The organism is Streptomyces sp. NPDC006476, from assembly GCF_040612015.1.
Lineage (GTDB): Bacteria > Actinomycetota > Actinomycetes > Streptomycetales > Streptomycetaceae > Streptomyces > Streptomyces griseorubiginosus_B.
In genome coordinates this window covers 1-111,287 of record NZ_JBEXPK010000015.1, presented here as the reverse complement: position 1 = coordinate 111,287, position 111,287 = coordinate 1, and the positions used below count along the sequence as shown (strand labels likewise).

Below are 111,287 nucleotides of genomic sequence, written 5' to 3'. Positions count from 1 at the left end.
CTCTTTGAACATGACGGAGACCACATCCGTACCTGTGCACGAGCGACCGACTGGGGGAACCCCCGGACATCGGAGGTGGGCGTGCGCAAGGATTCCGTCGTGGCCAATGAACGTGGATCGAGGGCCCGACATCGCATGTCCCAGCCCTCGGAACCTGATGAGGAGCTGATGCGTGCCCTGTACCGGGAGCACGCCGGACCTCTCCTTGCTTATGTACTGCGCCTGGTCGCCGGAGACCGGCAGCGCGCCGAGGACGTGGTCCAGGAAACACTCATCCGTGCCTGGAAGAACGCCGGCCAGCTCAATCGAGCGACCGGATCGGTACGCCCCTGGCTGGTGACGGTCGCGCGCCGCATCGTCATCGACGGCCACCGCAGCCGGCAGGCCCGGCCGCAGGAGGTCGATCCGTCGCCGCTGGAGGTCATCCCCGCGGAGGACGAGATCGACAAGGCGCTGTGGCTGATGACGTTGTCCGACGCGCTCGACGACCTGACCCCGGCCCACCGGGAGGTGCTCGTCGAGACGTACTTCAAGGGGCGTACCGTCAATGAAGCGGCCGAGACGCTGGGCATTCCCAGCGGAACGGTGCGGTCCCGGGTGTTCTACGCCCTGCGGTCGATGAAGCTGGCTCTGGAGGAGCGGGGGGTGACGGCATGAGTGTTTACGGGGGATTCGGAACAGGTGGTTCGGGTATGTCTGGCCCCATGATGGGATCTCCGGGCCCGAGCGAGCACGAAACGGTCGGTGCCTACGCCCTCGGCATTCTCGACGACGCCGAGGCGACCGCCTTCGAGGCTCATCTCGCCACCTGCGAGTGGTGCGCCCAGCAGCTCGACGAGCTGGCGGGGATGGAACCCATGCTGGCGGCGCTCGCGGACCTGCCGGGGACCGGCACGCCCGCGATCGGCGAATCGCTCTCCGCACGGCCCAGCCCACGGCTCGCGGAGAAGCTGGTCGACGAGGTCGCCGAGCGCCGGGCGGTGAAGCGCCGCAAGGGCTTCTACCTGGTCGCGGCCGCGGCCGCGCTGATCATCGGCGGTCCGCTCGCGGTGATGGCCGCGAACGGCGGCAGCAGCTCGGGCGGCACCACCGCCACCCCGCTGGCGGCCGGCGCCAAGGCGGCCTTCGGTCAGATCTCCGACAAGGTGTCGGCGACCGACTCCTCCACCAAGGTCCAGGCGACCGTGGCCATGGAGAAGAAGGACTGGGGCACCTGGGGCGTCGTCGAGCTCAGCAACGTCAAGGGACCGCTCAAGTGCTCGCTCATCGCCGTCGGCAAGAACGGCGAGCGCGAGACCATGTCCTCCTGGTCGGTCCCCAAGTGGGGCTACGGCATCCCGAACGCGAAGGTCGAGGAGGCGAAGCAGCCTCTGTACGCGCAGGGCGGCGCGGCCTTCCAGCCCAACGAGATCGACCACTTCGAGGTCATGACCTTCGACGGCAAGAAGCTCGTCCAGGTCGACGCGTAGCACTTGTCGGTCCCCTCGTGGGACCGACGCGCGCCGCCACGTAGCTTTGACGGGTCCCCTTCGCGTACGGTTGACGGCTGCCCAGCACGTCAGAAGGGGGCCCGGTGGCCGCTCAGGCTCAGCAGGAAACCGCGGTCGGCTCGGATCACGACTCCGTACGGGACCGAGAGATCAGCGTCGAACAGGAACACCTGGACCGGGTCTACCGGCGGCTCGAGGAGAAGATCCATGAGGCCGAGTTCCTGATGAACGACGCGGCCAAGCGCGGCCAGGTCGGCACACCCGGGGCGCTCGCCGAGCGGGACGCCCAGGTCTTCCGGGCCGGCATACACCTCAGCCGGCTGAACAACGAGTTCGAGGACTTCCTCTTCGGACGGATCGACCTGCTGCTCGGCAAGGACGGCAAGAAGGGGCCGGACGGCGCCTACACCGCCGTGGAGCCCGCCGAGGGCGCCGTGCGCGAGGACGGCACGGCCGACATCGCCGAGACACTGCACATCGGGCGGATCGGTGTCCTCGACGCCGAGTACGCGCCCCTGGTCATCGACTGGCGGGCGCCCGCGGCCGCCCCCTTCTACCGCTCCACCCCCGTCGACCCCGGCCGCGTAGTACGGCGCCGGGTCATCCGCTCCAAGGGCCGCCGCGTCCTCGGCGTCGAGGACGACCTGATGCGCCCCGAGCTCAAGGCCCGCCTCGACGGCCAGGAACTGCCCGCCATCGGCGACGGCGCACTGATGGCCGCGCTCGGCCAGGCCCGTAGCCACACCATGCGGGACATCGTCGCCTCCATCCAGGCCGAGCAGGACCTGGTCATCCGCGCCCCCGCCGCCTCGGTGACCTACGTCGAGGGCGGCCCCGGCACCGGCAAGACCGCCGTCGCCCTGCACCGCGCCGCCTACCTCCTCTACCAGGACCGGCGCCGGTACGCGGGCGGCATCCTCATCGTCTCCCCGACCCCCCTGCTGGTCGCCTACACCGAGGGCGTCCTGCCCTCCCTCGGCGAGGAGGGCCAGGTCGCCATCCGCGCGATCGGCTCCCTGGTCGACGGCGCGGAGGCCACCCTGTACGACTCCCCGTCCACCGCCCGCGCCAAGGGCTCGTACCGCATGCTCAAGGTCCTGCGAAAGGCGGCGCGGGGCGCGCTGGAGCTGGGGCAGGGCGGTCCGGACGGGGGGCCGGGCGGTCCGGGTGCCGGGGGGCGCCCGCTCGCCGCCTCGAACGCCGCCGCCTCCCGCCGCCGTGCCGGCCCGGGCTCCGGCCGGCTCGGCGTCGGCGAGGAGGGCCCGGACGCCACCGACGACACGGACGAGTCCGCCTCCGCCGGGCCGGACCGCCCGGAGCAGCTCGCCTTCGGCGACGGGGACGGGGCCGGCGACCGGAACGGGAACAGGAGCGGGGACGGCTTCGGCCCGCCCGTAGCCGCGCCGGCGCCCGCCGGGCCCCCCACCCGTCTGCGCGTCGTCGCCTTCGGGCGTCGGCTGGAGCTGGAGGCGGACGCGCTGGAACGGATCCGCCGCACCGCCCTCGGCGGCACCGCGCCCGTCAACCTGCTGCGCCCCCGCGCCCGCAAGCTGCTCCTCGACGCCCTCTGGGAGCAGTCCGGCGCCGGCACCCGGCACTCCGACCCCGAGCTCGCCGCCGAACTGCGCTCCTCCTTCGACGAGGACATCACCACCGAGGACTCCTTCACCGAGTTCCTCGACGCCTGGTGGCCCGAGCTGACCCCGCGGGCCGTGCTGGAGGCGATGGCCGACGAGCGCCGCCTGGGCCGCTGGGCCCGCCGGATCCTCAACCCCGGCGAGGTCCGCCGCGTCGCCCGCTCGCTGCGCCGCGACGGCCTCTCCGTGCACGACATCGCCCTGCTCGACGAGCTCCAGTCCATCCTCGGCGTCCCCGCCCGGCCCCGGAAGAAGCGCGAGCTGGACCCGCTGGACCAGCTGACCGGCCTGGAGGAGCTGATGCCGATGCGCGAGGAGTCGCAGCGCGAGCGCGCCGAACGCCTCGCGCAGGAGCGCACCGAGTACGCCCACGTCATCGTCGACGAGGCCCAGGACCTCACCCCGATGCAGTGGCGGATGGTCGGCCGCCGCGGCCGGCACGCCACCTGGACGGTCGTCGGCGACCCCGCCCAGTCCTCCTGGTCCGACCCCGACGAGGCGGCCGAGGCCCGCGACGAGGCCCTCGGCACCCGCCCGCGCCGCCGCTTCCAGCTCACCGTCAACTACCGCAACCCCGCCGAGATCGCCGAACTCGCCTCCAAGGTCCTCGCCCTCGCCATGCCGGGCGCCGAGTCCCCCTCGGCGGTCCGCTCCACCGGCGTACAACCGCGCTTCACCGTCGTACGCGACTCCCTCGCGCAGACCGTCCGCGCCGAGGCCGCCCGCCTCCTCGACCTCGTCGACGGCACCGTCGGTGTCGTCGTCGCCATGCAGCGGCGCGAGGAGGCGGCCCGCTGGCTCGCCGGACTCGGCGACCGGGTGGTGGCGCTCGGCAGCCTGGAGGCGAAGGGCCTGGAGTACGACGCCACGGTCGTCGTCTCCCCGGCGGAGATCGCGGACGAGTCCCCGGCCGGACTGCGGGTGCTGTACGTGGCCCTCACCCGGGCGACCCAGCAGCTGACGGTCGTGTCGGGGGAGCGCGACCAGCCGGACCCGGCCGGGGTGCCGGACCTGCTCAGAGATTAGAAGGAGATGAACTCTCGTGACGGGAATGGCCTGACGGGATCCGTTTGTTAGCCTGGATGCGACACCGGCCCGATCCAAGCCCCCGGGCCCAACCTTCGTCCCTGAGAGGGACCACTTGCCGCGAGGCGAGCATGGCGGGTCGGTGTCACTGACGTTGAAGAGGTCCGCGCCCTGCAGGGCGCGGACCTCTTTTGTCGCGAACAAAACGATCGCAATCCGGGGCGGCTAACGCCTACTCCGCAGTAGGTGCGACCATCGGACGGCATACTCAGCGTCAAGGTGAAAGAGGAAGTCGGCCATGGCAACGGCGCCCAGCGTCTCCTACTCGATGACGGTCCGGCTGGAGGTGCCCGCGAGCGGAACCGCCGTCTCGCAGCTCACCACCGCCGTGGAGTCCTCCGGAGGCTCGGTGACCGGCCTCGACGTCACCGCCTCCGGTCACGAGAAGCTCCGCATCGACGTCACCATCGCCGCCACCTCCACCAGCCACGCCGACGAGATCGTCGAGAAGCTGCGCGGCATCGAGGGCGTCGTCCTCGGCAAGGTCTCCGACCGTACGTTCCTGATGCACCTCGGCGGCAAGATCGAGATGGCGTCGAAGCACCCCATCCGCAACCGTGACGACCTGTCCATGGTCTACACGCCGGGCGTGGCCCGCGTCTGCATGGCGATCGCCGAGAACCCGGAGGACGCCCGCCGTCTGACCATCAAGCGCAACTCCGTTGCGGTCGTGACGGACGGCTCCGCCGTGCTGGGCCTCGGCAACATCGGCCCCAAGGCCGCCCTCCCGGTCATGGAGGGCAAGGCGGCCCTCTTCAAGCGCTTCGCGGGCATCGACGCCTGGCCGCTGTGCCTCGACACCCAGGACACCGACGCGATCGTCGAGATCGTCAAGGCGATCGCCCCCGGGTTCGCCGGCATCAACCTCGAGGACATCTCCGCCCCCCGCTGCTTCGAGATCGAGGCGCGGCTGCGCGAGGCCCTCGACATCCCCGTCTTCCACGACGACCAGCACGGCACCGCGATCGTCGTCCTGGCCGCCCTCAAGAACGCACTTCGCTGCACCGGCAAGGCGATTGAGAACATCCGGGTCGTCATGTCCGGCGCCGGCGCGGCCGGTACGGCCATCCTCAAGCTGCTGCTCGCGGCCGGCGTGAAGAACGCCGTCGTCGCCGACATCCGCGGTGTCGTGCACGCCGGGCGGGAGGACCTGCGGGAGGCTCCCGCGGACTCGGCGCTGCGCTGGATCGCCGACAACACCAACCCCGAGGGCCTCACCGGCACGCTGAAGGAAGCCGTTCGCGGAGCCGACGTGTTCATCGGCGTCTCCGCCCCGAACGTGCTGGACGGGGACGACGTGGCCGCCATGGCCGAGGGCGCCATCGTGTTCGCGCTCGCGAACCCCGACCCCGAGGTCGACCCGGCGATCGCCCGTCAGACGGCGGCCGTCGTGGCCACCGGCCGCTCCGACTTCCCGAACCAGATCAACAACGTGCTGGTCTTCCCGGGCGTCTTCCGCGGTCTGCTGGACGCGCAGTCCCGCACCGTCAACACGGAGATGATGCTGGCCGCCGCGAGCGCGCTGGCCGACGTGGTGACCGAGGACGAGCTCAACCCGAACTACATCATCCCGAGCGTCTTCAACGACAAGGTCGCGGGCGCGGTGGCCGGTGCGGTGCGGGAGGCGGCGAAGGCGGCGGGCGCCGCGTCCTAGACGTGGCGTACGGTGCTGGGCGGGCCTGTCGCGGCTGGGCGGGCCTGTCGTACTGTGGGCACGCTGTGAGCATCACCACGACGTGCCGCACCGGCGAGTCGTGGAACCGGGCGCCTCTCGCCACCCTCTAGGGTGGCGGCCACGCTCGCGCCTCCTCGGCCCGCGTTTCGTGTGACCCCCTAGGGTGTACTCACGACTCCAACGGGTGCCGGATTGGCTTTCCCGTCGCAGGTAGGGGCAGGATGCGTCCCTGGGCGCGAGCGCATCGGCTTCGCTGTGCCAATATCGGCTCTGCCGCGTGGCACACCCCAACGGCAAGAAGAACACGGGAGTAACAACATGAACCGCAGTGAGCTGGTGGCCGCGCTGGCCGACCGCGCCGAGGTGACCCGCAAGGACGCCGACGCCGTTCTGGCCGCGTTCGCCGAGACCGTCGGCGAGATCGTCGCCAAGGGCGACGAGAAGGTCACCATCCCCGGCTTCCTGACCTTCGAGCGCACCCACCGTGCCGCTCGCACCGCGCGCAACCCGCAGACCGGCGACCCGATCCAGATCCCCGCCGGCTACAGCGTCAAGGTCTCCGCGGGCAGCAAGCTGAAGGAAGCGGCCAAGGGCAACTGAGCGCTCCGCTTCGAGCGCCGGGTGACTGCGGGCCGTTTATCGGCCGGCGGGACCGCCGTGGCTGGTCGCGCAGTTCCCCGCGCCCCTCAGGGGGCGCTCAACACAACGCCGATGGGGCGGTTACCCGGACTCGGGTAACCGCCCCATCGGCGTTGGTGCGACTGGCCGCTAGCCGAGCGCCTTGCCGGGCAGTTCCACCTTCGCTCCCAGCTCCACGAGCTTCTCCATGAAGTTCTCGTAGCCGCGGTTGATCAGGTCGATGCCGTGGACCCGGGACGTGCCCTGGGCGGCGAGGGCGGCGATGAGGTAGGAGAAGCCGCCGCGGAGGTCGGGGATGACCAGGTCCGCGCCCTGGAGCTTGGTCGGGCCGGAGACGACGGCCGAGTGCAGGAAGTTGCGCTGGCCGAAGCGGCAGTCGGAGCCGCCCAGGCACTCGCGGTAGAGCTGGATGTGCGCGCCCATCTGGTTCAGCGCGGAGGTGAAGCCGAGCCGGGACTCGTACACCGTCTCGTGGATGATGGACAGACCCGTGGCCTGCGTGAGGGCCACCACGAGCGGCTGCTGCCAGTCCGTCTGGAAGCCCGGGTGCACGTCCGTCTCGAGGGCGATCGACTTCAACTGCCCGCCGGGGTGCCAGAAACGGATGCCCTCGTCGTCGATCTCGAAGGCGCCGCCCACCTTCCGGTAGGTGTTCAGGAACGTCATCATCGAGCGCTGCTGCGCGCCGTGGACGTAGATGTTCCCCTCGGTCGCCAGCGCCGCCGACGCCCAGGACGCGGCCTCCAGCCGGTCCGGGAGCGCCCGGTGGGCGTAGCCGCCGAGCTGGTCCACACCCGTGATGCGGATGGTGCGGTCGGTGTCCATCGCGATGATGGCGCCCATCTTCTGCAGGACGCAGATGAGGTCCTCGATCTCCGGCTCGACGGCCGCGTTCGAGAGCTCGGTGACGCCCTCGGCGAGGACGGCCGTCAGCAGTACCTGCTCGGTCGCGCCGACGGACGGGTACGGCAGCCGGATCTTCGTGCCGCGCAGCCGCTGCGGAGCCTCCAGGTACTGCCCGTCCGCGCGCTTCTCGATCCGCGCGCCGAACTGCCGGAGCACGTCGAAGTGGAAGTCGATGGGCCGGCCGCCGATGTCGCAGCCGCCGAGACCGGGGATGAAGGCGTGGCCGAGGCGGTGCAGCAGCGGACCGCAGAAGAGGATCGGGATACGGCTGGAACCCGCGTGGGCATCGATGTCGGCGACGTTCGCGCTTTCGACGTGCGTGGGATCCATCACCAGTTCGCCCGGCTCCTCACCCGGACGGACCGTCACCCCGTGCAGCTGCAGCAGGCCGCGTACGACACGCACGTCACGGATGTCCGGAACGTTGCGCAGTCGACTCGGCGAGCTGCCCAGCAGGGCGGCGACCATGGCCTTCGGTACGAGGTTCTTCGCACCGCGGACACGGATCTCGCCCTCCAGCGGGGTTCCGCCGTGGACAAGCAGGACATCGTCGTTGACGGTCATGTATCTCGCGTTCCGATGAGTCGGGCAGGGGCCAGAAGGGAAAGGGTAATCGCCGCCCACCCCCCTTCTGTAAGCCCAAGTACCGCCCAGCTACGTCATAGCTCTGTCACAACACGGCCCGTTCACCGCCGGGCACATGGGGTCACCGGCCGCCCCGTGCGCCCGCCGCGTGCCTCTTTGAGCCCTGAGCTGCATTCCCCCTCCTTACGCCGATTGCCTCCCCACGCCCGGGGAAGATGCGGGATCATGTCTGGCATGACCGAGGTGTCCTCGCTCACAGGGCGGTTGCTCGTGGCAACGCCCGCCCTGGCGGACCCGAACTTCGACCGTGCGGTGGTGCTCCTTCTCGACCACGACGAGGAGGGCTCCCTCGGTGTCGTCCTCAACCGTCCGACCCCCGTGGACGTCGGCGACATCCTGGAGGGCTGGGCGGACCTCGCCGGCGAGCCCGGGGTCGTCTTCCAGGGCGGCCCGGTCTCCCTCGACTCGGCGCTCGGAGTCGCCGTCATCCCCGGCGGCTCCTCCGCCGACGGGGTACCGCTGGGCTGGCGCCGGGTGCACGGCGCGATCGGACTGGTCGATCTGGAGGCCCCGCCGGAGCTGCTCGCCTCGGCCGTGGGCTCCCTGCGGATCTTCGCCGGGTACGCGGGCTGGGGCCCCGGTCAGCTGGAGGACGAGCTGGTCGAGGGCGCCTGGTACGTCGTCGAGTCGGAGCCCGGGGACGTCTCCTCGCCGTCCCCGGAGAGACTCTGGCGCGAGGTGCTGCGCCGCCAGCGCAACGAGCTGGCGATGGTGGCCACGTACCCGGACGACCCTTCGCTCAACTGATGCCTGTGAGCTTCAGTACCCTTGGCGATATGAGCACTCTTGAGCCCGAGCGCGGGACTGGTACGGGGACCCTCGTAGAGCCGACGCCGCAGGTGTCCCACGGCGACGGCGACCACGAGCGCTTCGCCCACTACGTCCAGAAGGACAAGATCATGGCGAGCGCCCTCGACGGCACCCCCGTCGTGGCGCTGTGCGGCAAGGTGTGGGTACCGGGCCGCGACCCGAAGAAGTACCCCGTCTGTCCGATGTGCAAGGAGATCTACGACTCCATGGGCGCCGGCGGCGGCGACAAGGACAAGGGCGACAAGTAACCCGTAACGCCCGAGGCTCGCAAGGCCCCCGGGGTGCCGTTCGGCGCGCCCCGGGGGTCTTCGTATGATGTTGTGCACAGTGAAACGTGCATTGCGCATGTTGCAACGCGAACTCCGGAGATCCTTTCCTGTGAATTCCTCGCCGCGACCGACGTGACGCAATTCCGGTTTTCCCTCATCCCGGCCTGAACGGCTTCCTGTTCGCAGGGTGTTTTCTGAGGAGTGACGTGATGGATGTGATTCCGGAGCCCGCCCGCACACACCGGCACGGCCCCGGTTTCTGGGAACTCGGACCGCAGACGGGACTGTCGGTGGGAAAGGGCGCGGACGGCACGGCACGGTGGCTGCGCGGCACGCTCGGCGCCGCCACGGGCCTGCCGCTCGCTCCCGCCGACGGGGACGGCGACGACGTCCTGCGCCTGTCCGTCGACCCGGCGGTGACCGGGGAGCTGGGCGCGGAGGGCTACCGTCTCGACGTCCTCCCCACCGGCGCACACCTGGTCGGAGGCGGCCCCGCAGGTCTGTTCTGGGGCGCCCAGACGCTACGTCAGCTGCTCGGCCCGGACGCCTTCCGGCGCGCCCCGCTGCCCGGCCGGACCTGGCGGCTGCCCCTGGTCCGGATCGAGGACTCGCCGCGCTTCGGCTGGCGCGGACTCATGCTCGACGTCGCCCGGCACTTCATGCCCAAGGAAGGCGTCCTGCGCTACCTCGACCTCATGGCGGCGCACAAACTCAACGTCTTCCACTTCCATCTGACGGACGACCAGGGCTGGCGCGTCGAGATCGAAAGGTATCCCCGGCTCACCGAGGTCGGCTCCTGGCGGTCACGAACGAAATTCGGTCACCGGGCCTCGGAGCTGTGGGAGGAGAAGCCGCACGGTGGCTTCTACACCCAGGACGACATCCGGGAGATCGTCGCCCATGCCGCGGAGCGGCATATCACCGTCGTCCCCGAAATCGACGTGCCGGGACACTCGCAGGCCGCCATCGCCGCGTACCCGGAACTCGGCAACACGGATGTCATCGACACCACTTCCCTCTCCGTCTGGGACAACTGGGGGATCTCTCCCAACGTACTGGCCCCCACTGACACCACCCTGCGTTTCTACGAGGGGGTGTTCGAGGAACTCCTCGATCTCTTCCCCTCCGAGTTCATCCACGTCGGGGGTGACGAATGCCTCAAGGACCAGTGGCGGCGATCGCCCACCGCGCAGGCCCGCATCGCGGAACTCGGCGTCACCGACGAGGACGGTCTGCAGGCGTGGTTCATCGGCCACTTCGACACCTGGCTGAGCGCGCGCGGGCGCAGGCTCATCGGCTGGGACGAGATCCTGGAGGGCGGCCTCGCCCCGGGCGCGGCCGTGTCCTCGTGGCGCGGTTACGCCGGCGGGGTCGCCGCCGCGCGGGCCGGCCACGACGTCGTGATGTGCCCCGAGCAGTACGTGTACCTGGACCACCGGCAGGCCGACGGCGCCGACGAGCCGGTCCCGATCGGGTATGTCCGCACGCTGGAGGACGTCTACCGCTTCGAGCCCGTTCCATCGGAGCTGACGCCGGAACAGGTCCGGCACGTCCTCGGCACGCAGGCCAACGTGTGGACCGAGGTGATGGAGGACGCGGGGCGCGTGGACTACCAGACCTTCCCGCGCCTCGCCGCCCTCGCCGAGGTGGCGTGGAGTTCCCTGCCGGCCCCCGGGGAACGGGATTTCGCCGACTTCGAGCGGCGGATGAGCGCTCATTACCGGCGACTCGACGCCCTGGGCGTCGCCTACCGGCCACCCGCCGGACCCCGTCCGTGGCAGCGGCGGCCGGGAGTCCTCGGCCGTCCGATCGAGGGCACGCCCCCGAACAGGTAGCTCACGAACGGGTAAGCGGGCGTCCCGAACAGGTGGTGGAAAAACGTCGCAAGCATCACCGAAGAGTGCCAATTCGCGCGCAGCGGTGATGTTGTGCGAAAACGGACCATCTCCCTGATGAGAGGGGCGAATGCCGCCTAGCGGACCCCCGTCTTCGGGTGCCTCGAAGATGTGCCAGAGTTGCCACGTCCGCCCTGTCAGCACGTACCGTACGGCAACACAGGTGGGACCAGGTGGGGGCAGCGGGAAGGGGCAGCCGGTTTGACCACGCACGCACCGCAGGCGGCGCAGGCCGTCGCGCTGCCCACGACCCTGGACGAGGCCGTGGCGGCGCTCACCGCCGTGCCCGCCGCCGTACCCGTGGCGGGCGGCACCGACCTGATGGCCGCCGTCAACTCCGGGCAGCTCAGGCCGGCCGCGCTGGTCGGCCTCGGCCGGATCAGCGAGATCCGCGGCTGGCAGTACCTCGACGGGCACGCCCTGCTCGGCGCGGGCCTCACGCACGCGCGCATGGGCCGCCCCGACTTCGCGGCGCTCATCCCCGCGCTCGCCGCCGCCGCGCGCGCCGCCGGCCCGCCGCACATCCGCAACGCGGGCACCCTGGGCGGCAACATCGCCTCGGCCGCGCCCACCGGGGACGCGCTGCCGGTGCTGGCCGCCCTGGAGGCGACACTGATCATCGCGGGCCCGGGCGGAGCCCGCCGGGAGATCCCGGTGTCGCATCTGCTGGCCGGCGTCGACATGCTGCGCGGCGGCGAACTCATCGGGTACGTGCGCGTGCCGCTGCTGCACGCGCCCCAGGTCTTCCTGAAGGCGACGGGACGCACCGGACCGGGCCGCGCGATGGCCTCCGTGGCGCTCGTCCTCGATCCCGCCCGGCGCGGGGTGCGGTGCGCCGTCGGTGCCATAGCGCCGATGCCGCTGCGTCCGCTGGACGCCGAGCAGTGGGTCGCCCGGCTCATCGACTGGGACAACAACCGCACGATCGTCCCCGAGGCGCTGCACGCCTTCGGCGAGTACGTCGCCGCGGCCTGCATCCCCGACCCCGTTCCCGAGGCGGACGGCACCGTCCAACCGCTCCCGCCCGCCGTACTGCACCTGCGGCGCACCGTCGCCGCGCTGGCCCGACGAGCACTGGGGAGGGCGCTGTCGTGACCGACGACCAGCACGGAGAGGGCACGCCCCGCAGCGGAGGCCGCTGGGACCCGCTGCCCCAGGGCGACTACGACGACGGCGCCACCGCCTTCGTGAAGCTCCCCGAGGGCGGCATCGACGCGCTCCTGGCCGCCTCCGACAGCCCGCTGGCCGCGCGGGGGCACGGGTACGTGCCCCCGCAGATAACGCCCGGCGCGGGGACCGACCAGGGGGCGGCCGGCCCGTGGGGCGCCCCCGCCGACGGCTCCCAGTGGCCCGACCCCAACGCCGCCGCGCCCACCGAGGGCGACGACCGCTTCACGTACAACCCCGCCTCCACACAGCAGTGGACCTACGAGGATCCGCAGCCGACGGGACACACGCCCACCTCCGCGCCGGGTCACGACGTGACCGGCCAGTGGTCGATCCCGGTGGCCGACGGCGATCTCCCGGACGAATCGGGCGAGTTCACCACCTCGTCCCTGGTCCAGCAGTGGGGCGGGACGCCTCCGTCGACGCTCCCGGGAGGCGCCGCGGCCCCCTGGGCGACGGAGGCGGCGGGCCGGCCCTGGGACCAGCCGGAGGCACCGGGCGCCGAGGACGGCACCGGCCGCCCCCACGAGTCCTCGACGGGCACACTCCCCGGCCGGACGCACGACGCGCGGACCGGGACCGGATACGACCCGCAGGACGGCCCCGCGCACGAGCAGTCCTCGCCGCGTACCGGCGTCGAGCCGGGCGCGTCGGCACCGGAGCCCTCGGGCCACGCGCCCGTGGGAGCGGACCGGCCGGAGTACACGTCGGGACCCGCCCACGACCGCGAGCAGCCGCACGGCACCCCGTCTCCGACGGCCGAGTACGCCGGGCAGCCGCACCCGGCCGGGACCCCGGGCCACGCCCCCGAGCACGACGGCGGGGCGGACGAGCGCCCGCCCGGGAACGCCGGCCACCCCGACGCCCGCGCCCACGGCGCCGGGGGCGACGAGCACGCGCACATGGCCGGGGACCGGACCGCCCACACCGCCGATCACACCTCCGGTGGCTCCGCCCTGGCCCACCTCGCCGATCCCGGTGAGCCCTACGAGTCCGCCGCCGATGCCGCCGTAGCAGCCTCACAGGCCGCTCAGGGGGCCGGTGAGGCCGCCGGGGTGGCCGAGGGGACCCAGGGGGCCGCGGAGGCCGCTGAGGGGGCCGTGGAGGCCGCCGGGGCGGTGGACGCCGTGGCCGGAGCGCGGGACGCGGGCGAGGCGGCCGACGCCGCGACCGCCGACGCCCCTTCGGACGACCCCGACGCCACCCGCGCCGGACCGGCCCCGGCGGACCGGGCGGATCAGCCGGACTCGGCCGAGGAGCCGTCCCCGCTGCCCCCCGCCGAGGAACACCCCCTCGCCTCCTACGTCCTGCGCGTCAACGGTGTCGAACGGCCCGTGTCCGACGCCTGGATCGGCGAGTCGCTGCTGTACGTGCTGCGCGAGCGGCTGGGCCTGGCCGGCGCCAAGGACGGCTGCTCACAGGGCGAGTGCGGGGCGTGCAACGTCCAGGTCGACGGGCGGCTGGTGGCCTCCTGCCTCGTCCCCGCCGTCACCGCCTCCGGCAGTGAGGTGCGGACCGTCGAGGGCCTCGCCGAGGACGGCCAGCCCTCGGACGTGCAGCGCGCGCTCGCCCGGTGCGGCGCCGTGCAGTGCGGCTTCTGCGTACCCGGCATGGCGATGACCGTGCACGACCTCCTCGAGGGCAACCCGGCGCCCAGCGAACTGGAGACCCGCCAGGCCCTGTGCGGCAACCTGTGCCGCTGCTCCGGCTACCGGGGCGTCGTCGAGGCCGTCAAGGACGTCGTCGCCGAACGCGAGGCGCACGCCGCCGCCGAGGCCGCCGAACACGACGGCAACGAGGCGCGTATTCCTCACCAGGCGGGCCCGGGTGCCGGCGGTGTCAACCCGTCGGCGTTCGAGGCACCCGGGGCCATGAACCCAGGGCCCACGGGACCGCGCGACCAGGCTTACGGACAGGACGGAGGCCAGGCGTGAGCAACGAAGCCGCCACCGCGACCACCACCGCGGAGGCTGCACCCGCCCCCGAGCCGCTGCCGCACGGCCTCGGCGCCTCCCTGCCGGCCGCCGACGCCCGCGCCAAGACCGAGGGCACGTTCCCGTACGCGGCCGACCTGTGGGCCGAGGGCCTGCTGTGGGCGGCCGTCCTGCGCTCCCCGCACGCGCACGCGCGCATCGTGTCCATCGACACCTCCCACGCGCGGGAGATGCCCGGCGTCCGGGCCGTCGTCACCCACGAGGACGTGCCGGGTTCCGCCCGCCACGGGCGCGGCACGGCCGACCGCCCGGTCTTCGCCTCCGAGGTCGTGCGCCACCACGGCGAGCCCATCGCCGCCGTCGCCGCCGACCACCCCGACACCGCCCGCATGGCCGCCGCGGCCATCATGGTCGAGTACGAGGTCCTGGACCCGGTCACCGACCCCGAGCAGGCCTTCGAGGCCGAGCCGCTGCACCCCGACGGCAACCTGATCCGGCACATCCCGCTGCGCCACGGCGACCCCGACGCGGTCGGTGAGGTCGTCGTCGAGGGCCTGTACCGCATCGGCCGCCAGGACCCCGCCCCCATCGGCGCCGAGGCCGGGCTCGCCGTCCCGCGCCCCGACGGCGGCGTGGAGCTGTACCTGGCCTCCACCGACCCGCACACCGACCGCGACACGGCCGCCGCCTGCTACGGCCTGGAACCCGAGCGCGTCAAGATCGTCGTCACCGGCGTCCCCGGCGCCACCGCCGACCGCGAGGACCAGGGCTTCCAGCTCCCGCTCGGCCTGCTGGCGCTGAAGACCGGCTGCCCGGTCAAACTCACCGCGACGCGCGAAGAGTCCTTCCTCGGCCACGCCCACCGCCACCCCACCCTCCTGCGCTACCGGCACCACGCCGACGCCGAGGGCAAGCTGGTCAAGGTCGAGGCGCAGATCCTGCTCGACGCGGGCGCGTACGCCGACGCCTCCTCCGAGGCCCTGGCCGCCGCCGTGGGCTTCGCCTGCGGCCCCTACGTCGTCCCCAACGCCTTCATCGAGGGCTGGGCCGTCCGCACCAACAACCCGCCCTCCGGCCATGTGCGCGGCGAGGGCGCCATGCAGGTCTGCGCCGCCTACGAGGCGCAGATGGACAAGCTGGCCAAGAGACTCGGCGTCGACCCGGCCGAACTCCGCCTCCGCAACGCCCTGGCCACCGGGGACGTGCTCCCGACCGGCCAGACCGTGACCTGCCCGGCACCCGTCGCCGAACTCCTGCAGGCGGTACGGGACTTCCCCCTCCCCGCCCTTCCCAAGGACACCCCCGAGGACGAGTGGCTGCTGCCCGGCGGCCCCGAGGGCGCGGGCGAACCGGGCGCGGTGCGCCGGGGCGTGGGCTACGGCCTGGGCATGGTGCACATGCTCGGCGCGGAGGGCGCCGACGAGGTGTCCACGGCGACCGTGAAGGTCCAGGACGGCGTGGCGACCGTGCTCTGCGCGGCCGTGGAGACCGGTCAGGGCTTCACCACGCTGGCCCGGCAGATCGTCCAGGAGACGCTCGGCATCGACGAGGTGCACGTGGCGCCCGTCGACACCGACCAGCCGCCGGCCGGCGCGGGCTGCCGCGGCCGCCACACCTGGGTGTCCGGCGGTGCGGTCGAGCGGGCGGCCAAGATGGTGCGCACCCAGCTCCTGCAGCCCCTCGCGCACAAGTTCGGCATGTCGACCGAGCTGCTGCAGATCACCGACGGCAAGATCACCTCGTACGACGGTGTGCTGTCCACCACCGTCACCGAGGCGATGGACGGCAAGGAGCTGTGGGCCACGGCCCAGTGCCGCCCGCACCCGACCGAGCCGCTCGACGAGCACGGCCAGGGCGACGCCTTCGTGGGCATGGCCTTCTGCGCGATCCGCGCGGTCGTCGACGTCGACATCGAACTCGGATCGGTACGAGTGGTGGAGCTGGCGCTCGCCCAGGACGTGGGCCGCGTCCTCAACCCCGCCCAGCTGGCCGCCCGGATCGAGGCCGGTGTCACCCAGGGCGTCGGCATAGCGCTCACGGAGAACCTGCGCTCCGCGCGCGGGTTGATCCGCCACCCCGACCTGACGGGCTACGCGCTGCCGACGGCCCTGGACGCCCCGGAGGTCCGGATCGTCAAACTCGTCGAGGAACGCGACGTGGTGGCGCCCTTCGGCGCGAAGGCGGTCAGCGCGGTACCGGTGGTGACGTCCCCGGCGGCCATCGCCTCCGCGGTCCGCGCGGCGACCGGCCGCCCCGTCAACCGCCTGCCGATCCGCCCGCAGGCAGCGGTGGTGACGGGCCAGTAGGGCCGAGCGCGGTGCGAGGCGTGGTCGTCGTCACGGGAGTGATGGCGTCGGGCAAGTCGACGGTGTCGCAGGCGCTCGCGGAACGCTTGCCGCGAGCGGCACACGTGCGTGGCGACGCCTTCCGCCGCATGATCGTCTCTGGCCGCGAGGACTACGCCCCGGACGCCGGCGCCGAGGCCGAGTCCCAACTACGCCTGCGCCACCGCCTGTCGGCGAGGACGGCGGACGCGTACGCGGAGGCCGGCTTCACGGCGGTGGTGCAGGATGTCGTCCTCGGGGAGCAACTGACGGCGTACGTCGACCTGTTCCGCACCCGCCCCCTGTATGTCGTCGTGCTGGCGCCGAGCCCCGAGGCGGTCGCGGCGCGGGAGGCCGGACGGGCGAAGACCGGGTACGGGGCCTGGACGCTCGCGGAGTTGGACGGCGTGTTGCGCGGGGCGACGCCGCGGATCGGGTTGTGGCTGGACACCACAGGCCTGAGTGTGGGGGAGACGGTGGAGGCGATTCTCTCGGGGCGGGAACGGGCGAGGGTGCGCTGAGCGTCCTGGGATGCGTCGGCCCGCGGTAATTCCAGGGCGTTGTCAGTGGTGGGGCGTAGTGTTCTGAGAAGTGGGTGATGGCCGATGGATGATGGCCGGCCGCCGAGCCCACACGCGACGAAGTTCATGTGACGCAACACATGCGGGGGAAGCAATGAGCAGGACCGACACCGCCGTCGGGGTGATCAGACTCACCGAGGACCAACTCGATCCGTACGTCACGCACGCGCCGACGCGGCACCGGCTGACCGGCCCCGGACTCCCCTCCGACGGCGCCCTGTTGACGTTCACGGCCCTGCGCACGCGCGGCCTGCGCACGGTGGCCCAGTCCACCGACGCCGACGATCCCGACCTGCCGACGGAGCTGCGGGACCGGCTGGTCATAGGCGAGCTCCTCGCCCCGGCCGGCATGGACCCGGAGTCGATCCTCCTCGACGGCGGCACCGGCGAGATCAGCACGGCGTACCTGTTCGAGCTGATGGACAGCCGCCCGCTGGCGCCCTCGCTGGAGGTGCTGGTGCGGTTCGCGACGGTGACCGAGGAACTGGCGGACCTGCGCGGCCAGTTCGCGTCCTACGCGGGCCGCCACGGAACCAAGGCCGCGGCCGAGGCCTCCCGCCGGCTCCTCGCCCTGTTCGAGGAGGGCACGGACGGCAGGGTCCCGCCGTACTGGAAGGCCGCGGCGCTGATCCGCCCCCTCGCCCTCGCGGCCGGCCCCGGCACGGACTCCGGCCTCACCCTGGACGTCCCCGCCCGCCTCCTGGACGAGGAGTTCGGGCACGGGCGCGTGGCCCGCTACGAGGACGTCGACTTCCCGTCGACCCTCACCCATGAGCCGACCCGCCGCTTCCTGCGTGAGACGGGCCTGCCGGAGCAGACGGTGCTCTTCCGCCTGGACACCGAGGTCCCCCTCCAGACCCTGGCCGAATACGCGGCGGACGACCGCCCCGGCACCGCGTCCCCCTTCGAACTCCCCGCACGGGCCGACCACTTGATACGCCTCGGCCATCTGGTCGAGGACAACAGCCTGGTGGTGGACGGCGCGACGGGCGAGGTCCTGAACTGGAGCGAGCCCGAGGCGAGGCTGTACCCCCTCAACACGGACGTCTCCACTCTGGCCTTCACCCTGTGGCTGCACCACCGCGAGCGCACCATCGACCGGGCGCTCTCCCATGAGCTGTCCACCGAGGCCTACGACCAACTGGCCGCCACCATGCTCCAGGTCCTCACGTCGATCGACCCGACCGCCACCGCCACGACGACCGCGGCCGACTGGCACTACTGGACCCAGGCCTTCCAGGACGAGCCGGGCGGGGTCCTCTGACCCCACGCTCCCGTAGCGCATACTCGGGGCGGCGAATAGGCTGGTCACAGGGGGTCGACATGGTTCGATCCGAGGAGCCTCCCATGAGGAAGACCAGACGCGGCGCTTGGCGTGCGGCCGGTGTCGTCACCGCACTCGCGACGGCCGCCGCGATCGCCTCCGTCGCCCCGGCACAGGCTCAGTCCACCGCCCAACTGTCCGCGTACGTCAGCGACGGCTGGGGCGGCGGGACCATCACCAGCCAACCCGCCGGGATCAACTGCCATACGTCGGCATGGGATCCGTACGCGGGCGACCCGGCCCCGAACCCGACCGGAACCTGTACCGCGAGCTTCCAGGTCGGAACGAGGGTCACCTTCACCGCCACACCCGACTCCGGGTCCTACATCAACGACGGCCCCACGCCGAACCCCGTGACCGTACGGACCGGCTACAACTTCACATGGGTGATGTTCTGCCCGACCAACGGCCTCTGCTCAGCGGGCTGACCTCCACCGATCCCGCCGACCGGAGCCTCACTCTTCCGTCCTGCCTGGTGGGGCAGATGGAGGCCGTGGCGGGAATCGAACCCGCGTAACTCGCTTTGCAGGCGAGTCCCTGAACCACTCGGGCACACGGCCGTGTCGTTGGGATGACCGTAGGGCGGGGTGGGCGTGGGGCTCAAGGGAATCCGTGGTGCCGCAACGGGACTGCCATACGCCGTTCATGAAAGGGGCCTACGACCAAGGTCGCAAGGCGGACCAGACCCCCGACAGGGGTCAACCGGGGTTGTGGACCTTACGCTGGCGGGCATGACCGTCCTGGAGCCGCGCGATGCCGTAGTCGTAGAGGGAACCGCTGGTGACAGCGTGCTGGGGCGGGCCCACCGGGCGCTCAGTGTCGGGATCGTGTCCGTCGTGCTGCTCATCGCCTTCGAGGCGACCGCCGTGGGGACCGCGATGCCGGTCGCCGCGCGGGAGTTGGACGGGGTCGGGCTGTACGCGTTCGCGTTCTCGGGGTACTTCACGACCAGTCTGTTCGGGATGGTGCTCGCCGGGCAGTGGTCGGACCGGCGGGGACCGGTCGGGCCGCTGACGACCGGGATCGGCGCGTTCGCCGCCGGGCTGGTGGTGGCCGGGACCGCCGGGGTCATGTGGGTGTTCGTCCTCGGACGGGCCGTGCAGGGGCTCGGCGGCGGGCTGGTGATCGTCGCCCTGTACGTCGTCGTCGGGCGCGCCTATCCGGAGCGGCTGCGGCCGGCGATCATGGCTGCCTTCGCGGCGAGCTGGGTCGTACCGTCCGTGGTGGGCCCGCTGGCCGCGGGCGCGGTGACCGAACATCTCGGGTGGCGCTGGGTGTTCCTGGGGATCCCGGTGCTCGTCGTCTTCCCGCTGGCGATCGCCCTGCCGCAGATCCGGCACCGGGCCGCCGGCCCGGTCGACGGCTGCGCGGACGCCTCCCTCGACCGGCGGCGCATCCGACTCGCCCTCGCCATCTCCCTCGGCGCCGGCTTCCTGCAGTACGCCGCCCAGGACCTGCGCCCGCTCTCCCTGCTCCCCGCCCTCGCGGGCACCGCACTGCTCGTGCCGGCCGTACGGGGGCTGCTCCCGCGCGGCACGTACCGCGCGGCGCGCGGGCTGCCGTCGGTGGTGCTGTTGCGCGGGGTCGCGGCGGGGTCGTTCATCGCGGCCGAGTCCTTCGTGCCGCTGATGCTGGTCACCCAGCGCGGCCTGTCGCCGACGCTCGCCGGGTTCTCCCTCGCGGCGGGCGGGGTGACCTGGGCGGTGGGGTCCTGGGTGCAGTCACGGGCGCGCGTCCAGCCGTACCGGGAACGGCTGATGGTGGTGGGGATGGTGCTGGTGGCCGCCGCCATCGCCGCCGCCCCGAGCGTGCTCGTCGACTCCGTGCCTGCCTGGACCGTGGCCGTCGCCTGGGCGTTCGGCTGTTTCGGGATGGGCCTGGTGATCGCCTCCACCAGCGTGCTGCTGCTGAAGCTGTCCGCCCCCGAGGAGGCCGGCGCCAACTCCGCCGCGTTGCAGATCTCGGACGGCCTGTCCAACGTGGTCATGCTGTCGGCGGGCGGCGCGGCCTTCGCGGCGCTGGGCGGCGGGGCGGTGGCCCACACGGCGACCGCGACCGCGACGGCGGCCACGGTCTCCGGCTCGGGACACCATCCGGCCGCCTTCGCGGCCGTGTTCCTGCCGATGGCCGTCGTGGCGCTGTTGGGGGCGTGGGTGGCGACGCGGGTGAGGGCCGCCGGGCACGCGACGCGGTGACGGAGCGTGCCGTGACGAGCCGAGCCTTCCGCGGCGACTGTGACCTCGGTCCCACCCACGGACGACCCGCCCCGGTACGCGCATGGACAGCGGGGGCCCGCCGGTAGGGTGGCCCGGTTGTCATACGTAGCCGAGCCCCAATCCAATCCTCCGAGCCGCCCGACCCACCCCACGGAGACCGTGACTACCACCGCCGCCAGCTCCGCCTCGCACTCCCACCACCTCTCTCCCGCCTTCCCCGGCCGCGCCCCCTGGGGCACCGCCAGCAAGCTGCGTGCCTGGCAGCAGGGGGCGTTGGAGAAGTACGTCCAGGAGCAGCCGCGTGACTTCCTCGCCGTCGCCACCCCCGGCGCCGGCAAGACGACCTTCGCGCTGACGCTCGCCTCCTGGCTGCTGCACCACCACGTCGTGCAGCAGGTGACCGTGGTCGCGCCGACCGAGCATCTGAAGAAGCAGTGGGCGGAAGCGGCGGCGCGGATAGGGATCAAGCTGGACCCCGAGTACAGCGCGGGCCCGCTCGGCAAGGACTACCAGGGCGTCGCGGTCACCTACGCCGGCGTCGGCGTGCGGCCCATGCTGCACCGCAACCGCGTCGAGCAGCGCAAGACCCTCGTCATCCTCGACGAGATCCACCACGCCGGTGACTCCAAGTCCTGGGGCGAGGCCTGTCTGGAGGCCTTCGAGCCGGCCACCCGCCGCCTCGCGCTCACCGGTACGCCCTTCCGCTCCGACACCAACCCGATCCCCTTCGTCACGTACGAGGAGGGGAACGACGGCATCCGGCGGTCCGCCGCCGACTACACCTACGGTTACGGCAACGCCCTCGCCGACCACGTCGTGCGGCCGGTCATCTTCCTCTCCTACAGCGGCAACATGCGCTGGCGGACCAAGGCCGGTGACGAGATCGCCGCCCGGCTCGGCGAGCCCATGACCAAGGACGCGATCAGCCAGGCGTGGCGTACGGCCCTGGATCCGCGCGGCGAGTGGATGCCCAGCGTGCTGCGCGCCGCCGACCAGCGGCTGACCGAGGTCAGGAAGGGCATCCCGGACGCCGGCGCCCTCGTCATCGCCTCCGACCAGGACTCCGCCCGCGCCTACGCCAAGCTCATCCGCGAGATCACCGGCAGCAGGGCGACCCTCGTGCTGTCCGACGACGCCGGTGCCTCGAAGAGGATCGACGACTTCAGCCAGAGCAACGACCGGTGGATGGTCGCCGTGCGGATGGTGTCCGAGGGCGTCGACGTGCCGCGGCTCGCGGTCGGGGTGTACGCCACCACCATCTCCACGCCGCTCTTCTTCGCCCAGGCCGTCGGGCGTTTCGTGCGGTCCAGGCGGCGCGGCGAGACCGCCTCCGTCTTCCTGCCGACCGTCCCCGACCTGCTCACCTTCGCCAACGAGATGGAGGTCGAGCGCGACCACGCCCTCGACAAGCCGAAGAAGGAGGGCGAGGAGGACCCGTACGCCGAGTCCGAGAAGGAGATGGAGGAGGCGAACAAGGAGCAGGACGAGGACACCGGCGAGCAGGAGCAGTTCGCCTTCGAGGCGCTGGAGTCCGAGGCCGTCTTCGACCGGGTGCTGTACGACGGCGCCGAGTTCGGCATGCAGGCCCACCCGGGCAGCGAGGAGGAGCAGGACTACCTCGGCATCCCGGGACTCCTCGAGCCCGACCAGGTGCAGCTGCTGCTGCAGAAGCGGCAGGCTCGGCAGATCGCGCACAGCCGCAAGAAGCCGGACGCCGAGGCCGACCTGCTGGAGCTGCCCGCCGAGCGGCGGCCCGTGGTCTCGCACAAGGAGATGATGGAGCTGCGCAAGCAGCTCAACACCATGGTCAGCGCGTACGTCCACCAGAGCGGCAAGCCGCACGGTGTCATCCACACCGAGCTGCGGCGCACCTGCGGCGGTCCGCCGAGCGCCGAGGCCACGGCCGGTCAGCTCCGGCAGCGGATCGCCAAGGTGCAGGAGTGGGCGACTCGCATGAAGTGACGCCGGGCGCCCTGCGGGGACGTGGTGGCGCACCGTCCGTATCAGGACAAACAGAGGTAGTTCGGTCCCGGCCAGTGCCCGGATTCTGGACGGAGACTTCCGCTCAGCGAACCCGCACCGCTAATGTCCCGCTACGCACACGCCCCGTGGCAGCGCCGCCGCGGAGCGCAGCCGTGAAGCGACGCGGTCCGGTATCGGCCGGACCGCCGGCCGATCGGCGGCCTCTGTTGCGCGTCACTGACGGGACTCGGTGACGCATCGTCGCGCGGAGACCGCCGACCTCACCACTTGGAGGAGTGGGCGTCGTGACCGCGGAGACCTCTCAGACGCTCGACCGAGGACTGCGTGTCCTCAAGCTGCTGGCCGACACGGACCATGGGCTGACCGTCACCGAGCTTTCCAACAAACTGGGCGTCAACCGGACCGTCGTGTACCGGCTGCTCGCCACCCTCGAACAACACGCGCTCGTACGGCGGGACTTGGGCGGCCGTGCCCGGGTCGGGCTCGGCGTGCTGCGGCTCGGGCGGCAGGTGCATCCGCTGGTGCGCGAGGCCGCGCTGCCGGCGCTGCGCTCGCTCGCCGAGGACATAGGGGCGACCGCGCATCTGACGCTGGTGGACGGGGCGGACGCACTGGCCGTCGCCGTCGTGGAGCCGACCTGGACGGACTACCACGTGGCCTACCGGGCAGGCTTCCGGCACCCGCTCGACCGGGGCGCCGCCGGCCGGGCGATCCTCTCCGCGCGGGCCAAGCCCGTGGGGGAGCCCGGGTACACGCTGACCCACGGGGAGTTGGAGGCCGGCGCGAGCGGAGCGGCGGCCCCGCTGCTCGGGGTCACGGGCGTCGAGGGCAGCGTCGGCGTCGTGATGCTGGCCGACGCGGTGCCGGAACGGGTCGGCCCCCGCGTCGTCGACGCGGCACGAGAGGTCGCCGAGGCCCTGCGCTGACCCACGTCACTAGGAGCCACCCAAGCCCCGCGCTGAACCGGGCCACCGGGGGCTGCCGAAGCCGTGCGCTGATCCGCGCCCCGGAGGCGCCCAGGCCCTGCGCTGAGCCGCGCCCCCCCCGGGGGCCGCCGAAGCCGTGCGCTGAACCGGGCCACCGGGGGCTGCCGAAGCCGTGCGCTGATCCGCGCCCCTCGGGGGTCGCCGAAGTCGTGCGCTGATCCGCGCCCCCCGGGGGCTGCCGAAGTCGTGCGCTGAGCCGCGCCCCGGAGGCGCCCAGGCCCTGCGCTGAGCCGCGCCACGGGGTGCCGCCCGAAAAAAGCCGTGCGCTGAGCCGCGCCACCGGGTGCCCGCCGAAGCCGTGCGCTGAATCGCGCCACCGGGGGCCGCCGAACCCCTGCGCTGAGTCGCGCCCCCGGAGGCGCCCAGGCCATGGCGTTCGCGCGCACGGCGGGGGAGTACGTCCCCGTGGGCCACCAGCGCACATCCGAGGAGCGGCTCAGGGCGTGGCTCCGGTGAGGCCCGCAAGCGTCCGCAACTGAAGCCACAGCACCAGCCGTTCGTCGGGATCGTCGAGGTCGATCCCGACGTGCTGCTGCGCCTGCCGCAGGCGGTAGCGGCAGGTGTTCGGGTGCACGGCGAGCAGTTTCGCCGCGCCCGCCATGTCGCAGCCCGCGTCGAACCAACTGACCAGCGTGCGCGCGTAGTCGGTGCCGCGCTCCGCGTCGTACGCCAGCACCCGGCGCCACGCGCCCTCGCTCAACTCCCGCTGCTCGCCCAGCACTTCCGCGAGCCGCAGTAGCGTCACCCGCGGACGCACCTCGTCCAGCGTGGCCACCGGCAGCTCCGGCCCGAGCACCCGCAGCACCAGCTCGGCGTCCTGACGCGACCCCGCGAGCTCCGCCGGCCCCGCCACCACGTCCCCCAGCGCGGCCCGCACCGACACCCGCAAGGCCTGCCCCGCCCGCGCCACGATGTCCTCGGCCAGCCGCTTGTGGCGCGTACCGGACCCCGGCAGGACCGCGTACACCACCCCGTCGGCCGGCACACACGCGTGCCGCCCGTAACGCGCCTCGCACTGCAGCCGTACGACGTCCAGCAGGCGCAGGGCGGTCTGCTCGGCGTCCGGCAGACTCGCGGCGTCGAGGACGAACGCGGCGACCCGCATCGGCCCGTCGAGGCCCAGGCGCTGCGCGGCCGTCGCCGCGTCCGCCGTGCCGTCGAGCAGACGGCGCAGCAGGTCGCTGTTGTGGTGGCGGGCCAGCTCCTGGGCCGCCCGGGCCCGCAGCAGGAGCAGCGCCGCCGTGGACGCGCCCTGCGCCAGGGTGTCCTCGGCGTCGGGCGCGAGCGAGCCGGCGTCGACCACCCAGACCGAGCCCAGCGTCTCGCCGCCCGCGCGGACGGCGACCGCGAGACGGGGCAGGTCACCGTCCCGCAGCGCGGGCAGCCGCAGCGGACCCGGGGCCGCGAACAGCGCCCGGTACTGCTCGGTGTCGGCCGCGCCGACCGGGACCCGCAGGCCGAGGATGCCCTGCCGGCGGTCCTCGTCGACCGGCTGGCCGGGCACGGTGGAGTAGGCGAGGATCCGCTGGCGCGGGTCCTCCACGGCCGTCGCCCCGCCGGTCGCCGCCGCGACGGCATCCGCCAGCGCGAACAGGTCCCCGAGACCGCCGGCCGAGGGCGTGGGCCGGGCGCCGATCGCCGAGGACAGCAGCAGATGCACCTGGTGCCAGGCCACGTCCTGGTCGACCGACAGCAGCGCCACGCCGTGCGCCTCGGCCTCCCCGACCGGGCCGTCCGGGCCGCGTACGACGAGCCCGGTCATCCCTGCCTGCGCGGCCACGCGGACCAGCGGCCCGGCCGCGACCGCCCGTACGCCGACCGCCAGGAGCAGCGCACCCGGGGCGCGCTGCTGCGGGGCGTGGGCGTCGTACAGCAGCGCCTCGGTGACGGGGACGGTGAGTCCGGCGGGGGCGGTGTGCAGGTGGACGGAGGGTCCGCCGATGACGTCCAGGAGGTCGCCGAGCGTGCAGGCGTCCATGGGTTCCTCCCGGGGCCGGTGGTGAGGGGGCGAACGGTTGGCCGATCGGGAAACGAACGTACGCGCGCCTTGTCCGCTCGCACAATGTGCCGGCCGCACCCGCCGACGAGACTCGTCGCATGACGCTCGACCGCCCGCCCGGAGTGACCATCCGCACCGTCCACGACGTCGCCGGCCTCACGGCCGTCGCCGACCACTTCAGCGACGTGTGGCAGACCCCGCGCAGCTCCCCGCCCTATCCGGCCGAGGTGCTGCGCAGCCTCGTCCACGCGGGCGGCGCCGTGCACGCCGCCTACGACGGGACCCGGCTCGCCGGGGCGTCCGCCGCCGTGTTCGGGCCGGACCGGGCCACGTACTCGCTGGTCGCCGCCGCGGACCAGGGCCTCGGCTACCACGTGAAGCAGGCCCAGCGGGCCTGGGCCCTGGACCTCGGCGCCCGCACCATGCGCTGGACCTTCGACCCGCTGATCGGCCGCAACGCCCGCTTCAACCTCGCGAAACTGGGCGCGACCGGCACCGAGTACCTCGTCGACTTCTACGGCCCCATGGCCGACGGCGTGAACGACGGCGACGAGAGCGACCGGCTCACGGCCACCTGGGAACTCGTCCGGCCGCAGGCACCGGACGAGACCGGTGACCGCGAGACGGCGCCCGCCACGCACACGGCACCCGACGGCGGGACGCTGGCCCGGCGCGACCGCGCCGACCGGCACGTCTGGTGCCGCGTCCCGGACGACATAGTCAAGCTGCGCTCCGCCGACCCCCGTCTCGCCCTGCGCTGGCGGCACGCCGTCCGCGAGGTGTTCACGGAGGCCTTCGCGCAGGGCTTCACGGCCACCGGGATGTCCCGCGACGGCTGGTACACGCTCACCCGGAAGCCCCGGAAGGACTCCGCCGTATGAAGCTCGAACGCGTCGAGATCGTCCATGTCGCGATCCCCCTGGTCTCCCCCTTCCGCACCTCCTTCGGCACGATGACCACGAAGGACACCTTCCTGCTGCACGTCGTCACGGACGAGGCCGAGGGCTGGTCGGAGTTCGCCGCCGACCCCGAGCCGCGGTACTGCTCCGAGTTCGTGGCCGGCGCGGAGATCGTGCTGCGGGACTTCCTGCTGCCGCGCGCCACCGCCCTCACCCACCTCACCACGGCCGCCCTGGCCCCCGCCCTGGCGAAGACCAAGGGCCACGAGCTGGCGAAGGCGGCACTGGAGACCGCTGTCCTCGACGCGGAGCTGCGCTCGTACGGCATGTCCCTCGCGACCTACCTCGGAGCCGTCCGCGACCGTGTCCCGGCGGGCGTCTCCGTCGGCATCAAGGACTCGGTCCCGCAGCTGCTGGACGACGTCGAGCGCTACCTCGCCGAGGGCTACGTCCGCATCAAACTGAAGATCGAGCCGGGCTGGGACGTGGAGCCCGTACGGGCGGTGCGCGACCGCTTCGGGGACGCCCTGCCCCTCCAGGTCGACGCCAACACGGCCTACACGCTCGCGGACGCCGAGCACCTCAGGCGTCTGGACGAGTTCGGCCTGCTGCTGATCGAGGAGCCGCTGGAGGAGAACAACCTCCACGCCCACGCACAGCTCCAGCGGCGCCTGACGACCCGCGTCTGCCTCGACGAGTCCCTCCACAACGCCCGCGACACCGCCTCCGCGATCGCGATGGAGGCGTGCCGGGTCGTCAACGTCAAGCCCGCTCGGGTGGGCGGCTACCTCGAGGCCCGCCGCATCCACGACGTGGCGCACGCGCACGGTGTCCCCGTGTGGTGCGGCGGCATGCTGGAGACGGGCATCGGCCGCGCCCCCAACCTCGCCCTGGCCGCTCTCCCGGGCTTCACCCTCCCCGGCGACACCTCGGCCTCCTCCCGCTACTTCGCCGAGGACATCACCGAGCCCTTCGTCCTCGAGGACGGCCACCTGACGGTCCCGACCGCCCCCGGGATCGGTATCGAACCGCTGCCGGACGCACTGCGGCGCTTCACACGGGAGCGGCGAGACTTGTACGTGAGCTGACCGTCGCCCGACCGACGCCTGGCCGGAAGTCACCGTCACGTTAGATTGATCCCGTGCTCTCTCGCCTCACACGCCCCCAGGCCCTCGCCGTCTGCGCCGCACCTGTCGTGGCGCTGATCGCCACGGCCGTGTTCGCGCCGCTGCCGTTCTCACTGGCGCAGCCCGGGATGACGGCGAACGTCCTCGGGGACAACCAGGGCACACCGGTCATCACGATCTCCGGTGCGAAGTCCCGGCAGACGAGCGGGCAGCTGCGGATGACGACCATCGAGGCGACCAATCCGGACACCCGGGTCTCGCTCGGGGACGTGCTCTCCGCATGGTTCGCCACGGACAAGGCCGTGATGCCGCGCGACTCGGTCTATCCGAGCGGGCAGAGCACGAAGGAGATCGAGCAGCACAACACGGCGCAGATGAAGGAGTCGCAGGACGCCGCTACCCAGGCGGCGCTGAAGTACCTCGACCTCAGTGCGAAGGACGTCAAGGTCACCCTCAGGCTCGCCGACGTGGGCGGCCCGAGCGCGGGGCTGCTGTTCACGCTGGGCATCATCGACAAGCTCGACGGCAACGGGAGCGGGGGAGACCTGACCGGGGGCCGTACCGTCGCCGGCACCGGGACGATCAGCGCCGACGGGAGGGTCGGCGCGGTGGGCGGCGTGGCGCTGAAGACGCAGGCGGCGCGGCGGGACGGGGCGACGGTGTTCCTGGTGCCGAAGGACGAGTGCGGCGACGCCAAGTCGGAACTGCCGAAGGGACTGCGCCTGGTCCCGGTGACGACGCTGAAGGGTGCGGTCGGTTCCCTGGTGGCGTTGGAGGGCGGCAAGGGCTCCGTACCGAGCTGCTAGCCGACCAGCGCCGGCCGCCGCTTCGCGGACGCCAGCCGCAGACCGACCTCGACGAGGGTCCAGCCCAGCCGGCTGCGCAGATCGAGCGGCACCCTGGCCCGCGCGGCGAGGCGGTGGGCGGCGGCCTCGGCGTGGAGCTCGGCCGCTCGGGCGTGGTGGAGGGTGAGGTGGGTTTCGGGGTGCATCGGAGCCAGGCCTCTCAGTGGGTGGTCAGGGGGAAGGTGCGCGTCTGTACGCGGATCGTCTTCGCCTGCGGGTCGTTCTCGGTGGCGGGCAGATCGCGGTAGCTCTCGACAAGGGCGTGCATCTTCTCGACGAGTTCCTGAGCCAGTTCAGGGGTCAGGCGGAGGGTCATGCTGCTCATGTCCCACTGTTGGTTCCACTCCTCGGGCCAGTCCTGGCGGGTGCCGATCCAGGTCGCGAGCTCCCGGCCCTGGGCGGTGGCGACCTCGTGGAGATAGGTGTCGGCCGCTCCCCGCACGGCGGGGTTGGTGTCGGTGAGGAGGCTGTCGTCGAAGAGGAGTCCCTGGATGGCGGCCCGCCACCACCGCTCCCGTCCTTTGCCCCGCTCGGGGTCGTCCTCCACGAAACCGTGCGCCGCAAGCTGACGCAGGTGGTAGCTGGTGGCTCCGCTCGACTCACCCAGTCTCTCGGCTAGTTGAGAAGCGGTGGCCGGACCGCCGAAGCGCAGTGCGTCCAGGAGCTGCATGCGCAGGGGGTGGGCGAGCCCGCGCAGGGAGCGGGCGTCGAGAGTGCGGAAAGGACGTTCTTCGGGCTGCTCGGCCATGCATGCAAAGGTAGCGCTGCAAATGCTTCTTTGCAACCTTTTCTTTGTAACTCGTGGACGCTGTCAGCATCCCGACTGGCACTGCCCTCCCCCCGCCTCCAACCCCCGGGGCCTGAGCAGGAGTTCGGCGAGGGACGCCAGCCAGTCCACCAGTAAAGCCAGGACGACCGTGAGGACCGAGCCCAGGACCAGTACCGGCATCCGATGGGTGGTGATGCCGGTGGTGATCAGGACGCCCAGGCCGCCGCCCCCGGCGAAGGTCGCCAGGGTCGCCGTGCCGACGTTCAGGACGAGGGCGGTGCGCACCCCGGCGAGGATCAGCGGGACCGCGAGCGGCAGTTCCACGCGCCCGAGCACGCCCAGCGGAGACATGCCGATGCCGCGCGCCGCCTCCAGCAGGGCGGGGTCGTTCGCCCTCAGGCCGGCGACGGTGTTCGACAGCACGGGCAGGACGGCGTAGACGATCATGCCGATGAGCGCGGCCCGTATGCCGGTGCCGAGCCAGATCACCAGCAGGGCGAGCAGGCCGATCGCCGGGGTTGCCCGGGCCGCGTTGGCGAGCGCCATCGCCACCGGGGTGGCCTTCCGGAACGCTCCGCGGGTCAGCAGGACGCCCAGCGGGATCGCGATGACCAGGACGAAGAAGGTGGAGATGGCGGTCAGTTCGACGTGCTGCCACAGCGCCTCGGACACCTGGCCGTCCGAGAGGGCGTGCTCGGAGATCCGGTCGAGCGTGGCCTGCCGGAACCACAGCCAGGTCGCCAGCAACACGGCGAGGATGGCGGTCGGCAGGACGGTCAGTTTCTGCCAGGTGATCCGCGGTGGTGCCAGGCTGGGCGACAGCCGGGCCACCCTGGCCTCTACAGAGACGTCCACCGATCCGTCCCTCCAGACCTCCGCACCGCGCTCCCCGCCCGCCCGGTCCCCCAGCTCGGGTGCCGTCACGCCCCCGTCACCTCTTCCGGCCCCTCTCGCCCGACCGGCCTCCGCCCGCCCCGCCGTCGCCCCCCGAGCGCCTCGTCCAGTTCATGCCGGCGGTCCAGCGCCTCCAGCCGGTCGGCCTGCAGGAGTCGGTGCACGGACTTCATCAGCGTCTCCATGTCGACCACGCCCTCGTACTCGCCGCGCGGCCCGGTCACCGCGACCCGCCCGGCGTGGTCGGTGAGCACCGCCTCCAGGGCGTCCCGGAGGGTGGCGTCCCTGGTCACCGTGGAGCGCACCGGCGTGCCCGCCCGCGCCAGGGAACCCCGCGCCCGCACGAGGTCCCCGCGCCGGAGCCACTTGTAGGGGCGGCGGCGCCTGTCGAGCAGCAGGATCTCGTTCGTGGCGCTGCCGCGGAGCCGGCCGACGACCTCCTGGAGCGGGTCGTCGATGCTCAGCGTCGGGCAGGCGGTGATCCCGACGTCCCGGACCCGGGTGAGGTTCAGCCGTTTCAGGGCCGCGCCCGCGCCGACGAAGCCGGAGACGAAGTCGTCGGCCGGGTTGGTGAGAATGGCCTCGGGGGTGTCGAACTGGGCGATGCGGGCGCGTTCGCGCAGGACGACGATCCGGTCGCCGAGCTTGATCGCCTCGTCGAAGTCGTGCGTGACGAACACGATCGTCTTGCGCAGTTCGTGCTGCAGCCGGATCAACTCGTCCTGGAGATGGTCCCGGGTGATCGGGTCGACCGCGCCGAACGGCTCGTCCATCAGCAGGACCGGCGGATCGGCGGCCAACGCCCGTGCCACACCGACCCGTTGCTGCTGCCCGCCGGAGAGCATGCGGGGATGGCGGTCGTGGAACTCGCCGGGATCCAGCCCCACGAGGTCGAGCAGCTCCTCGACCCGCTCCCTGATCCGCGCCTTCGGCCAGCCGAGCATTTTCGGGACGAGGGCGATGTTCTGGGCGACCGTCATGTGCGGGAAGAGACCGGCCGACTGGATCGCGTAGCCCACCTTCCGGCGGAGCTTGACCGGATCGATGTCGGTCACGTCCTCGCCGTTGATCCGGATACGGCCGCTGGACGGCTCGATCAGCCTGTTGATCATCTTGAGCGTGGTGGACTTGCCGCATCCGGACGGCCCGACGAAGACGACGGTCTCGCCCGCCTCGATCTCCATGCTGACGTCGTCGACGGAGGGCTCCGGATGGCCCGGATAGCGCTTGGTGAGGCTCTCCAGCCCGATGGCCGCCCCGGTCGTGGCACGCTCAGACACGGATCCCCCTCGGGATGGTCAGCCGTCCCAGGAGGACGTACGCGGCGTCGAACAGCAGCGCCAGGACGACGATCCCGAGGGTGCCCGCGAGGACCTGGTTGAGCGCGTTCCCGCTGCCCAACGAGGCGATCCCACGGAAGATCTCGTTGCCGAGCCCGGGCCCGGAGGCGAAGGCGGCGATCGCGGCGATGCCCATCAGCATCCGCGTCGAGACCCGGATGCCGGTCAGGATCGGCGGCCAAGCGAGCGGCAGCTCCACCCGCACCAGCCGCGTCGACCGGGACATCCCGATCCCGCGCGCCGCCTCCACCAGCGAGGGATCGACCCCGCGCAGCCCGACGACCGCGTTGCGCACGACGGGCAGCAGCCCGTACAGCGTCAGCGCGGTCACCGTGGGCGGCATGCCGAGGCCGACGACCGGAACGAGCAGGCCGATCAGGGCGAGGGAGGGGATGGCGAGGACCGTCGTGGTGGCCGTGGCGGCCAGGTTGCCGGCCCAGTCGCTGCGGTAGGTGAGGACGGCGATCAGCACGCCGAGCACGGTCGCGGCGACCATGCACTGGAACACCGCGCTCGCCTGCTGGAAGGCGTCCATGAGCAGCTGCCGGTGCCGGTCGCCCAGGTACTCCCAGAAGGTCATGCGCGCTCACCCCCGCCGGTCGGTCAGGTGCTCTCCTCGTCCTGGGCCGCCTGCTCCACCAGCGGGATGATCCGCAGCGGAACGGGGTTCTCCATCACGATCGCGGTGGCGGCCCGGACGATCCCATCGAAACCGACGACCCGGTCGATCACCCGCTGGAGATCCGCGTTGGAGCGGGCCACCAGCCGGCACAGCATGTCCCCGTTGCCGGTGGTGGTGTGCAGTTCCAGCACCTCCGGCACGGTCGCCAAGTGCGCCCGTACGTCGGGCCCTTGGCCCTGGCGGATCTGCAGCGTGGCGAAGGCGGTGACGGGGTAGCCGAGGGCCGCCGGGTCCACCTGGGGACCGAAGCCGCGGATGACTCCGTTCGACTGAAGCCGGTCCAGCCGCGCCTGCGCGGTCCCGCGCGCCACCCCCAGCCGCCGGGACATCTCCAGCACCCCGATCCGCGGCTCTCGCGCCAGCAGCACGAGGATCCTGCCGTCCAGTCCGTCGATCGCCACAGCAGCCTCCTCAGCCGGTGGTCATCCTGTACAGAAGAGCCGCTGGTCGAGGTCCCGCGCTAAGCAAATTGTCCAGCGATTACGCGAACTATTGCGCACCTTGCCCGCGCGGTCCAGGCTGCGGACATGACGCAGACCACACACCACACTCCCGACACCGCCCGGCAGGCCGACCCCTTCCCGGTCAAGGGAATGGACGCGGTCGTCTTCGCCGTGGGCAACGCCAAGCAGGCGGCGCACTACTACTCCACCGCCTTCGGCATGCAGCTGGTCGCCTACTCCGGACCGGAGAACGGCAGCCGCGAGACCGCGAGCTACGTCCTGGAGAACGGCTCCGCCCGCTTCGTGTTCACCTCGGTCGTCAAGCCCGCCACCACCTGGGGCCACTTCCTCGCCCAGCACGTGGCCGAGCACGGCGACGGCGTCGTCGACCTCGCCATCGAGGTCCCGGACGCCCGCGCCGCGTACGCCTACGCGCTCGAGCACGGCGCGCGCAGCGTCGCCGAACCGTACGAGCTCAAGGACGAGCACGGCACGGTCGTCCTCGCCGCGATCGCCACCTACGGCGAGACCCGCCACACCCTGGTCGAGCGCACGGGCTACGACGGCCCCTACCTCCCGGGCTTCGTGGCCGCCGCCCCGATCGTCGAGCCGCCCGCCCAGCGCACCTTCCAGGCCATCGACCACTGCGTCGGCAACGTCGAGCTCGGCCGGATGAACGAGTGGGTCGGCTTCTACAACAAGGTCATGGGCTTCACGAACATGAAGGAGTTCGTGGGCGACGACATCGCGACCGAGTACAGCGCGCTGATGTCGAAGGTGGTGGCCGACGGCACGCTCAAGGTCAAGTTCCCGATCAACGAGCCCGCCGTGGCCAAGAAGAAGTCCCAGATCGACGAGTACCTGGAGTTCTACGGCGGCGCGGGCGTCCAGCACATCGCGCTCAACACCAACGACATCGTCCGCACGGTAAGGAGCATGCGCGCGGCCGGTGTGCAGTTCCTGGACACCCCGGACTCGTACTACGACACCCTCGGCGAGTGGGTCGGCGACACCCGCGTGCCGGTCGACACCCTGCGCGAGCTGAAGATCCTCGCCGACCGCGACGAGGACGGCTATCTGCTGCAGATCTTCACCAAGCCGGTCCAGGACCGGCCGACCGTCTTCTTCGAGATCATCGAGCGGCACGGCTCGATGGGCTTCGGCAAGGGCAACTTCAAGGCCCTGTTCGAGGCGATCGAGCGGGAGCAGGCCAAGCGCGGAAACCTGTGAGCCCATCATCTTGCAACCGGTGAACGCCGGTTGACACCCTCAAGTCCTGCGGGTGCCGATGGGGTGCCCACAGGACTTGAGGGAGCAAGGTGCCCACGCGCGTCAACCTGGCCGTCCCGTCGAAGAGTTGGCTGTCCAAGAAGGCCACACTGAAGGAGCCGACGGTCCTGCAGTCGTTCGCCTTCGACGAGCACAACAAACACCTGTACGTCCTGCAGATCACCGCCACCGGCCACGAGGCCGGCGATCTCTGCCTCAACCAGCTGGACTACCACGGCAATCGGCTCGGGTACATGTACCTCAAGGGCTTCGGGCACGGCGTCAGCATGGGCGTGCAGAACGACGACGACGGCACCGCCTGGATCTGGACCGAGTGCGACGCCAGGGGCGGTTACGGCCGGGGCGTGACCCGCTTCCGCTTCGCGGACAGGGCCACCCGCACCAACGCGGACATCGAGATACTCAAGCCGATAGCCGGCTCCACCAGCAACCAGCCCTCCGTGTGCATGACGTCGAAGCGCATCGCCGTCCGCCACCGTATGAAGGGTCTGCCCCGCTACCGCGTCTGGGACCTCGAGGCGTTCCTCGCGAAGAACTACGACGACCCGCTCGCCGACTTCGCGCAGACCGGCCTGCACCCCGACCCCGACATCGCCTTCCAGGGCTACGCCCTGCACGGCGACCACGTCTACCAGCTGGCCGGGACCGCCTACGACGACGTCACCAACCCGCCGGCGAAACACGGCAACGCCTATCTGTCCTGCCTGGACATCCACTCCGGGAAGCTCCTCCAGCGGATGCGCACCCAGGCCGGGTACTCGCTCACCTACCGCGAGCCGGAGGGCCTCGGCGTGCGCGGGGGCGCCGAACCGAAACTGTGCATCGGGCTCGCCTCCGGAGAGCTCGGCTCGCGCCGTTTCTCGATCTACGTCAAGGACGACAGCGAGTAGCGCGCGCCGTAGTCTGAAGCATGGCCAGGATCAACGACGTGGGCGGCACCGAGGGCTTCGGGGCCGTCGACATCACCGAGGACCCCGAGCCCTTCCACGCCGACTGGGAGGCGCGGGTCATGGGCCTCGTCAACGCCCTGGGCGCCAAGGGGATCTTCAACACCAACGAGTTCCGGGACGCGATCGAGTCGATGCCGCCGCGGGAGTATCTGTCGACCTCGTACTACGAGCGCTGGTTCCACGCCGTGTGCGTGCTGCTGGAGCGCAAGGGCGTCCTGGAACCGGGTGAGCTCGATGGCTGAGGACCGCTTCCCGCCCGGCACGCGCGTGCGCACCTTCCGCCACGACCCGCCCCACCACACCCGGCTGCCGCGGTACGCGCGCGGCAAGCGGGGTGTCGTCGTCGAGCCGGAGGGACCGGCCGAGCTGGCCGACGTCAGCGCGCGGGGCGGCGGGCACGCGCCGGTCGAGCAGATCTACGCCGTCCGGTTCGACGCCCGCGACCTGTGGGGCGAGGGCGAACACCACGTCGTACTGGACCTGTGGGAAAGCTATCTGGAGGAGGACCGGACCGATGAGCGGTGACCACTCCGACGCGACGATCGCCCAGCGCGTACGGCGGCTCGAGACGCTGCTGGAGGAGAAAGGCGTGCTCTCCGGCGCGCAGCTGGACGAGACCGTCGACGCGTATCTGTCCGGTGCCTCTCCGGCGAACGGCGCCCGCGTGGTGGCCCGCGCCTGGACCGACCCGGACTACCGGTCCCGGCTCCTCGCGGACGGCACGGCCGCCGTGCGCGAACTGGGCTTCATGGAGGGCTCGTACCAGCGGCTGAGGGTCGTCGAGAACACCCCCGGCACGCACAACGTCATCGTCTGCACCCTCTGCTCCTGCTACCCGCTGCGGCTGCTCGGACCGTCCCCCAGCTGGTACAAGTCCGAGGCCTACCGCTCCCGCGTGGTCCGTGAACCCCGCGCGGTGCTCGCGGAGTTCGGCCTCGACCTGCCCGCCGGAACCGAGATCACCGTCTGGGACTCCAGCGCGGAGACCCGCTACATGGTGCTGCCGCGCCGGCCGGAAGGGACGGCGGGGCTGAGGGAGGAGCAGCTGGCGGCGCTGGTGACCCGCAAGGCGCTGATCGGTACGGCCGCCGTCTGACTCAGCCCTCCTCCTCCGTACCCTCCGTACCCTCCGTACCCCCCGGGGTCGCCCGGGCGGTGGGCACCGGCTCGTCCGGCGGCTCGCCGAGGCCCGCCAACGCCGACCGCGCCACCGGGACGTCCAGCGGCGAGAAGTACGGGTTGATCCGCAGTGCCTCCGTCAGATCCAGCCGTGCCGACCCGTCCTGCCCCAGCGCCCGCTCGATCATGCCCCGGTGATACGAGTACAGCGCGCTGCGCACGCCACCGCCGTGCGCCTTGTCCGTCGCCACCGTCGCGTACCGCAGCGCCTCCTTGTCGTCACCGGCCCGGTGCAGCGCCCAGCCCAGCGCGTCGGCCACCGCGATCCCCGGCTGCCGCGCGTACTCGGCCCGCAGCCGCCGTACGGCCGTCGCCGGGTCCCCGTGGTCGGTCTCCGTCACCCCGAGCACCAGCTCGTCGTCCACACCCCCCGACCGGTCCTTGCCCACCAGCGCCCGCACCTGGTCGTACTCCACCCGGGCCGCCTGCCCAAGCCCCAGCGACTCGTACAACTCGCCCAGTTCCAGCGCGTACTGGGGGCACGGCTGCTTCTCCAGCGCCACCTGGTACGCGCTCAGCGCCTCCGTCGTTCTGCCCATCGCCGCCAGGGTCCGCCCCTGCCCGGCCTGCGCGGCCCGCTGGTCCGGGTCGACCCGGACGGCCTCCTGGAAGTGCCGCAGCGCGTCCTTGAGGTCACCCCGCTCGAAGGCCAGCTGCCCGGTCCGCTCCAGCCACTGGGCCCGCTCGGCGGGGGAGCGGGCCGCGGCCGCCGCGTCGGTGAGGGCGGCCGCCGCGTCCTCGCGCCAGCCCCGGTCGCGGTAGACCGCCGCCGCCCGCGCCTGCACGGCCGGCCCCGTCCGCAGCTCCAGCAGCCGGTCCAGGGTCCGCTTCGTCGCCTTGTAGTCGCCGAGCCCGGTGTAGGCGTCCATCAGCAGCGGGTACGTCGTCCACCGCTTCGGCGCCAGCTTCAGCGCCGCCTCGCCCCACATCCGCGCGGACAGGAAGTCGTGCCGTGCGTTCGCCAGCGCCGCCATCCCGTCCAGCGCCTCGGCGTTCCCGCTCGGCCGCACCCGCAGCGAGGTCTCCAGTGCCTGCTCGGCCCGTGGATAGTCGGCCGCGTCCGCCGTCCGCCGCCCCCGCTCCACATAGGCGCTGCCCAGCACCGCCCACGAAACCGCGTCCGCCGGCCGGGCCCGCACCCGCGCCTGTCGCGTCTCGATCAGCGCCGCCAGCTCGGGAAGACCCGCCGGGACGCCGGTGGTGACGGCGGTGAGCGCCTGGGCCCCCGGCGCCGGCGCGACGGGCCGGTGCGCGGCCGGCCGCTCCCAGGGCCACAGCGCCAGCGCCCCGCCGAGCACGGCACACCCGGCGACGGCGGCGATCAGAGCGCGGCGTCCGGCCCCTGGCCGCCGGCCCTCCTCTTGCGTCTCCATGGCGCTCACTGTGCGTCAGTACGACGAGCACATCCCGGCATGCCTCCAGTGCCGTGGACGGGGTTCACACCGATGGCCCCGGGTGCGACGCTGTGATCATGAGCCGAATCGAAGCGCCCTCCGACGCAGCCACCGGAAACCTCGTCGACCGGCTCCTGACCGGTCTGCCCGCCGAGGCCGTCCTGATCGACCCCGACATCACGGCGTCCTACGCCAACGACATGGCCAGCTTCTGCCCGGCCGGCACCCCCGCGGTGGTCGTCCTGCCGCGCACCGCCGAGCAGGTCCAGCACGTCATGCGCATCGCCACCGAACTACGCGTCCCGGTCGTCCCGCAGGGAGCCCGCACCGGCCTGTCCGGCGGCGCCAACGCCTCCGAGGACTGCATCGTCCTCTCCCTGACCGGGATGGACCGCATCCTCGAGATCAACCCCGTCGACCGGATCGCCGTCGTCGAACCGGGGGTGGTCAACGCGGCCCTGTCCCGCGCGGTCGGCGAACACGGCCTCTACTACCCGCCGGACCCCTCCAGCTGGGAGATGTGCACGATCGGCGGCAACATCGGCACCGCGTCCGGCGGCCTGTGCTGCGTGAAGTACGGGGTCACCGCCGAGTACGTCCTCGGCCTGGACGTCGTCCTCGCCGACGGCCGCCTGATGTCCACCGGCCGCCGCACCGCCAAGGGCGTCGCCGGCTACGACCTCACCCGGCTGTTCGTCGGCTCCGAGGGCTCGCTCGGCATCGTCGTCAAGGCCGTCCTGGCGCTGCGCCCCCAGCCGCCCCAGCAGTTGGTGCTCGCCGCCGAGTTCGCCTCCGCGGCCGACGCCTGCGACGCCGTCTGCCGGATCATGGCCGGCGGCCACGTCCCCTCGCTCCTCGAACTCATGGACCGTACGACCGTCAAGGCGGTCAACGACCTGGCGCACATGGGTCTGCCGGAGACCACCGAAGCCCTCCTCCTGGCCGCCTTCGACACCCCTGACCCGGCCGCCGACCTCGCCGCCCTCGGCGCCCTGTGCGAGGCCGCCGGCGCCACCCAGGTCGTCCCCGCCGACGACGTCGCCGAGTCCGAACTCCTCCTGCAGGCCCGGCGGCTCTCGCTGACCGCGCTGGAGGCGGTCGCCGGCACCACGATGATCGACGACGTGTGCGTGCCCCGCTCCCGGCTCGGCGAGATGCTGGAGGGCGTCGAGCGGATCGCCGAGAAGTACGACCTGACCATCGGGGTCGTCGCGCACGCCGGCGACGGCAACACGCACCCCACCGTCTGCTTCGACGCGGCCGATCCCGACGCCTCCCGGCGCGCCCGTGAGTCCTTCGACGAGATCATGGGCCTCGGCCTCCGGCTCGGCGGCACGATCACCGGCGAGCACGGCGTGGGCGTACTGAAGAAGGAGTGGCTGGCGCGCGAGATCGGCCCGGTCGGCGTGGAGATGCAGCGGCAGATCAAGCAGGTCTTCGACCCGCTGGGCATCCTCAACCCCGGCAAGCTGTTCTGACCCGCGCGCGGGTGCCGTCACTGGGCGAGCAGCTGGTCGAGCGCTTCGTCGATCCCCAGCTGCTCGCCCTCGGTCCCCGGCGGCACCGCGCGCAGCGTCCGCTCCAGCCAGGCGGACACCTGCGCGGACGGTCCCTCCAGCAGCGCGTCCCCGTCCGGTGAACTCAGCGCCATCAGCACGACGCTGCGGCCCTCCGTCTTCGTCGGCCACACCCGCACGTCCCCGTGCCCGGACGGCCGGAACACCCCCTCCACCAGCAGATCGCGGGAGAACGTCCAGTGCACGGGGTGCTCGGAGTTGATGTGGAAGGCGACATGGACGGCGTACGGGTCGTCGGTGCGGTAGCTCAGCCGCGCCGGGACCGGGATGCTGCGCTCCGGTGACAGGACCAGTCTCAGCTCCAGCTCTCGTTCCACCACGGTGTAGTGCATGGCGTGCGGTTCCTCTCTCGGGCAGGTGTACGGGGCCCTGCGGTGGGCCCGTACCGGTGGAGAGCCGGAAGGGGGCGCGGGCATTACGCGGGTTGCGAGAACTTTTTTCCGAACATGTGGAGCGGGTGCGCGAGGTTGCCCGGAAAGGGGTGGGTAGTACGGGACTGGCGGTGAGGGTTGCGTCGGTCTGATAGATGTGGAGCCCCCCATACCCACCCCCGAGCAGATACGGGACGACGGACATGAGCGCCCCAACCCCGGCCCCCGGTGACGACAGGCCCCGCGAGGGCTACTACCCGGACCCGTCCATCCCCGGCTACGTCAGGTACTGGAACGGCGCCTCCTGGGTACCGGGCACCAGCCGCCCGGCGCCGACGGCCGGCGAGCCCCTGTCCCCGCCCGCCGGCTCTGCTCCCTCCCCGTCCGTAGAGGAAACCGGCCCCCACTTCTTCGACGAGGACCCCGAACCGTCCCCGTCCGACCTCCCCCACGGCAGCCGCCCCGGCCCGGCCCCGGCCTGGGGCGCCGACCGCGCCCATCAGTCCGGCTTCGGCGACGACCGCCGCGTCTCCTGGGGTGCCGACCCCCGCGTCCCCCACCCGAGGGGCGACGCCACCAGCACGGACGGCACGGCGACGATCCCCCCGACGGACGAGGCGGCCTCGGACGTCCGCTCCGACGGCACGTTCGTCTTCCGCCGACCTGCGGCGGGCGGGGGAGGAGCGGGAGTTCAGGCCTCGGCCGCCGCTGGTTCCACCCCCGGCATCCCCCACCCCGCCGGCCCCAGTTCCGACGAGGGCACCATGACATTCCGCGCCGTCTCCCCGCGCACGGGGCAGCAGGGAGGGGCGCAGGCGGGGGGCACGGGGGCGCCCGGCGATGCCGGTGGTCAGGGCGCGTCGCCCGGTGCCTCCGGGGGGCCCGCGTTCGGGCCGTCGTCCTCGGCCGCCGCGGCCGCTCCGGCCGTACCCGCCGCTTCCAGTGGTCCCGGGTTCGGTGCGGGCAAGGCTGCTGCCGAGCGGGCCGCGGCCGCCGCCCCGACCGCCCTCTCCGGCCCCCAGCAGCCGGCTCCCGCGGTCCCGCAGCCGGGCGCCGCCCAGCCCGCGCCCGTCGGTCAGCCCGGAGCCGACCAGTCCGCCCCGGCCGCCCCCATGACCAGCGGTCCCGGCGGGGGTCAGCCCTCCTGGGCGCAGCAAGTGCATCGGCTGGCCGGGGGAGCCGAGGGCGAGCAGCCCGTCGTGCCCTGGAAGCCGCCCGTCGAGGACGTGTTCCAGGCCGCCGCCCGGCGTCAGTCGGCCGCGCGGCCCGCCCCGCTCGGCAAGCGGCTGCTCGCGCGGATCGTCGACAACCTCGTCATCGGCGCCGTCACCGCCGTCGCCGCCGTCCCCCTCGGCACCAAGGCGATCGACCACGTCAACGACAAGATCGACGCGGCCAAGCTCAGCGGCCGGACCGTCACCGTCTGGCTCCTGGACGGCACGACCTCCGTCTACCTCGGCATCGTCCTCGCCGTCCTGCTCGTCTTCGGCGTCCTCTACGAGGCCCTGCCCACCGCCCGCTGGGGCCGCACCCTCGGCAAGCGGCTGCTCGGCCTGGAGGTCCGCGACATCGAGGCGCACGAGCCGCCCGCCTTCGGTGCCGCCCTGCGCCGCTGGCTCGTCTACAGCGTCCCCGGCGTCCTCGTCATCGGTGTCGTCGGCGTCCTGTGGTGCCTGTTCGACCGCCCCTGGCACCAGTGTTGGCACGACAAGGCGGCCCGTACGTTCGTCGCCGGATGACCGACTACGCCGTACGGCGCAGCTGATTTCGTACTCCGGACGGCCGTCCGCCGGATGCAAAGCCGCGGGGTTCGCGGTCCACTCGGGCCATGAGCAGCGAACCCCCCGGCTCCGGCGCTCAGCCGCCGGACGACGACCCGTTCAGGAAGCAGCCCCCGCCCGGAGCGCCCGGAACGCCGGGAGCAGGCTCGGGCTCGCCCTACGACTCCCCACAGCCCCCGCCGTACGGCCAGCAGCCCCCGCCGCAAGGCCAACAACCCCCGCCCTACGGCCAACAGCCACCCCCGTACGGTCAGCCGCCCTACAGCGGTGGCGCCCCCCACGGCGGCGACCCCCTCGCCGGCATGCCCCCGCTCGCCGACAGCGGCAAGCGCACGCTCGCGCGGATCATCGACCTGATCCTCGTCGGCATCGTCGTCTGGCTGGTCACCTGGCCGATCCACGCGTACACGGTGAGCGGTGACAAGGTCGAGTACGGCAAGTCCTTCGCGCAGTCCCTGGTCGCGGCCGTCCTCTACATCGGCTACGACACCGTGATGACCAGCAAGTCGGGCCAGACGCTCGGCAAGAAGTGGCTCAACATGCGGGTGGCGAACCTCGACAACGGCGCCACACCGTCCGTCCAGAGCAACCTGGCCCGCGCCGCCGTGCTGTGGATCCCGTTCGCGTTCTGCTGCGCGTGCATCTGGACCGCGATCTCGGGCGGCTGGAGCTACTTCGACCGGCCCTACAAGCAGGGCCTGCACGACAAGGCGGCGAAGACGGTGGTGGTCAGCACCAACTGAAGCCCGGAGGCGGCCGGTTGAGGCACCACAGCCGCCGTAGGCCGACCGCCGTACGCCGAACCGCCGTACGTCACACCGACGTCGAGGAGCCCGTCGCCGCCACCGGCACGGGCTCTTCGGCCTGTTCGGCCTGTTCGGCCGCCGGCCGGTGCGCGGCGACGACCCGCGACCTGGGCAGCGGCACCGTCATGGCGACCAACAACCCGAGCGCGAGCGCGGCCACGGCGATGATGGCGATCCCCACGCCCGAACTCGTCTGTGACAGCAGCAGCATGGCGAGCGTCGAGAAGATCACGGTGCAGGATCCGTAGGCGAGCTGTGCGGCAGTCGGACGAGGCATGGCAATCGTGTCCTCGGAAGTGGGGGTCCACAGGGGTGTCGGCCTGGCTTTCCGCCGGTTCTGGGGCGTGCCGCCAATCGACTCTAATCGCGTGTGTGCCCGAGTGGAACGAACAGTAAGCGTGACCTAACCGACACGGCCGGTGCACGGGGGGCGCACGGAGTCATACCGTCCACCACGTGGACGAACTCGCGCGCCCGTTCGACCAGTAGGCGGGAGCGCGCTCGAGGATCGCCACAGTGTCCCGCGTGTCCGGAAAGCGGACTTTGGCTTCCGCATAGTGCAATTGAGATGCACAAGTCAAGGCTGTTTTTTCTTAACAACTTCTAGTCGAATTGCGTCACTTGACTTACCACCTTGACCACGAGGAACTCAAGTGACGCATAGATCCTGGACGTTCAGGGCGGCAGCGGTCGGAGTCGCGCTGGCCGCGGCCACCGCCACGCTCTCGACGTTCGCAGTGGCGCAGGCCGCCGACAGCGCCAAGTCCGCCACCGTGGACCGCCATGACCCGGCGGCGGTCGGCAGCATGAAGGAGCACGACCTCGACGGTCCGCTCTCCAAGACTCAGGATGCCCAGCGCAGGGAGGCGCTCGACCAGGTCATATCCGGCAAGAGTCAGGTCAAGGACCGCGACGGTTCGCGGGTCGTCCAGCTCAAGGGCAAGAAGGGCGACAGCAAGTACGTCGAGCTCGGCCGGGAGAAGACCGACCGGATCTTCACCATCCTGGTGGAGTTCGGGGACCAGACCGACCCCCGCTACGGCGGCACGGCCGGCCCGCTGCACAACCAGATCGCCAAGCCGGACCGCACCAAGGACAACTCCACGGCCTGGCAGGCTGACTACAACCAGAAGCACTTCCAGGACCTCTACTTCGGCACCGGCAAGAACACCGAGTCGCTGAAGAAGTACTACGAGAAGCAGTCCTCGGGCCGCTACTCGGTCGACGGCGAGGTCACCGACTGGGTCAAGGTCCCCTACAACGAGGCCCGTTACGGCAACAACGCCTGCGGCTCGACGACCTGCTCCAGCGTCTGGAACCTGGTGCGCGACGGCCTGAACGCCTGGGTCGCCGACCAGAAGGCGGCCGGCGAGTCCGACGCCGACATCAAGGCGGACCTCGCCCAGTACGACCAGTGGGACCGCTACGACTACGACGGCGACGGCGACTTCAACGAGCCCGACGGCTACGTCGACCACTTCCAGATCGTGCACGCCGGCGAGGACGAGTCCGCGGGCGGCGGCGCCCAGGGCACCGACGCCATCTGGGCGCACCGCTGGTACGCCTTCGGCACCGACGCCGGCGCGACGGGCCCCGCGAACAACAAGCTCGGCGGCACCCAGGTCGGCGACACCGGCGTCTGGGTCGGCGACTACACGATGCAGCCGGAGAACGGCGGACTCGGCGTCTACGCCCACGAGTACGGTCACGACCTCGGTCTGCCGGACGAGTACGACACCAACGGCGGCGACAACTCCACCGGTTTCTGGACCCTGATGTCCTCCGGTTCCTGGCTCGGCACCGGTAGGCAGGCCATCGGCGACCTGCCGGGCGACATGAACGCCTGGGACAAGCTGCAGCTGGGCTGGCTGAACTACGACGTCGCCAAGGCGGGCAAGAAGTCCTCGCACAAGCTGGGCGTCGCCGCGTACAACACCAAGAACAAGCAGGCCCTGGTGGTCACGCTGCCCGACAAGGCGGTCACCACCGAGATCGTCCCCCCGGCCCAGGGCTCGACCCAGTGGTGGAGCGGCAGCGGCGACAACCTCAAGAACACGCTGACCCGTGACGTCGACCTGACCGGCAAGAAGTCGGCGGCCCTGACGCTCGACGGCTGGTACGACATCGAGTCGGGCTACGACTACCTCTACACCGAGGTCTCCACCGACGGCGGCGCCAACTGGACCGCCCTGGACGGCACGGTGGACGGCCAGGCCCTCCCGCGCGACGGCAGCGACAAGCCGGCGCTCACCGGCACGGTCGACGCCTACAAGAAGCTGGCGTACCCGCTGGACGCCTACGCCGGCCAGAAGATCCAGCTGCGCTTCCGCTACCAGACCGACGGCGGCGTCGCGCTCAAGGGCTTCGCGGCCGACGAGATCACCGTCACCGCCGACGGTACGGCGGTCTTCTCCGACAACGCCGAGGCGGCGGACCCGGGTTGGACCGCGAGCGGCTTCTCCCGCGTCGGCGCGTCCTTCACCAAGGACTACAAGCAGTACTACATCGCGGAGAACCGCCAGTACGTGTCGTACGACAAGACCCTCAAGGTCGGCCCGTACAACTTCGGCTTCTCGACGACCCGTCCGGACTGGGTGGAGCACTACCCGTACCAGAACGGCCTGTTGATCTGGAAGTGGGACACCTCCCAGGCGGACGACAACACCAGCGTCCACCCGGGCACCGGTCTGATCCTGCCGGTCGACTCGCACCCGACGGCGCTGAAGTGGTCCAACGGCACGCTGATGCGCAACCGCATCCAGTCCTACGACTCGCCGTTCAGCCTGTACCCGACGGACGGCATCACGCTGCACAACGCGGACGTGGCGACCAAGATCAAGTGGTCCTTCGGGGTGCCGGTCTTCAACGACCGCACGAGCACCTACTACGACGCGTCGAACCCGACCGGCGGTGTCAAGATCACTGACACCAACACCAAGATCAAGATCGTCCGGGAGGCCCTGGACGGTTCGACGATCTCCCTCCAGGTCGGCCCAGCGGCGAAGTAGTCGGCATTTCCGCAGGTCAGAAGCGTATCGGCGGTGACCCCCTGGCGGGTCGCCGCCGATCGTGTTTAGGTGCGTCCTGTGCTGTTCTTATTGACAGTCCCATTCGACGCCGACACTCACGGGGTGTGACCTGCATGGCCGCAGGAGGTTTCTGCAAGCTGCCGACCGGCAGCGTGGTGGTGGCTCTGAACCTGCCCAGACCCACCGCCCACGGCACGGGCTCCGTCCGTGTCCTCGTCCACGCCCGCAACCGGGCGCGCGCCCTGACCAGGCTGCGCAACCTCGGCATGCGCGCGGTCTACCTGCGGGGCAACGCCGCCCCGCCGACCCCGGACGAGATCACCGCCGTCCTGCACCATCCCGACGGGCTGATATGGCGAACGGCCCCGGACAACGGTGTCACCGTGACCGAGCTGTGGCACCCGATCAAGGCCCTGCTGCGCACCCCGGCGGCCTCGGCGTGACCCGCCTGGTCCACTCCCCGGGGCCCCTCCCGTGACCTACGCCACGACCGGCTTCCCGGTGAGTTCCACGCCCGCCTCGCGCAGCTCCTCGACCGCCCGCTCCGTGCTCTCCGCGGCGACCCCGGCGGTCAGGTCCAGCAGCACCTGCGTACGGAACCCCTCCCGCGCGGCGTCCAGCGCGGTGGCGCGCACGCAGTGGTCGGTGGCGATGCCGACCACGTCCACCTCGGCGACCCCGCGCGAGCGCAGCCAGTCGCCGAGCTTCGTCCCGTTCTCGTCGGTGCCCTCGAACCCGCTGTAGGCCGCCGAGTACGCCCCCTTGTCGAAGACGGCGTCGATCGCGCCGGAGGCGACGGCGGGGGCGAAGTTCGGATGGAAGCCGACGCCCTCCGTGCCGGCGACGCAGTGCGCCGGCCAGGAGTGCACGAAGTCGGGGTTGTCGGCGAAGTGTCCGCCGGGCGCGATGTGGTGGTCCCGGGTGGCCACCACGTGCTGGTATCCGGAGCCGCCCGCCTGTCCGATCAGCTCGGTGACGGCGGCGGCCACGTCGGCACCACCGGCCACGGCGAGGCTGCCCCCCTCGCAGAAGTCGTTCTGCACGTCTACGACGATCAAGGCGCGGCGCATGGTGGGTGTCCTTCGACTTGTGTGGGTTACGAGCCTAGAGACTCGGACGACACTGCGGGAGGGCGCACCAGGTTTAGCTACCCGAGCGCCCCTGCGCGTACTCCGTCGGAAGGACGGCCTCTCCGCGCGACAGCTGGGTGGCGGACAGCGGCAGATTGGCGAGTGCCGCCACATGCCGGTCGCGTGCGGCGTCCAGCGGCTCGCGGGCGACCACGTCACCGCCCTTGATCAGCTCCACGAGCAGCTGCCGCTCGGCCAGCTCGGCCGGGACGGCGCCCGTGCCGACGACCTCCGCCTCCGCCACCCCGTCCGCGTCGAGGCGCCGCGCGGCCCACTTGCGGCCCCCGACGGACGTCTTGCCGCCGCTGGACTTCTTCGCGACCGGCACCAGCGGCGCCTTCGGGTCGTCGGACTCGGCGCGGGCGACCAGCTTGTAGACCATGGAGGCCGTCGGATGCCCGGACCCGGTCACCAGCTGCGTACCGACGCCGTACGCGTCCACGGGCGCCGCCGCCAGTGAGGCGATGGCGTACTCGTCGAGGTCCGAGGTCACGATGATCTTCGTGGCGGTCGCGCCCAGCTCGTCCAGCTGCTGCCGCACCCGGTGCGCGACCAGCAGCAGGTCGCCGGAGTCGATGCGCACGGCGCCCAGCTCGGGCCCGGCGACCTCGACGGCCAGCCGTACGGCCTCGGTGACGTCGTAGGTGTCCACCAGCAGCGTGGTGCCCCGGCCCAGCGAGTCGACCTGGGCGCGGAAGGCGTCCCGCTCGTGGTCGTGGAGCAGGGTGAAGGCGTGCGCGGAGGTGCCGACGGTGGGGATGTTGTAGCGGAAGCCGGCCGCGAGGTCGGAGGTGGAGGCGAAGCCGCCGACGTAGGCGGCCCGGGAGGCGGCGACGGCGGCCAGCTCGTGGGTGCGGCGGGCGCCCATCTCGATCAGCGGGCGGTCACCCGCGGCGGAGGACATGCGGGAGGCGGCCGCCGCGATCGCGGAGTCGTGGTTGAGGATGGAGAGGATCACCGTCTCCAGCAGCACGCACTCGGCGAAGGAGCCCTCGACGCGCATGATCGGCGATCCGGGGAAGTACACCTCGCCCTCGGGATAGCCCCAGACGTCACCGCCGAAGCGGTATCCGGCGAGCCACTCCAGGGTCGGCTCGTCGACGATGTTCCGCTCGCGCAGGAAGCCGAGGACGCCCGCGTCGAAGCGGAAGTTCTCCACCGCGTCCAGGACACGCCCGGTGCCCGCGACGACGCCGTAGCGGCGCCCGTCCGGCAGCCGCCGGGTGAAGACCTCGAAGACACTGCGCCGCTCGGCGGTACCGCCCTTCAGCGCGGCTTGCAGCATCGTCAGCTCGTACTGGTCCGTGAAGAGCGCCGTCGAGGGAACGTCCACCGGCAGCCCAAGGTCCGCTACATCCACGAAAGCTCTCCTAGCCACGATTCTCAGGGCGCCCCCAGGTCGGCCGGGGGTCCGGGGGTTGTCCCCCGGTGTATGCGGCATCGCGCTAGATGCTACACCCCTTCGCGTCAGTGTGACGATTTGTGCGGCCCGTGGCAGCATGGGCCATGTGACGTCACCCGCTCCCGTAGAGATCGAACGCACCGAGTCGGCGGAGGAGGTCTTCGCCGTACCCGAGCCGGACGTCCCCTGGGTCACGATCGTGCACAACGACCCGGTCAACCTCATGAGCTACGTGACGTACGTCTTCCAGACGTATTTCGGGTACACCAAGGACAGGGCCACCAAGCTCATGCTCGATGTCCACCACAAGGGCCGGGCGGTCGTCTCCAGCGGTACCCGCGAGGAGATGGAACGCGACGTGCAGGCCATGCACGGCTACGGCCTGTGGGCCACCCTCCAGCAGGACCGGAAATGACCACCTCCCGCGCGCAGCACCGGAAGTAGCGAATCTCCTCCATGCCAGGACACTTCGAACCGCTCCCCGGCGGCGGTGCGGCCGTCGCGCTCGACGACGTCGAGATCTCCATCATCCGGTCGCTCGCCGTCCAGTTGCTGGAACTCATCGGCCCCGGTCCCGGCGAGGACGCACCCGACGACCCGCTCGCCGAGCTGTTCGCCGAAGGTCCGAGCGAGCCGCCCAAGGACCCGGTGCTCAAGCGGCTCTTCCCGGACGCCTACCGCGACCCCGAGGGCGCCCCGGGACCCCAGGAGGCGCAGGAGGCCCAGGCGTACTCCGCCGAGTTCCGCCGCTATACGGAGAACGACCTGCGGGCCGGCAAGCGCGACAACGCGCTCGCGGTGATCCGCACCCTGGACGCGCTCACCCCGGGCGCCGACGGCGGCGCGGTGCTCAAGCTGTCGCCCGAGCAGTCCCGGCAGTGGCTGGGCTCCCTCAACGACCTGCGCCTGGCGATCGGCTCCCGGCTGGAGATCGCCGACGAGGACGACACCGACGTCCTCTACCGGCTCCCGGACGAGGACCCCCGTAAGGCCATGGTGATGGCCTATCTGTGGCTGGGCGGGCTGCAGGAGACGCTCGTCAACACGCTCCTGCCCTGACCCTTCATGGCGATATGTGACGGTTCCGTGTTCGCTCAGAGGACGCTCAAATCCGGATAACGATCACGTCACCGTGACCGTCACGAATGCCCTCGTCGTGTGTTCTTTGTCCGCTTCTCCCTGTGGCGTGCGCCACTTCCGCCCCCGGTGATCAACGTTGCGGCCGTGATAAATCTTCACGACCGCCCGGCGAACACCACCCATGTGCGCCGGGTGCGCCACCGAGCCGGCGACCGTCGGCCAGGCACAAGCTCCATCGCAATCCGGGGGGATCGAGATCCGGTCCGCGGCCGACGAGAGGCCCGGGCCGGGACATGGAGAAAGGCGCACCACACATGACCTCCGCTCAGGTCGACACCTCGGAGCAGGCCTCCGAAGAGGGGTACGAGCGCGGACTCGGCAGCCGCCAGGTCCAGATGATCGCGATCGGCGGCGCCATCGGCGTCGGCCTCTTCCTGGGAGCCGGGGCGAACATCGCCAAGGCCGGCCCCAGCCTCATCCTGATGTACGCCCTCGCCGGCGCCATCGTCTTCTTCATCATGCGGGCGCTCGGCGAACTGCTCCTGTACCGCCCGGTCTCGGGCTCCTTCGCGGAGTACTCCCGCGAGTTCCTCGGCCCGTTCTTCGGCTACTTCACCGGCTGGACGTACTGGCTGATGTGGGTCGTCACCGGCATGGCCGAGCTGACGGCCGCCGCGATCTACGTCAATTATTGGTTCCCGGCCATCCCCCAGTGGGTGACCGCCCTGGTCTTCCTCGTGATCCTCTTCGGGGTCAACCTGATCTCCGTGAAGCTCTTCGGAGAGCTCGAGTTCTGGTTCTCGATGGTCAAGGTCACCGCGCTGATCGGCATGATCGTGATCGGCCTCGGTGTCCTCACCTTCGGCTTCAGCTCTGCCGGTGACACCGCCGCGGTCTCCAACCTCTGGCAGTTCGACGGCTTCTTCCCCAAGGGCATCGGCTCGTCCCTGATGACGCTGCAGGGCGTCATGTTCGCCTACCTCGCGGTCGAGCTGGTCGGCGTCACGGCCGGCGAGTCCGAGAACCCCGAGAAGACCCTCCCCAAGGCGATCAACACCCTCCCCTGGCGCATCGCCCTCTTCTACGTCGGCGCGCTCACCGTCATCCTCTGCGTCGTGAAGTGGACGGAGTTCGCCCCGGGCGTCTCCCCGTTCGTCGCCGCCTTCGCGAAGATCGGCATCCCGGCCGGCGCCGGCATCGTCAACTTCGTCGTCCTCACCGCGGCCCTGTCGTCCTGCAACTCCGGCATGTACTCCACCGGCCGCATGCTGCGCACCCTGGCCGACAACGGCGAGGCCCCCAAGGGCTTCCAGAAGCTGTCCGCCACCAGGACGCCGGCGCTCGGCATCACCGTCTCGGTCCTCTTCATGGGCATCGGCGTGGTCCTCAACTACGTCGTCCCGGAGAAGGCGTTCGGCTACGTCACCTCGGTGGCCACCGCGGCCGGCATCTGGACCTGGCTGATGATCCTGATCAGCCACGTCCTCTACCGCCGCGCGGTCGTCGCGGGCCGCCTGCCCGCGTCCTCCTTCCCGGCGCCGGGCGGCGCGGTGTGCAGCTGGATCGCCATCGTGTTCCTGCTCTTCGTCACAGGCCTGATCGCCTACGACGCCGACTCCCGCGTCTGCCTGTACGTGATGGCGGGCTGGGCCGCGGCCCTGGGCGTCGGCTGGGCGGTGTTGAGGGCCCGCAACCCCGAGGTCACCCGGCGCCGCGAGCCGGAGCTGGAGAAAGTCGGCTGACCGTCCGGCATGTGGGCCGCTCCGTACCGTCCCTCGGTACGGAGCGGCCCTCCTGCTTATCCTGGCGAGCATGCTGACCATCACCCAGGCCCTCGTCGACCAGATCGTCGCGCACGCGCGCAAGGACCACCCCGACGAGGCGTGCGGCGTCGTCGCGGGCCCGGCTGGCTCGGACCGCCCCGAGCGCTTCATCCCGATGCTGAACGCGGCCATGTCGCCCACGTTCTACGAGTTCGACTCCGGCGATCTGCTGAGGCTCTACCGCGAGATGGACGACCGCGACGAGGAGCCGGTGGTGATCTACCACTCCCACACCGCCACCGAGGCCTACCCCTCCCGTACCGACATCTCCTACGCCAACGAACCCGGCGCCCACTACGTCCTGGTCTCCACCGCGGACACCGATGGCCTCGGCGACTTCCAGTTCCGCTCGTACCGCATCGTGGAAGGCGAGGTCACGGAGGAGGAGGTCACGGTCGTGGAGGCGTACTGATCTCGCAGTTCGGACAGAATTCATCCACCATGCGGGATCACACTCCGGCCTGGCGACCGGGAATCGATACGATGAGCCCATGGTTCTGAACGACGTGGGCATCAAGGCGCCGAGCGTGCTGCTCGTGGCGCGGCTGCACGTCGACCTGTGCAGGCTGAACAGCGCCATCTGTTGACGCTTCCCTGCCGCCGTACGGCCGTGAGCCGCGGCACCCGGAGCACCACCCGCACTTCGCGCCGCCGCGCGCCCACCGATCCGACACCTTCCGACAGGAGCCCGCAACCATGGCCATCGAGGTCCGCATCCCCACCATCCTCCGCACCTACACCGACGGCCAGAAGGCGGTGGAGGGCACCGGGGACACCCTCGCCGAGCTCTTCGCCGACCTCGAGACCCGGCACACGGGCATCCAGGCCCGCATCGTGGACGGCGGTGAACTGCGCCGCTTCGTCAACGTCTACCTGAACGACGAGGACGTCCGCTTCCTCGACGGCATCAACACCAAGGTCGCCGACGGCGACAACGTCACGATCCTGCCGGCCGTGGCCGGCGGCATGGCCTGATCCGGATGCGGTACGACTCCCCGCTGGCCGCGGTCGGCAACACCCCCCTGGTGTGCCTGCCGCGGCTGTCGCCGTCCGCCGAGGTCCGCATCTGGGCCAAGCTGGAGGACCGCAACCCGACCGGCTCGGTCAAGGACCGTCCCGCCCTGCACATGATCGAGCAGGCGGAGAAGGACGGCCGCCTCACGCCGGGCTGCACGATCCTCGAGCCGACCAGCGGCAACACCGGCATCTCCCTCGCCATGGCCGCCAAGCTCAAGGGTTACCGCATGGTGTGCGTGATGCCCGAGAACACCTCCCAGGAGCGCCGGGACCTGCTCGGCATGTGGGGCGCCGAGATCATCTCCTCCCCGGCCGCGGGCGGCTCCAACACCGCCGTTCGCGTCGCCAAGGAACTCTCCGCCCAGCATCCCGACTGGGTGATGCTGTACCAGTACGGCAACCCGGACAACGCCGGCGCCCACTACGCCACCACCGGCCCCGAGATCCTCGCCGACCTCCCCTCTATCACCCACTTCGTCGCGGGCCTCGGCACCACGGGCACCCTGATGGGCGTCGGCCGCTACCTGCGCGAGAACAAGCCGGACGTGCAGATCGTCGCCGCCGAGCCGCGCTACGACGACCTGGTGTACGGCCTGCGCAACCTCGACGAGGGCTTCGTACCCGAGCTGTACGACGCCTCCGTGCTGACCACCCGCTTCTCGGTCGGCTCCGCCGACGCCGTCACCCGTACCCGGGAACTCCTCCAGCAGGAGGGCATCTTCGCGGGCGTCTCCACGGGCGCGGCGCTGCACGCGGCGATCGGCGTCGGACGAAAGGCCGTCAAGGCCGGCGAGCCCGCCGACATCGCGTTCGTCGTGGCGGACGGCGGCTGGAAATACCTCTCGACCGGCGTCTACACGGCGGCGACGACGGAGGAAGCGATCGAGACGCTGCACGGCCAGCTCTGGGCGTAGTGCCCGGTCGGCCGCCTCACGTCGCCAGGTGACGGACCTGCTCCCACAGGACCGGGTCCACCATCCCCACCCTGCGCCGGAACTCCCACACCGGCACCTCACGCAACTCGGCGGTCTCCAGGAAGCTGGCCCGCCCGCGAGAATCGTCGACGGCACCCGGCGGCAGCGGGATCACCCCGGCCCGCTCGTCGCGGTACTTGCTGGTGATCTTCGCGACGGTCACCCGCTCCCCGTGCACCACCAGCACCAGACAGGGCCGGTCCTTGCGGCCCGGCCCGTCCTCGAACGGCACGTTCGCCCACCAGATCTCCGCCGGCCGCGGCCGTGCGTCCTTCCGCCCGCCCGGCCGTCCCGGCGGCCGGGACCGCCGCCCCGAGGGCCGCCGCCCCCGCCCCCATCCGTCGACGAGCGTGGCGACCAGCGCGAGCAGTACGACCGCGGCGAGCGCCAGCCACCATGACGTGTCCATACGAAGACGTTACCGGGGCGCGCGTCGCGTCGCGCGCCCTCTCTCGCGCCTCACCCGCCCCGCTTCCAGCCGAACCGGTGACACCACAGGTGAGTTCGCCCACAACAGCCCCTGGTGGAGGAGCGACGAGGGGTTTTGCGCCTTACGCTCGACGGACCGCACGACCCCCGTCTCCTTCCGGAAAAGTCCCGCCAGCGGAGGTTTCTGTTTCATGAAGCTCACCGTCGTCGGCTGCTCGGGGTCGTTCCCGTCCGCGGAATCGGCCTGCTCGAGCTACCTCGTCGAGGCCGACGGCTTCCGGCTGCTTCTCGACATGGGCAACGGTGCCCTCGGCGAGCTGCAGCGCCACTGCGGTCTCTACGACCTCGACGCGATCTTCCTCAGCCATCTGCACGCCGACCACTGCATCGACATGTGCGCGTACTTCGTCGCGCGCTACTACCGCCACGACGGCGGCCGCTGCGACCCGATCCCGGTCTACGGCCCCGAGGGCACCGAACACCGCCTCACCACCGCCTACGCGGACACTCCCACCGCCTCCTCCATGAGCGAGGTCTTCGACTTCCACACCGTCAAGCCGTCCACGTTCGAGATCGGCCCGTTCACGGTGCACACGGAGCGCGTGGCCCATCCCGTGGAGGCGTACGGCATCCGCGTCGAGCACGGCGGGCGGGTCCTGACGTACTCCGGCGACACGGGCGTCACCCCCGTCCTGGACGAACTCGCCCGCGACGCCGACCTGTTCCTGTGCGAGGCCGCCTTCACGCACGGCAAGGAGAACATCCCCGACCTGCACCTCAACGGCCGCGAGGCGGGGGAGACGGCGGCCCGCGCGGGCGCCCGCCGCCTGCTCCTCACCCATGTCCCCCCGTGGACCGACCCGCAGGTCAACCTGACCGACGCCCGCGCGGTCTTCGACGGCCCGGTCGACCTGGCGGCACCCAGGCTGTCGTACGAGATCTGACCCCCACGGCACGACGAAGGCCCCGGCACCTCCTCGGTGCCGGGGCCTTCGCGTGGTGACGCCGGTTCTCACGCCGTGGTGAGCTCCTCGACCTCCTCCTCGGGCTCGCGGCCCGGGGTGGGGAGGTTCCACTTGGTGATGGCGAAGCGGAAGACGACGTAGTAGAGGGCGCCGAAGGCCAGGCCGACGGGGATCAGCAGCCAGGGCTTGGTGGAGATACCCCAGTTGATGAAGACGTCGATGAAGCCGGCCGAGAAGCTGAAGCCCATGTGCATTCCCAGGGCCCAGGTGACGGCCATCGAGACCGCGGTGAGGACCGCGTGGATGGCGTAGAGCACCGGCGCGATGAACATGAACGTGAACTCGATCGGTTCGGTGACACCTGTGACGAAAGAGGTCAGCGCCATCGACATCATCATGCCCAGAACGGCCTTGCGGCGCTCGGGACGGGCGGAGTGGGCGATCGCGAGAGCGGCGGCGGGGAGGCCGAACATCATGATCGGGAAGAAGCCGGTCATGAACATACCGGCGGAGGGGTCACCGGCGAAGAAGCGCGGCAGGTCGCCGTGGAAGACGGTGCCGGCGGAGTTGGTGAAGTCGCCGATCTGGAACCAGGCCACGGAGTTGACGAACTGGTGCATCCCGATCGGGATCAGGGCCCGGTTGATGAGCCCGAAGAGGGCCGAACCGAAGGCGCCCAGGCCGGTCATCCACTTGCCGAAGTCCGTGATGCCATTGCCGATGGGCTCCCAGCCCAGGACCACCAGCACGCCGAACAGGGTGCCGACGGCGGCCGTGATGATCGGGACGAGGCGGCGGCCATTGAAGAAGCCGAGCCAGTCGACGAGCTGCTTGCGGTGGTAGCGCTGCCACAGAACGGCCGTCAGCAGACCGAGGATGATGCCGCCGAGTACGCCCGGGTTCTGGAAGGTCGCGGCCTGAGCCGCCTCGTGGCCCTTCTGCCAGAATCCACCGCCGAGCCCGGTCGCGGTGTAGGTGGCCCCCTCGTGACCGTCCTTGATCGGGTACTGGTGGATCACCGCGTAATAGCTGAGGAAGCCGACCACGGCGGCCAGCGCTGTCGAGCCGTCGGACTTCTTCGCGAAACCGATGGCCACGCCTATGCAGAACAGCAGGGGCAGACCGAAGGAACTGTCCAGCAGGGCACCACCGGCTCCGGCGAACACCTTCGCCACGTCCGCGGGGATGTGGAACCTCGCTTGGGAGTCCGGCTGACCGAACCTGAGCAGAAGCCCCGCCGCCGGCAACACGGCGATCGGGAGCTGCAGGCTGCGACCAACCTTCTGCAGGCCCTGGAACAGGCCTGATCCCCGCTTCTTGGCGGGGGCCGCCGGGGGCGCGGTGGCGGTGCTCATAGACTTCCTCCATCGGGTGGTGGTCTACACCACTCAGTGGTGTAGACCTGTTGTAGCAGATGAAGGTGGCATAAGGAACCCGCGATTCCCGTGACGGTCGGGCTACTTTCCGCTAGGCCACAGACCGATCGCGATGACGGCCCACGGCTTCGTCGCCCGGTTCCAGTTGAGCCGCGGCACTCAGCAGTTGGCGACCGCCCCTCAAGTGGTGTAGACCAGTCCCGAGGATTGGGAGCTGTGACGTCATCTTTCGGTACGCACGGCGCAATCGCTCGCGAAGTGGGGCCAACTGTGCGTGAGGAGACCGACATGGCCAGCAAGGCTGAGAAGATCGTCGCCGGACTCGGCGGCATCGACAACATCGAAGAGGTCGAGGGCTGCATCACCCGCCTCCGCACCGAGGTCAACGACGCCTCGCTGGTCGACGAGGCCGCCCTGAAGGCCGCCGGCGCCCACGGAGTCGTCAAGATGGGCACCGCGATCCAGGTCGTCATCGGCACCGACGCCGACCCGATCGCCGCGGAGATCGAAGACATGATGTGAACCCCGCCCCGGCGGGCAGGACGGCCACGGGTTCCTCCCGACGCGGGAGGAGCCCCTTCCGCATGGGCGGATAGGCTCAGCGGCATGTCTCGAATCGACGGCCGCACCCCCGAACAACTCCGCCCGATCACCATCGAACGCGGCTGGAGCAAGCACGCCGAGGGCTCCGTCCTCGTCTCCTTCGGCGACACCAAGGTGCTGTGCACCGCCTCCTTCACCGAAGGCGTCCCGCGCTGGCGCAAGGGCAGCGGCGAGGGCTGGGTCACCGCCGAGTACTCCATGCTGCCCCGCGCCACCAACACCCGCGGCGACCGCGAGTCCGTCCGCGGCAAGATCGGCGGCCGTACCCACGAGATCTCCCGCCTCATCGGCCGCTCCCTGCGCGCCGTCATCGACTACAAGGCACTCGGCGAGAACACCGTCGTCCTCGACTGCGACGTCCTCCAGGCCGACGGCGGCACCCGCACCGCCGCCATCACCGGCGCCTACGTCGCCCTCGCCGACGCCGTCGCCTGGGCACAGGGCAGGAAACTGATCAAGCCCGGCCGCCAGCCCCTCACCGGAACCGTCTCCGCGGTCTCCGTCGGCATCGTCGGCGGCGTCCCGCTCCTCGACCTCCGCTACGAGGAGGACGTACGGGCCGACACCGACATGAACGTCGTCTGCACCGGCGACGGCCGCTTCGTCGAGGTCCAGGGCACCGCCGAGGCCGAGCCCTTCGCCCGCGAGGAGCTCAACACCCTCCTCGACCTGGCCGTCACCGGCTGCGCGGAACTCGCCGTCCTCCAGCACAAGGCGCTCGACACCGTCCTCGAAAAGTAAAGGGCGCACCAAGAAGGGCGGGCGGCCGGGGCAACCCGCGCCGCCCGTCCCGGCGTCCCTACAAGTGCGGGCGCACGGCACACCACCGTGCGCCCGACCACGGGGGCCTCACCGGGGCCTGGGACAGGGAGGACACACCGTCATGGCCGCGAGCCGAGGCCGCCGAAGTCGCCGTACCGTCACCACCCTCGTCGCCCTGGCCGCCCTCGGCCTGACGACGGGCCTGGCCACCGGCTGCGACGCCGTCGACAAGGCCATCGACTGCGTCCAGACCGCCGACACCATCGCCGACAGCGTCACCGCACTCCAGCAGGCCGTCGAGAACGCGGGCAGCGACCCCACCCAACTCGACCAGTCCCTCGCCTCCATCGACAAGAACCTCGACAAGATCGGCGACAGGACCGACAACGTCGACGTCAACAAGGCGGTCGACGACCTCGGCAAGGCCGTGGACAACGTCCGTACGGCCGTGAAGAACGGCGACCACACACCCGACGTCACCCCCGTGACCGACGCGGCAGGCGAACTCACCAAGGTCTGTACGTCGTGACGGGCGCCCGCCGGGGACCGGGATACTGAACGGCATGACGCGCTTGATCCTCGCCACCCGCAACGCCGGAAAGATCACCGAACTGCGGGCGATCCTCGCCGACGCAGGCCTGCCCCACGAACTGGTCGGCGCGGACGCCTACCCCGACGTCCCCGACGTCAAGGAAACCGGCGTGACCTTCGCCGAGAACGCCCTCCTCAAGGCCCACGCCCTCGCCCGCGCCACCGGCCTGCCCGCAGTCGCCGACGACTCCGGCCTCTGCGTCGACGTCCTGGGCGGCGCCCCCGGCATCTTCTCGGCCCGCTGGTCCGGCCGGCACGGCGACGACAAGGCCAACCTGGAGCTCCTCCTGGCCCAGCTCTCCGACATCGACGACACCCACCGCGCCGCCCACTTCGCCTGCGCGGCGGCACTGGCCCTGCCAGACGGGACGGAGCGGGTGGTCGAGGGCCGCCTGCGGGGTTCGCTGCGCCACGCCCCCGTCGGCGCGAACGGCTTCGGCTACGACCCGATCCTCCAGCCGGAGGGCGAAACCCGCACGTGCGCGGAGCTGTCCCCGGAAGAAAAGAACGCGATCAGCCATCGGGGGAAGGCGTTCCGGGCGCTGGTGCCGGTGGTGCGGGAGCTGTTGGGCTGAGTTACTGCGAAGGGCGCGGCTCCCAGGGGGGAGCCGCGCCCTGAAGGTGGGGCCGACGAGACTCGAACTCGCACTGTCCACTACCTAAAAGTGGTGCCTCCTGCCAAGTTGGGCTACGGCCCCACGCACAGCTTACTGGTACTCGGCGAACGGTCGCCGCTGGTTGCCGCCCCTGCACCAGGTGCTGGTGATCGCGTGGCAGTTGGGGCACAGCAACCGCAGGTTCTCCCGCCGGTCGTCGCTCCAGTCCCCGTTGATGTGATCGACCTCCAGTGTCATGGGCTTGCCGAGCCACTCGGGACCTGTTCCGCACTCGGCGCACTCCTCGGGTACGCCCACCTCCAGCAGTGCCCGGCGGAGCAGATGAGTCCTGGTCCGGCGCTGGCCGTCATGCTGGATAAGGATGTCCTCCGCGCGCCTGAGCGGTGTGGTGCCTGGCCTGCCGCGTTGATGGGCCTGTCCAAGGAAGTGGGCGGTGTCGAGACCGTCCTCGATCACCCAGCATCGGAGCTGAGCGCGCAACCTGCTGTTGTAAGGCTCCATCCCCAGAGCGCGCAGCGTATCGGCGATGGAGGTTGCTCCTGCGACCGCTCGGCGCAGCTCGTCGGCGGCTGGTCTGTCGGGCACTCCCCTCGCTCGTCTCTGGCGGGGCATGTGCGAGACGTCGATTCCGAAGTGGTCGAAGCGATGGAAAAGGTGACGGCGCAGTCGGCCGTATGGCCGGGTGCCGAAGAAGGCGATGACCTCGTCGATGTCCGAACACTGGGTGGCGGCTTCTGCCAGCCGTTCCCGGGTGTACTGCACGCCGCCGCTCATGAAGTCCTCCCTTTGCCGCGCCCCCGGTAACTTTCCGTTGTTGAGTGGCAGTTGGGGCACAGAAACTGCAGGTTCTCGATGCGGTTGTCGCGCCAGTTGCCGTCGATGTGATCGACCTCCAGCGGGAGCGGGTGCCCTCGCCAGACCGCTTCCGTCCCGCATTGGGCGCACCGTTCCTGCATCCCCAGTGCCGTCATCGCCGACTTGAGTCGATCGCTAGGGACGCGCCGAGCATGGCCGAGGGGCTGCTCGACGAGTAGCCCCTCGGGTGTCCGGGGGCGCCACGCTTTGCCGCGTCGGGTCGGCACCTGAAAGTGCGAGGTGTCGATCCCGTACGCCTTGATCCGGCGGCTGATGTGCGTGTGATGCCCGCCCACCACCTCAAGCCCGAGATGCCGTAGGACTTCACACATGTTCGTCGACGCAGAGACTGCCGCCTGCAGGGTCTCTCGGGTCCACTTGACCCCCTCGCGCTCGAAGTGCGAGGTGTCCACCCCTAGCTTCTTCATCCGCTCCAAGACATACCGCCGCGTCGAACTCTTCGGATCCACCCCCAACCTCGTCAACGCCTCCGACAACGTCCGCGCCCCTCGGGCCGCTCCCTCCAGTCGCTCCTTGGTGTATGCGCTGACCCCCATCGAGCCCCCTCCGTCCCGGCCGCGCGTTCGCAGCTCGTACGGAGTAACGAACAGCTCATCGGACAGTCACGCCCGAAACGTGAAGCGGCTCGCGCCGGGGTGTCCCGGTGCGAGCCGCTGACCTGGCGGGAAGGAGGGCCTCAGATGCCCAGGTCCTTGATGATCTTGGCTACGTGGCCTGTGGCTCGGACGTTGTAGAGGGCCCGTTCGACCTTGCCCTCTTCGTCGACGATGATCGTGGAGCGGATGACGCCCATGTAGGTCTTGCCGTAGTTCTTCTTCTCGCCGTATGCGCCGTAGGACTCGGTGACCTTCTTGTCCGGGTCGGCGGCCAGGGTGACCTTCAGGGACTCCTTCTCGCGGAACTTCGCCAGCTTCTCCGGGGCGTCCGGGGAGATGCCGATGACGTCGTAGCCGGCGCCGGCCAGGACGTCGAGGTTGTCCGTGAAGTCGCAGGCCTGCTTGGTGCAGCCGGGCGTGAGGGCCGCCGGGTAGAAGTAGACGATGACCTTGCGGCCCTTGTGGGCCGACAGGGAGACGTCGTTGCCGTCGGCGTCGGGGAGGGTGAAGTCGGGGGCCACGTCCCCGGGCTGGAGTCGCTCGCTCATCGGAACAGCGTAACCGGGGGTCCTGACAGTGCGGCGGCACGCGGAGCTGACAGACTGTCCAGAACAAGCGACAACAAGGCATCGGCTGACTTCGGAGGCCCCACGGTGGCGGACACGTCGGACACCAGAACCCCGGCGCAGATCGAGGCGGACATCAAAGCCCGCCGCGTAGTGCTGGCCGAGACCCTGGACGAGATCGGGGTGCGTGTGCACCCGAAGACCATCGTCGGTGACGCCAAGGCCAAGGTCGTGTCCAATATCGATCACACGCTGGGCCGGGCGTACGTCGGCGTCAACAAGGCCGTCACCGACGTCAGGGCCCGGTTCGTGGACGAGGAGGGCGCGCCCAGGCTGGAGCGGATCGTGCCGGTCGCCCTGGTCGCCGTGGGCCTGGTGGGGCTGCTCGCTCTCGGCACCCGACGGCGCAAGAGCTGACGGAGAGCTGTAGGTTCGGGACGTGAGCGCCAACAGAAACGAGCAGAGCACCCACGACAAGCTGCCCATCCGGATGCTGCACGACCGGGTGCTGGTCAAGCAGGAGACCGGTGAGGGCGAGCGGCGGTCCGGCGGGGGCATCCTGATCCCCGCCACCGCGGCGGTGGGGCGGCGGCTGGCGTGGGCCGAGGTCGTCGCCGTCGGCCAGAACGTGCGGACGGTGGAGCCGGGCGACCGTGTGCTGTACGACCCCGAGGACCGCGCCGAGGTCGAGGTACGGGGCGTGGCGTACGTGCTCATGCGCGAGCGCGACCTGCACGCCGTGGCCGCGGACCGCTTCGAGGGCTCGGAGGACACGACGGGCCTCTATCTCTGACATCTCTGACAACTCCGCAGCAAAGTTCCGAGAACGTCGAAGGGGCCGGTGACCACCGTCACCGGCCCCTTCGGCGTTCACCGCCGTTCACCGCCCGCGGTGTGTCACTGTCTGCGGCCGGTCGACTGGGGACCTGCCGCCGTGCCGGTGGTCGTGCCTCCGGTGTCCGCTCCGTTCGTGCCGCCGTTCGTGCCGCCGTTCGTGCCGCCGGTGTCGCCTCCCGTGGTGCCGGTCGTCGTACCGCCGTTCGTCGTGCCCGTCGTCGTGCCGCCGTTGGTGGTGCCGCCCGTGGTGCCGCCGTTGGTCGTGTCGCCGGTGGTGCCGCCGGTGGTCGTCGGGCCGCCCGTCGTGGGCGTCCCGCCGGTCGTCGGCGTACCGCCGTTGGTCTGTCCCTGGGTCGGGCCCTGGTCGGTCTGGCCGCCCGTGGTGGTCGTACCGCCGTTGTCCTGGCCGCCGGTGCCGGGGGCCGTCGACTGGGGCGGGGCCTGGGTCTCGTCGGCGCCCGGCATCAACTGCAGGTCGAAGTCGCTCGCCGACCGCCCCTTCAGCGCCGCCTTGGTGTACTGCGCCCAGATCTGCGCCGGCGGGCCACCGCCGTTGACGCGCTGCAGCCCCATCGCGCCGTACAGCGACTTGTGCTGGGCCGTCACCGGGTCCTGGCCCATCACGGAGACGACCGTCGCCAGGTCGGGGGTGTAGCCGGCGAACCAGGCGGCCTTGTCGTCCTCCGCGGTACCGGTCTTGCCCGCGGCGGGGCGGTCGGCGCCCTGCGCGGCGGTCGCGGTGCCGTTCTCGACCACGCTCTGCAGGATCGAGGTCGTCGTGTCGGCGGCCTCCCGGCTGACGGCCTGGGTGGTCCTGTCCTTCGGCAGTTCCACCTTCTCGCCGTTCCTGGTGATGGACGCGATGATCGTGTACGTGTGCCGCTCGCCGTGGTTCGCGAGCGTCGCGTAGGCCTCCGCCATGTCGAGGACGCTGGCGGTGTTCACACCGAGCGCGATGGACGGGGTCGCGGTCAGGTCGGGTGTGTCGGCGGGGATGCCCAGGTCGATGGCCGTCTGCTTCACCTTCGACGGGCCGACGTCCACGGCCATCTGCGCATACACCGCGTTGACGGACTTGTCGGTGGCGGTGCGCACGGTGATGTTGCCGTAGGAGACGTCGTCCTCGTTCGCGGGCGCGTAACTTCCGCCGACCCAGCCCTGTACGGGGCGCTTGTTGGTGCCGTCGTAGTAGGTGTTGGGGGTGATGACCTGGCCGTCCTGGGTCTCGGAGTGGTTCTGGACGGCCGAGGCGAACACGATCGGCTTGAAGCTGGAGCCCACCTGGAAGTCGCCGCGGGTCGCGCCGTTCGTGTACTGCTTGACGTAGTCGATGCCGCCGTACAGCGCGACGACCTTGCCGGTCTTCGGGTCGACGGAGGCTCCGCCGGCGCGGACGTAGTTGTCGACCTTGCGGTTCTTCTTGTCGAGGTGGTCGATCACCTGGTTGTTGACGGCCTTGACGAAGGCGTTCTGCTTGCTCTTCTCGAGCGTGGTGGTGATGCGGTAGCCGCCGGCCGCGAGTTCGTCCGAGCTGACGATCTTGTTCTTGGCGAGGTAGCTCTCCACGGCCTTGACGATGTAGCCGCGCTGGCCGGACATGCCGGTGGAGAGGGTCTGCTCCTTCGGCATCGGGAACTGCAGGGTCGCCCGCTTCGCCTCGGTCAGCCAGCCCTTCTTGACCATGCCGTCCAGGACGTAGTTCCAGCGGGCCACGGCCGCCGCCTTGTTCTCCGGGTGCGCCACGACGTCGTACTCGCTGGGCGCGTTGACGAGCGCGGCGAGGTAGGCGGCGCGGGCCGGGTCGAGGTCGGTGGAGTCCACGCCGTAGTAGGCCTGGGCGGCGGCCTGGATGCCGTAGGCGTTGCGGCCGAAGTAGCTGGTGTTGAGGTAGCCCTCGAGGATCTGGTCCTTGGACTTCTCGCGGTCCAGCTTGATGGAGATGAAGAACTCCTTCACCTTGCGGGTGACGGTCTGCTCCTGCGCCAGGTAGTAGTTCTTCACGTACTGCTGGGTGATCGTCGAACCGGACTGCCTGCCCTTGCCGGTCGCGGTGTTCCAGCCGGCGCGCAGCATCGCCTTGGGGTCGACGGCGGACTCGGTGTAGAAGTCGCGGTCCTCGGCGGCCAGGACGGCGTGCTGGGCGTCCTTGGAGACCTGGGCGAGGGTCACGTTCTCCCGGTTGATGTCGCCGTCGCGGGCGATCTGGGAGCCGTCGGCGTAGAGGTAGACGTTGGCCTGCTTCATCGCGAGGGCGTTGGCGTTCGGGATCTTCACGAGCGAGTACCCGAGGAAGAACAGCCCGACCACCAGCAGCACGCCGATGACGAAGGTGCCGAGCACCATCCGCCACGTCGGAATGATCCGCCGCCAACCGGTCCGCTTGGGCCGCTTCCCCTTCTTCCCGCCACCGCCACCGGCAGCGGCAGCGGCGGGTGTGACAGCGGCCGCATCACCACCGACCCCACCGGCCCCGCGACCCGCAGCCGTGGCGGCGGCAGCCGCACCGCCCGCGACAGCGGCAGCAGCGGCGGCGGCAGCAGCGGCGGACGCGGCGGCCTGCGGAGACGCCGACCCCATCGACGCGGGCTTCACGGGCGCCAGACGCTGGGTGGGGGAGTCGGTCATCGGGCGGCGGGGGGAGGCGCCGGACGCCGGGGACTGGGTGGGGGTGCCAGGTGCCTGAGGTGAGGTGGGGTCGCCGGGAGTCCGGGGCCTGGTGGGCCTCCCGGACGCTGCGGACGGGGTGGGCGTGCCCGTTGCCTGAGGCGGAGTGGGGGCGCCGGGCGTACCGGACCCCGCGCCTGCGGCAGCCCCGGGCCGTCCCGCCGCTCCGGGACGATCAGCGTCTTCGGGACGATCAGCGTCTTCGGCGGGCACGGGTGCCAGGCGCTGGGTAGGGGAGTCGACCGGCTTCGGCCGGGCTGACGCGTCCGGCGTCTGGGGCCGGGTGGCCGTACTGGCCCGCGGAGACTCGTCTGCTCCGGTCTGCTCGCTTGCCTCGGACCGCTCGACCGCGTCGGCCCGCTCAGCAGCGTCTCCGTCGCGATCCGCCGCCTCGGCAGCTCCGGAACGCTCACCACCCCCGGTGGCAGGGGAACTCTCAGCCGTCCCGGCTGTCGATCCCTCAGCCACCCCAGCCACCGAACTCCCAGCCGGGGAAGCCTCGGTGGTCCCGTCAGCCGCAGAATCCTCGGTGGTCCCGTCAGCCGCAGAATCCTCGCTGGTTCCGTCAGCCGCAGAACCCTCGGTCACCCCACCAGCCGCAGCATCATCAACCGCACCGGATGTCACCGCACTCCCTGGCGGATCCGTCGGCTCTGGGCTGCCCTGTGGTGGGTCACTCGGTGCCGAGGCCTGGTTCGGCTGCTGCGGCTCGTCGCTCATGTGTTGCACGGACTCCTGTTTCGCGTCGTACGTTCCCGTACGCCCTCGAACGCCTTCTGCGCCCCCTGTTGAAGACTCTCGCACCAAGCGTTCCGTTCCCGGACCACGGCACGCTTCCGGTCCGGAAAATGCGTGGCGTGCGTCACTGCCAGGGCAGTAGGCTCCTGCGCTTCGGTGCCGGCGGGCTGAGGAGGGCTGTGGCGTGGGCTCGGGACGGTTGTACGTTGCCGTCGCGGCGGGCGGATTCAGACGGTACGCGACGTATCGGGCGGCCACTGCGGCGGGGGTGTTCACCAACACCGTCTTCGGCCTGATCCTGGTGTACACGTACCTCGCCCTGTGGAACGAGAAGCCACACCTAGGGGGGTACGACCAGGCACAGGCCGTCACCTATGTGTGGCTGGGACAGGCGATCTTCGCCGCGCTCGCGATCGGCGGCAGCGGCGTCGAGTCCGAGTTGATGGAGCGGATCCGCACGGGCGACATCGCGATCGACCTCTACCGGCCCGCCGATCTGCAACTGTGGTGGCTGGCCGCCGACTTGGGCCGCACGATGTTCCAGCTGCTGGGCCGGGGAGTGATCCCGTTCGCGTTCGGCGCGCTGCTCTTCCAGGTGGCGCTGCCCGCCGACCCGGCGACCTGGGCCGCCTTCGTGGTGTCGCTCCTGCTGGCGACGGTGGTCAGTTTCGGCATCCGGTATCTCATCGCGCTGCTCACGTTCTGGTTCATGGACGGCACCGGCATGACCCACATGACCATGCTCGCCGGGTTCTTCTGCTCGGGCATGATGCTGCCGCTCAACGTGTTCCCGGGGGCGCTCGGCGACGTCGTCCGGGATCTGCCGTGGTCGTCGCTGCTGCAGAAGCCGGCTGACCTCCTGCTGGGGGAGGCCGACCCGTGGGGCACCTTCGCCTTCCAGGGGGCGTGGGCGGTGGCGCTGCTGGCGGCGGGGCGGCTGGTGCAGTCGGTGGCGACACGGAGGGTGGTCGTTCAGGGTGGCTGAAGCAGGGGTGCCGGGAAACGGCCGGCTGATGGAGGGGCTGCGGGCCTACCGGCTGATCGGCGCGATGTGGATCCGCTCCACGATGGCCTACCGCGCGTCCTTCGCGATGACGACGTTCGCCAACTTCGCGGTGACCGCTCTCGACTTCGTCGCGATCCTGCTGATGTTCTCGCGGATCGACGCGCTCGGCGGCTGGCCACTGCCCGAAGTGGCCTTCCTGTACGGCCTGTCGAGCGTCGCGTTCGGTCTCGCGGACCTGGCGATCGGCTCGATGGAGCGGCTCGGACAGCGGGTTCGCGACGGCACCCTGGACACGCTGCTGGTGCGTCCGGCGCCGGTGCTGGCCCAGGTCGCCGCAGACCGTTTCGCGCTGCGCAGGCTCGGGCGGATCACGCAGGGCTCGCTGGTCCTCGGGTACGCGCTGGCCGCCGTCGACATCCACTGGACGCCGCTGCGGCTGCTGCTGATGCCGGTGGCCGTGGTGAGCGGCGCGGCGATCTTCTGCGCGGTGTTCGTGGCGGGCGCGGCCTTCCAGTTCGTGGCGCAGGACGCCTCCGAGGTGCAGAACGCGTTCACCTACGGTGGCGCGACCCTGCTGCAGTATCCGCCGACGGTGTTCGGACGTGAGCTGGTGCGCGGGGTGACCTTCCTGCTGCCGCTGGCCTTCGTCACCTGGATCCCGGCTGCCTATGTGCTGGGGAGGCCGATTCCGCTGGGTCTGCCGAGCTGGGTGGCCTTCGCGCCGCCGCTGGTGGCGGGGGCGTGCTGCGGGCTCGCGGGGCTGGCGTGGCGGGCGGGGCTCAGGTCGTACAGGAGTACGGGAAGTTGACGACTGGTAAGGGCTGTTGAGGACGAGGACTGTGGACGATCACGTCACCGAACATCACACCGATCACTTCATCGAACTCGACCGCGTCGAGAAGGTCTTCGACGTGCGCAAGAAGACCGGTTTCATGAAGCGGGAGCGGCGCGAGGTCCGTGCCGTCGACTCGATCTCCTTCACCGTGGCGCGCGGTGAGATGGTCGGCTACATCGGGCCGAACGGTGCCGGGAAGTCGACGACGATCAAAATGCTCACCGGCATCCTCACCCCGAGCGGCGGCCGGCTGCGGGTCGCCGGCATCGACCCCTCCCGGGAGCGCACCCGCCTCGCTCACCGCATCGGCGTGGTCTTCGGGCAGCGTACGACGCTGTGGTGGGACCTGCCCCTCATCGACTCGTACCGGCTGATGCACCGCATGTACCGCATCCCCGACGCCCGGTACCGCGAGAATCTCGACCGCTGCGTCGAACTCCTCGAACTCAGCGACCTGTTGGACGTGCCGGTACGGCAGCTGTCGCTGGGCCAGCGCATGCGCGGGGACATCGCGGCGGCGCTGCTGCACGACCCCGAGGTGCTCTACCTCGACGAGCCGACCATCGGACTCGATGTCATCTCCAAGGCCAAGGTGCGTGGTTTCCTGCGGGAGTTGAACGCCGAGCGCGGCACGACCGTCCTGCTGACCACCCACGACCTGCAGGACATCGAGCAGTTGTGCTCGCGGGTGATGGTCATCGACCACGGACGGCTCATGTACGACGGCCCGCTCACCGGGCTGCACGAGGTCGGCGAGAGCGAACGGACCCTGGTGGTGGACCTGGAACGGGAGCTGCCGCCGATCGAGATGGCGCCCGCGCGGGTGGTACGGGTGGAGGGACCCCGGCAGTGGCTGGCGTTCCCGGCGGCCGAGTCGGCGGCGGCGCTGGTGGCGCGGGTTGCGGCGGAGTATCCGCTGGTCGACCTGTCGGTGCGGGAGCCGGACATCGAGGCGGTGATCGCCAGGATGTACGTGGGCGAGGCGTCCGGCACGGGTGAGGCGTCCGGCGCGGCCGGGCAGGCGGTCTCCTAGCCTCCGGCCGGGGGAGTGCGGGTGGGCTGGTGGTGTTGTGGCCTTCGGCCGGGGGAGTGCGGGTGGTGGGCTGGTGGTGTTGTGGGCTTCGGCCGGGGGGAACGCGGGTGGGCAGGCGGTCTCCTGGCATCCCGCCGGGGGAACGCGGTCAGGTAAGCGGTCTCGTAGCCTCCCGCCGGGGGAACTCGTAGGCTGCTGCCATGACCGAAGACGCCGCAGTCCCGGAACTTCGCGCATCCGACGCCGACCGTGAACGAGTCGCCGAGGTCCTGCGGGACGCCCTCGCCGAGGGCCGTCTCGACATGGAGGAGTTCGAGGAGCGGCTGGAGGCCACGTACAAGGCGCGGACGTACGGCGAACTGACGCCGATCACCCGCGACCTGCCGGTCGCCGGAGTCACCCCGCCCCCCTCCGTGTCGCTGACCAAGGAGCCGGAGCCGAGCGGGAGTTGGGCGGGCCGGATCGTCGGCGGCGAGGGGTCCTCGTCATGGGCCGTCGCCGTGATGTCCGGGTTCGAGCGCAAGGGGCGCTGGACCGTGCCCCGGCAGTTCAACTGCTTCACCCTCATGGGTGGCGGCGAACTCGACCTGCGCGAGGCGAACTTCGCGGATCGCGAGGTCGAGATCAACTGCATCGCGATCATGGGCGGGATGAACGTCATCGTCCCGCCCGGCGTCGAGGTCGTCGTACGTGGCATCGGGATCATGGGCGGGTTCGACCACCGCGAGGAGGGCGTACCGGCCGAGCCCGGCGCCCCGCGCGTGATCATCACCGGGTTCGCCTTCTGGGGCGGCGTCGGCGTCGAGCGCAAACTGACCCGCGAGGAACGCCGCCGCCTCAAGGAGGAGCGCCGCCAGCAGAAGCTGGAGCGCAAGTCGGGGCGGCCCCTGGGCGAGGGGTACGACGACCATCGGCGGATGCTGGAGGAGCACCACGAATGGCGCCGCGATCTGCGCGACGAGCGCCGGGAACGGCAGGAGGAGCGCCGCGAACGGCACCGGGAGCGCCGGGACCGCCGCCGTCACGACGACTGGTGAGCGGGTCCGCGATGATCCGTGAGCGGTTCACAGCTGTGCCGACGGGGAGCCCTTCAGTGACGTGAGGTCGACCGCGTCCGCCATCCGCTCGTAGCCCCGGTCGCTGGGGTGCAGATGGTCGCCGGAGTCGTAGTCCGAGCGGAGCCTGCGCGGGTTGTACGGGTCCCGCAGGACCTTGTCGAAGTCGACCACCGTGTCGTACACCCGCCCCGAGCGGATCTCGGCGTTGATCTCCTCCCGCACCTCCTCGCGGGCCGCGCTGTAGCCGCGGTGGCCCTGGAAGGGCATCAGCGTCGCGCCGATGACCCTGATGCCGTGGGCGTGCGCCTCGCCGACCAGGGTGCGCAGACCGGCGACGACCTTGTCCGGGTCGGCGAGCCGGCGGTTGCGCAGGATGTCGTTGACGCCCAGGTCGATCACGACGACCTTGACGTTCGTCCGGGAGAGCACGTCCCGGGAGAACCGGTCGAGGCCGCTCTGATTGTCGGCGGGACGGCCGCGCCCGCTCGCGAGGACCTGGTTGCCGCTGATGCCCTCGTTGACCACGCTGTAGCGCGGCACTTCATGGCCGGACCGCAGCGCCGTACGCAGCCGCTGCGAAAAGACGTCCGGCCAGCGGTGGTTGGCGCCCGGCGTGGAGGTGACCCCGTCGGTCAGCGAGTCCCCGAATGCGACCAGCGTGCCGTCCGCGTCGTTGCTGAGCACGTCCAGCGCGGTGAGGTAGCGCCAGTACGGCGTCTGCTCGGTGTAGGGCGCGCCGGACGTGTCCTCGGTGAGGTCGCCGTCCGCGACGTACGAGATCTGGCGGGCGCGCGGATGGTAGGTGACCGGGCCCGACGCGGTGGGCGAGTACGTGGTGACCAGGACGTCGCCGCCCTGCGGGACGAGGATCCGCACCATGTCGCTGAGCACCTGGTGACCGGCCGGGATGACGACCGTCGTGTTGCCGCCGAACGTCAGCCGCCGCATGCTCTCCGCGCTCGCCGCCGCTCTGTCGGAGGCGACGGCCACGGCGATCGACGCGTGCGTGATGGTCAGCGCCGACTGGCCGTAGAGGTTGGACAGCGTGATACGGGCACTCGTACCGCCGACGCTCGCGTGGACGACGTTGCGGACCGAACGGCCCGCCAGCCCCTCGGTCTCCGTGCCGGGCTCGGCGCCCGCCGGCGAGGCGGACCAGGCGCCGACCCAGACGCCGGTGGAGGCGGGGGCGGCGGGGTTGTGCGGGGCGCCGTTCTTGCCGAGAGCGGCGGTGCCGATGCTTCCGTCGTCGGCGCCGGCACCGACGTATATGGCGGCCGAAAGGCCCACGATCAGAGCGACGATCGCGGAAAGCAGGGCATAACCATGACGCTTGGTCATGCGGTGCGTGTCTCCTCAGACAAATGGGAGCCCGAGGCTCCGAAGTGATCATCCCAATGATGACAGACGCCGGGAACTCCCCGTCCGTTCCGGGAGTCGGTCAGGAAGGGACAATGTGTGCAGGGGATCACGAACGGGTGGATGGATGGAACGTACGAAACCGGATGAATCGGTGCCGGAGTGGCCGGAGTCGGGTTCGGGATCGGGATCGGGTGGTGCGGTGGAGCAGATAGAGCAGGCGGAGCGTGCGGAAGGTGCTCGGTCGGGCTCGTCCGGCGGTCGGGCCGTCCCGGCCACGGCCGCCCGCGCCATGAACACCTTCACCGCCGCCGACGAGGAGCGGCAGCGCGGGGTGCGCCGGATGAAGCTCACGGCGACCGGGCTGCTGCTGTTCGTGGCCGTGGTGTACGTCCTCGCCAAGTGGGCGGACAACTCCGGCGCCGGCGCGTGGGCCGCGTATGTCGCCGCGGCCTCCGAGGCCGGCATGGTGGGCGCCCTCGCCGACTGGTTCGCGGTTACGGCGCTGTTCCGCCATCCGCTGGGCCTGCCCATCCCGCACACCGCGATCATCCCGACGAAGAAGGACCAGCTGGGGGTGTCCCTGGGTGAGTTCGTCGGGGAGAACTTCCTCTCCGAGGACGTCGTACGGCAGCGGTTGCGCGCCGTCGGCATAGGCAGCCGGCTGGGCGCGTGGCTCGCCGACCCCGAGCACGCGGACCGGGTGACCGCGGAGCTGTCGGCCGCGCTGCGGGGCGCGCTGACCGTGCTGCGGGACTCGGACGTCCAGGCGGTGGTCGGCGAGGCGATCACGCGGCGGGCCGACGCGCAGGAGATCGCGCCCGGGATCGGGAAGATGCTGGAGAAGGTCGTCGCGGACGGGGGCCACCGGCGGGTCGTCGACCTCGTCGTCACGCGGGCCCACGACTGGCTCGTCTGGCACGACACCGAGATCATGGACGCCGTGCAGGGCGGGGCGCCCGGGTGGACCCCGCGGTTCGTCGACAAGAAGGTCGGCGAGCGGGTCTACAAGGAGCTGCTGCGGTTCGTCACCGAGATGCGGGACATGCCGTCGCATCCGGCGCGCGGGGCACTGGACCGGTTCCTGTCCGACTTCGCCTCCGACCTGCAGTCCGACACGGACACGCGGGCGCGGGTCGAGCGGCTGAAGGGGGAGGTGCTGGGGCGGGGCGAGGTGCAGGACCTCATCGCCTCCGCGTGGACGGCCGTACGGTCGATGATCGTCGCCGCGGCCGAGGACGAGCGCAGTGAGCTGCGGCTGCGGGTGCGGGCGTCTCTGCTGTCGCTGGGGGCGCGGATGGCCGTCGATCCGAAGGTGCAGGGGAAGGTCGACGGGTGGGTGGAAGGGGCGGCGGTGTATGTCGTCAGCACCTACCGCAAGGAGATCACCTCGCTGATCACGGACACGGTGGCCGGGTGGGACGCCGAGCACACCACGCGGAAGATCGAGGCGCACATCGGGCGGGACCTGCAGTTCATCCGGATCAACGGCACGGTGGTGGGGTCGTTGGCGGGGTTGTTGATCTTTACGTTGTCGCGGGTGGTGGGGGCGTAGGGGAGTTGATGATCTTTGCGGTGTCCCGGGTGGGGGGGCGTAGCGGGACGCTGTGAGGCGGGCGTAAAGGCGCTGGCGGCGGGCACCCGCTCCGAGTTCCTCTCGATGCAGAGGGAGCACTGAGGAGGGAGCCCATGACCACCGCGCAGGCCGAGACCGGCCGCACCGTGACCACCAACATCCCCGCCCGCCTCGACCGGCTGCCCTGGTCGCGCTGGCACTGGACGATCGTCATCGGTCTCGGGACCGTGTGGATCCTCGACGGCCTGGAGGTCACGGTCGTCGGCAACATCGCGAGCCGTCTGTCGGAGTCCGGGAGCGGGCTGCCGATCACCTCCGGTGAGATCACCGGCGTCGCCGCCGCGCTGTATGTGGCGGGTGCGTGTGTCGGTGCCCTGTTCTGGGGGCGGCTGACGGACAAATGGGGCCGTAAAAAGCTCTTCATGATCACCCTGGCGGTGTACCTCGCGGCGACCGCGCTGACCGCGGTGTCGTTCTCCAGCTGGTGGTTCTTCACGTTCCGCTTCCTGACCGGATTCGGTATCGGCGGTGAGTACGCGGCGATCAACTCCGCGATCGACGAGCTGATCCCGGCGAAGTTCCGCGGGCGCGTGGACCTGATCATCAACGGCAGCTTCTGGCTGGGCGCGGTCGGTGGGTCGCTGCTGTCGATCGTCGCGCTGAACACGGACTTCCTGCCGAAGGACGTGGGGTGGCGGCTGACGTTCGCGCTGGGTGCCGTGCTGGCTCTGGTGATCCTGCTCGTACGACGCCATGTTCCGGAGAGTCCGCGGTGGCTGCTGATCCATGGCAGGGACCGGGAGGCCGAGGAGATCGTCACCTCGATCGAGGAACGGGTCGAGGCGGAGAAGGGGCGGGCGCTGGAGCGTCCCGAGGGTGAGATCACGATCCGTCAGCGGCGGAGTGTGTCGTTCGTGGAGATCGCGCGGACGCTGTTCGCCGACTACCGGCGGCGGTCCATTCTGGGATTCTCGCTGTTCATCGGGCAGGCGTTCCTCTACAACGCGATCACGTTCGGGTTCGGGGCGATCCTGACGACGTTCTTCGACGTGCCGACCGGGGACACGGGGTACTACTTCGCGGTCATCGCGGTGGGCAACTTCTGCGGGCCGCTGCTGCTGGGGAAGCTGTTCGACACGGTCGGGCGGCGGGTGATGATCTCCGGTACGTATCTGCTGTCGGGGCTGCTGCTGTTCGGTACGGCGTGGTTGTTCGACCGGGGGGCGTTGAACGCGACGACGATGACGGCGTGCTGGTGTGTGGTGCTGTTCTTCGCGTCGGCCGGGGCGTCGAGTGCGTACCTGACCGTGTCCGAGGTGTTCCCGATGGAGACGCGGGCGATGTCGATCGCGTTCTTCTACGCGCTGGGTACGGCGGCCGGTGGTATCAGCGGGCCGCTGCTGTTCGCGGACCTCACGGGGACGGGGAAGGTCGGCGACACGGTGCTGGCGTTCCAGATCGGCGCGGCGTTGATGTGCGCGGCGGGGTTGGTGGCGGCGTTCCTGGCGGTGCGGGCGGAGCGGCGGTCGCTGGAGGACATCGCGAAGCCGCTGACGGCGGCGGCGTCGGCGGTCTCCTCGCGGACGCGGTCCCGTCGGGAGCGGGAGCAGCCGGGGACGGCGACGGCGTAGGTGGTTGGAGTGGTTGCCATGCCTGCGGCGCCACCGCGGCTTCGGTGGGGGCGGGCGTAGCGCCTCGGGTTCGGTTGTGGGTCGGGGCCGGGGTGGGGGGTGTCCGTCCTCGGACCGGCGGTGCCGTACGTCGGGGCTGTGCCCTGAGTCGACGCCGGCCACTGCGGGCGGACACCCCCCACCCCGTCCCCTTCCCGCCGTACGCGCCCGCGGGTCCGCGATTCCTCCGCTGTCCGCGGGCAGGCGTGCCGCTGGGGCGGCACGGGTGGGCGCGGGCGGCACCCCGTTGCGCCACCCCCGCCCGTGCACTGGGCCTGCGGCTCTATTTCGCGCCGTCGCCTCGAACCCTGTCCCGGCGTCGCAGGAAGAGCAGGCCACCCGCGATCGCCGTGACCCCCGCCGCTGCCGTCCACCCGATCACGTCCCCCGAGCCCGTGGCCGCAAGGTCAATGGGCGAGGCGGAGGTGTACGTGGCTGTAGTTGACGGTGATGGCGTCGGCGCCGGTGATGCCGTAGGGATCGTTGATCTGTCCCGGGTGTACGCCAGCGTGCCGAAGCCCAACTGGTCGTACCCCCCACTGTTGGGGCCGTAGTCGCCGCCCCCGCCCTCGGGCGCCGTCTTCGCGGCGATCTGCGTGAGGTACGTCGCCGACAAGCCCCGCCGCTTCGTGTAGTGGTTGGCGATCATCGCCCAGATGGGCCGCCGCATGTTCGGATCGACGCCCGCCGCCGCCGTGGCGGTCTCCGTGCCGGACCAGCCGCCGATCGCCCCCTTGCGCCGGGTGTTCGCGGTGTACGACACCTTTCCGCCCAGGCTCCACTTCGCCACGTACTGCGCGCCCTTGAGGAACCGGCTGTCGTCGTAGCCGTACAGGTCGACGCCCTGGTTCCACGCCATCTCGCAGAACGTGCCCATGAGCCCGACCCCGAGGAGTGCGTGTCCCTGGTCGCGGCCCGCCTCCAGCCATTCCCCGAGCCCGTCGTCGTGCACCACGGGGATGGCGTGGCGGACTGAGCCGAGTCCCTCGCCGTGCTTGAAGTAGTCGACCGCGCGGGCGACTTGCGCCTGGTCGTCGCAGAAGATGCCGGTGGCCAGGACGCAGGCCATCGCGGTGAGGTCCCAGTTGGTCCAGTAGTTCGTGACGACCGCGTTGTTGTGATGGACCAGGAAGTCCTCGCTGAGCGGTGCGAAGACCTCGGTGAGCATGTGCTGGAAGCGGCCGAGGTCGAAGTCGGCGTGGTCGCGGACCAGTTCGGCCGCGTTGGCGAACTGGTAGCCGTAGAGGCCCGCGGCGAGGAAGCGGTCGGCCGAACCCTGGAGGGAGGTCAGCTTCGAGGACCAGGCGTTGAGGATCGCCACCGCCGTGTCGGCGTGCGCGCTGTCGCCGCTCACGTGGTAGCGCAGGGCGTTCTGGTAGGCGGCATGGATGTCGTTGTAGAGGATGGTGTAGTTCTGCGGGGAGCCCGCGCCCCGGTACACCGTCGCCTGTGGATTGGCTCTCCAGCCACTCTGCGCATGCCGGTTGGCGGTCAGCCTCGCGTACCCGGCGGTGTAGGGCGCCGCACCGGCCTTCACCTTCGCCGCCATACGGGCCAGGTCCGCGCCGGTGTGGAGGAGACCGGGGTGCGCGTAGCCGGTGGCCGCGGAGGTGGGGGAGGCGGCGGCCGTGGCGATACCGGCCGCCCCGGCCGCGGCGCCGGTGGCCTTCAGCAGGGTGCGGCGGCTGATCTCTCGTGTCGCATGCATGCCCCGGAGACGGCCGCACACGAAACCGATAACGAAAACTCCGCCCGCGCCTCTATGCCCGCCGGTCCGCCACCGCCCACGACGCCAGTGCCACGGCACCCGCCACGCCGAACACCGCCGGCCACGCGCCCACCTTCTTCGCCAGCGGATGCGACCCGGCGAACCCGGCGACATACGCGGCCGTCAGCGCCCCGGCCGCCTTCCCGCCCGCCCGCTGCCGCCACTGCTGCGCCGCCGCGGCACCGGCGACGGCCAGTACGGCCCCGCCCAGCTGCCGCTTCTTCGTCCAGCGGGCCACCCCGTACCCGCCGACCAGCCCGCCCGCCGCGACCACCGCGCTGGGAACCCCGGCCATGTCTGCCTCCTGCCGCTTTGACTTCCCCCGAGGTTCTCGAGGCTAGCTCCCACCTGGGCTTCGCCTCGTACCTGAGTCGGGGCTTGTCAAGTTTCCTCCTTCGAGCTATATAAGAAGCCGAAGGGCATCGCACCTCAGCCCCGTGAGAGAGGAGTGACCCGTGATGCTCATGCGTACCGACCCGTTCCGCGAATTCGACCGTCTCGCGCAGCAGGTCCTCGGCTCCAACGCCCGCCCCGTCGCGATGGCGATGGACGCCTACCGGTCCGGTGACGACTTCGTCGTCCACTTCGACCTCCCCGGCATCGACCCCGAGACGATCGAGCTGGACGTCGAGCGCAACGTCCTGAACGTCCGCGCCGAGCGCCACAGCCCCGCCCCCGAGGGCGCCGAGCTGCTCGTCGCCGAACGGCCCACGGGCTCCTTCACCCGTCAGCTCTTCCTCGGCGACACCCTCGACACGGAACGCATCGACGCCTCGTACGACGCCGGCGTGCTCACCCTGCGCATCCCCGTGGCCGAACAGGCCAAGCCGCGCCGCATCCAGATCTCGGGCGGCCGGGACCGCAAGGAAATCGGCAAGTAATCGGTTCAGCCGCCGCGTCCCGCAGGTCCGTGCCTCACCGGCCGTCTGCGGGACGCGGCACGACCCCGCGCGCACTGGAGGAGAAGCCCGCCCATGACCGTGACGACGGCGCCCAGCACGATCGAGGCTCCGCGGACCGACACCGGATGGAGTGAACTGATCGAGAAGGTACGGGATTTGGGCCAGTACCCGACCCGAGCGGAGGCGGAACGAGTCACCCGGATCGTCCTGTCGGCCCTCGGCGGCCACGTCGTCGGCGACGAGCGCGTCGACCTCGCCCGCGCTCTGCCCGAAGCGGCGGCCCGGCTGATCGCCGCCCAGATCCCGGCCACCCGCCCCCTGACCGCCCAGGAGTTCGTCGACTCGGTGGCGGCTCGCATCGAGGGCGCCACCCCGGCCACGGCCCGCTGGGACGTCAGCTCGGTTCTGTCGGTCCTGCCGAAGTTCGTCGGAGACGACCTGGTCGACCGCGTCCTGCGTCAACTTCCGCCGGGTTACGCCCTGTTGTTCGGCCGGGCCGAACTGGCCCGGAGCATGAGAGAGATGAGCCTGACCTGACCGACTCCATCGGCGTCGGCCGTCATCGACTGGTCGTCGTCCGTCGCAGATGGGCGTCGATCAGGTCGAAGGTGGCCTCCGGCTGCTCGAGTTGGGGGAGGTGGCCGGCCTTGGGGACGATCTCCAGACGGGCGTCGGCGAAGGCGGCCGCGTAGGCGGCACCGTCCCGCGGCGACGTTCCAGACCGAGCAGGCCTTCGGGGGCCTGGTGGGGCGCCTGGCCTCCCAGGGCCTGGTCGACCGCCGCCCCGGCCACGGCCGCCGTATCGAGCATCACCTGACGGCGGAGGGGGAGCGGGTGCTCGCGGCCGGGCACGAGGTGGCGGACCGGGTGCTGGCGGAGTGCTTCGAGGGGTTGGGGGAGGGGGAGCGGGTCGAGCTGCTGGGGCTGCTCCGACGCCTGAACGGCGACGGGAACGAGCCGGCCGAAGGCTGACCGGGAGGCTCTACTTCTCCGGCAGGTGCTCGACGTGCCGCTCGGCGGCCCAGCGCGGGACGAAGGCGAACGATGCAGGCATCCGCTGCTGGTGTACGACCCGTAGGACCCATACGACCCGTACGACCATGATGCCGTCACCGTTTCCCCAAGGAGCCGTATCGGTCCGCCCGCCGCCGTTTCCGCTCCCGGCGGCCGTGGCATGGCAATCCCCATGGAGTTCTCCGAGGTCGTACGTCGCCGTCGCATGATCCGCCACTACTCCGACAAGCCCCTGCCCCCGGACGTCATCGAGCGCGTCCTCGCCTCCGCCCTCCGCGCCCCCTCTGCCGGCTTCTCCCAGGGCTGGGCCTTCCTCGCCCTGACCGACCCGGCCGACCGCGCCCGCTTCTGGCCGTACGTCCCGACCCGCGTCGAGAAGACCCCGACCATGCAGAACGCCCCGCTGGTCGTGGTCCCCCTCGCCCACAAGGCCGCCTACCTCGATCGCTACGCCGAGTCCGACAAGGGCTGGGAGGACCGAGCCGAGGTCCGCTGGCCGGCCCCGTACTGGTACATCGACACCGGCATGGCGGCCCTGCTCATGCTCCTGACCGCGGTGGACGAGGGCCTGGGCGCCTGCTTCTTCGGCATCATGCCCGAGCATCTGCCGCCGTTCCGGGAGGAGTTCGGGGTACCGGAGGAGTACGACCCCATCGGGGGGATCACGGTGGGGTACCGAGCGGAGGATGTACCGGCGCAGAGCGGGCGGGTTGTGGAGCGGCGGAGGGGGGTGGGGGAGGTGGTGCATCGGGGGCGGTGGGGGAGGCATGAGTGAGGCTATGGTTCGCCGAGGTCGGAGCGGCGTGTCCCGTCGGAGTCGGTTGTGGTCAATGACCTGATCCAGCACTCCAGGCGTTGGTTCCCGCCAAGAAACAGGCGATCGTGTAGCTGCTCAGCGCGGGCAGCAGGAGCACCGCGAACATGACCCACACACCGAAGAACAAGTGCACGAAGCGGGGAACGGACGAGCGCGGATCCAAGTCCAGACGGCTTCGGGCGTGCCTGGTCACCTTGACCGATGCGCCGGACGGTTGGGCATCCGCCCTCACGATGGCGCCGCGTATGGAGTCCTCCGCCCGCGTGTCACGGCCGATCGTCAAGCGCAGCCCGTGCCGGTCCCGCAGGTGCAAATCATCGATCGTGCCGACGCGCCCGATCGCAGTGAACCGGCGAACACTGGCCAGTGTGTCCAGATCGATCGTGCGGACGCCGGTGAGCGTGCGGGCGGATACGAGCTGTCTCCCCTCGACGGTGGAGACGTGGGGCGTGACCGTATCTCCGAACCAGATCAGGTAGGCCAGCACTCCAGCGACGAATCCGGCCCCCGTGGCGATCCCGGTGTCCGTACCTTTCAACACATGGCCTCGGATCAGCCCCGCGTCCACGAGGACGACCGTCGCCCACGCCGCGCCCACGATCCCCAGCCCGAGCCGCATGCGGCGAAGGGCGAACCGAGGCTCCATCGGGGAGGGCGGCAACCTTCTCCGCGAACGACGCATATGCCGGTCGAGCCGACGACGTTGTACTGCGAGAGACGCCTTGTTCTTGCCCCATGAAGATCCTTGCCCCCACATGGCCGCAGGTTAAGCCCGCAGTTGACGGGAGGCCAGCATTTGGCACACTCACGGCAGGGATCACGTGCTCGCAGCGTGCGGACCGGAGCGAGGTTCGAGAGCGGCACTGACCCGCCTGATGCCGACCGGTCCCAGACGGCCCTAACGGTCTGACCACACTGGACGTCCTGTCAGTTGCCAGCTACTGGGCAATCCGCGCAGCGGAAACCTCGAGGATCGCTGCTCCAGACGGAGTGGCCCTCAAACTCGGAGAAACTGCCGTTCTGGTTTCGATACACGATGCCGATTCCGTGTTCAGCGAGCAGTTCGCGGAGATCCTCGTCGGGGAGAGCAGGCGCCAACACCATCAGATGGAGGGGCTGATCGTGTGGAAGGTCTCTCAAGTAACGCCGTGCACGGATGAGTTGGGCAAGTGCTTGGGTAATCGAATCGCTAGCAGCACTGGCCGTCGGCTCGTACACCGTGTTGTGTAAAGGGTTGTACAGGTCGACCATCAGGCGAGCGGACCTGTTCCGCATGGACACTTCCAGTTGGCCGATCGTCTCTCCAGCTGCGGCTTCGCGCTCCTGGAAGGTGTCGGCTAGGTCGTCCCGGGCTGCTTCCAGTCGGTCGAGGTCAGTCAGTGGTTGAAGTTGACGTCTCTGACGTCGCACTGCCCGAGCGAAGCGACCGGCGGTCTCATGGAATCGAGACCGGGATTCTGGGGCCGGTCGAAGAGTCTCGGAGGCCTCCCGGATATATGGGACGATAGGACGCAGTCGGAAAACGATGACATTGCGGTCGTTGCCTAATTCGTCTTTGGCTCTTCGCGTCTCGAACGGCTTCCGTTCGTCAACCTTGAACGTACCTATGTATTTATGCTGTCGTGTACCGGTTCCAGCAACCTTACCCACTGCAATGAATAAGTGCAGGGTACGGCCCATTTGAGCGTGATTTAGGATGGCTGAATTTCCGCCTTCGAGGGCCTGATCGCCTCTCTTTCCGGTTCCCGTATAAGTGAATATAGGTCCTATCTCATCATCCTCGGCAAGCCATCCGTCGCGATATCCATAGCGCTTACCGATCTCGCTGTCGGAGAAGATGAGTACGTTTTTCTTCTTCACCGCTGGACAGATTCCGGCGTAGCTGCTGCCGCCGAGCACTGGGTGGATCTCATCGCGTGTGAGGATGTCACCGGGCTGGAAACCGGAGTGGTGCGTCGTCATGAGTCGAGGCTAATGGGTTCAGTGCTCGCAGAGTGCGGTGGGTGATGGAGGTTGCCACTGAGGGCGTTGTGGCGACTCTCGGCTCAGGCGAGGATGGTGCGATGAGTGATGCGACCGGGACGGTCATCGCGGGTGTTATTGCGTTCGCATCCGCAGTCATTGGGGCTGTGATCGCCGGTAGGTACGCCCAAAGCGGAGCAGAGGCCGGCGGACGTAAGGCAGTTGAGGCGGCGCTGGCGCAGGTGCACGGTCAGGCTGCCGCCGAACACTGGCAGTGGGTACGCAGCCAGCGGCATCAAGCCTTTGCCGCCCTCTTCGCGGCTTATGTCGCGCTTGATGATGCGTTGGCGGCTACTGCGGCCGAGGCGCGACATGGAGGTGGGGTGGATGGGGCAGCAAGGCGTGACTTGGGTGAGCGGATGCTTGAAATGCAGGCAAAAACCAGCCAGTTGGCACTCTGGGGGCCAAGTGAGGCATATGAGCTGGCTTACGCGCTAACCGGAAAGTCGATGGAAGCAGTGGGATCTTTGTTGCAGGTAGATGGTGTGAGGTCGGGAGACTCGACTGCGGCTTGGGGTCGCTTTAGTGGCGCTAGAGAAGAGATGGGCCGCGCTCATGCCACCTTCCTTCAAAGGGCCGGAGAGATCGTTCGCGATCCACGGCAGCCAATCAGCTAGTCCGTTCATCGTGGGTTGATGGCAGAGACCGAACAAAGCTCTGCCACGCTGATGTGCTCAACACAAGCTGAGGCCCCGGGGTGACCTTGGAGTCGCGTATCGCGACTACCTCGGCGAGTGAGGCAACCTCCAAGCACTCGCCACCCATGCCGTTGCTGTAGCTGCTCCTACGCCATGGAATGCTCGATGGCAGCATCATCGAAGGTGTTCCTCCAAGAGTTTCGAGATGAACAAAACTGAGCGCTGAGGGCTGAGCGCCAAGGCCCTGAGGTGGTCAAAGGCCTTCGTGTAGAGGGCCACATCCTTGGGCTCTTCAAGGTAGACCGAATCGGTAAGTCCCTCGCGGTAGACCAGGTCCGGGTCCTCCTGCTCTGGGAAGCCGAGGATCGTGTACGAGCCGGTGGTGGGGTAGGCACCCGCGTCGAACGGCAGAACCTGGACGGTGACGTTTCTCATCTTGCCGATTTCCAGCATACGTTCGAGCTGTCGGGCCATGACCTGACGGTTGCCCACCACATGTTGTAGCGCACTCTGGTGGACAACAGCCCACAGATCGGGAGCAGCCTCCTCGGCGAGCAACTCTTGGCGACGCATCCGCACGTCGACCATGCGCTGAACGTCCTCGGGGGTGTGATCGACCCATGCGCGGCACTGTTCGGCTGCGTACTCGGCGGTTTGCAGCAGCCCCGGGATGAACTCTCCTTGGTAGCTACGCAAGTTGGAGGCAGCCTGCTCGAGGCCGACGTACACGGAGAACCAGGCGGGGATCGCATCGCTGTGTGCGTGCCACCACCCTTTCGTCTTAGAGTCCTTGGCCAGGGACTTCAGCAGATCACGCAGCTCTACTGGCGTCCCGTAGAAGCGGCATAGAGCGTCGATATCTGAGGGTTGGACGCGCCCCTGCCCCGTCTCCATGCGGCTGACCTTCGAACTGCTCCAGTCCAGCTCTTTCCCTACATGGCTGCAGGTCAGGCCGCGTTCTTCGCGCAGCCGCTTGAGCTCGATCGCAAGTCGACGACGGCGAGCCGTAGGGGATCCGGCCATGGCAACTCCTTCGGGGATTAGCGGAAGGTCCATCCCACCGGAAGGGGTGCCAAAGGCCAATCACTCCAAAGAGGGAATCCCTTCCTGCACGTTGCATAGAGGGATAAGCGCTGCGAATCTGTCACTGGGAGTCACCTTTGACTGCGATGTGCAACGGGCACGCGGAAGGCGAAAGATGATCTACGCAAGTGGTTCTGTTCGACGAGAGCCCTGGCTGCATGAGTTCACCGCTCGCGCGGATGAGGTCGCCCAACTGCGCCGTACGTTGAGAACCCGGCTCATTCTGTGGGGGTTGGTCGATCATGTTGACGTGGCGCAGTTGTGCGTATCGGAGTTGGTGACCAACGTCGTTCAACATGTCGGTGAGGGCACGCCGGTGACTTTGTGGGTGGCGCTGCGCGGGCCGTATCTCCGGGTAGAAGTGGAGGATCCCGATACGCGCTCGCTGCCTACCTTGCTTGCTGCCAGCAGCGCCCTAGCCTCGCGCTTTCGCGAGTGGGGCCGTCCGAGTCTTGATCAAAAAAGTGGAGAGTGCTGCTGACCTGCAACGATGGGACTTGTCGAGGGTCCTGTCAGCTGCAAGGAAAGAAGCACTCTCCAGGTGAAGAAGCGTAGCGGGTCGTACCCGCATGTCCGTATCGAGGGCGGCGGCCGTGGGGTGGTCTCGCAGGCCGGTTCGGTGCTGCTGGTCGAGACAGTCCGCAAGTCCGGCTTGGACACCGCGATATCGGCGGCGCTGGCGCCGTGGCGCAAGCCGCGGGCGGTGCACGACCCGGGCAAGGTCCTGCTGGATGTGGCCCTGGCCGTCGCCCTCGGCGGAGACTGCCTGGCCGACGTCGGCATGCTGCGTGCCGAGCCGGGTGTGTTCGGCCCGGTGGCTTCCGATCCGACGGTCTCACGTCTCGTCGATGCCCTCGCCGCGTCCGGCCTGAAGGCCCTGGACGCGATCCGGGATGCACGTTCCCACGTGCGCGGGCGGGTCTGGGACCTGGCCGGTGAGAGCAGTCCGGCCGCCGACGGCAGCGTCATCGTGGACATTGACGGTGTGCTGGTACTCGCCCACTCCGAGAAGCAGGACGCCACCGCGACCTGGAAGAAGACCTTCGGCCATCACCCGCTCGTCGCATTCGTCGACCACGGCCAGGCCGGGTCCGGGGAACCGGTGGCCGCCCTCCTGCGGCCCGGCAACGCGGGCTCCAACACCGCGGCCGACCACATCGAAACCGCCCAACTCGCCCTGGCTCAACTGCCCAAACGCCTGCGGCGGGGACGGCAGACCTTGATCCGGACCGACTCCGGCGGCGGCACCCACACCTTCCTCGACTGGCTCTCCAGGCGGGGCCGGTGGCTGTCGTATTCCGTCGGAATGACCATCACCGACGCCATCCACCAGGCCGTGCTGAAGATCCCGAAGAAGGCGTGGACGCCGGCCTACGACGCGGGCGGCACCGAGCGGCCCGGCGCCTGGGTCGCGGAGATCACCGACATGCCCGACCTGAGCACCTGGCCGAAGGGGATGCGGCTGATCGTCAGAAAGGAACGCCCGCACCCCGGCGCCCAGTTGCGCTTCACCGACCTCGACGGACTGCGGCTGACCTGCTTCGCGACCAACACCAAGGGCGGCCAGCTCGCCGATCTGGAACTGCGTCACCGCCGGCGGGCCCGCTGCGAGGACCGTATCCGAAACGCCCGTGACACCGGCCTGCGCAACCTGCCCCTGCACGACACCGCCCAGAACCGGATCTGGCTGGAGATCGTCTCCCTCGCGCTCGACCTCCTTGCCTGGATGCCGATGCTCGCACTGACCGGCGACACCCGACGCTGGGAACCCAAGAAGCTCCGCCTGCGCCTGTTCTCCGCCGCCGCCCAGCTCGTGCACACCGGACGCCGTCACTGGCTCCGCTTCACCGCCCAATGGCCCTGGACGCCCGTGATCACCCACGCGATCAACCGGCTCCACACCCTCCCGAACCCCGGCTGACCAGCCACTTCGACTGTCCCGACAACCCGCACCACCACACCGGCGAAGTGGAATCCGGCGCACACCCGACGCGAGAGCCGGGCCCTCAGCCTGCCCCAACCCCAAAAAGACCCCATCACACAGACACAGAGTCCCCGTCAGCAAGCTGACGGGGACTCATGAACGATCGAGGCTAGAGTCGGGGCGAGGGATGGCTCTCGTCGATGCCATAACGGACCACCGGTGGGGTGTGCTCCTGACAGAGCAGTCAAAGGTGGTGTGGTGTGAGCTCACCGTCGATCCCGCCCTGGTTGGCAAATCGGCTAACGGCCCGCGGGTTACTATGGCCGAGGTACTTCTGGATCTGTATGGATCTTGGTCGCTCGCGCACGGCAGAGCCTTGGCAGAGGGCGGCAGTCTGCTAGGCGCGGCAGCCGCAGAGGATGCAGCCATCGGGGTCATGGCTGACCTGCTGCACTGGCTGTGGGCGCACGGCTATGACCCCGACGACGTGCTTGACCGGGCCCAGACCCACTTTGAGGCTGAGATCGGCGAGGCGGTATGAGCGCGTCGAACCGCTAGCCCGTGGCAATGGTTGAGTACGACCACACATCCGCCGGCAGATCGTGGTGCAGCCGCCAGGTGATCGCCATGGGTTTGCTGCCCTCATGCTGGACGTAGGTCGCCGGGCCGAGCAGCATCCACGGTTGGGCTTTGCCGATGTCAGTGTCCTTGTAGCGCCGCATGAACAGCAGTACATGGCTGCCGCGTTGGACGTGTTGCTGATAGCGGAGGCCAGTAGGCGAGGTGTCTGCCGTTGTGCTCTGAGACTCCCAGTGGAAGAGAGATGGGCTCAGCGCGTAGTCCTTGTACCGGATGCTGGGGGAAAAGTCCTTCTCGTTCTTCTCGAGAGTGATGAGCAGGGCGTCTGTTTGATTCGGCTCGTCCCACAAGACGCCCTGGGCGAAGGAACCGGGCATCTGCCCGTTGAGGCGAGCGACGCCAAGAGCGGCCAGGATCTCCGAGCGGTTGTATGCGCTGTGGATCTTTAGGGGGATGTGCGCGTGCGGACCCTCTAGCGAAATGGGGAAATGGTCTGCCTGGCCCATCACATGCTCAAGTACTTGTCGCAGCTCGCTGCGAAGGGCTCGCTGGTCGCGGAGTGAGTCCAGCCCGTGTGTGTAGGAGGTGAAGCCTCCTGCCTTGTCCCAGAGGTTGAAGAAGAGCATGCGCGCGTACGTTTTGTCTCTCGGATTGAGAGCCTCGTACGTTGGGGCGTCATCGCTCAGGAGACGGGTATAGGCCTCGGCGCGCTCGAGGTCGTCGACGTGGAGGAAGGCGTGCACGCGCTTCAACAGATCTGCTTCGCCGGACTGTTCCGGTAGGTCGGCGAGGCCAGCGCGCCGTAGGACGGATGTCCATGAGTTGGACGACTTGTACAGCTCCTTGATTTCGCGGCGGCTCTCCCTGAGGTAGTCGGCGAGGAGCGGCGTATCGAAGGTCCTGACTTCCTTGGCGAGGGTCTGGACGGTCGCCTTGATCTGGGTGCGGATGTTGTCCAGAACGAGATCCTTGGACTTGCCTTCAAGGATGATCTGGCAGCCAGACGGCAGTAGGGGGAAGTCACGCTCAGCGTGTTCGAGGAGTCGGTTGCGTGACAGGTTGGTCATCGCGCGGAACTGCTCCTCGAACCGGAATTCCGCACGATGCTGGCCGATGAAGTCGAGCACTGTGAGCACCGGCTTGTCTGGGGTGCGGCGCAGACCTCGGCCAAGCTGCTGAAGGAACACGGTGGCACTATTCGTCGGACGGAGAAGCAGAAGCGTATCGACGTCCGGGATGTCCAGCCCCTCGTTGAATAGGTCTACGGAGAAGATGACCTGGATCTCCCCGGCCTTGAGCTCAGACAGTATCCGGTCACGGATCTCGGGCTTGGACTCACTGTCCAGAGCAGCAGCCCTGATTCCCGCGTCCTGGAAGCACTTCGCCATGAAGTGAGCATGCTTCTTGGTGACGCAGAATCCGAGCGCCCGCATGCCCGCTGGGTCGGACACCTTGTCCCGTACCTGCTTGATGACGATGCGAGCCCGGGCATGATCGGCCGTGAAGAACTCACCGAGTTGGCTCTGGTCGTACGTGCCCGAACGCCAATTGAGACGGGTGAGGTCGGTACCGTCGGGCACCCCGAAGTAGTGGAACGGACAAAGCAGGTCGTTGTCGAGTGCCTCCCACAGCCGCATCTCGGCGGCGATCCTGCCTTCGAAGAACTCATCCTGCACATTGAGCCCGTCGGCACGCTCAGGGGTAGCGGTCAAACCCAGGAGCTGCTTCGGCTTGAAGTGCTGGAGGACGCGCCGATATGTCGTAGCCGTGGCATGGTGGAACTCGTCAACGACGATGATGTCGAAGTGTTCCGGGTCGAACTGGTCGAGTCGCTGGTCGGTGAGCGACTGGACGCTGGCGAACACGTGTTGCCAGTCCCGCGGTAGCTCTCCGCTGAAGAGCGGTTCCCCGAAGGACGCGTCGTCGAGCACCTCACGGTACTTGCGTAGCGATTGCTTGAGGATCTCCTTCCGATGTGCCACGAAGAGCAGCCGAGGATACTGCTTGCCACCCCACTGCTTATGTAGATAGCGGTAGTCAAGGGCCGCCATCACGGTCTTACCCGTCCCGGTCGCAGCGACGAGCAGGTTGTGATGATGGCCGCGGACCTCTCGCTCGACACGCAGCCGCTCCAGCATGTCCGCCTGGTGCGGGTAAGGCCGAACCTCAAGCCCCGAGAGGCTGATCTTGGACTCCTGGCCGGACGTTGAGCCACCTGCCACACCGAGGGCTTCGTCCAACTTGAGGGTGTCGCGATCCGGGTCGTAGCTCTCAAAAGCGATGTCGTTCCAGTACGAGTCGAAGCTGGCCTCGAACTTGTTCAACACAGTGGGTGTTGCGACGGACGACAGCCGTACGTTCCACTCCAAGCCGTCGAGAAGAGCGCTCTTGGAGAGATTGGAACTGCCTACGTACGCGGTATCGAATCCACTATTGCGGCGAAACAACCAGGCCTTGGCGTGCAGGCGAGTCGAGCGGGTCTCATAGTTGACCTTCACCTCGGCGCCGAAATCGCGGACGAGACGGTCGAGAGCGTGTCGGTCTGTGGCGCCCATGTATGTCGTGGTGATGACGCGAATGCGCACACCGCGGTGGGCGGCTTCGCGAAGCGATTTCTCGAGGACGCGGATGCCGTACCACTTTACGAAGGCGCACAGCAGGTCGATACGGTCGGCCGTCGCCAGCTCCGCCCGCAGCTCAGCGCCGAGGCTGGGGTCGTCCGGAGCATTGGTGATCAACGCTGTCTCGGAGAGCGGCGTCAGCGGGCGGATTGCGTAGACGCCCGGAGCTTCCTGTTCGGCGAGGGCGAGTAGCTGTCGGGGGCCGTCGATGATGGTGCCGTTGCTTGCGTCTACGTGTGAGTCGGGAGCGTTGCCGGCGAGTGACTCCATGATTTTGTTGGCGACGGCCACCTGCTCGTCCTGTGGTAGCTGCGCCAACCGACGACCCACGGTTTCCCCGATGTGCCGAGCCAGCACGTGTGGGGTGGACTCCGGGCTGACCCCCGCGTCGACGGCTTTCCAACCCGCCGCCTCGAGTCCCTGTATTTGTTCGCGTAGCTCCTGAGTCATAAGTCGCTCGTGGACGCCAGCCTTGAGGTCCCCCGGTTCCGCCACTGCCGCTCCTTCTTTCCCTGCTGTCGCTGTGGATCTGTTCTAACAGCCGTCACTGACATACGAAGGCCAAGTGCCGAAAAGTGATCATTTCCCAGCAGGAGTAGGCGCGGGGGGTGGGGCTTGCAGGAGGCGTTCGTTGAGCCGTTGCCGTACGGCCGCCCGCTTCTTGGTCAGTGTCGTGATTCCGCGGCCTGCATCAAGGGCGCTCCCTCCGGTCGCGTCGCCTTTGGCGATCAGCCTGCGGCCGACCCTTGACCCAGGCCGCGGAATCACGGGGGAGAAGCGAGCGGGCGGCCCGGGGAAAGCGGGGGCCAGGTGGGAGAAGCTCGGGGCGTTGATTTGCCGGCCGGAGTTGGGGCGCGGTCGCTTGGTGGGGGCACGCCGGGCTGGCTTAGCGGATTGCGGTGCCTATGTGGGGTGGGCAGCGGTGTTGCCGAGTGGATCGCGCCGACCGGGCATAGATGCACAGACGCCCCGCCCATCCACGAGAAGGGCGGGGCGTTGGAATGAGGGTCATGCTCCGTGGCACGTCTCGTACGGCCGCCCCGAGCCGCACCAACACGCCGCCCCCCGCTGCGGCGGCCATTCCACCGCCCGCCCCCGGGCCGCCAGGGTCGTGGCGTACTGGGGGAGGAGGTCAGGGTCTGCCGGGGACGTCGCCTCTGAGGCTGCGAAGGCCTCGTACGAGGGGACCGTTCCCGTGACGATGCCGAGGTTCGGGGTGCCGGAGGTGGAGAGTTCCCTCAGGGACGCCTCTATCGTCGTCAGGTGCTCCTCGTGGGAGGGGTACTCCGTGGTCAGGGTCGGGTACGTGTCCAGGAGTTCCGCCAGTTCGTCCTTGGGCCAGTGCAGGACCGCCACCGGGAACGGGCGGGACAGGGCCTCGCGGTAGGTGCCCAGCTCCGCGCGCAGGCGGGAGATCTCCGCCTCCAGTTCCGCCGGGTTGTCCGAGCCGAGGGACCAGACGCGTTTGGGGTCGTGGAGTTCGTCCAGGGACACCGAGGACGAGTGGAGGGTGTCGGCCAGGCGGTCCCAGTCGTCGTGGGCGACGCCGAGCATGCGGCGGACCCGGTGGCGGCCGAACAGCAGAGGGTGCGTGGAGTACGGGGGCTCCGGTACGTCGGTCAGGAGCAGGCGCGCTCCCTCCGTGAACGTCTCCTGGGCCGCCTCCAGCTCGTCGTGGGCCTCCAGGGCCTCCGCGACGATCACCCAGGGGGCCGGGTCGCGGGGGGCCGCCGCGCGGACGCCGGTGATGATGGCGCGGGCCTCGGCCTCGTGGCCGTACTCCCAGAGGTTGGAGGCCTTGAGGGCCCGTACCAGGTAGGGGTTCTCCAGGCCGGTCTGGGAGGAGAGCAGGCTGTCGTAGAGCGCGGTCGCGGCGGGGCGGTCGCCGGCGAGTTCCAGGTGGGCCGCGGCCTGCAGGAGCAGGGCTTCGGCGTCCTCGGGATACAGGCCGGCGGTCCGCTCCAGGCGTGCCGCTTCGGCGGTGTGGTCGACGTTCTCGGCAGGCGTGTCGGGGCGCATGGACGACACCGTACTGCCGATGGCCTACGCAGGCGGAGGGAGGCGGGGGAGGATGCGGTGAGATGTGCGCAGGTCGTCGGTCCGCGAGGGGCGGTGCGAGGGCGGATCACTTCGTTCCGGTTCAGGGGGAGGGGCGGGTCTCCGCAGGCGTGGGGATGGGCGGCTCCCTGGCGGGCGGTGTGGTGCGTGCCGCGTACGTCATCACCGCCACCCCCGTCAGCACGATCGCCGCGCCCACGTACAGCGGGGCCCGGGGGCCGAGGCCCGCGCTGATGGCCAGGCCGCCCAGCCAGGCGCCGAGGGCGTTGCCGATGTTGGAGGCGGAGACGTTGGCGCTCGCGGCCAGGGGGACGCCGTGGGCCTGGTCGGTGACGCGGGTGATCATGCCCGGGACCGGGGCGAAGCCGAAGACGCCGAGGAGGAAGACCAGGGTGACGGCGGCCGGCTTGCTGCTCGCCAGGAGGCCGAAGGCCGTGAGGGTCGCGGTCAGGGCGGTCAGGCTGATGACGAGGGTGCGGTCGCGGTCGTGGTCGGCGCCGCGGCCGCCCGCCATGTTGCCGGCGACCAGTCCGGTGCCGTAGACCACGAGCAGCCAGGGGATGTCGGTGTCGGCGAAGCCGGTGACCTCGGTGAAGGTGTATGTGAGGTAGCTGAAGGCGCCGAACATGCCGCCGTAGCCGAGGGCCGTGGCGGTCAGGGTCAGCCAGACCTGGGTCGAGCGGAAGGTGCGGAGGTTCGTGCGGAGGCCGGTTCGGTACGGCGATACCGTGCCCGCCGAGGAAGGGACCAGGGCGGCTATGGCGGCCAGGGCCACCACCCCGATCCCCGTGATCGCCCAGAACGTCGCGCGCCAGCCCCAGCGTTCGCCGATCAGGGCGCCGAAGGGGACGCCGAGGACGTTCGCGACGGTCAGGCCGGCGAACATCACCGCGACGGCGCGGGAGGCCCGCTGGGGCGGGACGATGCGGCGGGCCACCAGGGAGCCGATGCCGAAGAACGTGCCGTGGCAGAGGGCGGCCACCACGCGGCCCAGAAGCATCACCGGGTAGTTCGGGGCTACGGCACTGAGCAGGTTGCCGGCGACGAACAGGGCCACCAGGCCGATCAGGACCGCCTTGCGGTGCAGGCCGGCCGTGAGGGCGGTGAGCGCGATCGCGCCGACGGCCACCGCGAGGGCGTATCCGGAGATCAGCTGGCCCGCGGTGGCCTCGGACACCTGGAGGTCGCGGCCGACCTGGGGGAGCAGGCCGGCGATCACGAACTCGGTCAGGCCGATGCCGAAACCGCCGAGCGCGAGCGCGGCGAGACCAGGCCCGGGACGCGGTCCGGGACGTGGTCCGGGGCGCGGTCCGGGGGCGGGCCCCGGACCGCGGTTCCCGTGGGGGGAAGTACGGCTTCCCAGTCAGATCACCACCCCGTCTATCTGCAGGGTCTGCACCGCCTTCGCGGCGAAGGGGACGGCGACCGTCTTTCCGCTCAAGTAGGTGTCCGAGTACGACTTGTAGAGGTCGCCGCCCGTCGTCACCGTGTTCCAGCGCGGCACCAGACCGCCCGAACCGCCGCTCACGGTCGTGAAGTTGGAGAGGTTGAAGGTCAGGGTCTGGGCGGAGGTCGAGGTGTTGAGGGCGACGATCACCAGGCGCCTGGCGGAGGAGTCGTAGGCCGCCACCGCGTTGCTCACGCCCGTGTCGAGGATCTTCATGCCGGGGCGGATGTGCCGGCTGAACTGGGCCATCGTGTAGTACTTCGTCTGCACCGCACCCGCCTGCAGGGTGCTCGCGTCGTACGCGATCATCGCCCAGTTGGTGGACGGGTCCATGACCTGCCAGTAGACCCAGGCGGTGGGGTGCAGCCAGCGGAAGTCGTAGAGGAGGTTGAAGGCGAGGGTGTAGCCGGTGCCGTCGTTGTCGCCGGTCTCGGAGTTCCACAGGGCCTTGCCCGCCGTGGTGACCACGTCCGTGTAGAGCAGGTCGCGGCGGCCGCCGGAGCCCTGGTAGCCGTGGACGTTGACGCGGTCCACGTACCCCTTCGTGGTGGAGCTGAAGGAGTTCCAGGTGGTGCGGGCGAGGTCGTAACTCGTCTCGTCGGACGCGGAGATCTTGGTGCCCGTCAGACCCCGCTTGTCCAACTCGCTGCGCAGGTACGGCAGTACGGCGGACTGGACGGTCGAGTCGATGTGGCAGCCCTCCTGCGTGCCGGTCGCCGTCCACCAGCTGGAGCTGGGCTCGTTGAAGGCCTCGACGGTCGCGAAGTTCACGCCCCAGTTGTTCTTGGCGTAGAGGGCGACCGCGGCGAGGTGGGAGGCGTGCTGGCGGTAGTTCCAGGACTGGAGGTTGTTGCCGCCGTCCGAGGCGCCGGAGGGGTTGTGGTTCAGACACATCCACCACATGGGGGAGTTGGCGAACAGCTCGGTGGTCGCGCCGCGGGCCACCGCCTTCGTCAGCATCGCGCGCTGGGTGGCGTCCGCGGTCCACTTCCAGGCCGAGGAGGTGGGGTCCTCGTTGTTCCAGTCCTGCCAGTAGCCCTCGATCTGCTTGAAGGCGGGGATGTTGGGGGAGGCGACCATGGTCGTGCCGCCGACGCTGTTCCAGCTGCTCGCGCCCAGGTTGTAGCGGGCGATGTTCAGGCCGAGGCCGGGAAGTGAAGTGCCGTTGTACGTCGTCGACTTGGTGGTGAAGAAGATGTCGGCGAAGTCGTCCCGGCCGCCGAAGACGTTCGCCCACCAGGCCAGCGAGGTGCCCCAGCCCTCCCAGGTGCCGTACGACGTTCCGGGGCTGACGCTGATCGTGGCGTCCGCGCGTGCGGTGCCGGTCGCGAGGGCGCTGCCGAGGAGGGTGCCGCCGGCCGCGGCCAGCAGGGTTCTGCGTCTGATCATGGCTGCTACTCCGCTTCGCTCACGGGCCTGGGCGCACCGGTCCCTGAACCGGTCGCGAGGCCCGGCGTGGTGGCCTGTCCCGTTGGTGCCAGCACGAAGCATCGGGTGTGACGGGTGGGGTTGTCGATAGCTACGACAGCCCTTTCTAAAACCTATGTACGAAGTACCGAACAACCGCCGAACGGTGCGTGTGGCTGGTGAGTTGAGGGTCGGCCCCTTATGGTGCGGGCGGCCCGGTGCGAGGCCCGGTCCAGGAGGCGGCGCGAGGAGGTCTGCGGATGCGCGTTCCCGTCGTGCAGCACAGCACCCGGCGCCGCTCGGCCCGGCGCCGGCGCGCGCTGTGGAGCGGGGCCGAACTCCTCGTCACCGTCGGGGTGGTGCTGCTCCTCCTCGTCGTCCACCAGCTGTGGTGGACCAACCGGGAGGCCAAGCGGGGCGCCGAGCGGAAGGTGGAGGCGCTGGAGCGGGAGTGGGGGCAGGGCGGGGGAGGCGCGGAGGGTGGTGGCGGCGGGTCGGGTACGGCCGTGACGCCGGCGGTCCCGCGGTCGTACGGCGGCTCGGGCGGCGGGGGCGGTGGTACGGGGCGACGGACCACCGCCGTACGGGAGTCGAGCCCCTCCTGGTCCCAGGCGTACGCCGTGCTGATCATCCCGCGCCTCGGCCTGCGCGTCCCCGTCGCCGAAGGTGTCGGCAAGCAGGCGGTCCTCAACAAGGGGTACGTCGGCCACTACCGCGGCACCGCTCAGCCGGGCCAGGCGGGCAACTTCGCCCTCGCCGGCCACCGCAACACCCACGGCGAGCCGTTCCGCTACCTCAACCACCTGCGGATCAGGGACCTGGTGGAGGTGGAGACGCGCGAGGCGACGTACACGTACTCGGTCGACAAGACCCTGCCGCAGACCTCGGCGCGGGACTCCGGGGTCATACGGCCGATTCCGCGCTCTGTCGTCAAGCCGGGTCACGGCTACGGCCAACCCGGCTACTACATCACGCTGACGACGTGCACACCGGAGTTCACGTCCCGGTACCGGATGGTGGTGTGGGGGAAGCTGGTGTCGATGCGGCCGAGGGGCTGAGTCATGGACGGGCGTGGGGAGTTCAGCCGCCTCAGGCGCGCTCCCGCAGCGCCAGCACCGCCACCGCCGCCAGCAGCGCCATCCCCGCCGACACCACCAGAGCGACGTTCGCGCCGTGGCCCAGGCCGCCCCCGGAGGACGTGACGATGGCGATCGTCAGGGCGACGCCGGCGCAGGAGCCGATGTAGCGGAAGGTCTGCTGGGCGCCGGAGCCCATGGCCGCGCGGGCCGCCGGGACGGATTCGACGGAGAGCAGGGGCAGGGCGGCGTTGAGCAGGCCGCTGCCCACGCCCCCGAGGACGAGGCCCGGCAGAAGGCGGTGCCAGGTGCCGGAGTCGATGGCGCCGAGCATCGTCAGGACACCTGCGGCGTGCAGGGTGAAGCCCGCGGCGAGCTGGTGGCGGGGCGGCACGCGGCCGGCCAGGCGCTTGGCCTGGAGGGCGACCAGGAAGGACAGGCCGGACCAGAGCAGGAACAGCCAGGCCGTGTCCATGGGGGTCAGGCCGAGCACCTGCTGGAAGAGGACCGGGAAGAAGCTGAAGAGGCCGATCACCGCCAGGCCCGTGAACAGTCCGCCGGCCGAGGAGGCCAGGAAGCCGGGGCGGCGCAGCAGGGTCAGGTCGATCATCGGGGTCGCCGTGCGGAGTTCCACCAGGGCGAACAGGCCCAGCAGGACGACGGTCGCCAGGAACAGCAGGCCGACCTCGGGGCGCAGCCAGCCGTCGCGGCCCAGCGTGAGTGCCGCCACCAGGGAGACCAGCGCCAGGCCGAAGGTCAGTGCGCCCACGATGTCGGGGCGTCCGCCTCTCGGGGAGCGGGACTCCGACAGCGTACGGACGCTCAGCGCCGTGACCAGCAAAGTCGCGGCGCCCAGGACGCCGTACGCGAACCGCCAACTCGGCAGGGAGCCCGCGAGCAGGGGGCCCGCCGCGATGCCGCCGCTGACGAAGGCGCCCCAGACTCCGGTCGCGTGCAGGCGGCCGCGGGGGGTCGGGAAGGCGTGCACCAGCAGACCGAGGCTGCTCGCCAGGATCGCCGCGCTCGCCGCGCCCTGCGCGACGCGGGCCAGGGTGAAGAGCCAGGTGGAGGAGGCCAGGGCGCCCAGGGCCGTGGTGATGCCGAGGGTGAGGGTGCCGAGGAGGAAGATCCGGCGGCGACCGTAGTCGTCGGCCAGGCTGCCCGCCACCAGGAGGAGGGCGGCGAGGCCGAGCGGGGTGCCGTTGATGAGCCAGGCCTGCGCGGAGAGCGGGGTGTGGAGGGCGGCGGCGGTGTCGGGGAGCGTGACGATCGGCGCGGTGTACGTCATCAGCGTCACGGCGGTCGCCGCGCTGGTCAGGGCGAGGGTGGCGCGGGGATGAGGGGGCGCCTCGGGATGGGGTGCGGCTGGCTGGGAGGCGGTTTGGTGGGAGGCGGTCCGGTGGGGTGCGGGGCTGGCGTGCGGGGCCTCGGAGGGGGTGAGGGTTCGTTCATTGAACCTAGTCATGTGGGCCACCGTAACACCGTAGGTTCGGTCATTGAACCAACCTCGAGAAAAATGGTTACAGTGGACGGCATGGCACTGGGCAAGGACTACGCGACACAGGAGTGCTCCATCGCCCGCGCGCTGGAGGTCATCGGCGAGCGGTGGACGCTGCTGGTGATCCGCGACGCGCTCTACGGCGTCCGGCGCTACAACGACTTCCTCGTCCACCTCGGCATCCCGCGCGCGGTCCTCGCCGCCCGTCTCCAGACGCTGACCGCGGAGGGGATCCTCGAGAAGCGCCGTTACCAGGAGTCGCCGCCGCGTGACGAGTACGTCATCACCGAGCGCGGCATCGCCCTGTGGCCGGCCCTCCGCTCGCTCGGCATCTGGGGCCGCGAGCACTTCCACGAGCCCCGGATGCGCTACTTCCGGCACGCCGACTGCGGCACCGAACTCGGGCCGTACGGCGAATGTCCCGCGTGCGGAACTCTCGTACCGGTCGCCGACGTTCTCATGGTGCCGGGACCCGGTCTCAGTCCGGACCCGGCCGATCCGGTCAGCAAGGCGCTGCTCAAGCCGAAGCGTCTGCTGGAGCCGGTGGCGACCACGAGCGCCTAGGGGGGAGGGGCATGATCCGCGAGCGTGCGGCCCGGGAACGCATGTATAGCGACCGTGTGCTCCGCGACCGCCTCTCCGCGCGTCCCCTCGCCGTGCTCCTCCTGCTGCTCCTCCAGCTCGCGCTCCTCGACGCCGGCACCCTCACCGCCACCGTCGCCCTCGCCGCCACCGCGGCCGTCGGTGCCGCGCTCGCCGCCTGCGCGCTGGTCGCCGCGCGGATCGCCCCCGCCGTGCCGCCGACACGCGTGCGTACGGCGATACGGGACCGGGCCCGTCGTACGGCCTTCCTGCCCCAGCGCGACCCCGACGCCAGAGGACGCACCCGGCCCCGAGCCCCCGGAACCGCCCTCCCGGCGACCGTCGCGTAGGGACACGTCCGTGACCCCGCGCGGGTCGTCATGCCGCAAGCACCGCTCTCACCCCGGCATGACCCTCGGAGGGTTCACCCATGTCCGTCTTCACCGTCTTCGCCGACGTCGTCGACCAGCTCGCCGACCTGCTCCAACCGCTGTTCGGCGCCGCGGCGGCGGCCGCCGCGATCGTCCTGTTCACTGCGCTCGTACGACTCCTCGTGCATCCTCTGTCCCGGGCCTCGGCCCGCGGGCAGAAGGCCCGGACCGCCCTGCAGCCGAAGATCGCCGAGCTGCGCAGACAGCACGCCAAGGACCCCGAGAAGCTGCAGAAGGCGGTGCTGGAACTGCACGCGGAGGAAAAGGTGTCGCCGCTGTCGGGATGCCTCCCCGGGCTGCTGCAGCTGCCCGCGTTCTTCCTGCTGTACCACCTCTTCTCCAGCCCGAGGATCGGCGGGGAGAGCAACGGCCTGCTCGACCACCGGCTGCTCGTCGCGCCGCTCGGCGGGCGGTGGGCCGACGCGCTCGGGAGCGGGGGCGTGTTCGGGGCGGCGGGACTCGTGTACCTGGGGCTGTTCGTCGTGGTCGCGGCGGTGGCCGCCTTCAACTACCGGCGCACCAAGCGGACGATGGCCGTCGGCAGCCCCGTGCCGGCGGGGGAGGGGGAGCAGGTTCCGGGGCTGGGAGCGGTGACCAAGGCGATGCCGTTCATGTCCTTCGCCACGCTCTTCACCGTGGCCGTGGTGCCGCTGGCGGCCGCGCTGTACGTCGTCACCAGTACGGCGTGGAGCGCGGTGGAGCGGGCCGTGCTGTACCGGTGACGGGGCTACGGTCCAGTACGTGAACCGGGTATTGCATACCGCACGCCGAGCTTGGAGGATCGACCAGTCCTCCGATGGCTGCACCCATCGGGCGGGCGCCCGCGATCGAGGGAGACTGTGACCATGAAGCTGCTGCGAGTCGGTACGGCGGGAGCGGAGACGCCCGCACTGCTCGATGCCGAGGGGGTGCTGCGGGACCTGTCGGGTCTCGTGGCCGACATCGACGGGACGGTGCTCGCCGACGACGCGGCACTCGCGCGGATCCGCTCCGCGGGCGACGCCGGTGAACTGCCTGCTCTGGATGCGGCGGGGCTGCGGGTCGGTTCGCCGCTCGGGCGGATCGGCAAGATCGTGTGCATCGGGCTCAACTACCACGACCACGCGCGCGAGACCGGGGCCGAGCCGCCCGCCGAGCCGGTCATCTTCTTCAAGGCCGCGGACACGGTGGTCGGCCCGAACGACACGGTGCTGGTTCCCCGCGGCTCGGTGAAGACCGACTGGGAGGTCGAACTGGCGGTCGTCATCGGACGTACGGCCCGCTATCTGGAGTCGGCGGACGAAGGGCTCGCGCACGTCGCCGGGTACGCCGTCGCGCACGACGTGTCCGAGCGGGAGTTCCAGATCGAGCGGGGCGGGACCTGGGACAAGGGGAAGAACTGCGAGACGTTCAACCCGCTGGGGCCGTGGCTGGTGACGGCGGACGAGGTGCCGGATCCGCAGGCGCTGTCGTTGAAGCTGTGGGTCAACGGGGAGTTGAAGCAGGACGGGACGACGGCGGAGCAGATCTTTCCCGTGGGGGAAGTCGTGCGGTACGTCAGTCAGTTCATGACGCTGTATCCCGGGGACGTCATCAATACCGGTACGCCGGCGGGGGTGGCGTTGGGGCAGCCCGAGCCCAAGCCGTTCTTGCGGGCCGGGGATGTGGTCGAGCTGGAGATTTCGGGGCTGGGGCGGCAGCGGCAGGAGCTTAAGGATGCCTGAGGGGTGGGGAGCTGCGCGACGCGGGCGAGTGCGGGTTCGTTGTGGCTGATCGCGCAGTTCCCTGCGCCCCTGACAGCTAGGCCAGTAGAGACGCGAGGCGGCGCCAGGACTCTCGTGGGAGGTGGTCGCGGGCGCCGCCGTCGACCACCTGTAGGGCCACGTGGTCGGCGCCCGCTGCGAAGAAGGCGTTGATGCGGGTGTTGATGGTGGTTTCGTCGCCCCAGGCGAAGACCGCGTCGACCAGGCGGTCGCTGCCGCCGTTGGCCAGGTCCTCCTCCGTGAAGCCGTGGCGGAGGAAATTGTTGGTGTAGTTGGGGAGGGCCAGGTACATGGCCAGGTAGTCGCGGGACACCGCGCGGGCCCGGGCCGGGTCCGTTTCCAGGACCACCTTCAACTCCGGGGCCAGCAGCGGGGATTCGCCCAGGATCTCGCGGGCGTACGCCGTGTGTTCGGGGGTGACCAGATACGGGATCGAGCCCGCCGCGCGGTCGCGGGCCAGCTCCAGGCTGCGCGGGCCCAGGGCGGCCAGCAGACGGCGGTCGGCGGGGACGCCCGCCTCGTCGAGGGCGTCGAGGTAGGCGACCAGCGCGGAGTACGGGCGGCGGTACTGGTCCGCGAGCTTGGCGTGGCTCACGCCCAGGCCCAGGACGAAGCGGCCGGGGTGGGACGACTCCAGGCCGGCGTAGCCCGCCGCGCTCTCCACCGCCTCGTACTGCCAGATGGACTGGATGCTGGTGCCGACGGTGAGCGTCGAGGTCGCCTCGAGAAGGGGTGTGGCGTGCCGGGGCGCGCTGCTGCCGCCGAGCCAGACGGCGCCGTAGCCGAGCTGCTCCAACTCGGCTGCGGCTTCCGCGAGTTCGCCGCGGCGGGACGGGTCCTCCGAGCGCAGGGCGACGCTCCAGACGCCGTAGCGGCCGACGGATTCCTTCAGGGTGTCACTCACGGGTTCCCTTCCCTCCGGTCGGTGGCACGTACAACCGCTTACAACCACGTACAACGGTTGCCAACCGGAGGAGGGCCCAGGATCTTCCCCTTGCGGGCGTCAGCGCTTGAGGAACTCCTCCAGCGCCTCCACCACCAGCCGGTGATCCTGCAGCTGCGGCAGTCCGCTCACCGTCACCGCGCCGATCACGCCGACGCCCTCGACGGTGATCGGGAAGGAGCCGCCGTGGGCCGCGTACTCGTCCGGGTCGAGGCGGGAGGAGTCCTCGAAGGTCGTGCCCTTGGCGCGGAAACGGGCGCCGACCAGGTAGGACGCGGAACCGTAGCGTTCGACGACCCGGCGCTTGCGGGCGATCCAGGCGTCGTTGTCGGGGGTGGAGCCGGGCAGGGCGGCGTGGAAGAGCTGCTGGCCGGCGCGGTGGATGTCGATGGCGACCGGGGCCTGGCGTTCCCGGGCCAGTTCGACGAGCAGGGAACCCAGGGCCCACGCGTCCTCGTGGGTGAACTGCCGGAAGACCAGGCGCCGTTCCTGCGCCTCCAGTTCCTCCAGCGGCGGGGTGAGCTCCGGGTGGAACTTCGGGGTCAGCTCGGTGTTGTGCGTCACAGCTTCACCACCACTCCCTCGCGGGCCGAACGGCGGGCCGCCTCGAGCACGTCGAGCGCGGCGGCCGCCTCCGCGGCGGTCACCGGATTGGCGCCGTCGCCGTCGAGGGCCCTGGTCACGGCCGCATAGTACGCGGGGTAGTCCCCGGGCAGGGTTGGTACGGGAGTGCCGCCGCCGGTCGCCGGGGACTCCCCGGAGCCGACCCGGCCCCACGCCGACTCGGGCTCCCGCCCCCAGTCCGGACCCGGGCGCTCGCCCTCGCGCAGGGCCGCCTCCTGGGGGTCGAGGCCGTACTTGACGTACCCCGCCTTGGAGCCCAGCACCCGGAAACGCGGGCCGAGTTGGGCGGTGGTGGCGGAGACGTAGAGGTGGGAGCGGACGCCGCCGGCGTGGGTGAGGGCGATGAAGGTGTCGTCGTCGGCCTCGGCGCCGGGGCGGCGGACGTCCGACTCGGCGTACACAGCGGTGACGGGGCCGAAGAGGGTCAGGGCCTGGTCGACGATATGGCTGCCGAGGTCGTACAGCAGACCTCCGATCTCCGCGGGGTCGCCGGACTCGCGCCAGCCGCCCTTGAGCTGTGGGCGCCACCGCTCGAAGCGGGACTCGAACCGCCACACGTCCCCCAACTCGCCCTCGTCGAGGAGCTGTCGGAGGGTGAGGAAGTCGTTGTCCCAGCGGCGGTTCTGGAAGACGGAGAGAAGGAGCCCGCGGTCCTCGGCGAGGGCGGCGAGCTCGCGGGCCTCGGCCCCGGTGCCGGCGATCGGCTTGTCGACGACGACCGGGAGGCCGGCCTTGAGCGCGGTGGCCGCCAGCGTCACGTGCGTCTTGTTCGGCGAGGCGATGACGATCAGGTCCAGCTCGGCGGACCGCGCGAACAGCTCGTCGGGGGTGGCCGCGAGGCGCACGTCCGGGAACTCGGCGCGGGCCTGCTCCTGCCGCTCCGGGTTGGAGGTGACCACCGTGTCGAGGACGAGGCCCTCGGTGGCGGCGATCAGCGGGGCGTGGAAGACAGAGCCCGCGAGCCCGTAGCCGACGAGGCCGACGCGGCGGGGAGAGGCAGTCGTACCAGTCATGCCCTCCACTTTCGCAACGCTGTTGCCAAAGCGCAAGTGGCGAAGACAATGGAGGCGTGAACCTGAATGGAGGGGTGAACCTTCTCGCCCTGCGCAGCCACAATGCCGCCCTCGTCCTCGACCTGCTGCGCACCGCCGACGCGGACGGCATCAGCCGGCTCGAGCTCGCCGAGCGGACGGGACTCACCCCGCAGGCCGTCAGCAAGATCACCGCGCGGCTGCGGGCCGACGGTCTGGTGGCGGAGGCGGGGCACCGCGCCTCGACGGGCGGCAAGCCGCGGACGGTGCTGCGGCTGGTGCCGGAGGCCGGGCACGCGGTCGGAGTGCATCTGGACCGGGACGAGCTGCGGGCGGTGCTGGTCGACCTGACGGGGACCGTGGTGGGGGAGCGGCGGGCCGCGCTGGACTTCGGGGCGGGGGCGGAGGCGGTGGTGCGGACGGTGGCCCGGGAGGTGGAGGCGTTGACCGGCGTCGGCGACGCCGAGGCGTTGACGGGCGCCGGGGGAGTCAAGCCGTCGGCGGACGGCGGGGCGGCACTCGGCCACCTCGCCGAGGCGTCGGCGGTCGTACGCCCAATCGCACCTCCGCCCCGCTCCCTCCTCGGCGTGGGCGTCGCTCTCCCCGGGCCCCTCGATCACGCCCGTGGGGTGTTGCACCGGGTCACCGGGTTCCCTGAGTGGGACGGCTTCCCCTTGCGGGACGCGCTCGCGGGGCGGCTGGGGACGCCGGTCGTCGTCGACAAGGACACCAATGCCGCCGCGCTGGGGTTCGCCGTCGCCGGGGAGCGCGGATCGTTCGCGTATCTGCATCTGAGTACGGGGCTCGGGGCCGGGCTGGTGATCGGCGGCACCGTCCACCGCGGTGCCCGGACCGGCGCCGGAGAGTTCGGGCACCAGGTGGTCCGGCTCGACGGACCCCTGTGCGGCTGCGGCAACCGGGGCTGTGTCGAGGTGCTGTGTCTCGACGCCGTGGCTCGCGGTGACCTCGCCGAGGCGGCCCGGGTGCTCGGCGTCGGGGCCGGCAACCTGGTCGCGCTGCTCGACGTGGACGTCGTCCTGCTGGGCGGCCGTACCGTCGCCGCCGCGCCCGAGGCCTTCGTACGGGGCGTCGCCGCCGTCGTCGAGGAGCGGGCCCGGCGCGGCGGCGAGGAGCCGGTGCCGGTGCGGCTCGCCTCCGGCGAGGTCGCCGAGGGTGCGGCGCAGCTGCTGCTGGCGCCGCTGTTCGGGCGGGCGGACGGCTGAGCCGGAGCCGCCGGCGCCCGTCTCGGCCGATCGAGGGGATCGAGGGCGCCGTACGGAGCGGCACACCGAAACCGCCGCCCGCACCCGGCATGGTCATGTGTTCATGCGACTGCACACGCCCCTGTCCCCCTGCCTAGCAGCAGCCGCCCTCCTCCTCCCCGCGGCGACCCCCGCGTCCGCCGCCCCCGTCCCGAGCTGCTCCGAGGGCGGCCGTTTCCCCCTCACCTCCCGGATCCGCGGCGGCCCCGACACCTACGAGGCCGGCGGCGGTTACGGCACCTGGTACCTGGACCTCACCAACACCACCACCCGGACCTGCGCGGCCGTCCACCCCGTCGTCGTGCTCGTCGACGACAAGCGGGCCCTGAAGCCGGACCAGCCCCGCCTGGACTTCTACGACACCCACGATGACGGCCACCCGCACCCCGTTCGTTTCGTGCGGACCGACGAGGACGAACTCGTCGGCGCCTTCGACGACGGCCTCCCCGGCTTCACCGTCGGCCCTCGCCGGACCGTCAGCGTCAAGGTCCGTCTCGCTCTCGCCCCCGACACCGCCCCGAACGACGTCACCGTCAACGCGGCCGTCGTCCAGCGGCACCAGGACGACGGCGACTGGGTCGGCCAGTCCGGCGACTACCGCTTCCGTGTCGCGCAGGGCGCCCCGGACGCTTCCACCCCCGGCCCGTCCAGCCCCTCCGCCTCGCCGGGCCCCCTCCCGGATCTGCCCTTCGCCGACGAACTCGCCCGCACCGGCCTCGGCACCCCCGGTGCCGTCCTCGCCGCCGTCACCGCCGTCCTCCTCGTCACCGGTGGCGGGCTGCTGCTGGCCCGCAGGCCCGGAAGGCGCCGCTGAGACGGCCGTTCCCCAAGATCTGGCCAGTGTCTAGGCTGGGGAGCCCAGGCAGCACCGCGCACGGGCGTACGGCAGGAGAACGCGCACATGGCAGAACGCAGGCCCATCGAGTCGTGGCTCACCGACATGGACGGTGTGCTCATCCACGAGGGCGTACCGATCCCCGGTGCCGACGCCTTCCTGAAGAAGCTGCGCGAGTCCGGACGGCCCTTCCTGGTGCTGACCAACAACTCCATCTACACCCCGCGCGACCTGCACGCCCGCCTGCGGCGCATGGGGCTGGACGTGCCGGTCGAGTCCATCTGGACCTCGGCCCTGGCCACCGCCCAGTTCCTGGACGACCAGCGGCCGGGCGGCTCGGCGTATGTCATCGGCGAGGCGGGCCTGACCACCGCCCTGCACGACATCGGGTACGTCCTGACCGACCACGAGCCCGACTATGTGGTCCTCGGCGAGACCCGCACGTACTCCTTCGAGGCCATGACCAAGGCCGTACGGCTCATCCAGGACGGCGCCCGCTTCATCGCCACCAACCCCGACGAGACCGGCCCCTCCACCGAGGGGCCGCTGCCCGCCACCGGCGCCGTCGCCGCGCTCATCACCAAGGCGACCGGCAGGAAGCCGTACTTCGCGGGCAAGCCCAACCCGCTGATGATGCGCACCGGGCTCAACGCGATCGGCGCCCACTCCGAGACCAGCGCGATGATCGGCGACCGCATGGACACCGACGTGCTGGCCGGCATGGAGGCCGGGATGCAGACGTTCCTGGTGCTCACCGGGCTGACCCGGCCGGAGCAGATCGAGGACTTCCCCTACCGGCCGTCCAAGGTCGTGGACTCGATCGCGGATCTCGTCGAGCGGGTCTGAAACCCGTCACCACCCGTTCGGAGCAGCACGGGCCCCGCTGCGGATGCGGGGCCCCGCCGCACGGGGGAGTCTCCAGGTGTCTGGAGGTTCACGATGGGTTCAGCAAGAATCACTCTCTGTGCGGCGGCGGTGGCTGCGGCGGTCGTCTCCTTCGCCCCGGCGGCTCACGCGCGGGACGGGGGCGTGTCGGTCACCCCGGCCTCCCCGGCGCCCGGCAGCGATGTCGCCCTGCGGGTCGGCGACTGCGCCGAGAAGACCGCCACTGCCGTCTCCGCCGCCTTCGTCGCGGACGTCCGGCTCGCCGTCACGGACGGCGCGCTCGTCGGCGAGACCCGCATCCGCTCGTCCCTCACCGTGGGCACCTACGACGTGACGATCACCTGCGGCAGCTCCGAGCGCAAGAGCACGATCACCGTCGTCCAGGGCACGGGCCGGCCGGCGACTCCCACCTCGCCCTCCTCGCCGGTCGCCCCCGTGCCCGCCGGCGGTGGCGGCACCGCACACCTCGCCGCCACCGACGCGCACGCGGCCGGCCCCGGTACCGCACACGCGGTGACCGGCCTGGTGCTGGCCGGGGCCGCCGCTGCCGCCGTCGCCGTGCTCAGCGGGCGCCGGAGACGCGGAACGGGCTGACCATGTCCGAACACGAGCGGTCCTCCGGCTCGGGCCGGCTGCTGACGGGCGTGGCCTGGGCGGTACTGCTGCTCGGGCTGTGGCTCTGGGGGCGGGGCGTCACCGACCTGCGGCAGGGCATATCCGCGCCGGCCACCGGCGACATGGCGGCGGTCGGACGCCCGCCGGACGCGGAACTCCCGCCCGCGGTACGCCCCTTGGGCGACGCGCTGCCGCAGCGGCTGGACATTCCCGACCTGCGGGTGCAGGCGCCGGTGGTGGCGCGGGGCCTGGACGCGAAGGGGGCGGTCGATCCGCCGCCCTTCGACCAGGCGGGCGTGGTCGGGTGGTACGCGGCCGGGGCCAGGCCCGGGGCGGCCGGCACGGCGCTGATGGTCGGGCACGTCGACACCGAGACCCGGCCCGCCGTCTTCTACCGGCTCAGCGTGCTGAAGCCCGGCGAGACGGTCCGGGTGGTCCGGGACGACGGCAAGGTCGCCGAGTTCACCGTCGACGACGTGCGGGTCATCGCCCGCGACGGCTTCGACGCCCAGAAGGCCTACGGGCAGCGCCAGTCGGGGCGGGCCGAGCTGCGGCTGATCACCTGCGGCGGCAGCTTCGACCGGGCGCGCGGCAGCTACACGGCGAACGTGGTGGTGTCGGCGTACCTGACGGGCAGCGGACTGTAGAACGCGCGGGGGTGACTCGAACTCCTGGACAACCCTTGGCGTCCCTGGGGTGTCTGAAGGGTGGCGGGACGAGAGGCGTCCCGTGGGGAGGGACACGGATGACCAACCGTCAGCGCAAGGTGGGGGCGGTGCTGGCCGCCTTCGCGGCCGCCGTCGCCGCATGGCTGCCCACCACGTCCGCGCAGGCCGCGGACGGGCCGGTGGTGCACATCTCCGTATGGAACGACGACATCGGCATTCCCATCCCGGCCCAGGATCCGCCGCAGATCAGCTGGGGTCTGTACAACGACGGCCCCGGAGCCGCGAAGGACGTCACCATCAAAGCGGACTTCAGCAAGGTCAAGGACTGGGTCACGGCCGACGGGGAGTCGGTCGACACCTACACCTGGTCCACGATCGCCAACGTCAAGGAGGGCAGCAACGCGGGCTACATCCTGGACCTGAGAGCGAAGCCCGGCACCCCGCTCGGCACCAAAGGCACGGTGACCCTGAGTGGCACGTCGTCGAACGGAACCGTGGTCTCCACCGACGTCGAAGTGACCGCGGGCAACGTGGAGTTGTCGGTCAACCGGCTGACCGACCGCAAGGGCGACAAGCCCGGCTCCACGATCGAGAACCCGGTCACCATCAGCAACACCGGCTCGCTGCCCGCCCATGGCGCCCAGTTGCAGATGCGTACCACCGTCGGACTCTCGTACGCGGACCGCTACTCCAACTGCGTCTACTCCACGGTCAGGGACCCCGACTACCAGGCGACCCAGCAGGCGCTGTGCACCTTCGACACGGTGCTCGAGCCGGGCAAGCGCTACCGCCTTCAGCAGCCGGTCAAGCTGGACGTCGGCAGCCAGGCGCTGTTCGAGTACTTCCAGGACGACGTCCTGGCCTCGCCCGGTGACCCCGCCGGGATGTTGTCCGGCGACAACAAGCTCTCCCTGGTCGAGGACGGCCCGGCGACCCCCGGCGGATCGAAGACCGGCCGCCAGGTGATCACCGTCGACAGCACCGCCGACATGGTGGCCGGCGGTGACAAGGCCAAGGGTGCGCCGGGTGATGTGGTCCCCGTCGACATCTCCCTCAGCAACGAGGGCCCGGGCTGGGTTCACTACAACCTCAGCGACGACCAGCCGGCGCTGCTGTTCACCGTTCCCACCGGCACCAAGGCGGTGGAGATCCCCAAGGAGTGCAGCGTGTGGAGCGAGGAAGCGCAGGCGGGCTCCGGCGAACAGACGCCGGGGGCACCGCAGTACGTCTGCGATCCCCACGACAACACCTTCGCCGTCGGGGACACCCGTACCTTCCACTTCGGCCTGAAGATCCGCAAGGGTGCGAAGACCACCACCGGTGAGGTCAAGGCGATGACGGCGTACGGCAACGTCATGACCTTCGACCACAACCACGCCAACGACACCGCGGCCGTCACCGTCAAGGTCAAGGGCGCCGGCAGCGACACCGGCGCCTCGCCCTCCGCGTCCGCCACCACGTCGGGTAGCGACGACGGCAACGCCCCCACGACCCAGACGGTGGCCGACACGGCCGCGACCGGCTCCCTCGCCAGCACCGGCAGCAGCAGCGTGCTGCCCGTCGCCGCCGCGGTGGGCGCGGGCGCGCTGCTCGTCGGTGGCGGTCTGGTGTTCGTCGTCAGGCGCCGCAAAGCCTGACCGCGGGTACGGCCGGAGCACCCGGCCCGGTCGGCGGCCCGCTCCCCTGAAGCCGCCGACCGGGCCGGTCCTCAACCGCGCGCGCTCGGGCTGCGGGAGTGACCCGGCGCCGGCGCGGGAGGTTCGGGGCCGCAGTGATGCGCTGCCGACCGGGGCTCGGGCCATCTGAGACGACTCTAGAACGGACGAGCACCGGAGCCTAGAGGGTGAATGACGCCAGGTCCCGCTGTGGTGGCTCTCCGTCATACGTGCTGGTGGCCCGCGCCTTCACGGGCGCTGTAGGTCTTTCCGAGGTGTAACAGGTCGCCGACAAGGCCGGGACGGCCTCGTGGGCGGCTCGGGTCGTATGTCAGGATTGATACCACGACCGTTGCACCCAAGGGGGGGTTGGATGTACGGCAGCAGGGGGGCGTGTGCGACCGCGCTGGGGGCTGTGCTGCTGGTCGCCGGATGCTCCTCCTCAGGAGGCGGCGGCGACCACAAGGCCGGCGCGACGATCACCCAACAGCCCAAGGAGAGCGACCCGTTCTGGGTCAACCCGGACAGCAACGCGGCCCGGCAGGTGAAGGCGTACGCGAAGTCCGGCAAGGACACCGACGCCGAGCAGATCCGCAAGATCGCCGAGCAGCCGACCGGCGAGTGGATCGGCCCGGAGAACCCCGAGCAGGAGGCCCGGGGCTTCACCGAGGCCGCCGACAAGGCGGGCCGCACCGCCCTGCTCGTCCTCTACAACATCCCGCACCGCGACTGCGGCCAGTACTCCCAGGGCGGCGCCTCCGACGGCAACGCCTACCGCGCCTGGATCGACGCGGTGGCCGCCGGCATCGAGGACCGCGCGGTGATGGTCGTCCTCGAACCGGACGCCGTGCTGCACCTGGTGGACGGCTGCACCCAGGGCCAGTTCCAGGAGGAGCGCTACAACCTGCTCGGCTACGCGATCGACAAGCTGAAGTCGCTGAAGTCGACCAAGGTCTACCTGGACGCGGGCAACGCCGGCTGGGGCCACCCGGACCAGATCTTCCAGCCCCTCATCCGCGCGGGCATCGCCCGGGCCGACGGCTTCGCCGTCAACGTCTCCAACTTCTACCCCACCCAGGACTCCATCGCCTACGGCAAGCAGCTCTCCGCCAAGGTCGGCGGCAAGCACTTCGTCATCGACACCAGCCGCAACGGCAACGGCCCCTACACGGGCGGCGATCCGGCCGAACGCTGGTGCAACCCCCCGGACCGGGCGCTGGGCGAGACCCCGACGACCAGGACGGCGGACGACCTGGTGGACGCCTACGTCTGGGTCAAGCGCCCGGGGGAGTCGGACGGCACCTGCAAGGGGGGCCCGAAGGCGGGCCAGTGGTGGGCGAGTTACGCACTCGCCCTTGCCAAGGCAAGCAAGTAGCCGACGGCTACGGCACCTTGACCCACTGCGCCTTCGAAGGCGTCCCCTGATCGTCGTCGACGAACAGCATGTACCAGCCGGACGTCACCAGGTTCCGGTTCTTCGGCATGGTCACCGTGATCTTGTTCCCGGACGTCGTGAAGTCCAGCGCGACCGACCGCTGGTCGACGTCCGTCACATGTGTCGACGCGCTCGGCCGGATCAGCCGTACCTTCTTGATCGCAGAGGCCTGCGGAGACGTGAACGTCCCCGTCCCGCCGCGGGCGATGGTCTGGGGACCGCCGGACAGCGACGGGCGTGAATCCCGGTAGAGGTACGGCGGCGTGTAGATCTCGATCCGCTGCTCGAACGTGCCCGGTTTGGTGTTGGCCTTGTCGCCGTAGAGCGAGTCGGATCCGAAGAACATCACCCGCCCGTCCGGCAGCAGGATCGACCCGGAGTGGTAGTTCCGCCCCACCAGCGGATCCGCCACCCGGTCGAAGGAGTTGGTGTCCGGGTGGTAGATCCGCGCCTGGAGGATGTTGGAGGCGCCGCGCCCCCGGTAGTCCTCCGAACCGCCGGACACCAGCACCGTGTCGTCCGGCAGGATCGAGGACTGCGGATAGCGCGTGCCCTTCTCCAGCGTCGGCCCGTCCACGAAGTGCGGGTTCTTCGCCTTCAGGTCGATCAGCCGCGTCTTGTTGCTGGACAGCTTGGACTCGCCGACCCCGCCGCCGCCGATCACCATGAACTTCTCGTCCTGCGCGGGCGGCAGCAGCACCGTCCCGGACGTCTCCATCCGGTTGGCGTCGCTGAGCCCGGGCAGCTTGGTGAACTGGTTGGTGTCCACGTTCCAGATGCCCGGGTCACGGCCGACGTTGTCCGGGCCGTAGCCCGCGTTGGACCCCGAGTAGAAGATCTTCCCGTTCTGCATCAGGAACAGCGCCGGGTAGGTCGGGAACTGGCGGATCTTCTTCGTGTACGTCCACTTCTTGCTCGCCGGGTCGAAGATCTCGTTCTTGCCCGGGACCAGCTGACCGATGTCGTCGAGCCCGGAGACGCTGAGGATCTTGCCGTCGCTCAGGGTGGTGAGTGTCGGGTACCAGCGGGCCTCGTTCATCGGGTCGACCTTGATGTACTTCTCGGCGACCGGATCGAACTCGAAGGCGTCCCGGATGCCCTGGAAGTCCTTCTTGTCCAGGGCGAGTTTCTGCGCGATGCCGTAGGTGTTGCGGGCGTCGGCGCCGGTCAGCCCCTGGATCGTGTAGTTGTCCTGGGTACCGGTCTCGTACTTGGTGCCGCTGAGCCTCGCCTCGACGTAGATCCGGCCGAGACCGGGGTCGTTGCGCAGGAACCGGCCGGTCTTCGGGTCGAAGACCTTCTTCGCGCGGGGCACCAGCACCGGGTCCTTGGAGACGAAGGTCTTGCCGTTCTCCTTGCCGGTGAACACGGTCCCCGCGGGCAGTGTCATGGGCTTGTCCGGGTTCTCGTTGTGCACCACCATCAGCCCGCCGGCCTTGGTGACGTCACCCTTCAGCTTCTCGTAGCGCTTGGTGCCGCCCGCGATCAGCAGATTGCCGTTGGCCAACTGGGTGTGCCCGGTGCAGAACAGGTCCTTCGGCGTCGGGATCTTCTTGATCGTGCCCTTCACCGGATCCCAGATCCGGGTGTCGAACTTCTTCGCGTTGAAGTTGTCCTGGTTGTTGCCCGACCCGGCGACCAGCAGCACCTTGCCCGTCCGCAGCAGCGCCGCGTGGATGGTGTCCTGGCGGTACTCCTTCGGGAACTCGATGATCTGCCAGTGCCCGTTGTCCGCTTTGTACTCGGGTCTGTTGATCTGGTACTGGTGGTACTTCTCGGTGCTGAAGCGGTAGAGCCAGGGCCCGTTCATCCCGGCCAGCGCCAGCACCACCGCCGTCCCGATCGCGAGCCGACGGGCGCGGCGGTGGCCTGCACGGTCGTTCATTCCTTACTTCCCCCGAGTCCCCCGAGTGCGATCTGCATCGTCTGGTCGTCGCCCAGGTCCGAACCTCCCTGCGAGGAGGCCCAGTTGGGCTTCTGTCCGGTGCCGTGCCGCGGCGTCTGCCGCTCCGGCAGCGGTCGCGGCTGGTACGGCACCGCGAGCGGGGCGTCCTGCGGCTCGGCCTGCTCCTGCGCCGACGGAGCAGGCTCCCGCTTGGCCCGGCGCAGCTGGTACCGCCAGGCGAAGATCGGCGACGCGGTGATCAGCAGGGCGAAGGAGGCCCAGACGAGCATCGCGGGGTGCGAGTGCCCCAGGGTGAGACCGGCGGCGATCGAACCGCCGAAGACCAGGATGAAGAACAGGTGGATGCGGAAGGTCCCGAGCAGTGTGTCCGGGCTGGCCGAATCGCCCTTGGGCGTCACCACGAACTTGGACTTGCGGCGCAGTACGGCGTCCATCAGGGAGCGCGCGTAAATGGGCGCCGACAGCGCGGACATCGCCATGCCCGCCACTCCGCCGGAGCCCTCCGGCTCGTGCGGGGAGACGTTGTGCCGGCGGTTCCAGACGTACAGACCGATCTGCAGCGCGGAGGCGTTGCCGTACAGCATCAGCCACACGGTCGGGTCGATGTTCACACCCGAGGCGCCCAGACCCAGGAACAGCGCGCAACTCAGCGCCGCCAGGATCCAGTTGAGGGCGGACATCGGGTAGAAGATGATCATCATGGTGTAGTTGAAGAGCTTGCCCGGAGGCAGTGAGAACCAGCCCTTCCAGTACTGCTTCAGGATCGTCTCGTACGTCCCCCGCGACCAGCGCAGCTGCTGGGTGAAGAAGTCCGTCCAGGCCGCCGGGCCCTCACCGACCGCGAGCACGTCCGGGGTGTAGACCGACTTCCACTTCCGGCCCGTCGCCGGGTTCTTGTGGCGGTGGATCTCGAAACCGGTCGCCATGTCCTCGGTGATCGAGTCGTACAGACCGCCGATCTGCTTGAGCGCGCTGATGCGCACGGCGTTCGACGTACCCACGAACATCGGGGCGCCGTAGAAGTTCCCGGCCCGCTGGATGAGGGCGTGGAAGAGGAACTGCTGGGACTCCGCCGCCTTGGTGATGGGGTTGTCGTAGTTGCCGTACACCTGCGGGCCGATGACGAAACCGACGTTCGGGTCGCGGAAGAAGCCGAGCATCCGCTCCAGGTAGTTGGGCAGCGGCACATGGTCGGTGTCGACCGAGGCGAAGTAGTCGTACGCGTCACCGTGCGCCTGGAGCCAGGAGTTGTAGTTGCCGTGCTTGGTCCTCGCGCGGAACGGCCCCTTCTTGCGGTTCCACTCCTCGACGCCCTTGCGGGAGAAGTGGTGCACGCCCAGGCGCGCGCAGACCGCCTTCACCTCGTCGTCGTCGCCCTCGTCGAGCAGCCAGACGTGCAGCAGGCCCCGGTGGCGCAGTCGCACGGCCGCCTCGAGGGTCCTGGTCACCATCTCCAGCGGTTCCTTGCCGGGCACGTAGGTCGTGATGAAGGCGACCCTCGTGCCGGTCTCGGGCACCACCGGGACCGGGTCGCGGGCGACCAGGGTGGCGTGGGCGTTGGACAGCACGTTCATGCAGCGGAAGAACTCGATCAGACCGATCGAGACCAGCATGACGACGTCCAGCGCCGGCAGGAAGTCGTAGGTGGGGTAGTCGCGTTGGGTCCAGTGCTCCGGCTGCAGCAGCCAGGCGAGCAGGACCAGCGACAGCAGGGGCGCGGCGCCCAGCATCAGGGCGGCGCGGACCCGGTGCGGCTCCTGCGAGAGCAGCGAGCGGTACTGCACCTTGTAGGGCTTGTCGGGGTCGGGCTGCGTGAGGGGGCCGGCCAGCCTGCTGTAGTGCTCGTAGTCGTATCTGGGCAGTGTTCTCTTGATCCGCCGGAACTGGCCCGTGTGGCTGTTCCTTTGCGAAGGCACTCGTAGTTGTGTGGTTTCTGACGGGTCGGAGTTATGCCGGGCGCCCGTCGGCGTCGACGTCATGAGTCATTACCCCCCACACGCATGTCGCCGCGTGTTGTGTCGGTTCTCCTCACACCTGCTGGCGGTCCCCCTCGACCTTCGCAGGCGCAACGGTGGCTGGCCGCAGTCGCCGCACTCTCCCCACTCAGGACATGGAACGGCGGCCGTCCGGTTGCATGAATGCCCCCCTCGGCATCCGCTGGCGAACGGGGCCCCTATCCCCGCAGAACAGGCAACCGCTTACTACTCCCCCAACTGTCGCGTAACCGCGGCATCTTGGACACAGGGTTCTACGGCGTTCCTCATGATCGCAAGACGCGAAACGCGGTGTTTACCGGTCATACGCGTTCATTGGGACGCGTGTGGGGGTCCTGTGGATCTGCTGTGGACAGGCGGGCGCGGATGTTGCCGAAGTGCTCCCTTATGGCCGCCTCGGCCCGTATCGCGTCCCCGGACCGCACCGCGCCGAGGATGTCCCGGTGCTGCCGGCAGGTGACCTTCGGGTTCTGCGGGGTGCCCCCGAGGTCGGTGTGCACCCGGTGGAAGGCGTCCCAGAACGCCTCCAGGACCTCGCCGAGCAGGACGTTGTCCAGGCCCCGGTAGAGAGTGGCGTGAAAGGCGCGGTCGGTGTCCGCGAGACCGGCGCCGCCCTGCGCGGCCTGCTCCTCCATGCGTACGACGAGCGCGTCGAGTTCGGCGAGCTCCCGCTCCGGGATGCGCCCCGCGAGCCGGGAGACGAGCCCCGTCTCGACCGCCTCGCGCAGCTCCAGCAGCTGCAGCAGGGAGTCCTCGCCCCGGTAGTGCCCGGCGACCGTGCGGAAGGCGAGGCCCTCGATCATCGGGGCCAGCGACATCGGGCCGACGTACGTGCCGAAGCCGTGCCGGATCTCCACGATCCCCATCGCCTGCAGCGCCTTGAGCGCCTCGCGCACCGAGTTCCGGCTCGCCCCGAGATACTCCATCAACTCGGGCTCCGTCGGCAGCGGGGCCCCGGAGGAAAGTCGGCCGTCGATGATGAGCTTCTTGATCCGCTCCTGGAGGTCACGCGCTGCCATGGCCAGAGAGTATCCGGCCAAACAGCCGACAGCCCCCTCGTTCGAACGAGGGGACTGCGGTGCGCGCGGCTGTGCAGAGCAGGCTTCGGGAACCCCGGGGCGCCGGGGTTCGGGCGAGGGGGCTGCGGTGCGCGCGGCCGTGCTGTGCAGTGCTTCTTGACCCCGGGTCGCCGGGGTGCCGGGGCTGGGCATGATCCCGGGCACGTACGCGTGCCGTACGAACGCGTCGCTCTCGCGCAGTTCCACCGCCGTCTCCGAGCCGTCGTCGTGCAGCAGACACA

106 protein-coding genes, 2 tRNA genes and 1 pseudogene are annotated in these 111,287 nt (G+C 70.3%); 70 read left to right on the top strand and 39 right to left on the bottom strand.

Annotation, left to right across the window (positions count from 1 at the left end; translation table 11 throughout):
• Positions 1–135: 135 nt before the first annotated feature.
• From ABZZ74_RS18995 to ABZZ74_RS18975, 5 genes are all read left to right on the top strand, one after another.
• The gene (locus ABZZ74_RS18995) at positions 136–657 is read left to right on the top strand and encodes a sigma-70 family RNA polymerase sigma factor (RefSeq protein WP_010039908.1); all 522 of its coding nucleotides are present in this window, start codon (positions 136–138) and stop codon (positions 655–657) included.
• Positions 658–704: 47 nt separating this feature from the next.
• Positions 705–1,469: a zf-HC2 domain-containing protein gene (locus tag ABZZ74_RS18990; protein WP_356766264.1), complete on the top strand. Its 765-nt coding sequence runs from the start codon at positions 705–707 to the stop codon at positions 1,467–1,469.
• 104 nt (positions 1,470–1,573) lie between these two features.
• Positions 1,574–4,153 carry a UvrD-helicase domain-containing protein gene (locus tag ABZZ74_RS18985; protein WP_356766262.1) on the top strand — a complete coding sequence of 860 codons (2,580 nt, stop codon included), beginning with the start codon at positions 1,574–1,576 and terminating at the stop codon, positions 4,151–4,153.
• Positions 4,154–4,451: 298 nt separating this feature from the next.
• Entirely contained in the window at positions 4,452–5,867 is a 1,416-nt protein-coding gene (locus ABZZ74_RS18980) for an NAD-dependent malic enzyme (protein ID WP_356766260.1), read from the top strand.
• Positions 5,868–6,206: 339 nt separating this feature from the next.
• On the top strand, positions 6,207–6,488 hold the full coding sequence (locus tag ABZZ74_RS18975; protein ID WP_006139383.1) for an HU family DNA-binding protein: 282 nt from the start codon (positions 6,207–6,209) through the stop codon (positions 6,486–6,488).
• A 168-nt stretch (positions 6,489–6,656) separates the two neighbouring features.
• Here ABZZ74_RS18975 and murA read toward each other — a convergent pair whose 3' ends face one another.
• Entirely contained in the window at positions 6,657–7,997 is a 1,341-nt protein-coding gene (murA, locus tag ABZZ74_RS18970) for a UDP-N-acetylglucosamine 1-carboxyvinyltransferase (protein WP_133046284.1), read from the bottom strand.
• 255 nt (positions 7,998–8,252) lie between these two features.
• Here murA and ABZZ74_RS18965 point away from each other — a divergent pair, with 255 nt between their 5' ends.
• The 9 genes from ABZZ74_RS18965 (at position 8,253) to ABZZ74_RS18925 (ending at position 18,810) form a co-directional block, all read left to right on the top strand.
• Positions 8,253–8,825, top strand: a complete 573-nt coding sequence (locus tag ABZZ74_RS18965) for a YqgE/AlgH family protein (RefSeq protein ID WP_356766257.1) — start codon at positions 8,253–8,255, stop codon at positions 8,823–8,825.
• Positions 8,826–8,854: 29 nt separating this feature from the next.
• Positions 8,855–9,136: a DUF3039 domain-containing protein gene (locus tag ABZZ74_RS18960; RefSeq protein WP_133046286.1), complete on the top strand. Its 282-nt coding sequence runs from the start codon at positions 8,855–8,857 to the stop codon at positions 9,134–9,136.
• Between the two features lie 230 nt (positions 9,137–9,366).
• Positions 9,367–10,992: a beta-N-acetylhexosaminidase gene (locus tag ABZZ74_RS18955; protein WP_356766255.1), complete on the top strand. Its 1,626-nt coding sequence runs from the start codon at positions 9,367–9,369 to the stop codon at positions 10,990–10,992.
• Positions 10,993–11,253: 261 nt separating this feature from the next.
• The gene (locus ABZZ74_RS18950; RefSeq protein ID WP_356766253.1) at positions 11,254–12,147 is read left to right on the top strand and encodes an FAD binding domain-containing protein; all 894 of its coding nucleotides are present in this window, start codon (positions 11,254–11,256) and stop codon (positions 12,145–12,147) included.
• Entirely contained in the window at positions 12,144–14,153 is a 2,010-nt protein-coding gene (locus tag ABZZ74_RS18945) for a 2Fe-2S iron-sulfur cluster-binding protein (RefSeq protein WP_356766251.1), read from the top strand. The genes ABZZ74_RS18950 and ABZZ74_RS18945 overlap by 4 nt, the downstream gene beginning before the upstream one ends.
• Positions 14,150–16,459, top strand: coding sequence for a molybdopterin cofactor-binding domain-containing protein (locus ABZZ74_RS18940; protein WP_356766249.1), 2,310 nt, complete (start codon positions 14,150–14,152; stop codon positions 16,457–16,459). The genes ABZZ74_RS18945 and ABZZ74_RS18940 overlap by 4 nt, the downstream gene beginning before the upstream one ends.
• 11 nt (positions 16,460–16,470) lie before the next feature.
• On the top strand, positions 16,471–16,998 hold the full coding sequence (locus tag ABZZ74_RS18935; RefSeq protein WP_356766247.1) for an AAA family ATPase: 528 nt from the start codon (positions 16,471–16,473) through the stop codon (positions 16,996–16,998).
• A 154-nt stretch (positions 16,999–17,152) separates the two neighbouring features.
• A complete protein-coding gene (locus ABZZ74_RS18930; protein WP_356766245.1) occupies positions 17,153–18,322 on the top strand; it encodes an SUKH-4 family immunity protein in 1,170 nt (389 codons plus the stop codon).
• Positions 18,323–18,405: 83 nt separating this feature from the next.
• The gene (locus ABZZ74_RS18925; protein ID WP_356766243.1) at positions 18,406–18,810 is read left to right on the top strand and encodes a hypothetical protein; all 405 of its coding nucleotides are present in this window, start codon (positions 18,406–18,408) and stop codon (positions 18,808–18,810) included.
• Between the two features lie 57 nt (positions 18,811–18,867).
• On the opposite strand, the gene ABZZ74_RS18920 is transcribed toward ABZZ74_RS18925, so the two are convergent.
• Positions 18,868–18,942, bottom strand: a tRNA-Cys gene (locus ABZZ74_RS18920).
• 171 nt (positions 18,943–19,113) lie between these two features.
• Between ABZZ74_RS18920 and ABZZ74_RS18915 the strand changes: the two genes are divergently transcribed.
• From ABZZ74_RS18915 to ABZZ74_RS18905, 3 genes are all read left to right on the top strand, one after another.
• Positions 19,114–20,577 carry an MFS transporter gene (locus ABZZ74_RS18915; protein WP_356766241.1) on the top strand — a complete coding sequence of 488 codons (1,464 nt, stop codon included), beginning with the start codon at positions 19,114–19,116 and terminating at the stop codon, positions 20,575–20,577.
• 180 nt (positions 20,578–20,757) lie between these two features.
• Positions 20,758–22,560 (top strand): DEAD/DEAH box helicase, encoded by a 1,803-nt coding sequence (locus tag ABZZ74_RS18910; protein ID WP_356766239.1) that lies wholly within the window; start codon positions 20,758–20,760, stop codon positions 22,558–22,560.
• 305 nt (positions 22,561–22,865) lie between these two features.
• Complete coding sequence (locus ABZZ74_RS18905) at positions 22,866–23,507, top strand: helix-turn-helix domain-containing protein (RefSeq protein ID WP_133046296.1); 642 nt, start codon at positions 22,866–22,868, stop codon at positions 23,505–23,507.
• A 496-nt stretch (positions 23,508–24,003) separates the two neighbouring features.
• On the opposite strand, the gene ABZZ74_RS18900 is transcribed toward ABZZ74_RS18905, so the two are convergent.
• Positions 24,004–25,545: a helix-turn-helix domain-containing protein gene (locus ABZZ74_RS18900; protein WP_356766237.1), complete on the bottom strand. Its 1,542-nt coding sequence runs from the start codon at positions 25,543–25,545 to the stop codon at positions 24,004–24,006.
• A gap of 119 nt (positions 25,546–25,664) precedes the next feature.
• Between ABZZ74_RS18900 and ABZZ74_RS18895 the strand changes: the two genes are divergently transcribed.
• Genes ABZZ74_RS18895 through ABZZ74_RS18885 form a run of 3 tightly spaced genes read left to right on the top strand, consistent with a single transcriptional unit; the run spans position 25,665 to position 28,398 of the window.
• Positions 25,665–26,447 (top strand): chorismate synthase, encoded by a 783-nt coding sequence (locus ABZZ74_RS18895; RefSeq protein WP_356766235.1) that lies wholly within the window; start codon positions 25,665–25,667, stop codon positions 26,445–26,447.
• Complete coding sequence (menC, locus tag ABZZ74_RS18890) at positions 26,444–27,553, top strand: o-succinylbenzoate synthase (RefSeq protein WP_356766233.1); 1,110 nt, start codon at positions 26,444–26,446, stop codon at positions 27,551–27,553. Before ABZZ74_RS18895 ends, menC begins: the two co-directional genes overlap by 4 nt.
• A gap of 53 nt (positions 27,554–27,606) precedes the next feature.
• Positions 27,607–28,398 (top strand): S16 family serine protease, encoded by a 792-nt coding sequence (locus ABZZ74_RS18885; protein WP_356766231.1) that lies wholly within the window; start codon positions 27,607–27,609, stop codon positions 28,396–28,398.
• Here ABZZ74_RS18885 and ABZZ74_RS18880 read toward each other — a convergent pair.
• The 6 genes from ABZZ74_RS18880 to ABZZ74_RS18855 all read right to left on the bottom strand — a co-directional run bounded on the left by ABZZ74_RS18880 (position 28,395) and on the right by ABZZ74_RS18855 (position 32,523).
• Positions 28,395–28,583, bottom strand: coding sequence for a hypothetical protein (locus ABZZ74_RS18880; protein ID WP_356766229.1), 189 nt, complete (start codon positions 28,581–28,583; stop codon positions 28,395–28,397). The two genes, ABZZ74_RS18885 and ABZZ74_RS18880, sit on opposite strands and share 4 nt — an antisense overlap.
• 14 nt (positions 28,584–28,597) lie before the next feature.
• Positions 28,598–29,185 (bottom strand): helix-turn-helix domain-containing protein, encoded by a 588-nt coding sequence (locus ABZZ74_RS18875; RefSeq protein ID WP_356766227.1) that lies wholly within the window; start codon positions 29,183–29,185, stop codon positions 28,598–28,600.
• A 63-nt stretch (positions 29,186–29,248) separates the two neighbouring features.
• Positions 29,249–30,061, bottom strand: coding sequence for an ABC transporter permease (locus ABZZ74_RS18870; protein ID WP_356766374.1), 813 nt, complete (start codon positions 30,059–30,061; stop codon positions 29,249–29,251).
• 65 nt (positions 30,062–30,126) lie between these two features.
• Entirely contained in the window at positions 30,127–31,380 is a 1,254-nt protein-coding gene (locus tag ABZZ74_RS18865) for a betaine/proline/choline family ABC transporter ATP-binding protein (RefSeq protein ID WP_356766225.1), read from the bottom strand.
• Entirely contained in the window at positions 31,373–32,020 is a 648-nt protein-coding gene (locus ABZZ74_RS18860; RefSeq protein WP_356766223.1) for an ABC transporter permease, read from the bottom strand. Before ABZZ74_RS18860 ends, ABZZ74_RS18865 begins: the two co-directional genes overlap by 8 nt.
• A gap of 23 nt (positions 32,021–32,043) precedes the next feature.
• Positions 32,044–32,523, bottom strand: a complete 480-nt coding sequence (locus ABZZ74_RS18855) for an Lrp/AsnC family transcriptional regulator (RefSeq protein WP_356766221.1) — start codon at positions 32,521–32,523, stop codon at positions 32,044–32,046.
• 126 nt (positions 32,524–32,649) lie between these two features.
• Between ABZZ74_RS18855 and hppD the strand changes: the two genes are divergently transcribed.
• From hppD to nthA, 5 genes are all read left to right on the top strand, one after another.
• Entirely contained in the window at positions 32,650–33,795 is a 1,146-nt protein-coding gene (gene hppD, locus ABZZ74_RS18850; protein WP_356766219.1) for a 4-hydroxyphenylpyruvate dioxygenase, read from the top strand.
• A gap of 89 nt (positions 33,796–33,884) precedes the next feature.
• Positions 33,885–34,745 (top strand): Teichoic acid biosynthesis protein C (Precursor), encoded by an 861-nt coding sequence (locus ABZZ74_RS18845; RefSeq protein WP_356766217.1) that lies wholly within the window; start codon positions 33,885–33,887, stop codon positions 34,743–34,745.
• 20 nt (positions 34,746–34,765) lie between these two features.
• Entirely contained in the window at positions 34,766–35,047 is a 282-nt protein-coding gene (locus tag ABZZ74_RS18840; RefSeq protein WP_356766215.1) for a hypothetical protein, read from the top strand.
• Positions 35,040–35,330 carry an SH3-like domain-containing protein gene (locus tag ABZZ74_RS18835; protein ID WP_356766213.1) on the top strand — a complete coding sequence of 97 codons (291 nt, stop codon included), beginning with the start codon at positions 35,040–35,042 and terminating at the stop codon, positions 35,328–35,330. The genes ABZZ74_RS18840 and ABZZ74_RS18835 overlap by 8 nt, the downstream gene beginning before the upstream one ends.
• Complete coding sequence (gene nthA, locus ABZZ74_RS18830) at positions 35,320–35,901, top strand: nitrile hydratase subunit alpha (RefSeq protein ID WP_356766211.1); 582 nt, start codon at positions 35,320–35,322, stop codon at positions 35,899–35,901. Before ABZZ74_RS18835 ends, nthA begins: the two co-directional genes overlap by 11 nt.
• A gap of 1 nt (position 35,902) precedes the next feature.
• On the opposite strand, the gene ABZZ74_RS18825 is transcribed toward nthA, so the two are convergent.
• Positions 35,903–37,357, bottom strand: coding sequence for a tetratricopeptide repeat protein (locus ABZZ74_RS18825; protein ID WP_356766209.1), 1,455 nt, complete (start codon positions 37,355–37,357; stop codon positions 35,903–35,905).
• Between the two features lie 92 nt (positions 37,358–37,449).
• On the opposite strand from ABZZ74_RS18825, the gene ABZZ74_RS18820 reads away from it, so the two are divergent.
• Positions 37,450–38,856, top strand: coding sequence for an FAD-linked oxidase C-terminal domain-containing protein (locus ABZZ74_RS18820; RefSeq protein ID WP_356766207.1), 1,407 nt, complete (start codon positions 37,450–37,452; stop codon positions 38,854–38,856).
• 17 nt (positions 38,857–38,873) lie between these two features.
• On the opposite strand, the gene ABZZ74_RS18815 is transcribed toward ABZZ74_RS18820, so the two are convergent.
• Complete coding sequence (locus ABZZ74_RS18815) at positions 38,874–39,287, bottom strand: SsgA family sporulation/cell division regulator (RefSeq protein ID WP_356766205.1); 414 nt, start codon at positions 39,285–39,287, stop codon at positions 38,874–38,876.
• Positions 39,288–39,529: 242 nt separating this feature from the next.
• Between ABZZ74_RS18815 and ABZZ74_RS18810 the strand changes: the two genes are divergently transcribed.
• Complete coding sequence (locus ABZZ74_RS18810; protein WP_356766203.1) at positions 39,530–41,065, top strand: RDD family protein; 1,536 nt, start codon at positions 39,530–39,532, stop codon at positions 41,063–41,065.
• Positions 41,066–41,154: 89 nt separating this feature from the next.
• Entirely contained in the window at positions 41,155–41,850 is a 696-nt protein-coding gene (locus tag ABZZ74_RS18805) for an RDD family protein (RefSeq protein ID WP_356766201.1), read from the top strand.
• Between the two features lie 70 nt (positions 41,851–41,920).
• Here ABZZ74_RS18805 and ABZZ74_RS18800 read toward each other — a convergent pair whose 3' ends face one another.
• On the bottom strand, positions 41,921–42,190 hold the full coding sequence (locus tag ABZZ74_RS18800; protein ID WP_356766199.1) for a hypothetical protein: 270 nt from the start codon (positions 42,188–42,190) through the stop codon (positions 41,921–41,923).
• A gap of 376 nt (positions 42,191–42,566) precedes the next feature.
• On the opposite strand from ABZZ74_RS18800, the gene ABZZ74_RS18795 reads away from it, so the two are divergent.
• Together ABZZ74_RS18795 and ABZZ74_RS18790 are read left to right on the top strand one after the other, a co-directional pair.
• Positions 42,567–44,921 (top strand): immune inhibitor A domain-containing protein, encoded by a 2,355-nt coding sequence (locus tag ABZZ74_RS18795; RefSeq protein WP_356766197.1) that lies wholly within the window; start codon positions 42,567–42,569, stop codon positions 44,919–44,921.
• A gap of 134 nt (positions 44,922–45,055) precedes the next feature.
• A complete protein-coding gene (locus tag ABZZ74_RS18790) occupies positions 45,056–45,385 on the top strand; it encodes a hypothetical protein (RefSeq protein ID WP_356766195.1) in 330 nt (109 codons plus the stop codon).
• Positions 45,386–45,421: 36 nt separating this feature from the next.
• Here the strand turns inward: ABZZ74_RS18790 and ABZZ74_RS18785 are convergent, their stop codons facing one another.
• Both ABZZ74_RS18785 and ABZZ74_RS18780 read right to left on the bottom strand, forming a co-directional pair.
• Positions 45,422–46,012 (bottom strand): isochorismatase family protein, encoded by a 591-nt coding sequence (locus ABZZ74_RS18785; RefSeq protein ID WP_356766193.1) that lies wholly within the window; start codon positions 46,010–46,012, stop codon positions 45,422–45,424.
• Positions 46,013–46,085: 73 nt separating this feature from the next.
• Positions 46,086–47,432 (bottom strand): nicotinate phosphoribosyltransferase, encoded by a 1,347-nt coding sequence (locus ABZZ74_RS18780; protein ID WP_356766191.1) that lies wholly within the window; start codon positions 47,430–47,432, stop codon positions 46,086–46,088.
• Between the two features lie 139 nt (positions 47,433–47,571).
• On the opposite strand from ABZZ74_RS18780, the gene clpS reads away from it, so the two are divergent.
• From clpS to ABZZ74_RS18745, 7 genes are all read left to right on the top strand, one after another.
• Complete coding sequence (clpS, locus tag ABZZ74_RS18775) at positions 47,572–47,889, top strand: ATP-dependent Clp protease adapter ClpS (protein WP_356766189.1); 318 nt, start codon at positions 47,572–47,574, stop codon at positions 47,887–47,889.
• A gap of 41 nt (positions 47,890–47,930) precedes the next feature.
• Positions 47,931–48,533, top strand: a complete 603-nt coding sequence (locus ABZZ74_RS18770; protein WP_356766187.1) for a DUF2017 domain-containing protein — start codon at positions 47,931–47,933, stop codon at positions 48,531–48,533.
• A gap of 335 nt (positions 48,534–48,868) precedes the next feature.
• Positions 48,869–50,296: an amino acid permease gene (locus tag ABZZ74_RS18765; protein ID WP_356766185.1), complete on the top strand. Its 1,428-nt coding sequence runs from the start codon at positions 48,869–48,871 to the stop codon at positions 50,294–50,296.
• 70 nt (positions 50,297–50,366) lie between these two features.
• Positions 50,367–50,789 (top strand): M67 family metallopeptidase, encoded by a 423-nt coding sequence (locus tag ABZZ74_RS18760; protein WP_133046326.1) that lies wholly within the window; start codon positions 50,367–50,369, stop codon positions 50,787–50,789.
• Between the two features lie 79 nt (positions 50,790–50,868).
• Entirely contained in the window at positions 50,869–50,964 is a 96-nt protein-coding gene (locus ABZZ74_RS18755; protein WP_356766183.1) for a putative leader peptide, read from the top strand.
• A gap of 109 nt (positions 50,965–51,073) precedes the next feature.
• Positions 51,074–51,352: a MoaD/ThiS family protein gene (locus ABZZ74_RS18750; RefSeq protein ID WP_133046327.1), complete on the top strand. Its 279-nt coding sequence runs from the start codon at positions 51,074–51,076 to the stop codon at positions 51,350–51,352.
• 5 nt (positions 51,353–51,357) lie between these two features.
• Entirely contained in the window at positions 51,358–52,308 is a 951-nt protein-coding gene (locus ABZZ74_RS18745) for a cysteine synthase (RefSeq protein ID WP_356766181.1), read from the top strand.
• Between the two features lie 16 nt (positions 52,309–52,324).
• Here the strand turns inward: ABZZ74_RS18745 and ABZZ74_RS18740 are convergent, their stop codons facing one another.
• On the bottom strand, positions 52,325–52,777 hold the full coding sequence (locus ABZZ74_RS18740; RefSeq protein WP_356766179.1) for a type II toxin-antitoxin system PemK/MazF family toxin: 453 nt from the start codon (positions 52,775–52,777) through the stop codon (positions 52,325–52,327).
• A gap of 211 nt (positions 52,778–52,988) precedes the next feature.
• Between ABZZ74_RS18740 and ABZZ74_RS18735 the strand changes: the two genes are divergently transcribed.
• Complete coding sequence (locus ABZZ74_RS18735) at positions 52,989–53,741, top strand: MBL fold metallo-hydrolase (protein ID WP_356766177.1); 753 nt, start codon at positions 52,989–52,991, stop codon at positions 53,739–53,741.
• 68 nt (positions 53,742–53,809) lie between these two features.
• On the opposite strand, the gene ABZZ74_RS18730 is transcribed toward ABZZ74_RS18735, so the two are convergent.
• Positions 53,810–55,117, bottom strand: a complete 1,308-nt coding sequence (locus ABZZ74_RS18730) for a PTS transporter subunit EIIC (RefSeq protein ID WP_356766175.1) — start codon at positions 55,115–55,117, stop codon at positions 53,810–53,812.
• Between the two features lie 309 nt (positions 55,118–55,426).
• Here ABZZ74_RS18730 and ABZZ74_RS18725 point away from each other — a divergent pair, with 309 nt between their 5' ends.
• From ABZZ74_RS18725 to rdgB, 4 genes are all read left to right on the top strand, one after another.
• Positions 55,427–55,660, top strand: coding sequence for a PTS glucose/sucrose transporter subunit IIB (locus tag ABZZ74_RS18725; RefSeq protein ID WP_109498534.1), 234 nt, complete (start codon positions 55,427–55,429; stop codon positions 55,658–55,660).
• 84 nt (positions 55,661–55,744) lie between these two features.
• Positions 55,745–56,482: a ribonuclease PH gene (rph, locus tag ABZZ74_RS18720; protein ID WP_356766173.1), complete on the top strand. Its 738-nt coding sequence runs from the start codon at positions 55,745–55,747 to the stop codon at positions 56,480–56,482.
• Positions 56,483–56,624: 142 nt separating this feature from the next.
• Positions 56,625–57,032, top strand: a complete 408-nt coding sequence (locus ABZZ74_RS18715; protein ID WP_356766171.1) for a hypothetical protein — start codon at positions 56,625–56,627, stop codon at positions 57,030–57,032.
• Between the two features lie 34 nt (positions 57,033–57,066).
• The gene (gene rdgB, locus ABZZ74_RS18710) at positions 57,067–57,669 is read left to right on the top strand and encodes an RdgB/HAM1 family non-canonical purine NTP pyrophosphatase (RefSeq protein ID WP_356766169.1); all 603 of its coding nucleotides are present in this window, start codon (positions 57,067–57,069) and stop codon (positions 57,667–57,669) included.
• A gap of 47 nt (positions 57,670–57,716) precedes the next feature.
• Here the strand turns inward: rdgB and ABZZ74_RS18705 are convergent.
• The 4 genes from ABZZ74_RS18705 to bcp all read right to left on the bottom strand — a co-directional run bounded on the left by ABZZ74_RS18705 (position 57,717) and on the right by bcp (position 59,731).
• Positions 57,717–57,792, bottom strand: a tRNA-Leu gene (locus ABZZ74_RS18705).
• Between the two features lie 9 nt (positions 57,793–57,801).
• Complete coding sequence (locus tag ABZZ74_RS18700) at positions 57,802–58,485, bottom strand: HNH endonuclease signature motif containing protein (protein ID WP_356766167.1); 684 nt, start codon at positions 58,483–58,485, stop codon at positions 57,802–57,804.
• The gene (locus ABZZ74_RS18695; RefSeq protein WP_356766165.1) at positions 58,482–59,123 is read right to left on the bottom strand and encodes an HNH endonuclease; all 642 of its coding nucleotides are present in this window, start codon (positions 59,121–59,123) and stop codon (positions 58,482–58,484) included. Before ABZZ74_RS18695 ends, ABZZ74_RS18700 begins: the two co-directional genes overlap by 4 nt.
• A 140-nt stretch (positions 59,124–59,263) precedes the next feature.
• Positions 59,264–59,731, bottom strand: a complete 468-nt coding sequence (gene bcp, locus ABZZ74_RS18690; RefSeq protein ID WP_133046335.1) for a thioredoxin-dependent thiol peroxidase — start codon at positions 59,729–59,731, stop codon at positions 59,264–59,266.
• Between the two features lie 105 nt (positions 59,732–59,836).
• On the opposite strand from bcp, the gene ABZZ74_RS18685 reads away from it, so the two are divergent.
• Positions 59,837–60,166, top strand: coding sequence for a DUF3618 domain-containing protein (locus ABZZ74_RS18685; protein WP_133046336.1), 330 nt, complete (start codon positions 59,837–59,839; stop codon positions 60,164–60,166).
• A 22-nt stretch (positions 60,167–60,188) separates the two neighbouring features.
• Positions 60,189–60,542, top strand: coding sequence for a co-chaperone GroES (locus ABZZ74_RS18680; protein WP_133046337.1), 354 nt, complete (start codon positions 60,189–60,191; stop codon positions 60,540–60,542).
• A 104-nt stretch (positions 60,543–60,646) separates the two neighbouring features.
• On the opposite strand, the gene ABZZ74_RS18675 is transcribed toward ABZZ74_RS18680, so the two are convergent.
• On the bottom strand, positions 60,647–63,211 hold the full coding sequence (locus ABZZ74_RS18675; protein ID WP_356766163.1) for a transglycosylase domain-containing protein: 2,565 nt from the start codon (positions 63,209–63,211) through the stop codon (positions 60,647–60,649).
• A 961-nt stretch (positions 63,212–64,172) separates the two neighbouring features.
• Here ABZZ74_RS18675 and ABZZ74_RS18670 point away from each other — a divergent pair.
• The 4 genes from ABZZ74_RS18670 (at position 64,173) to ABZZ74_RS18655 (ending at position 67,899) form a co-directional block, all read left to right on the top strand.
• Positions 64,173–64,973: an ABC-2 family transporter protein gene (locus ABZZ74_RS18670; RefSeq protein WP_356766161.1), complete on the top strand. Its 801-nt coding sequence runs from the start codon at positions 64,173–64,175 to the stop codon at positions 64,971–64,973.
• A gap of 28 nt (positions 64,974–65,001) precedes the next feature.
• Positions 65,002–65,802: an ABC transporter permease gene (locus tag ABZZ74_RS18665; protein WP_356766372.1), complete on the top strand. Its 801-nt coding sequence runs from the start codon at positions 65,002–65,004 to the stop codon at positions 65,800–65,802.
• A gap of 31 nt (positions 65,803–65,833) precedes the next feature.
• On the top strand, positions 65,834–66,862 hold the full coding sequence (locus ABZZ74_RS18660; RefSeq protein WP_356766159.1) for an ATP-binding cassette domain-containing protein: 1,029 nt from the start codon (positions 65,834–65,836) through the stop codon (positions 66,860–66,862).
• A gap of 200 nt (positions 66,863–67,062) precedes the next feature.
• On the top strand, positions 67,063–67,899 hold the full coding sequence (locus ABZZ74_RS18655; RefSeq protein WP_356766157.1) for a DUF1707 domain-containing protein: 837 nt from the start codon (positions 67,063–67,065) through the stop codon (positions 67,897–67,899).
• A gap of 27 nt (positions 67,900–67,926) precedes the next feature.
• Here ABZZ74_RS18655 and ABZZ74_RS18650 read toward each other — a convergent pair whose 3' ends face one another.
• Positions 67,927–69,261, bottom strand: a complete 1,335-nt coding sequence (locus tag ABZZ74_RS18650) for an SGNH/GDSL hydrolase family protein (RefSeq protein ID WP_356766155.1) — start codon at positions 69,259–69,261, stop codon at positions 67,927–67,929.
• 229 nt (positions 69,262–69,490) lie between these two features.
• Here ABZZ74_RS18650 and ABZZ74_RS18645 point away from each other — a divergent pair, with 229 nt between their 5' ends.
• Both ABZZ74_RS18645 and ABZZ74_RS18640 read left to right on the top strand, forming a co-directional pair.
• Positions 69,491–70,834 carry a DUF445 domain-containing protein gene (locus ABZZ74_RS18645; protein ID WP_356766370.1) on the top strand — a complete coding sequence of 448 codons (1,344 nt, stop codon included), beginning with the start codon at positions 69,491–69,493 and terminating at the stop codon, positions 70,832–70,834.
• Positions 70,835–70,968: 134 nt separating this feature from the next.
• Positions 70,969–72,486: an MFS transporter gene (locus ABZZ74_RS18640; protein ID WP_356766153.1), complete on the top strand. Its 1,518-nt coding sequence runs from the start codon at positions 70,969–70,971 to the stop codon at positions 72,484–72,486.
• A gap of 322 nt (positions 72,487–72,808) precedes the next feature.
• On the opposite strand, the gene ABZZ74_RS18635 is transcribed toward ABZZ74_RS18640, so the two are convergent.
• Entirely contained in the window at positions 72,809–74,233 is a 1,425-nt protein-coding gene (locus ABZZ74_RS18635) for an alginate lyase family protein (protein ID WP_356766151.1), read from the bottom strand.
• A gap of 52 nt (positions 74,234–74,285) precedes the next feature.
• Positions 74,286–74,588, bottom strand: a complete 303-nt coding sequence (locus ABZZ74_RS18630) for a hypothetical protein (RefSeq protein ID WP_356766149.1) — start codon at positions 74,586–74,588, stop codon at positions 74,286–74,288.
• Between the two features lie 163 nt (positions 74,589–74,751).
• Between ABZZ74_RS18630 and ABZZ74_RS18625 the strand changes: the two genes are divergently transcribed.
• The 4 genes from ABZZ74_RS18625 (at position 74,752) to ABZZ74_RS18610 (ending at position 76,984) form a co-directional block, all read left to right on the top strand.
• On the top strand, positions 74,752–75,174 hold the full coding sequence (locus tag ABZZ74_RS18625) for an Hsp20/alpha crystallin family protein (protein WP_356766368.1): 423 nt from the start codon (positions 74,752–74,754) through the stop codon (positions 75,172–75,174).
• Positions 75,175–75,267: 93 nt separating this feature from the next.
• A complete protein-coding gene (locus ABZZ74_RS18620; RefSeq protein WP_356766147.1) occupies positions 75,268–75,732 on the top strand; it encodes a DUF2267 domain-containing protein in 465 nt (154 codons plus the stop codon).
• 207 nt (positions 75,733–75,939) lie between these two features.
• Positions 75,940–76,167: a MarR family winged helix-turn-helix transcriptional regulator gene (locus ABZZ74_RS18615; RefSeq protein WP_356766145.1), complete on the top strand. Its 228-nt coding sequence runs from the start codon at positions 75,940–75,942 to the stop codon at positions 76,165–76,167.
• Positions 76,168–76,381: 214 nt separating this feature from the next.
• Positions 76,382–76,984 (top strand): nitroreductase family protein, encoded by a 603-nt coding sequence (locus tag ABZZ74_RS18610; protein ID WP_356766143.1) that lies wholly within the window; start codon positions 76,382–76,384, stop codon positions 76,982–76,984.
• Between the two features lie 52 nt (positions 76,985–77,036).
• On the opposite strand, the gene ABZZ74_RS18605 is transcribed toward ABZZ74_RS18610, so the two are convergent.
• Together ABZZ74_RS18605 and ABZZ74_RS18600 are read right to left on the bottom strand one after the other, a co-directional pair.
• Positions 77,037–77,645 (bottom strand): hypothetical protein, encoded by a 609-nt coding sequence (locus tag ABZZ74_RS18605; protein WP_356766141.1) that lies wholly within the window; start codon positions 77,643–77,645, stop codon positions 77,037–77,039.
• 308 nt (positions 77,646–77,953) lie between these two features.
• Positions 77,954–78,988 carry a hypothetical protein gene (locus tag ABZZ74_RS18600; protein WP_356766139.1) on the bottom strand — a complete coding sequence of 345 codons (1,035 nt, stop codon included), beginning with the start codon at positions 78,986–78,988 and terminating at the stop codon, positions 77,954–77,956.
• Between the two features lie 101 nt (positions 78,989–79,089).
• On the opposite strand from ABZZ74_RS18600, the gene ABZZ74_RS18595 reads away from it, so the two are divergent.
• Entirely contained in the window at positions 79,090–79,665 is a 576-nt protein-coding gene (locus ABZZ74_RS18595) for a hypothetical protein (RefSeq protein WP_356766137.1), read from the top strand.
• On the opposite strand, the gene ABZZ74_RS18590 is transcribed toward ABZZ74_RS18595, so the two are convergent.
• Both ABZZ74_RS18590 and ABZZ74_RS18585 read right to left on the bottom strand, forming a co-directional pair.
• Complete coding sequence (locus ABZZ74_RS18590; RefSeq protein WP_356766366.1) at positions 79,658–79,861, bottom strand: DUF397 domain-containing protein; 204 nt, start codon at positions 79,859–79,861, stop codon at positions 79,658–79,660. The genes ABZZ74_RS18595 and ABZZ74_RS18590 overlap by 8 nt on opposite strands.
• Positions 79,861–80,709, bottom strand: coding sequence for a helix-turn-helix transcriptional regulator (locus ABZZ74_RS18585; protein ID WP_356766135.1), 849 nt, complete (start codon positions 80,707–80,709; stop codon positions 79,861–79,863). The genes ABZZ74_RS18590 and ABZZ74_RS18585 overlap by 1 nt, the downstream gene beginning before the upstream one ends.
• 175 nt (positions 80,710–80,884) lie before the next feature.
• Between ABZZ74_RS18585 and ABZZ74_RS18580 the strand changes: the two genes are divergently transcribed.
• From ABZZ74_RS18580 to ABZZ74_RS18570, 3 genes are all read left to right on the top strand, one after another.
• Positions 80,885–81,250 carry a hypothetical protein gene (locus tag ABZZ74_RS18580; protein WP_356766133.1) on the top strand — a complete coding sequence of 122 codons (366 nt, stop codon included), beginning with the start codon at positions 80,885–80,887 and terminating at the stop codon, positions 81,248–81,250.
• A 60-nt stretch (positions 81,251–81,310) separates the two neighbouring features.
• Positions 81,311–82,690 (top strand): IS1380 family transposase, encoded by a 1,380-nt coding sequence (locus ABZZ74_RS18575; protein WP_356766131.1) that lies wholly within the window; start codon positions 81,311–81,313, stop codon positions 82,688–82,690.
• 190 nt (positions 82,691–82,880) lie between these two features.
• Positions 82,881–83,234, top strand: a complete 354-nt coding sequence (locus ABZZ74_RS18570) for a hypothetical protein (protein ID WP_356766129.1) — start codon at positions 82,881–82,883, stop codon at positions 83,232–83,234.
• Between the two features lie 13 nt (positions 83,235–83,247).
• Here the strand turns inward: ABZZ74_RS18570 and ABZZ74_RS18565 are convergent, their stop codons facing one another.
• From ABZZ74_RS18565 to ABZZ74_RS18550, 4 genes and pseudogenes are all read right to left on the bottom strand, one after another.
• Complete coding sequence (locus ABZZ74_RS18565; RefSeq protein ID WP_356766364.1) at positions 83,248–86,343, bottom strand: DUF3427 domain-containing protein; 3,096 nt, start codon at positions 86,341–86,343, stop codon at positions 83,248–83,250.
• Positions 86,344–86,901: 558 nt separating this feature from the next.
• Complete coding sequence (locus tag ABZZ74_RS18560; RefSeq protein WP_356766127.1) at positions 86,902–87,912, bottom strand: SEC-C domain-containing protein; 1,011 nt, start codon at positions 87,910–87,912, stop codon at positions 86,902–86,904.
• Between the two features lie 121 nt (positions 87,913–88,033).
• A pseudogene (locus tag ABZZ74_RS18555) lies at positions 88,034–89,221 on the bottom strand (MFS transporter); the annotation flags it as partial.
• A gap of 93 nt (positions 89,222–89,314) precedes the next feature.
• A complete protein-coding gene (locus ABZZ74_RS18550; protein ID WP_356766125.1) occupies positions 89,315–90,787 on the bottom strand; it encodes a beta-1,6-galactanase in 1,473 nt (490 codons plus the stop codon).
• A gap of 278 nt (positions 90,788–91,065) precedes the next feature.
• On the opposite strand from ABZZ74_RS18550, the gene ABZZ74_RS18545 reads away from it, so the two are divergent.
• Positions 91,066–91,863, top strand: coding sequence for a class E sortase (locus ABZZ74_RS18545; protein WP_356766123.1), 798 nt, complete (start codon positions 91,066–91,068; stop codon positions 91,861–91,863).
• Between the two features lie 31 nt (positions 91,864–91,894).
• Here the strand turns inward: ABZZ74_RS18545 and ABZZ74_RS18540 are convergent, their stop codons facing one another.
• Positions 91,895–93,346, bottom strand: coding sequence for an MFS transporter (locus ABZZ74_RS18540; protein ID WP_356766121.1), 1,452 nt, complete (start codon positions 93,344–93,346; stop codon positions 91,895–91,897).
• A 69-nt stretch (positions 93,347–93,415) separates the two neighbouring features.
• Between ABZZ74_RS18540 and ABZZ74_RS18535 the strand changes: the two genes are divergently transcribed.
• From ABZZ74_RS18535 to ABZZ74_RS18520, 4 genes are all read left to right on the top strand, one after another.
• Positions 93,416–93,943: a helix-turn-helix domain-containing protein gene (locus tag ABZZ74_RS18535; protein WP_356766119.1), complete on the top strand. Its 528-nt coding sequence runs from the start codon at positions 93,416–93,418 to the stop codon at positions 93,941–93,943.
• Between the two features lie 41 nt (positions 93,944–93,984).
• A complete protein-coding gene (locus ABZZ74_RS18530) occupies positions 93,985–94,311 on the top strand; it encodes a DUF6412 domain-containing protein (RefSeq protein WP_356766362.1) in 327 nt (108 codons plus the stop codon).
• 80 nt (positions 94,312–94,391) lie between these two features.
• Positions 94,392–95,114 (top strand): membrane protein insertase YidC, encoded by a 723-nt coding sequence (gene yidC, locus ABZZ74_RS18525; protein WP_356766117.1) that lies wholly within the window; start codon positions 94,392–94,394, stop codon positions 95,112–95,114.
• 123 nt (positions 95,115–95,237) lie between these two features.
• A complete protein-coding gene (locus ABZZ74_RS18520; protein ID WP_356766115.1) occupies positions 95,238–96,095 on the top strand; it encodes a fumarylacetoacetate hydrolase family protein in 858 nt (285 codons plus the stop codon).
• A gap of 76 nt (positions 96,096–96,171) precedes the next feature.
• On the opposite strand, the gene ABZZ74_RS18515 is transcribed toward ABZZ74_RS18520, so the two are convergent.
• From ABZZ74_RS18515 to ABZZ74_RS18505, 3 genes are all read right to left on the bottom strand, one after another.
• Complete coding sequence (locus ABZZ74_RS18515; protein WP_356766113.1) at positions 96,172–97,038, bottom strand: LLM class F420-dependent oxidoreductase; 867 nt, start codon at positions 97,036–97,038, stop codon at positions 96,172–96,174.
• A 99-nt stretch (positions 97,039–97,137) separates the two neighbouring features.
• A complete protein-coding gene (locus ABZZ74_RS18510) occupies positions 97,138–97,641 on the bottom strand; it encodes a heme-degrading domain-containing protein (RefSeq protein WP_356766111.1) in 504 nt (167 codons plus the stop codon).
• Positions 97,638–98,714, bottom strand: coding sequence for a Gfo/Idh/MocA family oxidoreductase (locus ABZZ74_RS18505; RefSeq protein WP_356766109.1), 1,077 nt, complete (start codon positions 98,712–98,714; stop codon positions 97,638–97,640). The genes ABZZ74_RS18510 and ABZZ74_RS18505 overlap by 4 nt, the downstream gene beginning before the upstream one ends.
• A gap of 56 nt (positions 98,715–98,770) precedes the next feature.
• Here ABZZ74_RS18505 and ABZZ74_RS18500 point away from each other — a divergent pair, with 56 nt between their 5' ends.
• The 7 genes from ABZZ74_RS18500 to ABZZ74_RS18470 all read left to right on the top strand — a co-directional run bounded on the left by ABZZ74_RS18500 (position 98,771) and on the right by ABZZ74_RS18470 (position 106,027).
• On the top strand, positions 98,771–99,955 hold the full coding sequence (locus tag ABZZ74_RS18500) for an ROK family transcriptional regulator (protein WP_356766107.1): 1,185 nt from the start codon (positions 98,771–98,773) through the stop codon (positions 99,953–99,955).
• A gap of 103 nt (positions 99,956–100,058) precedes the next feature.
• Entirely contained in the window at positions 100,059–100,808 is a 750-nt protein-coding gene (locus tag ABZZ74_RS18495; protein WP_356766105.1) for a hypothetical protein, read from the top strand.
• An 87-nt stretch (positions 100,809–100,895) separates the two neighbouring features.
• Positions 100,896–101,675, top strand: a complete 780-nt coding sequence (locus tag ABZZ74_RS18490) for an HAD-IIA family hydrolase (RefSeq protein ID WP_208783615.1) — start codon at positions 100,896–100,898, stop codon at positions 101,673–101,675.
• 93 nt (positions 101,676–101,768) lie between these two features.
• Entirely contained in the window at positions 101,769–102,308 is a 540-nt protein-coding gene (locus tag ABZZ74_RS18485; protein WP_356766103.1) for a hypothetical protein, read from the top strand.
• A 2-nt stretch (positions 102,309–102,310) separates the two neighbouring features.
• Positions 102,311–102,976, top strand: a complete 666-nt coding sequence (locus tag ABZZ74_RS18480; RefSeq protein ID WP_356766101.1) for a class F sortase — start codon at positions 102,311–102,313, stop codon at positions 102,974–102,976.
• Positions 102,977–103,074: 98 nt separating this feature from the next.
• The gene (locus tag ABZZ74_RS18475) at positions 103,075–104,634 is read left to right on the top strand and encodes an LPXTG cell wall anchor domain-containing protein (protein ID WP_356766099.1); all 1,560 of its coding nucleotides are present in this window, start codon (positions 103,075–103,077) and stop codon (positions 104,632–104,634) included.
• A gap of 391 nt (positions 104,635–105,025) precedes the next feature.
• The gene (locus ABZZ74_RS18470; RefSeq protein WP_356766097.1) at positions 105,026–106,027 is read left to right on the top strand and encodes a glycoside hydrolase family 6 protein; all 1,002 of its coding nucleotides are present in this window, start codon (positions 105,026–105,028) and stop codon (positions 106,025–106,027) included.
• A 7-nt stretch (positions 106,028–106,034) separates the two neighbouring features.
• On the opposite strand, the gene ABZZ74_RS18465 is transcribed toward ABZZ74_RS18470, so the two are convergent.
• From ABZZ74_RS18465 to ABZZ74_RS18455, 3 genes are all read right to left on the bottom strand, one after another.
• Complete coding sequence (locus tag ABZZ74_RS18465; protein ID WP_356766095.1) at positions 106,035–107,972, bottom strand: kelch motif-containing protein; 1,938 nt, start codon at positions 107,970–107,972, stop codon at positions 106,035–106,037.
• Positions 107,969–109,972, bottom strand: a complete 2,004-nt coding sequence (locus tag ABZZ74_RS18460; protein ID WP_356766093.1) for a glycosyltransferase family 2 protein — start codon at positions 109,970–109,972, stop codon at positions 107,969–107,971. The genes ABZZ74_RS18465 and ABZZ74_RS18460 overlap by 4 nt, the downstream gene beginning before the upstream one ends.
• Before the next feature lie 317 nt (positions 109,973–110,289).
• A complete protein-coding gene (locus ABZZ74_RS18455) occupies positions 110,290–111,006 on the bottom strand; it encodes a FadR/GntR family transcriptional regulator (RefSeq protein ID WP_356766360.1) in 717 nt (238 codons plus the stop codon).
• Positions 111,007–111,287: the final 281 nt, after the last annotated feature.

Excerpts from the sequence above, each read along its gene's own strand:
- ABZZ74_RS18995 (WP_010039908.1), top strand. The coding sequence starts at position 136 with ATGTCCCAGCCCTCGGAACCTGATGAGGAGCTGATGCGTGCCCTGTAC.
- ABZZ74_RS18990 (WP_356766264.1), top strand. The coding sequence starts at position 705 with ATGATGGGATCTCCGGGCCCGAGCGAGCACGAAACGGTCGGTGCCTAC.
- ABZZ74_RS18980 (WP_356766260.1), top strand. The coding sequence starts at position 4,452 with ATGGCAACGGCGCCCAGCGTCTCCTACTCGATGACGGTCCGGCTGGAG.
- ABZZ74_RS18975 (WP_006139383.1), top strand. The coding sequence starts at position 6,207 with ATGAACCGCAGTGAGCTGGTGGCCGCGCTGGCCGACCGCGCCGAGGTG.
- murA (WP_133046284.1), bottom strand. The coding sequence starts at position 7,997 with ATGACCGTCAACGACGATGTCCTGCTTGTCCACGGCGGAACCCCGCTG.
- ABZZ74_RS18965 (WP_356766257.1), top strand. The coding sequence starts at position 8,253 with ATGACCGAGGTGTCCTCGCTCACAGGGCGGTTGCTCGTGGCAACGCCC.
- ABZZ74_RS18960 (WP_133046286.1), top strand. The coding sequence starts at position 8,855 with ATGAGCACTCTTGAGCCCGAGCGCGGGACTGGTACGGGGACCCTCGTA.
- ABZZ74_RS18955 (WP_356766255.1), top strand. The coding sequence starts at position 9,367 with ATGGATGTGATTCCGGAGCCCGCCCGCACACACCGGCACGGCCCCGGT.
- ABZZ74_RS18930 (WP_356766245.1), top strand. The coding sequence starts at position 17,153 with ATGAGCAGGACCGACACCGCCGTCGGGGTGATCAGACTCACCGAGGAC.
- ABZZ74_RS18925 (WP_356766243.1), top strand. The coding sequence starts at position 18,406 with ATGAGGAAGACCAGACGCGGCGCTTGGCGTGCGGCCGGTGTCGTCACC.
- ABZZ74_RS18915 (WP_356766241.1), top strand. The coding sequence starts at position 19,114 with ATGACCGTCCTGGAGCCGCGCGATGCCGTAGTCGTAGAGGGAACCGCT.
- ABZZ74_RS18900 (WP_356766237.1), bottom strand. The coding sequence starts at position 25,545 with ATGGACGCCTGCACGCTCGGCGACCTCCTGGACGTCATCGGCGGACCC.
- ABZZ74_RS18895 (WP_356766235.1), top strand. The coding sequence starts at position 25,665 with ATGACGCTCGACCGCCCGCCCGGAGTGACCATCCGCACCGTCCACGAC.
- menC (WP_356766233.1), top strand. The coding sequence starts at position 26,444 with ATGAAGCTCGAACGCGTCGAGATCGTCCATGTCGCGATCCCCCTGGTC.
- ABZZ74_RS18880 (WP_356766229.1), bottom strand. The coding sequence starts at position 28,583 with ATGCACCCCGAAACCCACCTCACCCTCCACCACGCCCGAGCGGCCGAG.
- ABZZ74_RS18875 (WP_356766227.1), bottom strand. The coding sequence starts at position 29,185 with ATGGCCGAGCAGCCCGAAGAACGTCCTTTCCGCACTCTCGACGCCCGC.
- ABZZ74_RS18860 (WP_356766223.1), bottom strand. The coding sequence starts at position 32,020 with ATGACCTTCTGGGAGTACCTGGGCGACCGGCACCGGCAGCTGCTCATG.
- hppD (WP_356766219.1), top strand. The coding sequence starts at position 32,650 with ATGACGCAGACCACACACCACACTCCCGACACCGCCCGGCAGGCCGAC.
- ABZZ74_RS18840 (WP_356766215.1), top strand. The coding sequence starts at position 34,766 with ATGGCCAGGATCAACGACGTGGGCGGCACCGAGGGCTTCGGGGCCGTC.
- ABZZ74_RS18835 (WP_356766213.1), top strand. The coding sequence starts at position 35,040 with ATGGCTGAGGACCGCTTCCCGCCCGGCACGCGCGTGCGCACCTTCCGC.
- nthA (WP_356766211.1), top strand. The coding sequence starts at position 35,320 with ATGAGCGGTGACCACTCCGACGCGACGATCGCCCAGCGCGTACGGCGG.
- ABZZ74_RS18825 (WP_356766209.1), bottom strand. The coding sequence starts at position 37,357 with ATGGAGACGCAAGAGGAGGGCCGGCGGCCAGGGGCCGGACGCCGCGCT.
- ABZZ74_RS18815 (WP_356766205.1), bottom strand. The coding sequence starts at position 39,287 with ATGCACTACACCGTGGTGGAACGAGAGCTGGAGCTGAGACTGGTCCTG.
- ABZZ74_RS18810 (WP_356766203.1), top strand. The coding sequence starts at position 39,530 with ATGAGCGCCCCAACCCCGGCCCCCGGTGACGACAGGCCCCGCGAGGGC.
- ABZZ74_RS18805 (WP_356766201.1), top strand. The coding sequence starts at position 41,155 with ATGAGCAGCGAACCCCCCGGCTCCGGCGCTCAGCCGCCGGACGACGAC.
- ABZZ74_RS18800 (WP_356766199.1), bottom strand. The coding sequence starts at position 42,190 with ATGCCTCGTCCGACTGCCGCACAGCTCGCCTACGGATCCTGCACCGTG.
- ABZZ74_RS18790 (WP_356766195.1), top strand. The coding sequence starts at position 45,056 with ATGGCCGCAGGAGGTTTCTGCAAGCTGCCGACCGGCAGCGTGGTGGTG.
- ABZZ74_RS18785 (WP_356766193.1), bottom strand. The coding sequence starts at position 46,012 with ATGCGCCGCGCCTTGATCGTCGTAGACGTGCAGAACGACTTCTGCGAG.
- clpS (WP_356766189.1), top strand. The coding sequence starts at position 47,572 with ATGGGCCATGTGACGTCACCCGCTCCCGTAGAGATCGAACGCACCGAG.
- ABZZ74_RS18770 (WP_356766187.1), top strand. The coding sequence starts at position 47,931 with ATGCCAGGACACTTCGAACCGCTCCCCGGCGGCGGTGCGGCCGTCGCG.
- ABZZ74_RS18765 (WP_356766185.1), top strand. The coding sequence starts at position 48,869 with ATGACCTCCGCTCAGGTCGACACCTCGGAGCAGGCCTCCGAAGAGGGG.
- ABZZ74_RS18760 (WP_133046326.1), top strand. The coding sequence starts at position 50,367 with ATGCTGACCATCACCCAGGCCCTCGTCGACCAGATCGTCGCGCACGCG.
- ABZZ74_RS18755 (WP_356766183.1), top strand. The coding sequence starts at position 50,869 with ATGGTTCTGAACGACGTGGGCATCAAGGCGCCGAGCGTGCTGCTCGTG.
- ABZZ74_RS18750 (WP_133046327.1), top strand. The coding sequence starts at position 51,074 with ATGGCCATCGAGGTCCGCATCCCCACCATCCTCCGCACCTACACCGAC.
- ABZZ74_RS18745 (WP_356766181.1), top strand. The coding sequence starts at position 51,358 with ATGCGGTACGACTCCCCGCTGGCCGCGGTCGGCAACACCCCCCTGGTG.
- ABZZ74_RS18740 (WP_356766179.1), bottom strand. The coding sequence starts at position 52,777 with ATGGACACGTCATGGTGGCTGGCGCTCGCCGCGGTCGTACTGCTCGCG.
- ABZZ74_RS18735 (WP_356766177.1), top strand. The coding sequence starts at position 52,989 with ATGAAGCTCACCGTCGTCGGCTGCTCGGGGTCGTTCCCGTCCGCGGAA.
- ABZZ74_RS18730 (WP_356766175.1), bottom strand. The coding sequence starts at position 55,117 with ATGAGCACCGCCACCGCGCCCCCGGCGGCCCCCGCCAAGAAGCGGGGA.
- ABZZ74_RS18725 (WP_109498534.1), top strand. The coding sequence starts at position 55,427 with ATGGCCAGCAAGGCTGAGAAGATCGTCGCCGGACTCGGCGGCATCGAC.
- rph (WP_356766173.1), top strand. The coding sequence starts at position 55,745 with ATGTCTCGAATCGACGGCCGCACCCCCGAACAACTCCGCCCGATCACC.
- ABZZ74_RS18715 (WP_356766171.1), top strand. The coding sequence starts at position 56,625 with ATGGCCGCGAGCCGAGGCCGCCGAAGTCGCCGTACCGTCACCACCCTC.
- rdgB (WP_356766169.1), top strand. The coding sequence starts at position 57,067 with ATGACGCGCTTGATCCTCGCCACCCGCAACGCCGGAAAGATCACCGAA.
- ABZZ74_RS18700 (WP_356766167.1), bottom strand. The coding sequence starts at position 58,485 with ATGAGCGGCGGCGTGCAGTACACCCGGGAACGGCTGGCAGAAGCCGCC.
- ABZZ74_RS18695 (WP_356766165.1), bottom strand. The coding sequence starts at position 59,123 with ATGGGGGTCAGCGCATACACCAAGGAGCGACTGGAGGGAGCGGCCCGA.
- bcp (WP_133046335.1), bottom strand. The coding sequence starts at position 59,731 with ATGAGCGAGCGACTCCAGCCCGGGGACGTGGCCCCCGACTTCACCCTC.
- ABZZ74_RS18675 (WP_356766163.1), bottom strand. The coding sequence starts at position 63,211 with ATGACCGACTCCCCCACCCAGCGTCTGGCGCCCGTGAAGCCCGCGTCG.
- ABZZ74_RS18665 (WP_356766372.1), top strand. The coding sequence starts at position 65,002 with ATGGAGGGGCTGCGGGCCTACCGGCTGATCGGCGCGATGTGGATCCGC.
- ABZZ74_RS18655 (WP_356766157.1), top strand. The coding sequence starts at position 67,063 with ATGACCGAAGACGCCGCAGTCCCGGAACTTCGCGCATCCGACGCCGAC.
- ABZZ74_RS18650 (WP_356766155.1), bottom strand. The coding sequence starts at position 69,261 with ATGACCAAGCGTCATGGTTATGCCCTGCTTTCCGCGATCGTCGCTCTG.
- ABZZ74_RS18640 (WP_356766153.1), top strand. The coding sequence starts at position 70,969 with ATGACCACCGCGCAGGCCGAGACCGGCCGCACCGTGACCACCAACATC.
- ABZZ74_RS18635 (WP_356766151.1), bottom strand. The coding sequence starts at position 74,233 with ATGCATGCGACACGAGAGATCAGCCGCCGCACCCTGCTGAAGGCCACC.
- ABZZ74_RS18630 (WP_356766149.1), bottom strand. The coding sequence starts at position 74,588 with ATGGCCGGGGTTCCCAGCGCGGTGGTCGCGGCGGGCGGGCTGGTCGGC.
- ABZZ74_RS18625 (WP_356766368.1), top strand. The coding sequence starts at position 74,752 with ATGCTCATGCGTACCGACCCGTTCCGCGAATTCGACCGTCTCGCGCAG.
- ABZZ74_RS18620 (WP_356766147.1), top strand. The coding sequence starts at position 75,268 with ATGACCGTGACGACGGCGCCCAGCACGATCGAGGCTCCGCGGACCGAC.
- ABZZ74_RS18610 (WP_356766143.1), top strand. The coding sequence starts at position 76,382 with ATGGAGTTCTCCGAGGTCGTACGTCGCCGTCGCATGATCCGCCACTAC.
- ABZZ74_RS18605 (WP_356766141.1), bottom strand. The coding sequence starts at position 77,645 with ATGCGGCTCGGGCTGGGGATCGTGGGCGCGGCGTGGGCGACGGTCGTC.
- ABZZ74_RS18600 (WP_356766139.1), bottom strand. The coding sequence starts at position 78,988 with ATGACGACGCACCACTCCGGTTTCCAGCCCGGTGACATCCTCACACGC.
- ABZZ74_RS18595 (WP_356766137.1), top strand. The coding sequence starts at position 79,090 with ATGAGTGATGCGACCGGGACGGTCATCGCGGGTGTTATTGCGTTCGCA.
- ABZZ74_RS18590 (WP_356766366.1), bottom strand. The coding sequence starts at position 79,861 with ATGCTGCCATCGAGCATTCCATGGCGTAGGAGCAGCTACAGCAACGGC.
- ABZZ74_RS18585 (WP_356766135.1), bottom strand. The coding sequence starts at position 80,709 with ATGGCCGGATCCCCTACGGCTCGCCGTCGTCGACTTGCGATCGAGCTC.
- ABZZ74_RS18580 (WP_356766133.1), top strand. The coding sequence starts at position 80,885 with ATGATCTACGCAAGTGGTTCTGTTCGACGAGAGCCCTGGCTGCATGAG.
- ABZZ74_RS18570 (WP_356766129.1), top strand. The coding sequence starts at position 82,881 with ATGGCTCTCGTCGATGCCATAACGGACCACCGGTGGGGTGTGCTCCTG.
- ABZZ74_RS18565 (WP_356766364.1), bottom strand. The coding sequence starts at position 86,343 with ATGACTCAGGAGCTACGCGAACAAATACAGGGACTCGAGGCGGCGGGT.
- ABZZ74_RS18560 (WP_356766127.1), bottom strand. The coding sequence starts at position 87,912 with ATGCGCCCCGACACGCCTGCCGAGAACGTCGACCACACCGCCGAAGCG.
- ABZZ74_RS18550 (WP_356766125.1), bottom strand. The coding sequence starts at position 90,787 with ATGATCAGACGCAGAACCCTGCTGGCCGCGGCCGGCGGCACCCTCCTC.
- ABZZ74_RS18545 (WP_356766123.1), top strand. The coding sequence starts at position 91,066 with ATGCGCGTTCCCGTCGTGCAGCACAGCACCCGGCGCCGCTCGGCCCGG.
- ABZZ74_RS18540 (WP_356766121.1), bottom strand. The coding sequence starts at position 93,346 with ATGACTAGGTTCAATGAACGAACCCTCACCCCCTCCGAGGCCCCGCAC.
- ABZZ74_RS18535 (WP_356766119.1), top strand. The coding sequence starts at position 93,416 with ATGGCACTGGGCAAGGACTACGCGACACAGGAGTGCTCCATCGCCCGC.
- ABZZ74_RS18530 (WP_356766362.1), top strand. The coding sequence starts at position 93,985 with ATGTATAGCGACCGTGTGCTCCGCGACCGCCTCTCCGCGCGTCCCCTC.
- yidC (WP_356766117.1), top strand. The coding sequence starts at position 94,392 with ATGTCCGTCTTCACCGTCTTCGCCGACGTCGTCGACCAGCTCGCCGAC.
- ABZZ74_RS18520 (WP_356766115.1), top strand. The coding sequence starts at position 95,238 with ATGAAGCTGCTGCGAGTCGGTACGGCGGGAGCGGAGACGCCCGCACTG.
- ABZZ74_RS18505 (WP_356766109.1), bottom strand. The coding sequence starts at position 98,714 with ATGACTGGTACGACTGCCTCTCCCCGCCGCGTCGGCCTCGTCGGCTAC.
- ABZZ74_RS18495 (WP_356766105.1), top strand. The coding sequence starts at position 100,059 with ATGCGACTGCACACGCCCCTGTCCCCCTGCCTAGCAGCAGCCGCCCTC.
- ABZZ74_RS18490 (WP_208783615.1), top strand. The coding sequence starts at position 100,896 with ATGGCAGAACGCAGGCCCATCGAGTCGTGGCTCACCGACATGGACGGT.
- ABZZ74_RS18485 (WP_356766103.1), top strand. The coding sequence starts at position 101,769 with ATGGGTTCAGCAAGAATCACTCTCTGTGCGGCGGCGGTGGCTGCGGCG.
- ABZZ74_RS18480 (WP_356766101.1), top strand. The coding sequence starts at position 102,311 with ATGTCCGAACACGAGCGGTCCTCCGGCTCGGGCCGGCTGCTGACGGGC.
- ABZZ74_RS18475 (WP_356766099.1), top strand. The coding sequence starts at position 103,075 with ATGACCAACCGTCAGCGCAAGGTGGGGGCGGTGCTGGCCGCCTTCGCG.
- ABZZ74_RS18470 (WP_356766097.1), top strand. The coding sequence starts at position 105,026 with ATGTACGGCAGCAGGGGGGCGTGTGCGACCGCGCTGGGGGCTGTGCTG.
- ABZZ74_RS18465 (WP_356766095.1), bottom strand. The coding sequence starts at position 107,972 with ATGAACGACCGTGCAGGCCACCGCCGCGCCCGTCGGCTCGCGATCGGG.
- ABZZ74_RS18460 (WP_356766093.1), bottom strand. The coding sequence starts at position 109,972 with ATGACGTCGACGCCGACGGGCGCCCGGCATAACTCCGACCCGTCAGAA.
- ABZZ74_RS18455 (WP_356766360.1), bottom strand. The coding sequence starts at position 111,006 with ATGGCAGCGCGTGACCTCCAGGAGCGGATCAAGAAGCTCATCATCGAC.